General features: G+C 69.3%; 95 protein-coding genes, 1 other RNA gene and 1 pseudogene (2 of these 97 cut by a window edge). 42 read left to right on the top strand and 55 right to left on the bottom strand.

What is annotated here, in order from left to right:
• Nucleotides 1–1,558 carry the 5' portion of a TonB-dependent receptor family protein gene (locus tag POL67_RS51860; protein ID WP_271930408.1) on the bottom strand. The gene continues 698 nt to the left of window position 1, outside the view, so only the first 1,558 of its 2,256 coding nucleotides appear in the window; its start codon is at nucleotides 1,556–1,558; its stop codon lies beyond the left edge, outside the window.
• 104 nt (nucleotides 1,559–1,662) lie between these two features.
• Between POL67_RS51860 and POL67_RS51855 the strand changes: the two genes are divergently transcribed.
• Nucleotides 1,663–3,384 (top strand): bifunctional metallophosphatase/5'-nucleotidase, encoded by a 1,722-nt coding sequence (locus POL67_RS51855; RefSeq protein ID WP_271930406.1) that lies wholly within the window; start codon nucleotides 1,663–1,665, stop codon nucleotides 3,382–3,384.
• 3 nt (nucleotides 3,385–3,387) lie between these two features.
• Here POL67_RS51855 and POL67_RS51850 read toward each other — a convergent pair whose 3' ends face one another.
• Complete coding sequence (locus POL67_RS51850) at nucleotides 3,388–3,909, bottom strand: M17 family peptidase N-terminal domain-containing protein (RefSeq protein WP_136934077.1); 522 nt, start codon at nucleotides 3,907–3,909, stop codon at nucleotides 3,388–3,390.
• 11 nt (nucleotides 3,910–3,920) lie between these two features.
• A complete protein-coding gene (locus POL67_RS51845) occupies nucleotides 3,921–5,546 on the bottom strand; it encodes a thiamine pyrophosphate-binding protein (RefSeq protein ID WP_136934076.1) in 1,626 nt (541 codons plus the stop codon).
• A 397-nt stretch (nucleotides 5,547–5,943) separates the two neighbouring features.
• On the opposite strand from POL67_RS51845, the gene POL67_RS51840 reads away from it, so the two are divergent.
• Genes POL67_RS51840 through POL67_RS51830 form a run of 3 tightly spaced genes read left to right on the top strand, consistent with a single transcriptional unit; the run spans nucleotide 5,944 to nucleotide 7,870 of the window.
• Nucleotides 5,944–7,005 carry a glycoside hydrolase 64/thaumatin family protein gene (locus POL67_RS51840; protein WP_271930383.1) on the top strand — a complete coding sequence of 354 codons (1,062 nt, stop codon included), beginning with the start codon at nucleotides 5,944–5,946 and terminating at the stop codon, nucleotides 7,003–7,005.
• Between the two features lie 20 nt (nucleotides 7,006–7,025).
• Nucleotides 7,026–7,577 carry a LysR family transcriptional regulator gene (locus POL67_RS51835; protein WP_271930381.1) on the top strand — a complete coding sequence of 184 codons (552 nt, stop codon included), beginning with the start codon at nucleotides 7,026–7,028 and terminating at the stop codon, nucleotides 7,575–7,577.
• A complete protein-coding gene (locus POL67_RS51830) occupies nucleotides 7,493–7,870 on the top strand; it encodes a LysR substrate-binding domain-containing protein (protein WP_271931045.1) in 378 nt (125 codons plus the stop codon). The genes POL67_RS51835 and POL67_RS51830 overlap by 85 nt, the downstream gene beginning before the upstream one ends.
• 187 nt (nucleotides 7,871–8,057) lie before the next feature.
• Here the strand turns inward: POL67_RS51830 and POL67_RS51825 are convergent, their stop codons facing one another.
• Complete coding sequence (locus POL67_RS51825; RefSeq protein ID WP_271930366.1) at nucleotides 8,058–9,572, bottom strand: MATE family efflux transporter; 1,515 nt, start codon at nucleotides 9,570–9,572, stop codon at nucleotides 8,058–8,060.
• Here POL67_RS51825 and POL67_RS51820 point away from each other — a divergent pair.
• Nucleotides 9,571–10,716 carry a pyridoxal phosphate-dependent aminotransferase gene (locus POL67_RS51820; protein ID WP_271930359.1) on the top strand — a complete coding sequence of 382 codons (1,146 nt, stop codon included), beginning with the start codon at nucleotides 9,571–9,573 and terminating at the stop codon, nucleotides 10,714–10,716. The genes POL67_RS51825 and POL67_RS51820 overlap by 2 nt on opposite strands.
• Before the next feature lie 42 nt (nucleotides 10,717–10,758).
• Complete coding sequence (locus tag POL67_RS51815) at nucleotides 10,759–12,198, top strand: serine/threonine-protein kinase (protein ID WP_271930357.1); 1,440 nt, start codon at nucleotides 10,759–10,761, stop codon at nucleotides 12,196–12,198.
• Nucleotides 12,199–12,205: 7 nt separating this feature from the next.
• Here the strand turns inward: POL67_RS51815 and POL67_RS51810 are convergent, their stop codons facing one another.
• From POL67_RS51810 to POL67_RS51795, 4 genes and pseudogenes are all read right to left on the bottom strand, one after another.
• Entirely contained in the window at nucleotides 12,206–12,406 is a 201-nt protein-coding gene (locus tag POL67_RS51810) for a hypothetical protein (RefSeq protein WP_271930355.1), read from the bottom strand.
• A 186-nt stretch (nucleotides 12,407–12,592) separates the two neighbouring features.
• On the bottom strand, nucleotides 12,593–14,131 hold the full coding sequence (locus POL67_RS51805) for an amino acid permease (RefSeq protein ID WP_271930353.1): 1,539 nt from the start codon (nucleotides 14,129–14,131) through the stop codon (nucleotides 12,593–12,595).
• 55 nt (nucleotides 14,132–14,186) lie between these two features.
• A complete protein-coding gene (locus POL67_RS51800) occupies nucleotides 14,187–14,582 on the bottom strand; it encodes a peptide chain release factor family protein (protein ID WP_271931043.1) in 396 nt (131 codons plus the stop codon).
• Between the two features lie 51 nt (nucleotides 14,583–14,633).
• Nucleotides 14,634–15,176: pseudogene (locus tag POL67_RS51795) on the bottom strand (PCRF domain-containing protein); the annotation flags it as partial.
• Between the two features lie 164 nt (nucleotides 15,177–15,340).
• Between POL67_RS51795 and POL67_RS51790 the strand changes: the two are divergent.
• The 3 genes from POL67_RS51790 to POL67_RS51780 all read left to right on the top strand — a co-directional run bounded on the left by POL67_RS51790 (nucleotide 15,341) and on the right by POL67_RS51780 (nucleotide 18,385).
• Entirely contained in the window at nucleotides 15,341–16,054 is a 714-nt protein-coding gene (locus tag POL67_RS51790; RefSeq protein WP_271930351.1) for a 2OG-Fe(II) oxygenase, read from the top strand.
• Nucleotides 16,055–16,196: 142 nt separating this feature from the next.
• Nucleotides 16,197–17,261 (top strand): hypothetical protein, encoded by a 1,065-nt coding sequence (locus tag POL67_RS51785; protein WP_271930349.1) that lies wholly within the window; start codon nucleotides 16,197–16,199, stop codon nucleotides 17,259–17,261.
• An 8-nt stretch (nucleotides 17,262–17,269) separates the two neighbouring features.
• Nucleotides 17,270–18,385, top strand: coding sequence for a hypothetical protein (locus POL67_RS51780; protein ID WP_271930347.1), 1,116 nt, complete (start codon nucleotides 17,270–17,272; stop codon nucleotides 18,383–18,385).
• A gap of 28 nt (nucleotides 18,386–18,413) precedes the next feature.
• Here POL67_RS51780 and POL67_RS51775 read toward each other — a convergent pair whose 3' ends face one another.
• Nucleotides 18,414–18,890, bottom strand: coding sequence for a hypothetical protein (locus POL67_RS51775; protein ID WP_271930344.1), 477 nt, complete (start codon nucleotides 18,888–18,890; stop codon nucleotides 18,414–18,416).
• Nucleotides 18,891–19,055: 165 nt separating this feature from the next.
• On the opposite strand from POL67_RS51775, the gene POL67_RS51770 reads away from it, so the two are divergent.
• Complete coding sequence (locus tag POL67_RS51770) at nucleotides 19,056–19,559, top strand: hypothetical protein (protein WP_271930342.1); 504 nt, start codon at nucleotides 19,056–19,058, stop codon at nucleotides 19,557–19,559.
• 21 nt (nucleotides 19,560–19,580) lie between these two features.
• On the opposite strand, the gene POL67_RS51765 is transcribed toward POL67_RS51770, so the two are convergent.
• On the bottom strand, nucleotides 19,581–20,057 hold the full coding sequence (locus POL67_RS51765; protein ID WP_271930340.1) for a hypothetical protein: 477 nt from the start codon (nucleotides 20,055–20,057) through the stop codon (nucleotides 19,581–19,583).
• Nucleotides 20,058–20,188: 131 nt separating this feature from the next.
• On the opposite strand from POL67_RS51765, the gene POL67_RS51760 reads away from it, so the two are divergent.
• Entirely contained in the window at nucleotides 20,189–20,926 is a 738-nt protein-coding gene (locus POL67_RS51760; protein WP_271930338.1) for a hypothetical protein, read from the top strand.
• Nucleotides 20,927–21,179: 253 nt separating this feature from the next.
• Here the strand turns inward: POL67_RS51760 and POL67_RS51755 are convergent, their stop codons facing one another.
• Complete coding sequence (locus POL67_RS51755) at nucleotides 21,180–23,015, bottom strand: hypothetical protein (RefSeq protein WP_271930335.1); 1,836 nt, start codon at nucleotides 23,013–23,015, stop codon at nucleotides 21,180–21,182.
• Nucleotides 23,016–23,155: 140 nt separating this feature from the next.
• On the opposite strand from POL67_RS51755, the gene POL67_RS51750 reads away from it, so the two are divergent.
• Complete coding sequence (locus tag POL67_RS51750) at nucleotides 23,156–26,020, top strand: penicillin acylase family protein (protein WP_271930333.1); 2,865 nt, start codon at nucleotides 23,156–23,158, stop codon at nucleotides 26,018–26,020.
• A 20-nt stretch (nucleotides 26,021–26,040) separates the two neighbouring features.
• On the top strand, nucleotides 26,041–27,120 hold the full coding sequence (locus POL67_RS51745; RefSeq protein ID WP_271930331.1) for an alpha/beta hydrolase family protein: 1,080 nt from the start codon (nucleotides 26,041–26,043) through the stop codon (nucleotides 27,118–27,120).
• 28 nt (nucleotides 27,121–27,148) lie between these two features.
• Here the strand turns inward: POL67_RS51745 and POL67_RS51740 are convergent, their stop codons facing one another.
• Both POL67_RS51740 and POL67_RS51735 read right to left on the bottom strand, forming a co-directional pair.
• Nucleotides 27,149–27,751 (bottom strand): hypothetical protein, encoded by a 603-nt coding sequence (locus POL67_RS51740; RefSeq protein ID WP_271930327.1) that lies wholly within the window; start codon nucleotides 27,749–27,751, stop codon nucleotides 27,149–27,151.
• Nucleotides 27,752–27,854: 103 nt separating this feature from the next.
• Nucleotides 27,855–29,396, bottom strand: a complete 1,542-nt coding sequence (locus POL67_RS51735; protein WP_271930324.1) for an AMP-binding protein — start codon at nucleotides 29,394–29,396, stop codon at nucleotides 27,855–27,857.
• A gap of 124 nt (nucleotides 29,397–29,520) precedes the next feature.
• Between POL67_RS51735 and POL67_RS51730 the strand changes: the two genes are divergently transcribed.
• Entirely contained in the window at nucleotides 29,521–30,294 is a 774-nt protein-coding gene (locus tag POL67_RS51730) for a biopolymer transporter ExbD (protein ID WP_271930321.1), read from the top strand.
• Here POL67_RS51730 and POL67_RS51725 read toward each other — a convergent pair.
• From POL67_RS51725 to POL67_RS51685, 9 genes are all read right to left on the bottom strand, one after another.
• The gene (locus POL67_RS51725; protein WP_271930318.1) at nucleotides 30,278–30,709 is read right to left on the bottom strand and encodes a DUF2085 domain-containing protein; all 432 of its coding nucleotides are present in this window, start codon (nucleotides 30,707–30,709) and stop codon (nucleotides 30,278–30,280) included. The genes POL67_RS51730 and POL67_RS51725 overlap by 17 nt on opposite strands.
• Before the next feature lie 20 nt (nucleotides 30,710–30,729).
• Complete coding sequence (locus POL67_RS51720; protein ID WP_271930316.1) at nucleotides 30,730–31,662, bottom strand: uracil-DNA glycosylase; 933 nt, start codon at nucleotides 31,660–31,662, stop codon at nucleotides 30,730–30,732.
• Between the two features lie 12 nt (nucleotides 31,663–31,674).
• Complete coding sequence (gene trxB, locus POL67_RS51715; protein WP_271930314.1) at nucleotides 31,675–32,637, bottom strand: thioredoxin-disulfide reductase; 963 nt, start codon at nucleotides 32,635–32,637, stop codon at nucleotides 31,675–31,677.
• 98 nt (nucleotides 32,638–32,735) lie between these two features.
• Nucleotides 32,736–33,536: a hypothetical protein gene (locus POL67_RS51710; RefSeq protein ID WP_271930313.1), complete on the bottom strand. Its 801-nt coding sequence runs from the start codon at nucleotides 33,534–33,536 to the stop codon at nucleotides 32,736–32,738.
• A 97-nt stretch (nucleotides 33,537–33,633) separates the two neighbouring features.
• Entirely contained in the window at nucleotides 33,634–35,181 is a 1,548-nt protein-coding gene (locus POL67_RS51705) for an OmpP1/FadL family transporter (protein WP_271930311.1), read from the bottom strand.
• A 35-nt stretch (nucleotides 35,182–35,216) separates the two neighbouring features.
• The gene (locus POL67_RS51700) at nucleotides 35,217–36,881 is read right to left on the bottom strand and encodes an MXAN_5187 family protein (protein WP_271930308.1); all 1,665 of its coding nucleotides are present in this window, start codon (nucleotides 36,879–36,881) and stop codon (nucleotides 35,217–35,219) included.
• A 16-nt stretch (nucleotides 36,882–36,897) separates the two neighbouring features.
• Nucleotides 36,898–37,665, bottom strand: a complete 768-nt coding sequence (locus POL67_RS51695; protein WP_271930306.1) for a cupredoxin domain-containing protein — start codon at nucleotides 37,663–37,665, stop codon at nucleotides 36,898–36,900.
• A gap of 174 nt (nucleotides 37,666–37,839) precedes the next feature.
• Nucleotides 37,840–38,292, bottom strand: coding sequence for a hypothetical protein (locus POL67_RS51690; protein ID WP_271930303.1), 453 nt, complete (start codon nucleotides 38,290–38,292; stop codon nucleotides 37,840–37,842).
• Nucleotides 38,293–38,376: 84 nt separating this feature from the next.
• Nucleotides 38,377–38,826 (bottom strand): hypothetical protein, encoded by a 450-nt coding sequence (locus POL67_RS51685; RefSeq protein WP_271930300.1) that lies wholly within the window; start codon nucleotides 38,824–38,826, stop codon nucleotides 38,377–38,379.
• Between the two features lie 453 nt (nucleotides 38,827–39,279).
• Between POL67_RS51685 and POL67_RS51680 the strand changes: the two genes are divergently transcribed.
• Nucleotides 39,280–39,993 (top strand): hypothetical protein, encoded by a 714-nt coding sequence (locus POL67_RS51680; protein ID WP_271930298.1) that lies wholly within the window; start codon nucleotides 39,280–39,282, stop codon nucleotides 39,991–39,993.
• Between the two features lie 80 nt (nucleotides 39,994–40,073).
• Here POL67_RS51680 and ssrS read toward each other — a convergent pair.
• Nucleotides 40,074–40,257: non-coding RNA, 6S RNA (gene ssrS, locus POL67_RS54490), on the bottom strand.
• 176 nt (nucleotides 40,258–40,433) lie between these two features.
• Between ssrS and POL67_RS51675 the strand changes: the two genes are divergently transcribed.
• A complete protein-coding gene (locus POL67_RS51675) occupies nucleotides 40,434–43,415 on the top strand; it encodes a Kelch repeat-containing protein (protein WP_271930296.1) in 2,982 nt (993 codons plus the stop codon).
• Between the two features lie 222 nt (nucleotides 43,416–43,637).
• On the top strand, nucleotides 43,638–44,279 hold the full coding sequence (locus POL67_RS51670; protein ID WP_271930293.1) for a putative adhesin: 642 nt from the start codon (nucleotides 43,638–43,640) through the stop codon (nucleotides 44,277–44,279).
• Nucleotides 44,280–44,289: 10 nt separating this feature from the next.
• On the opposite strand, the gene POL67_RS51665 is transcribed toward POL67_RS51670, so the two are convergent.
• Complete coding sequence (locus POL67_RS51665; protein WP_271930290.1) at nucleotides 44,290–45,132, bottom strand: inositol monophosphatase family protein; 843 nt, start codon at nucleotides 45,130–45,132, stop codon at nucleotides 44,290–44,292.
• Complete coding sequence (locus tag POL67_RS51660) at nucleotides 45,129–46,598, bottom strand: UDP-N-acetylmuramate--L-alanine ligase (protein ID WP_271930288.1); 1,470 nt, start codon at nucleotides 46,596–46,598, stop codon at nucleotides 45,129–45,131. Before POL67_RS51660 ends, POL67_RS51665 begins: the two co-directional genes overlap by 4 nt.
• Nucleotides 46,599–46,700: 102 nt before the next feature.
• On the opposite strand from POL67_RS51660, the gene POL67_RS51655 reads away from it, so the two are divergent.
• Nucleotides 46,701–47,048 carry a hypothetical protein gene (locus POL67_RS51655; RefSeq protein WP_271930285.1) on the top strand — a complete coding sequence of 116 codons (348 nt, stop codon included), beginning with the start codon at nucleotides 46,701–46,703 and terminating at the stop codon, nucleotides 47,046–47,048.
• A 50-nt stretch (nucleotides 47,049–47,098) separates the two neighbouring features.
• Complete coding sequence (locus POL67_RS51650; protein ID WP_271930282.1) at nucleotides 47,099–47,716, top strand: hypothetical protein; 618 nt, start codon at nucleotides 47,099–47,101, stop codon at nucleotides 47,714–47,716.
• Between the two features lies 1 nt (nucleotide 47,717).
• Here the strand turns inward: POL67_RS51650 and POL67_RS51645 are convergent, their stop codons facing one another.
• Nucleotides 47,718–48,911, bottom strand: coding sequence for a M20 family metallopeptidase (locus POL67_RS51645; protein WP_271930280.1), 1,194 nt, complete (start codon nucleotides 48,909–48,911; stop codon nucleotides 47,718–47,720).
• A gap of 80 nt (nucleotides 48,912–48,991) precedes the next feature.
• Between POL67_RS51645 and POL67_RS51640 the strand changes: the two genes are divergently transcribed.
• Together POL67_RS51640 and POL67_RS51635 are read left to right on the top strand one after the other, a co-directional pair.
• Nucleotides 48,992–50,038: a class I SAM-dependent methyltransferase gene (locus POL67_RS51640; protein WP_271930277.1), complete on the top strand. Its 1,047-nt coding sequence runs from the start codon at nucleotides 48,992–48,994 to the stop codon at nucleotides 50,036–50,038.
• A complete protein-coding gene (locus tag POL67_RS51635) occupies nucleotides 50,038–51,135 on the top strand; it encodes an FAD:protein FMN transferase (protein ID WP_271930275.1) in 1,098 nt (365 codons plus the stop codon). Before POL67_RS51640 ends, POL67_RS51635 begins: the two co-directional genes overlap by 1 nt.
• A 3-nt stretch (nucleotides 51,136–51,138) precedes the next feature.
• Here the strand turns inward: POL67_RS51635 and POL67_RS51630 are convergent, their stop codons facing one another.
• On the bottom strand, nucleotides 51,139–51,930 hold the full coding sequence (locus POL67_RS51630; RefSeq protein ID WP_271930271.1) for an enoyl-CoA hydratase-related protein: 792 nt from the start codon (nucleotides 51,928–51,930) through the stop codon (nucleotides 51,139–51,141).
• 6 nt (nucleotides 51,931–51,936) lie between these two features.
• Here POL67_RS51630 and POL67_RS51625 point away from each other — a divergent pair, with 6 nt between their 5' ends.
• The 3 genes from POL67_RS51625 to POL67_RS51615 all read left to right on the top strand — a co-directional run bounded on the left by POL67_RS51625 (nucleotide 51,937) and on the right by POL67_RS51615 (nucleotide 56,979).
• Entirely contained in the window at nucleotides 51,937–53,529 is a 1,593-nt protein-coding gene (locus tag POL67_RS51625; protein ID WP_271930270.1) for a WD40 repeat domain-containing protein, read from the top strand.
• An 80-nt stretch (nucleotides 53,530–53,609) separates the two neighbouring features.
• Nucleotides 53,610–55,262: a hypothetical protein gene (locus POL67_RS51620; protein WP_271930269.1), complete on the top strand. Its 1,653-nt coding sequence runs from the start codon at nucleotides 53,610–53,612 to the stop codon at nucleotides 55,260–55,262.
• A 13-nt stretch (nucleotides 55,263–55,275) separates the two neighbouring features.
• Nucleotides 55,276–56,979, top strand: coding sequence for a hypothetical protein (locus POL67_RS51615; protein ID WP_271930267.1), 1,704 nt, complete (start codon nucleotides 55,276–55,278; stop codon nucleotides 56,977–56,979).
• A 9-nt stretch (nucleotides 56,980–56,988) separates the two neighbouring features.
• Here the strand turns inward: POL67_RS51615 and POL67_RS51610 are convergent, their stop codons facing one another.
• The gene (locus tag POL67_RS51610) at nucleotides 56,989–57,795 is read right to left on the bottom strand and encodes an SDR family NAD(P)-dependent oxidoreductase (protein ID WP_271930265.1); all 807 of its coding nucleotides are present in this window, start codon (nucleotides 57,793–57,795) and stop codon (nucleotides 56,989–56,991) included.
• Nucleotides 57,776–60,484, bottom strand: a complete 2,709-nt coding sequence (locus POL67_RS51605) for a M1 family aminopeptidase (RefSeq protein WP_271930264.1) — start codon at nucleotides 60,482–60,484, stop codon at nucleotides 57,776–57,778. Before POL67_RS51605 ends, POL67_RS51610 begins: the two co-directional genes overlap by 20 nt.
• An 81-nt stretch (nucleotides 60,485–60,565) precedes the next feature.
• Between POL67_RS51605 and recD2 the strand changes: the two genes are divergently transcribed.
• From recD2 to POL67_RS51590, 3 genes are all read left to right on the top strand, one after another.
• Nucleotides 60,566–62,890 (top strand): SF1B family DNA helicase RecD2, encoded by a 2,325-nt coding sequence (gene recD2 / locus POL67_RS51600; protein WP_271930262.1) that lies wholly within the window; start codon nucleotides 60,566–60,568, stop codon nucleotides 62,888–62,890.
• A 188-nt stretch (nucleotides 62,891–63,078) separates the two neighbouring features.
• Entirely contained in the window at nucleotides 63,079–64,209 is a 1,131-nt protein-coding gene (locus POL67_RS51595) for a tetratricopeptide repeat protein (protein ID WP_271930260.1), read from the top strand.
• Between the two features lie 176 nt (nucleotides 64,210–64,385).
• Nucleotides 64,386–64,829 (top strand): response regulator, encoded by a 444-nt coding sequence (locus tag POL67_RS51590; RefSeq protein WP_271930258.1) that lies wholly within the window; start codon nucleotides 64,386–64,388, stop codon nucleotides 64,827–64,829.
• Here POL67_RS51590 and POL67_RS51585 read toward each other — a convergent pair.
• From POL67_RS51585 to POL67_RS51525, 13 genes are all read right to left on the bottom strand, one after another.
• Complete coding sequence (locus tag POL67_RS51585; RefSeq protein WP_271930255.1) at nucleotides 64,824–65,660, bottom strand: HAD-IIB family hydrolase; 837 nt, start codon at nucleotides 65,658–65,660, stop codon at nucleotides 64,824–64,826. The genes POL67_RS51590 and POL67_RS51585 overlap by 6 nt on opposite strands.
• A gap of 122 nt (nucleotides 65,661–65,782) precedes the next feature.
• A complete protein-coding gene (gene rpmA, locus POL67_RS51580; protein ID WP_271930252.1) occupies nucleotides 65,783–66,037 on the bottom strand; it encodes a 50S ribosomal protein L27 in 255 nt (84 codons plus the stop codon).
• 11 nt (nucleotides 66,038–66,048) lie between these two features.
• Nucleotides 66,049–66,357: a 50S ribosomal protein L21 gene (gene rplU / locus POL67_RS51575; protein WP_136933507.1), complete on the bottom strand. Its 309-nt coding sequence runs from the start codon at nucleotides 66,355–66,357 to the stop codon at nucleotides 66,049–66,051.
• 258 nt (nucleotides 66,358–66,615) lie between these two features.
• Nucleotides 66,616–66,912, bottom strand: coding sequence for a His-Xaa-Ser repeat protein HxsA4 (hxsA4, locus tag POL67_RS51570; protein WP_136933506.1), 297 nt, complete (start codon nucleotides 66,910–66,912; stop codon nucleotides 66,616–66,618).
• A 51-nt stretch (nucleotides 66,913–66,963) separates the two neighbouring features.
• Nucleotides 66,964–68,478: a His-Xaa-Ser system radical SAM maturase HxsB gene (gene hxsB / locus POL67_RS51565; RefSeq protein ID WP_271930248.1), complete on the bottom strand. Its 1,515-nt coding sequence runs from the start codon at nucleotides 68,476–68,478 to the stop codon at nucleotides 66,964–66,966.
• The gene (locus POL67_RS51560) at nucleotides 68,475–68,717 is read right to left on the bottom strand and encodes an HxsD-like protein (RefSeq protein ID WP_271930245.1); all 243 of its coding nucleotides are present in this window, start codon (nucleotides 68,715–68,717) and stop codon (nucleotides 68,475–68,477) included. Before POL67_RS51560 ends, hxsB begins: the two co-directional genes overlap by 4 nt.
• On the bottom strand, nucleotides 68,714–69,196 hold the full coding sequence (hxsD, locus tag POL67_RS51555) for a His-Xaa-Ser system protein HxsD (protein WP_271930243.1): 483 nt from the start codon (nucleotides 69,194–69,196) through the stop codon (nucleotides 68,714–68,716). The genes POL67_RS51560 and hxsD overlap by 4 nt, the downstream gene beginning before the upstream one ends.
• Before the next feature lie 56 nt (nucleotides 69,197–69,252).
• On the bottom strand, nucleotides 69,253–71,295 hold the full coding sequence (locus tag POL67_RS51550; protein WP_271930240.1) for a MopE-related protein: 2,043 nt from the start codon (nucleotides 71,293–71,295) through the stop codon (nucleotides 69,253–69,255).
• 6 nt (nucleotides 71,296–71,301) lie between these two features.
• The gene (locus POL67_RS51545; RefSeq protein ID WP_271930238.1) at nucleotides 71,302–72,153 is read right to left on the bottom strand and encodes a radical SAM protein; all 852 of its coding nucleotides are present in this window, start codon (nucleotides 72,151–72,153) and stop codon (nucleotides 71,302–71,304) included.
• Between the two features lie 4 nt (nucleotides 72,154–72,157).
• Complete coding sequence (locus tag POL67_RS51540) at nucleotides 72,158–72,703, bottom strand: hypothetical protein (protein WP_271930237.1); 546 nt, start codon at nucleotides 72,701–72,703, stop codon at nucleotides 72,158–72,160.
• A gap of 134 nt (nucleotides 72,704–72,837) precedes the next feature.
• Nucleotides 72,838–75,471, bottom strand: a complete 2,634-nt coding sequence (locus tag POL67_RS51535) for an ATP-dependent Clp protease ATP-binding subunit (protein ID WP_271930234.1) — start codon at nucleotides 75,469–75,471, stop codon at nucleotides 72,838–72,840.
• A gap of 490 nt (nucleotides 75,472–75,961) precedes the next feature.
• On the bottom strand, nucleotides 75,962–76,933 hold the full coding sequence (locus POL67_RS51530; RefSeq protein ID WP_271930232.1) for a Shedu anti-phage system protein SduA domain-containing protein: 972 nt from the start codon (nucleotides 76,931–76,933) through the stop codon (nucleotides 75,962–75,964).
• On the bottom strand, nucleotides 76,930–78,987 hold the full coding sequence (locus POL67_RS51525; RefSeq protein WP_271930230.1) for a sensor histidine kinase: 2,058 nt from the start codon (nucleotides 78,985–78,987) through the stop codon (nucleotides 76,930–76,932). The genes POL67_RS51530 and POL67_RS51525 overlap by 4 nt, the downstream gene beginning before the upstream one ends.
• A 298-nt stretch (nucleotides 78,988–79,285) precedes the next feature.
• Between POL67_RS51525 and grxC the strand changes: the two genes are divergently transcribed.
• From grxC to POL67_RS51495, 6 genes are all read left to right on the top strand, one after another.
• The gene (grxC, locus tag POL67_RS51520; RefSeq protein WP_271930229.1) at nucleotides 79,286–79,588 is read left to right on the top strand and encodes a glutaredoxin 3; all 303 of its coding nucleotides are present in this window, start codon (nucleotides 79,286–79,288) and stop codon (nucleotides 79,586–79,588) included.
• Nucleotides 79,589–79,715: 127 nt separating this feature from the next.
• The gene (locus POL67_RS51515; protein ID WP_271930227.1) at nucleotides 79,716–81,239 is read left to right on the top strand and encodes a serine/threonine-protein kinase; all 1,524 of its coding nucleotides are present in this window, start codon (nucleotides 79,716–79,718) and stop codon (nucleotides 81,237–81,239) included.
• On the top strand, nucleotides 81,236–82,600 hold the full coding sequence (locus POL67_RS51510; protein ID WP_271930226.1) for a hypothetical protein: 1,365 nt from the start codon (nucleotides 81,236–81,238) through the stop codon (nucleotides 82,598–82,600). The genes POL67_RS51515 and POL67_RS51510 overlap by 4 nt, the downstream gene beginning before the upstream one ends.
• Before the next feature lie 48 nt (nucleotides 82,601–82,648).
• Complete coding sequence (acs, locus tag POL67_RS51505) at nucleotides 82,649–84,616, top strand: acetate--CoA ligase (RefSeq protein ID WP_271930224.1); 1,968 nt, start codon at nucleotides 82,649–82,651, stop codon at nucleotides 84,614–84,616.
• Nucleotides 84,617–84,787: 171 nt separating this feature from the next.
• Complete coding sequence (locus tag POL67_RS51500) at nucleotides 84,788–85,825, top strand: hypothetical protein (protein ID WP_271930221.1); 1,038 nt, start codon at nucleotides 84,788–84,790, stop codon at nucleotides 85,823–85,825.
• Between the two features lie 22 nt (nucleotides 85,826–85,847).
• A complete protein-coding gene (locus tag POL67_RS51495; protein ID WP_271930220.1) occupies nucleotides 85,848–87,365 on the top strand; it encodes a serine/threonine-protein kinase in 1,518 nt (505 codons plus the stop codon).
• Nucleotides 87,366–87,445: 80 nt separating this feature from the next.
• Here the strand turns inward: POL67_RS51495 and POL67_RS51490 are convergent, their stop codons facing one another.
• On the bottom strand, nucleotides 87,446–88,219 hold the full coding sequence (locus POL67_RS51490) for a Stp1/IreP family PP2C-type Ser/Thr phosphatase (protein WP_136933489.1): 774 nt from the start codon (nucleotides 88,217–88,219) through the stop codon (nucleotides 87,446–87,448).
• A gap of 166 nt (nucleotides 88,220–88,385) precedes the next feature.
• The gene (locus POL67_RS51485) at nucleotides 88,386–89,690 is read right to left on the bottom strand and encodes a S1C family serine protease (RefSeq protein WP_271930217.1); all 1,305 of its coding nucleotides are present in this window, start codon (nucleotides 89,688–89,690) and stop codon (nucleotides 88,386–88,388) included.
• 282 nt (nucleotides 89,691–89,972) lie between these two features.
• Here POL67_RS51485 and POL67_RS51480 point away from each other — a divergent pair, with 282 nt between their 5' ends.
• The 4 genes from POL67_RS51480 (at nucleotide 89,973) to POL67_RS51465 (ending at nucleotide 96,516) form a co-directional block, all read left to right on the top strand.
• On the top strand, nucleotides 89,973–90,530 hold the full coding sequence (locus POL67_RS51480) for an RNA polymerase sigma factor (RefSeq protein ID WP_232379900.1): 558 nt from the start codon (nucleotides 89,973–89,975) through the stop codon (nucleotides 90,528–90,530).
• Nucleotides 90,531–90,534: 4 nt separating this feature from the next.
• Entirely contained in the window at nucleotides 90,535–95,058 is a 4,524-nt protein-coding gene (locus POL67_RS51475; protein ID WP_271930215.1) for a VIT domain-containing protein, read from the top strand.
• A gap of 82 nt (nucleotides 95,059–95,140) precedes the next feature.
• On the top strand, nucleotides 95,141–95,614 hold the full coding sequence (locus tag POL67_RS51470) for a hypothetical protein (protein WP_271930214.1): 474 nt from the start codon (nucleotides 95,141–95,143) through the stop codon (nucleotides 95,612–95,614).
• A complete protein-coding gene (locus POL67_RS51465; RefSeq protein WP_271930213.1) occupies nucleotides 95,611–96,516 on the top strand; it encodes a 3-hydroxyacyl-CoA dehydrogenase family protein in 906 nt (301 codons plus the stop codon). Before POL67_RS51470 ends, POL67_RS51465 begins: the two co-directional genes overlap by 4 nt.
• 71 nt (nucleotides 96,517–96,587) lie before the next feature.
• Here POL67_RS51465 and POL67_RS51460 read toward each other — a convergent pair whose 3' ends face one another.
• From POL67_RS51460 to ftsE, 7 genes are all read right to left on the bottom strand, one after another.
• Entirely contained in the window at nucleotides 96,588–97,265 is a 678-nt protein-coding gene (locus tag POL67_RS51460; protein ID WP_271930212.1) for a hypothetical protein, read from the bottom strand.
• Nucleotides 97,266–97,322: 57 nt separating this feature from the next.
• Entirely contained in the window at nucleotides 97,323–97,961 is a 639-nt protein-coding gene (locus POL67_RS51455; protein WP_271930211.1) for a hypothetical protein, read from the bottom strand.
• Nucleotides 97,958–100,759, bottom strand: coding sequence for a PEP/pyruvate-binding domain-containing protein (locus POL67_RS54040; RefSeq protein WP_271930210.1), 2,802 nt, complete (start codon nucleotides 100,757–100,759; stop codon nucleotides 97,958–97,960). Before POL67_RS54040 ends, POL67_RS51455 begins: the two co-directional genes overlap by 4 nt.
• Nucleotides 100,760–100,794: 35 nt before the next feature.
• Entirely contained in the window at nucleotides 100,795–101,703 is a 909-nt protein-coding gene (locus tag POL67_RS51445; protein WP_271930208.1) for an alpha/beta hydrolase, read from the bottom strand.
• Between the two features lie 538 nt (nucleotides 101,704–102,241).
• Nucleotides 102,242–103,210: a murein hydrolase activator EnvC family protein gene (locus POL67_RS51440; protein ID WP_271930205.1), complete on the bottom strand. Its 969-nt coding sequence runs from the start codon at nucleotides 103,208–103,210 to the stop codon at nucleotides 102,242–102,244.
• A 1-nt stretch (nucleotide 103,211) separates the two neighbouring features.
• Nucleotides 103,212–104,102, bottom strand: coding sequence for a cell division protein FtsX (locus tag POL67_RS51435; protein ID WP_271930201.1), 891 nt, complete (start codon nucleotides 104,100–104,102; stop codon nucleotides 103,212–103,214).
• A 15-nt stretch (nucleotides 104,103–104,117) separates the two neighbouring features.
• A complete protein-coding gene (gene ftsE / locus POL67_RS51430; protein WP_271930198.1) occupies nucleotides 104,118–104,906 on the bottom strand; it encodes a cell division ATP-binding protein FtsE in 789 nt (262 codons plus the stop codon).
• Nucleotides 104,907–104,968: 62 nt separating this feature from the next.
• Between ftsE and POL67_RS51425 the strand changes: the two genes are divergently transcribed.
• Genes POL67_RS51425 through POL67_RS51410 form a run of 4 tightly spaced genes read left to right on the top strand, consistent with a single transcriptional unit; the run spans nucleotide 104,969 to nucleotide 110,725 of the window.
• The gene (locus POL67_RS51425) at nucleotides 104,969–105,862 is read left to right on the top strand and encodes a methionyl-tRNA formyltransferase (RefSeq protein WP_271930195.1); all 894 of its coding nucleotides are present in this window, start codon (nucleotides 104,969–104,971) and stop codon (nucleotides 105,860–105,862) included.
• A gap of 41 nt (nucleotides 105,863–105,903) precedes the next feature.
• Complete coding sequence (locus POL67_RS51420; RefSeq protein WP_271930193.1) at nucleotides 105,904–107,199, top strand: hypothetical protein; 1,296 nt, start codon at nucleotides 105,904–105,906, stop codon at nucleotides 107,197–107,199.
• Complete coding sequence (locus tag POL67_RS51415) at nucleotides 107,196–110,210, top strand: BamA/TamA family outer membrane protein (protein WP_271930191.1); 3,015 nt, start codon at nucleotides 107,196–107,198, stop codon at nucleotides 110,208–110,210. The genes POL67_RS51420 and POL67_RS51415 overlap by 4 nt, the downstream gene beginning before the upstream one ends.
• Nucleotides 110,211–110,263: 53 nt before the next feature.
• On the top strand, nucleotides 110,264–110,725 hold the full coding sequence (locus POL67_RS51410) for a hypothetical protein (RefSeq protein WP_271930188.1): 462 nt from the start codon (nucleotides 110,264–110,266) through the stop codon (nucleotides 110,723–110,725).
• A gap of 69 nt (nucleotides 110,726–110,794) precedes the next feature.
• Here POL67_RS51410 and POL67_RS51405 read toward each other — a convergent pair whose 3' ends face one another.
• A complete protein-coding gene (locus POL67_RS51405; protein ID WP_271930187.1) occupies nucleotides 110,795–110,959 on the bottom strand; it encodes a hypothetical protein in 165 nt (54 codons plus the stop codon).
• Between the two features lie 148 nt (nucleotides 110,960–111,107).
• Nucleotides 111,108–111,362, bottom strand: a complete 255-nt coding sequence (locus POL67_RS51400) for a hypothetical protein (RefSeq protein ID WP_136933470.1) — start codon at nucleotides 111,360–111,362, stop codon at nucleotides 111,108–111,110.
• 286 nt (nucleotides 111,363–111,648) lie between these two features.
• Between POL67_RS51400 and POL67_RS51395 the strand changes: the two genes are divergently transcribed.
• Complete coding sequence (locus POL67_RS51395; protein ID WP_136965069.1) at nucleotides 111,649–112,230, top strand: thymidine kinase; 582 nt, start codon at nucleotides 111,649–111,651, stop codon at nucleotides 112,228–112,230.
• Here the strand turns inward: POL67_RS51395 and POL67_RS51390 are convergent.
• Nucleotides 112,227–113,507 carry a penicillin-binding transpeptidase domain-containing protein gene (locus POL67_RS51390; protein ID WP_271930183.1) on the bottom strand — a complete coding sequence of 427 codons (1,281 nt, stop codon included), beginning with the start codon at nucleotides 113,505–113,507 and terminating at the stop codon, nucleotides 112,227–112,229. The two genes, POL67_RS51395 and POL67_RS51390, sit on opposite strands and share 4 nt — an antisense overlap.
• Before the next feature lie 64 nt (nucleotides 113,508–113,571).
• Nucleotides 113,572–115,343 carry the 3' portion of a porin gene (locus POL67_RS51385; protein WP_271930180.1) on the bottom strand. 88 nt of this gene lie beyond the right edge of the window, so only the last 1,772 of its 1,860 coding nucleotides appear in the window; the start codon falls outside the window, past its right edge — the gene reads right to left on this strand; the stop codon is at nucleotides 113,572–113,574.

Here is a 115,343-nt window from a genome sequence, read left to right as displayed (position 1 = left end):
GCACGCCGCCGAAGAAATTCAGCTTTGGCGTGCCGTACACCATTCCGATGCCGGGCATCACCGCGAGCGAATCACTCGTGCCGCGGTTCGTCACGTCCCGCGCCGTGCCGCTCTCCGACGTTCGATCCACGTTGCGCAGGTTCGCCGCGTATTCGACGCGGACGCCGGGGGTGACGAGCAGGTCGTCCCGGAACGCGAGGCGGTCCTGGGCATACGCGGCGAACGCGAACGTGCGGTGGTGCTCCCGGTCCTGGACGTTCCCGGACCCCGTGTCGATGATGTCGCCCTGGAATTGCTTTCGATCGGCGGTCTCGATGTGCCCGCGCACGCCGGCCGTGATCGTGTGGCGCACCCGGCCCGTTTCGAAGCGGTGCTCGATGCGCGGCTCGATGCCGAGGACCTCGTATTCGCGATCCCGGACCATCGAGGTATTCCGGAAATAGATCGCGGCGCCCGAGACCGACGCATCGCCGACAACTCGCTCGTAGCTGACGTCCGGTTTCGCCTCGCGATCGTAGTTCTGCCGGCGCCAGACCCGATCCGTGATGTAGCCGTACACGAACGTGCGCAGCCGCGTCGCCTCGCTGATGCGGTATTCGTGGGTGAGCGAGACGTCGTAGCGACGCACGTTGAACCCGTCGTGCGGCGCGATCGACGCCATGCGCGGGTCGAGCTCGAACATATGGCGCGTCAGGCCCACGTACGTCGAGCGCGAGAACTCGTCGTACACCGCGATCTTGAACGTGGCCTCGCCGCGCGCCGAGGTCGGGAACGCGATCTTGCCCAGGAAATCCGTCGCGTGGAACTCGATCCCGCGGAAGCCGTCGCCTTGCTTGCGCGTCAATTGCAGCACATACCGCGCGTCGCCGGCCGTGCCGCCGTAGAGACCCGAGAGCTTGAAGTAGTTGCGCTGCCCGGCTTGCGCTTCGAGCGACCATTCGGGTTTGTCCGGGGGCAGCGCCGTAAGGAAGTTGACGACCCCGCCAATGGTTTGAGGTCCGAATAAAATGCTGCCCGAGCCCTTCACGACCTCGACCGCGCGGATGCGCTCGACGGGCGTCGAGTAGTAGAGATCTGGCTCGCCGTACGGGTTGATCGCGACGGGCATGCCGTCTTCGAGGATGAGCACCTGACGGCTGCGTGTCGGGTCGAGGCCACGCATGCCGACGTTGAGCCGCAGGCCGAGGCCCTCCTCGGGGCGCACCACGAGGCCCGGCACGCGCCGCAGGATCTCGCCCGTTTCCGCGGGCATCGAGCGGCGGATCTCCTTCGCGCCGATCAACGTGCCCGAGCCCGGGACCTTCTGGAGCGCGTCGTCGCTCCGGCCGAGCACGCTCACCTCGATCACCTCGGGCGGGGGCGGCTTGGCCTGTGCATCGGCCGCGGCTTCGCCTTCTTTCGGCGGCGCGGGGGCCGCGTCCGGCGCGGCTTCGGCCTTCGCGGGCGCCTCGTTTGGCGCGGCCTTGGGTGCGGGGGGCGCGGGGTTGGCCTCGTCGGCGAAGGCCGGGGTCGCGCAGGCGAGCAGCAAAAACGAGCCGAGCAGGGTGCGAGGGCGCATGCGGTTCTCGTGGAAGAAAATGCCCTGTACTGTTGTTGAAATTGAAAGTCAACAGCTCATGTCGTGCTGGATTTCGAGGCGGAGAGGCGTGTACGCTCCGAACGATGACGCCTCGGATTCGTGATCGTGCCCGGACACACGCCCCCACGCTGCTTCTCGGGCTCGCCCTCGCGTCGGGCTGCGGCGCGCCCGCGACCGAGACGCCCGTGAAGGGCCCGGACGAACCCGTCAAGACCACGACGACGACGACGACGGCCACGACGCCGCCGGCGCCGAAGACGGGGTGCGCGGTGCTCTCGATCAACGATACATACCGAATCGAAGCATTGCCCGGCGGCAAGGGCGGCATGGCGCGGGTCCGGACGATCCGCAAGGAGCTCGAAAAGAAGTATCCCGACCTCGTCGTCCTGCACGCGGGCGACATGTTGTTCCCGTCCTTCCTGAGCAACATGTACAAGGGCCGGCAGATGGTCGAGGCCATGAGCAGGCTCGACGGCGGCCCGGGCCAGGATGCGCGGCTCTTCGCGGCGTTCGGCAATCACGAGTTCGACAAGGACGACCCGACCGTGCTCTCCGCGCGGCTCGCGGAGTCGGAGTTCCGCTGGCTCTCGGCGAACGTGCATTTCAAGGTGGACGACGCGGGCAAACCCGCCGTGGCCCTGCCCGAAGGCAAGGTCCTGCCGCGGACGATCGTGCCCTGCGGGCCGCTGAAGATCGGGCTCTTCGGTGTGACGATCGGCGCGGATCAGCCGTACATCGCGGCGGTCCACGATCCCGTCGAGGCCGCGCGCGCGCAGACGGCCGCGCTGCGAAAAGAGGGCGCCGACGCGGTCGTAGCGCTGACGCACCTGAATATGACGACGGATCGAGGGCTCCTGGAAAAACTCGGCGCCGAGGGGCCGGACGTGACCCTGGGCGGGCACGAGCATCAGAAGCAAAAAGCCGCGGTGGGGGAACGCGTGGTCTACAAGGCCGACGCGGACGCGGTGAGCGCGAGCTTGCTCCAGATCGAGCGTTCGAATGGCGCCGTGCGCATCACCCACGAATGGATCCCGCTCGAAGGCGCGGCCGTGCCCGAGGATCCCGAAATGAAGACGTGGGTCGATGCCACGCTCAAGAAACACGAGGACGAATACTGCGCAAAGACGCGTCAGTTGCCCGCGGGCTCGGGCTGCCTCGCCGAGGTGCTCGGCATGGCGGGCGAGGATCTCATCGCCGAGGAGCTCGAAATTCGCCGCTTCGAGACGAACCTCGGGGACTGGATCCTCGACCAGGCGCTCGCCGCGTTCCCCAAGGAAAAGAAGCGCCCGCAGGTCGCATTCATCAACAGCGGGACCTTGCGGATCAACCTGAACCTGCCCAAAGGCGAGCCGGTCACGGCGCGGAACATCGAAGAGCTCTTCGCGTACCCGGCGATCCTCCACCTCATCGAGATCAACGGGGAGACCTTGCAGAAGGCCTTGAACCACAGCATCGAGAACTGGACGGGCGAAGGGCATTTCCTCCAGGTCGCGGGCTTCGCCTTCGAGCACGACACCACGGCAAAGACGGCCTCGAAGCTGACCTTGCTCGGCGCCAAACCCCGGAAGATCGGGCCGAAGGACGTGCTCTACGCGGTGACGATCGATTACCTGGTCGATCCGAAGGGGAAGAAGGACGGCTATTCGATGCTGAGCTCGGCGAAGGTGATCGCCAAGGGGCCGGACATCAAGCAGGTCGTGCTCGATAAGCTCTCCGCGCTGAAAAAAGAGAACAAGCCGCTCGCGCCGAAGGTCGACGGGCGCATCTGCAATACGGAGCGGAAAGGGGTTTGTCAGGCGCTCTGATGTTCAGAGCACCCGCCGCACCCGCCGTCGCTCTTCGATCATGTGTTGCGTGATTCGTTGTTTGCCGTCGGCGCCCTCGACGAGCGTCCAGACATCGTGCTCGCGCTTGCGGCCGGCGCTCGCGAGCAGGATGTCGGCCGCTCGTTCGGCCGGGATCAGACCGTCCGGGCGGCCCGGCAATTCGACGACCGCGACACGCGCGGCGAGGCCCTCCATCACGTCGAGCATGTGCTGAACGACGCGACGGAAGGCCTCCTCGCCGAACCCCTCGCGGGGTCCCGCCCCGAAAAACAGGAGCTTGTCGAACGTGAGGCGCGGCTTGGCCGGGACCATCAGCACCTCGCCGAGCTTGCCCGTCAAAAAGCCGCTCCGGAGCAGCCCGGAGAGGTGCCCGGCGAGGCGCCAATCACAGAGGCCAAAGGCGCCGTGCACCGGGCGCGCGTCCGACCACACGCTGCACGCGAGGATCTCGGTGTCGAGATCGTCCAGGCTCGTGAGTTCGGGATTGCAGAAGCGGAGCTCCACCTCCCGCCCCGTTACACGCTGATCGCGCCCTTGCGGAACTCGCTGCGGGCGATCTTGACGTTCACGCAGGACGGTTTGTCCGCGGCGAAGGCCGCGTCGAGCGCCGGGCCGAGGTCCTCGGTGCGCTCGACCCAATACCCCACGCCGCCGAGCGCCTCGACGACCTTTTCGTAACGCGTGTATTCGAGCGCCGTGGCCGGCGAGCGATCCGCGCCGTACAGATCGACCTGGCCGCGGCGAATCTGCATCCACGCGGCGTCGTTGCCGATGATGCTGATGACCGGAATGCCTTGCCGCGCGAGCGCCTCGAACTCGGCCGCGTTGAAGCCGAAGGAGCCGTCGCCGTAAATGAGCACGACGCGCGCGCCGGGGCGGGCGAGCTTCGCGGCCATCGCATACCCGGGGCCCACGCCGAGCGTGCCGAGCGGGCCGGGATCCATCCAGAGCTGCGGCCATTCGAGCTTGATCACGTTCGCCGCGGTGGCCACGAAATCGCCGCCGTCGCCGATGACGATGTCCTCCTTGCCGAGGCGCTTTCCGATCTCGTCGCAGACGCGCAGCGGGTTCGGCGGGTCGGTCGTGGCGTCGATCTCGGGCTGCATCTTGGCCCGCGACTTGTCCTCGGCCGCGCGCATCGCCGCGATCCAGCCGGGCGCGCGCTTCTCCTTCACCTCGGCGAGGAGCTGCTCGAGGACGAGGCCGCTGTCGCCGTGAATGGCGACGTCGACCTTGCGGTTTCTGCCGATCTCGTTGCCGTCGAGGTCAATCTGGATGACGCGCGCCCCCGGGTTGATGGCGCGGCCATATTCGAGACGGAAATCGAAGGGCGTGCCGAGGACGACGCAAAGGTCAGTTTGTCCGAGCGCGACGCGGCGCGACCGGGCGAAGAAGTTCGGGTGCGCATGCGGCAGGCCGCCGCGCGCCATGCCGTTCAAGAAATACGGGGCATCGATCGCATCGGCGAACGCGCGCAAAATCTCCTTGCGCGGCGACCAGCGGAGCTGCGTGCCGACGATGAACATGGGCCGCTCGGCCTCGCGCAACATGGCCGCGGCGCGGGCGATCGCGTGCGGATTGCCGGCGGGGCGCGGGGGTTCGTCGAAGGGAACCGTGGCGGGCGGGGCGTCGTCGCCGAAGTTCATGAGGAGATCGAGCGGCATCTCCAGGAAGACCGGGCCGGGGACGTTGCCTTGCGCGATGCGGAAGGCGGCGTCGATGTACTCCTGGAGGCGGTCGGTGGAGGGGACGGAGACGCTCCACTTCGTGATGGGGCGCATGAGCTCGACGTGGTTCATGTCCTGGAGCGAGCCCATGTCGGCGAGCAGGCGCGGGCCGGCGCCGCCGATGACGATCATGGGGATGCCGGCGCGCTGTGCATTGGCGACGGCCGTGACGGTGTCGGTGACGCCGGGGCCGGCCGTGACCGCGCAAACGCCGGGCTTGCCCGTGACGCGCGCCCAGGCGTCGGCCGCGTGCCCCGCGGTCTGCTCGTGCCGGACGTCGACCACGCGGATGCCGTCGTCGAGACACCCATCGTAAATGGCCTGGATGTGCCCGCCGCAGAGCGTGAAGAGGTGGGTGACCCCGTGCCGCGCGAGCGCCTTCGATACGAGCCTGCCGCCGTGGACCTGTGCCATGGCGGGGCGTATACCACGGGAGGGCCGGGCGATGATAGGCTCCCGCCATGACGAACCGGGTTGCGTGGAGGATCGGGTGGGGCACCGCGACGGCCGTGGCGCTCGTTTGCTGGGGCTGCTCGGGCGACGACCCGGGCGCAAATGCGACGGGATCCGGAGGATCCGGGGGATCCGCGGGCGCGGGTGGGACGGGGGGCGACGCAGGCGCGGGCGGGGGCGGCGGCGCGAGCTCACGCGGGCCCGCGTACGAGGCCGGGACGGCATTCTGTCCGGCGGACGATGGCATGCGTCGGATCAAGCTCGTGAACAATTGCAGTGAGACACGGTGGTTCAAGATGGATGGCCGGACCACACCGACGTGGGCCCGGCCGACGACGTGCGCGTGGAACGGCGCGGCGTGCAGCGATCCCGAGAGGGCGTGGGGCAATGCACGGAGATCGCGAAGAACATGGCCGGCGGCGACGATCCGGGGCTCGTGTATTGCAAGGGCAACGCCTGCGCGTGCAACCCGTTCTTCGAGCTCGGCCCGGGCGAGCAGCACGAGATCGTTCTGCCGAACGACGCCGGGTTCCCGAGCGGGACGGGCTGGCTCGCGACGGGGTGCAATCCGTACGGCAATGGTTGCGAGGTCGGAAACGAGGCCGCGAAGAACTCCACGTTCGAGTTCACGTATGACAATCCCGGCCAGGGTTCGCTCTACTACGACATCAGCGCGGTCAACGCATGGACGACGGCGAGCTCGGTCGGCATGAAGAGCTGCGGGGGCGGCGCGCCGGATCCGAACAACATTTTCTGGTGCCGCGGGACGGGGTGCCGGTTCGATGTGAACACGCAATGCCCGGACGGCTCGGACGCGTTCGCGCCGGCGCCCGCGGGGTGCAAGGAGTGCCCCACGATGATCGATGGCAATGGGAAGAAGGTGATCGCCGGCTCGTGCGGGACGTGCCCGGACGGCGATTCGGCGAACCGGATCCCCACGGGCACCGTGTTCAACGCCGGCAACATTGGCGGACCCGAGTGGACGTGGAACGGCGCACCCGATTTCGCGGTCGGGTTCGGTCATGACGAGGGGGTGCATGCGAATCGAAGGTCCACGTGTGGGCCTGCGGGCTGCACGGACGCGGAGCCGGGCAAGGCGAATACGTGCCTCGGCGGGTGTGACCTCTGCACCGCGACGCAGAAGGTGGGCGCCGGGGACGACGCCTGCCTCAAGTATTGCTGCCCCGATTCGGTGCACACGTACAATGGTTTTACCTACCGGTACGACAGCGCTGGCTGCACCGCGCTCGGGGTGCAGGCGGGCACCGATTACAGCCCCGCCGTGAAGGGCGCGTGTCCGTACGTGTACACGTTCGGCTACGAGGATCACTCGTCGACGTTCCTGTGCACGACGAGCGCGTCGCTCCTCATTCAAGCTTGCCCCGATCCGGTCGATTTTCCGTCGAAGATCACGCCCTAGGACAACGAGAAGGTTCTCCCGTGTCGATTCTCTGGGAAGATGTCCGTTATCTGGAAGCGGTCGCCCGCGCCGGCGGCGTGGGCGGCGCCGCCCGCGAGCTCGGCGTGTCGGTGTCCACCGTGTACCGGCGCATTGCCATCCTCGAAGCCGCCGTGGGCACGCCATGCCTGGAGCGCGGTCCTGGCACCGGCGGTTTGACCGAGACCGGGGCCATGCTCGCGCAGGTCGGTCACCGCATGCGCAAGGCCATCGCCGATGTCGCAGGGCAGGTGCATGCCCAGGCCACGGAGATCGTCGGCGAGGTCAGCCTCACGACCGTGGAGGCCTTGCTGCCGTTGCTCGTGGAGCCAATCGCCGAGATCACCGCGCAATACCCCTTGCGCGTGAGCCTCATCCTCGCCGATTCGGGGCCGAGCGTGCGGGATCGCGAGATCGACGTCGCGATCGGCATCATGCGGCGGCCGCCGCCGGGTGCTGGGGAGTTCGGCTGGGCAAACTCCCGTACGGCGTCTTCGGGACGGCGGCGGCCGTCCGGCGCGAACCCGAGCCGCAGTGGGTCGTTCGCGCGCTGAGCGAGCGCTCCTCGCCCGAGTCGGCGTGGGAGCGCGAGCACGCCACCCAGATCGCCACGCGCGCCCAGTTCAGCGCGCTCGTGTCGCTCGTCGCCGGCGGCGTGGGCGTCGGGCTCATCCCGCGCGCCCTTGCCGCGCTCCACCCCCAGCTCGTGGAGATCCACGCCTATCGCGAGCGCGTCGCGCCGCTCGAACGGACCGCCTGGCTGCTCACCCACCCCGACCTGCGCAAGACGCCCCGCGTGCGCGTGCTCATGGACGCGCTCACGCGGCGGTTTCGCGCGGCGCTCTGAGCCGGCGGCGCTGCGACGTTTGTGAAGGCTTCACGCTGGACCAGCAGACCGACCTCGCCCATTGCGGCGACGACGTCGCGTGCTCCGACCTGCCGTCGTGCCTCGGCGTGCAATGCGTGTCGACGAACGATTGCCAGAGCGACCAGAGCTGCGTGAAAAACGCCTGCGTCGGCGGCGTCTAGCACTCCTACACCTCGACCTTCTGCCACCGCCCCCGCGCATACGCCCAGCCGAGCAGCACGGCCCGACAAACCCAGTCGGCCGTGCTGCCCATCCACACGCCCGCGAGCCCGAGGTCGAGCTTGATCGCGCAGAGCCAGGTCACGCTCGCCCGCACGAGGAAGCCGCAGAGGATCATCGTGCCGAGCACCGTGCGCGTGTCGCCCGCGCCGCGCAGCGCCATCGCCGTGACCATCGCGAACCCCATGAACGGCTGCGCGAACGCGCCCACGCGCATCGCCGGGACGGCCGTCTCCACGATCGTTCGATCCGGCGTGAACGCCGAGACGAGCATGGGCGCCATCGTGAGGAACGAGAATCCCACGAGGCTCAAGCACGCGACGGCGAGGAGCGCTGCGACACGGCCCGCGCGCGCGGCGTCGTCGGGCCGCTTCGCCCCGAGCTTCTGGCCCACGATCGCGCCCGCTGCGATTCCAAAACCGTCCGCCGAGAGCCACGAGATCGACTCGATGCTGACCGCCGCCTGATGCGCCGCGAGCGCGACCTCCCCGAGGAGCGCGATGACCGCGACGTAGAACATGAAGCCGAGGTGATACGCGGCCTTTTCTCCGAACGCCGCGCCCGAGACGCGCAGCACGCGCATCAACGCGTCGACGTCGACGAGGGGGGGCTTCGCTCCGAGGCGCGGAGCTACCTCGTGCAGCGGCAGCGGGCTCGTACGGCGGAAGAGCGCGAAGGTGAGAAGCAGGCCTTCGAGGGCCATCGTCGCGCCGTTCGCCACGGCGGCGCCGCGGATGCCGAGCTCGGGCAGACCCAACAGGCCGAAGATGAGCAGCGCATTCAGCGCGAGGTTCAGGACGTTGCCGACGCCCGCGACGACGAGCGGCGTGCGCGTGTCGCCCGAGGCTTGCAGCGCCGCAGCCGCGATCGCCTCGACGAACGTGAGCGGCATGGCCCAGCACGCGATGCGGAGATACGCGCCCGCCTGCGCCTGCACGGCCGCTCCCGCGCGGGGAAAAACGGTTCGGATGAAGGGGCCTTCGGCGAAAAAGAGGGCACACGCGACGACAACGCCGAGCCCAACCGCGAAGAGAAGCGCGGCGCGAGCGGCGCGGGCCGCGCCGGGACGGTCACCGGCGCCGACGCGCCTGGCCACGACGGCGAGGGTGCCCGCGGAGAACGCCGTGCAAACGGAGTTGAGCGTCCAGACCGTGGCGCCGCCGATCTGGATCGCCGCGAGCGCCGTGGGCGAGTACCGCCCGAGCAGGAGCCGCCCGACCAGAAAGACGAGCGTGATCAAGAGCATGTGCGTGATCGCCGGCCAGGCGAGCGACCACACCTCATTCAGGAGGGCGCGATCACCCTCACGAACGAGGCGCGTCTCTGCGGAGGGCGACGGACACACGGCGCCGGGGGTGCCATGGCCCGGGCTTTCGGGCAAGGGGCAGGCGGGGGTATCGTGGTCACGGCCGTGTGCAGCGGAGGGGACTTCCAGGTCCGTGTTGAGGTAGGGTGCAGCCATGCGGATCGGTCAACGCCTGAGCTCGCTGGTCATCTCCGACATTCGCGCGATGAGCCGCGCGTGTGAGGCGGTGGGCGGGATCAACCTCGGGCAAGGCGTGTGCGATCTGCCCACGCCGCCGCCCGTGGCCCGCGCGGCGAACGCGGCGATCGAGGCGAGCGTGGCGATCTACACCGCCCCCGAGGGGATCCTGCCGCTGCGGCAAGCGATCGCGGCCGATCTGAAGAAGCGTTACGGGCGCGAAGTGGATCCGGCGAGTGAAGTGGTGGTGACGTCGGGCGCGACGGGCGCGTTCGCGGCGGCGTGCCTCGCGCTGCTCGATCCCGGCGATGAGGTGATCCTGTTCGAGCCGTATTACGGCTACCACTTGAACACGATCCTCGCGCTCGGGCTCGTGCCCGTGCTCGTGCCGACGCGGCCGCCGTCGTGGGAGATCGATCGGGAGGCCTTTGCGCGGGCGATCGGGCCGCGGACGCGCGCGGTGGTCGTGTGCACGCCGTCGAACCCGAGCGGCAAGGTGTGGAGCGAGGAGGAGCTCGACTGGCTCGCGGACGCGATCGAGGGGCACGACCTCGTGGCGATCACGGACGAGATCTACGAGCACATCGTCTTCGACGGGCAGAAGCACGTGCAGCTCGCGACGCGGAAAAACGCGCGGTCGCGCACGGTGTCGATCTCGGGATTTTCGAAGACGTTCGCGGTGACGGGCTGGCGGTGCGGCTATCTGACGGCGCCGCCCGACGCCGCCCGGCGGATCACGGTGGCGCACGATCTGCTCTACGTCTGCGCGCCGACGCCGCTGCAGCACGCGATGGTGGCAGGTCTCGGGATGCCGGACGAATACTTCGCCTCGATCGGGCAGAGCTACCAGAAGAAGCGCGATATCCTCTGCAGCGCGCTCGCCGACGCGGGGCTCACGCCGTACGTGCCGCGGGGCGCGTATTACGTGCTCGCCGATATCCGGAGGCTCGGCGCGCCGACCGCGAAGGCCGCGGCGATGCTGCTGCTCGAGCGAATCCGCATCGCGAGCGTGCCCGGAACCTCGTTTTACGGGGATCCGGTGGGCGAGACGCTCTCTCGATTTTGCTTCGCGAAAGAGGACGACGTGCTGGAAGAGGCGGCGCGGCGCATTCGATCGCTTTGAAGGAATTCCGCAATCGGACATGATCTCGGGTCGGACAGGGCAATGAGCGGCGGCGAACTCATCGGCGATAGATACGGCCTCGTGCGGCAAATCGGGACGGGCGCCCTCGGGGCCGTCTGGGAGGCGGAGGACCACACAGCGTCGCGGCAGGTCGCGCTGAAGCTCCTCAGCATTCCGAACCTGGAAGTCGGGCAGCGGCTCGGCGAGGAGGCGCGCGCGGCGCAAGCCACCAAGCACCCCACGCTGGTCACGATCCACGACGTGGGCGAGACGGGAAGCGGCGAGCCCTTCGTCGCCATGGAGCTGCTCTCGGGCGAGACGCTCGCCGACCGGCTCGCGCGTGAGCGTGTGCTGCCGCCGCCGCTCGCCGCGCAGATCGGGCGCGACATCGCGACGGCGCTGTCGATCGCGCACGGGGCACGGCTCGTCCACGGCGACCTGCGGCCGGCGAACGTGTTCTTGCAGGGAGAACCGGGCACGGACGCCCCGGGCGTGAAGGTCTTGGATCTGTGGGTCGCGCGCGCGGTGCCCGCGGTCGTCGCGGATACGCTCGGCCTGGGTTCGCCGTCGTATCGGAGCCCGGAGCAGCTCGCCGCGCCCGAGTCATTCGATGTGCGGACCGATCTCTGGTCGCTCGGCGTGGTGCTGTTCGAGATGCTCGCGGGGCAACGTCCTTTCGAGGGCGGGCGCGCGGACATCACGGCGCGCATTTCGAGTGGCCCGGTGCCGCGAATCTCGCACCTCGCGCCCTCGGTGGATCCGGCGCTCGAAGAGATCGTGGCGCGGTGCATGGAGCGCGAGCGCGACAAACGGATCGGCAGCGCGATGGTCGTCGCGCACATGCTCGAAGTGTTCGCGGCGCAGGGTCGGAAACCGGCGGCGCCCGCGGCTCCGGCGAAGGTTCACGACGAAAACACGAACGGCGGGGTGCGCGCGCCGATGCTGGACGAGCCGCCGATGCCGCGGGGCCAGCTCGGCACGCTGGTCATGGCCGAATCGGCGCCGTCCACGCCCGCGCCGGCGCCTCGGTCCTCGCCTGCGTCGGGGAGCTTTTCGGCGTCGTCGTCGGGGGGTCCGCTCGGCACGCTGGTCATGGCCCCGCCGTCGTCTTCGCCGCGGGCCGAGGAAACGGCGCGGCGGCCCAAACCGGCGTACGTCCCGCCGCCGCGGTCCTCGCGCGATTCGGAGCCGACGCAGGTCTACGTCGAGCCGTCCGGCGTGTTCACGCCGCCGCCCATGCCCATGGCAGGCGCGCACATCGAGGACGAGCCGACCGCGCCGCCGCCGACCGCGCCGCCGCCCGGCACCACGGCGCCGACGATGCTCGGCGCGCGGCAGCAGCAGATGACGGTGACGGAGCTGCACCACCGGCCGGCGCAACGCGTGAACGACGTCAGCAAAATGGGGTTTTACCTCGCAGCCGCGGTGGGTGCTGCGATCGTCTTCCTCATCGGCTTTTTCGTGATCTTCATTTTGCTCTGACGAACCTTTACCGGACCGGCGGCCAGATCGAGCTCATCGCGAGGTTGCCCGGCACGTACAGCACCCAGACCGGCATTCCCACGCCATACGTCTCCTTCGTGGGATCCGACCCTTCGACCGATCCCTTGACGGAGCGTCCCTCCGCCATGAAGAGCTCCGGGACAACTTCGTCCGGATCGAGAACCGTGGGCTCTACAAGATCTATCATGCCTTCTGCGAGCGTTTGTCGCCCGAGGAGGTCGCCGATGGATTCGGGCGCGAGCCTTTGCCCCCGGGTCGTCGGACCCGGAAGAAGGCGAGGCCGCCGGGCTTCGTCAAGCGCGCGGATGCGTTTTTGGAGGCCATCGGGCCGATCGTCATGAGCGGGATGCTGGTGATCGCGCTGCTCCTAGCGCTAACGATGATCCGGTGCTGACGCAGGTTCACCCGTCGCGGGGGGCGGCCCCTTGAACACGCGCCGCAGGCCGCCGAACCACACGACGATCGTGAGAAGCAACGCGCCGAGCGTGATCGGCAAAGCCTTGTCGTTCGGGGGCGCGACGCCGATGACGAGCACGAGCGCGCAGGAGAGCACGCAGATCGCCGCGACGAGGCGATACCACGGGCCGAGCGAAAAAGGCCCCATCGTGGTCCAGGTCCGGCCATACGCGAAGAGGCCGAGCGCGATGGGCATGCCGTAGGAGATGTAGAGGAAAATCGTGCAGACCGCGGTGATCGTCGAATAGACGGGCGTGTAGACGGTGAACGCCGTGCTCACGGCCGCGACGACCCAGATCGCATGGGCGGGCGTCCTGTGGACCTCGCTCACGCGGCGGAGGGCCGCGGAGAAGGGCAGGCCGCCGTCGCGGGCAAACGCATACGTCATGCGCGAGGCGCTGGTGACGGTGGCGAGCCCGCAAAGATACTGGGTGATGCCGATTCCGACGTAGAGGGTGACCTGCAAAGGGCGCGGGAGGATCTCGCCCATCACCCAGAAAAACACGCTCGGGCCTTTCGAGGCGGCGGCCTCCACGCTCGGCATGGCGAGGAGGATCGAGGCCACCATCACGTAGCCAAAAATGCCCGAGAGGAGCACGGCGCGCAGAATGGCCCGGGGGACATTCGTCGCGGCGCCGACCGTCTCCTCCGCGGTATGCGCGGAGGCGTCGAACCCGGTGACCGTGTACGCCGGCATGAGCAGGCCGAGCAAAAAGAGCCAGCCCATGCTCGTCGTGGAAGGCCAGACGTCGCCGCCGCTCGCGCCGCTGAAATTCGTGAACGTGACGAGCCGCGACGCTTCGAGGCGCGGCGCATAGACGAGCATCGAGGCCGTGAGGACGGTCGCGACCACGAAGATGAGATACCCGCTGAAATCGGTGAGGCGCGTGGTGAGGCGAATGCCGCGGTGATTGAAGAGGGCCTGCGTCGCGGTGATGACGACGATGGCGGCGAGCTGATGGCCCGGGCCGAGCTTTTCGGGGTCGACGCCGAAGACGGGGCCGAGCGAGCTCGCGATGAAGAGATACGCGCCGACGTTGATCGCGGAGAGGACCGTGACGAGGCCGACGAGGTTGAACCAGGCCGTCGCCCAGCCGAGGCCCTTTCCGCCGAGGAGGGAGGCCCAGTGATAGAGGCCGCCCGCCGTGGGAAACGCCGAGGCGAGCTGCGCCATCGCGAGCGCAAAGCAAAAGGAGAGCAGGCAGGAGAGCGGCCAGCCGAGGCCAATGGAGGCGCCGCCCGCGGCGGAGAGGCCGAGGTGATAGGAGGTGAGGCCGCCGGCGAGGATGCAGATGATCGAGAAGGAGACGGCGAAATTCGAGAAGCCGCTCATCCGCCGGAGGAGCTCCTGGGCATACCCCATGCGGTGGAGCTGGCGGACGTCGTCCGCAATGACCTCCGATTCGGCGGGCGGGGTGGGTTCGGTGGGAACGTCACTGCGCGCAGGGTCTTGCATGGTGGGCCTCGCCGAGGGCGAGGTTCCAGGGTAGGCGAGCGCGCGGCGAGGTGGATCAGTTTTTCGGGGGAGGTTCGAGGAGGGCGTCGAGGTCGCCGTCGAGGACACGCTCGACATGGGGGCTCACGCCCCCGGTGATTTCGTCCCGCACGAGCCGCTGCGGCGCGAAGACATAACTGCGCCGCTGGTGCCCGAATCGAGCGACCGGCCGAGCGCCGCGCCTCGCAGCCGCCATCTGTTCGCGCCGCTCGAGCTCGAGCTCGACGAGCTTACTCCGGAGGAGCCGGAGCGCGCTCGCGCGGTTTTGATGCTGGCTGCGCTCCGACCGAGCGACGATGACGATCCCCGTCGGAAGGTGCCGCATCCGGACCGCCGACGCGACCTTGTTGACGTTCTGTCCGCCGGGCCCGCCGGCGCACATCGTGGTCACCTCGAGATCGTCGTCGCGAATCTCGACAGGTATCGCGTCGTCGATATCGATCAGGACCTCGACCGCGACGAACGAGGTTTGTCGACGATCCCCTCTGCCGAAGGGGCTCACGCGCACGAGACGATGGACGCCGGTTTCGCCCCGGAGAGCGCCGTACACACCGGCGCCTGGGATCCGGAACGCGACGCCATCGATCCCCGCTTCGTTTCCTTCCTGCCGGTGAAGCTCCTCGACGTCGAGCCCCCGCCGCGCCGCCCACCGGAGGTACATCCGCAAGAGCATTGCCGCGAAGTCTTTGGCGTCGACGCCGCCCGCGCCCGGTTGAATGGACACGATCGCGCCCATGCACCCCTCCGGTTCGGGTGGCGCGCACGAGTTCTCCGCTTCTCGAAGCTCGACCTCGATGGCCGCGAGATCGGCTTCGGCTGCGGCGAGCGCGTCCGCGTCGCCTTCGTGGAGGGCGAGCACGACGAACGGATGCGTATCGTCGAGCGCGCGCTCGGCGTGCGAGATCCGATCGTTCAGGGCGCCAAGACGTGCTCGCTCCGCGAGGAGCTGCTCCGCACGTTCGCGGTCGCGCCAGAGGTCGGTTTCGCTGAGAAGGAAGTCGAGTTCGGCGAGGCGTCGCGCCTGCCGGGGGAGGTCAAAGACCGTCGCGGAGCCGGGTCAGGCGTCGACGAAGCTCGGCGAGGCGTTCGAGGATGGGAGAATTCATGCATCATCGTATACATGACGGCGCTCCCTTCGTCAAAGGCGTCCAGGCTGCCGAGGACATGTCCATGAAATCCCGAACCCACATCTCTTTCCGCAGGGAGGAGACCTTCCACGCCGTGCCGCATCGCCTCGACGAGGTCTTGCTCGACGAAGACCGCGCCGCCGGGGTCCGCCGCGAGGACGTCGAGAAGGGGGTCTATGTCCTGCATGGCGTGATGTCGCCGAAGGAATGCAAGCGATTGATCACCACGGCGGAGGCGATCGGCTTCACGCACGCGGGGCTCGCCATTGGCAACGACACGTACCGGGTGAACCTCGCGGCCCGCAACAACCTGCGCGTCGTGCTCGACGCGACGCGGCTCGCCGAAGGGCTCTGGGCCCGCATTCGTGGCCACGTGGATACAGAGCACGAGGCCTCGCCCCTCGTGGGCCTGAACGATCGCTTTCGGGTCTATCGGTACGAGGTCGGTCAGCGCTTCGCCCCGCACGTCGACGTGCGCACGACCGTGCCGCGGGGAGAGACGCGCGCGTCGCTCATGATTTATTTGAACGAAGGCTTCGAGGGCGGCCCGACACGCTTCTTCGAGGAGAAGGACAAGAAGAGCCGCCGCGGGGAGGGTCGAGGGCGCAAATTCAACAATCGCGTGCGATTCGCGGTGCGTCCGGCCCCTGGGAGCGTCGTCGTGTTCGACCACCTGCTCTTGCACGAGGGCGCCGAGGTCACGGCCGGCGTGAAGTATGCGGTGCGGTCCGATCTGATCTATGCGCCGTCCCGGTGACGGGACGGGCTGCTGCAAATGCGGCGAGCGGGCAGCTCCTGCATCTCGTTGTTTTGCTCTGACGAACTCCAGCGTGGACGGCGCATAGGCGGATGACGGTGCTTGCGCCCCACGCCCGCTCTCCCGTACCCTCGGGTTCGTCATGGCTCACCGTGCCGTTGCCCTCGCCGCTGCCCTCGTCGCGCTCGTGCTCCCTCGGGCGGCCGCGGCCGAGCCTGCGCCGAAGATCGCGTTCCGGCTGGACTTGCAAGCGCTCCCCGGGCGCGGGTGCCCCACGGCGGAGGAGTTTGCCCTCATTCTCGCGGGCGAGTTTGGTTATCTGCTCGTGCGGGACGACGCTCGTGCGACGTTGCGGATCGAGACATACCCGAACGGGCGCAAGCTCGACGCCGTGATCACCGCGCCGGATCCCCAGGGCAACGGCGAATGGCGCCGCGTGCTCACGCAGGGGGATTGCCGGGAGCTCATGTACGACGTCGCCGTGCTCGTGTCCATCGCCTTCGGCCCGCGGGCGTGGCGAGGGGGGGAGCCGCCCCCGTGGCTCGTCGCGCCGGTCGATTTCGAGGTCGGGCGGCCGGCGCTGGATTTCGAGCCGTCGTCCGCCATCGTGAAGATCCTCCACCCGGTCGAGGAGGCCAGGTACGAGCGCGTGGTCGTGGTCGCGACGGAGCCGCTGCCGCGTCCGATCGAGGACAGGCCGCCGTTCAAGGTGGAGGCGGCCCTGGGCCCGGTCGTGATGCTTCACGGATTGCCTGGCGTCGCGGTGGGCGGAAACGGCTTACTTGGGCTCCGCTGGCGCCGGTTCGCGGTCGCCGCAGAGCTGCGCGGATCGATCACGCCCGCCTCGGGGCTCGGTGATCATGAGCTCCCCGGACGAGCGTCCGTGTGGGCTGCATCGGCACTCCCGTGTTATGCGTTCGAGCACATCGACGCTTGCGGGGCAGTGACCTTCAGTCATCTGAGCATCGATGTGGACTCTCCGCTTGCGCTCACCCAAGCGGATGGCTTCTCGGTCGGGTTCGGCGCGCGCATCAACGGAAGGGTGCGCCTGTCGGAGCGCCTTGGCTTGCTTGGTTATTTCGATCTCAACGTACAGTCGAGGACGTTCGTCCTGAAGCTCGACGCCTCGCAGACCGTGGCTGACTGGCGCTCGCCGCTCTTGCGCTTGGCGGTCGGCGCAGCGGTGGTCATTCATTTGAGCGAATAGGCAATGTCATGAGAAATATCAAACGTATTATCGGTCCTGTTTTCGTTTTTTTGCCGATTGCGCTCCTCTCCGTGGCCTCATGCGGGGAGGGCGTGTTTACCTATATCGAACTCGACGGGGGCGCTGGCGATGCCTCCCCCGACGCGGGGGCGGACGGCGGTGAGGAGGAGGGGGGCCCAACGAGCAGCGGGGGGCCCATCGATTGCGATTTCACCTGCCGCGGCGAATGCGTCCCCCTCCACCCGAGCGACGCGTCCCTCCCCGTCCTCGTGTGGATCGGGCCCGACGACGGCTCCGCGCCGCCCTGCCCCGACAACGCGCCCGTCGAGCAGTTCGTGTGGCACGCCGACCTCGTGATTCCTCCCAAGTCCTGCGGCCCCTGCACGTGCAGCCCCTCGACCGGCAGTTGCGCGCTGCCCACCAGCATCACGGCCCACGCCGCGCCCTGCACGCCCGCAGACGGGGCGCCCGCGACGCCGACCGACCCGCCCGCCGGGTGGGACGGCGCCTGCGCCGCGGAGAACGCCATCCCCGCAGGTCTCTCGTGCGGGGCCGAGGGGCCGTGCGTCCAATCGATCACCGTGGGGCCGCTCGCCATCGTGGAGGAGTCTTGCGAGGCAATCGACAAATCCGGTCCGGTGACGGCCCCGCCGCCCACACCCACGTGGAGCACGGTCGCGCGGGTCTGCGAGGGCAGCGCATTCGGTCAATGCGCGCCCGACGAGCATTGCGTCCCCGCAGCGCCGACCGGGTTTCTCCAGTGCGTTCAGCGGGAAGGAATCCACGACTGCGCGGCCGAGGGGTACACCAAACACTTCATCTTTTATGAAGGCTTCAGCGACGAACGCGATTGTACGTCGTGCTCGTGTGGGACTCCGCAGGGGAGTTATTGCCATTCGGATATCGCATTTTATTCCGACGCCGCCTGTTCCATGACGCCCCTCATCACGAGCGCCTGGTCGAAGGGCCCCACGTGCCATGACGTGGTGCCTGGGCGCGCACTCGAATCGAAGACGGCGCTTTCACCGGTGTATCAGCCGGGGAGCTGCCAGGCGGCGGGCGGCGAGGCCATCGGGGAGGTCGCGAAAATCGGGCCGCGGACGATTTGTTGTTACGTGGCGTGAAGGGACGGGGCGCGAGGTCGGGGACGGGTTATTGCCTGCGATCGGGAGGCAGGTACCACTTTGGCTTGTCTTTGAGCGCCGGGCACCTCCGCTCCGGCTCCTCGATTTGGCAATCGTAGTATGCCTTGAGCGTTTCGAACGTATTCACGGTAGGTTTCAAAGGTTCGCACACACGCTCCGCCTCGATCTGGAGGCTCCAAAACAGCGCGCCCTCTTCGTCCTCGCACGGCTTGCACCAGATGGGATCAAGCTCCGTGCACGCCACGTGGTTCGGGCACCGGGCCATCACGCAGCCGGCCTGGCAGGCTTCCTCTTGCCCCTCGGGCGGCTTCTCGCAGATCTCCCCTCCCGCCTCGCACAACTCGAACACCGCAGCGAGGTCCTTGTCGCAGGCGTCGGCGCCCAACGTGTCGGAGGCCGCGCGGCGCACCTTGAGGCCCACGCCCACCGCGACGGCGATCGGCAAGGCGATGGCAGCGGCGAAGAGCTTCTTCCGGCGGGTCATCTCACGTCCTCCGTACTCGTCGCGGCCACTCTACACGATCCGCCCCGATGACGGGATTCCTTCACGCGCGGGCCAGATGCGCAGGTGGCCATGCTCGGGAACCGCTCCAATCTTGTGCCGCCCGACCGCGGACCGATACAATGATTCCGGCGCGGAGGCTGGGGCATGAGAGCGCTCGTCGTTGGCTTGTTTTTCGTGTGGTTCGTCGTGCTCGGACCGGCGTGCTGGGATCCCGAGTGCAAGAACCCGAAAAGAGGAGCGCCGAATGGCCAGGCGGGCGCCAGAGAGGGGGTTCTCGTCCAGTGTAACGTGGTCTTGACCTGCGCCTCAGGATTCCAAGGCGGGGGTGACCATCAAGACGCCTTGCAGGGAGCGGAGGACGCGCAGATCATCGACCGCAGAAGCGCCTGGGAGAACGAAGACGCGTGCATCGAAAGGGCCAAGAACCGCGGAATCTCGAGTTCCTGCCACAAGATCGAGGTCTCCCCCCAGATCATCTGCCTCGACCCTCCGGGCTCGAACGGCTGCGGCTCGAGCCCCGGACCCGGCGGCCCGGTCATCATCGTGGGCAGCGCGGCCAGCGGCGATTTCAAGAGCGAACCGCAGGGGATGGGCGGAACGGATGGCGAGGGCGGCGAGGACGGCGCGGGGGGCCAGGGCGGATTCTAGGACGACCCTCGGGAAAGAGCCTCAATCCCTCGTACGAGGCGGCCGATACCACTGCGGTTTGTTTTTGAGCGCCGGGCACCTCCGCTCCCCCTCCGCAATGTAGCAATCACTGTAAGCCTTCCAGTCCGCATGTCTCCATGCGTCGAGATCGGGCGAAGGGCTGCACTGCTCGTGTACCTCGTACAAGATCCGCCAATGGAGCGCCCCCTCTTCATCCTCACACGGCTTGCACCAGATGGGATCGAGCTCCGTACACGCCACGTGGTTCGGGCACCGGGACATCACGCAGCCGGCTTGGCACGCTTCCTCCAGCCCCTTGTCCGGGTTGCAAATCTCCCCCCCTGCCTCGCACACCTCGAACACCGCCGCGAGATCCTTGTCGCAAGCGTCCGCCCCCAGCGTGTCCGACGAGGCGCGACGCACCTTCAGGCCCACGCCCACGGCGACGGCGATCGGCAAGGCGATGGCTGCGGCGAAGAGCTTCTTCCGGCGGGTCATCAGCGGCTCCCTCGTGCTCGTCCCGGCCACTCTACACGATCCGCCCTGCGGGCGCGAGTCCACCTTCGTGGCATGGATCGGCCCCTTCGCATCCGCTAGCGTCGGCCGTCCCCTTTCGAAGGAAGTCGAGAATGGCAGACAGGTTCATCGATCAGGACGAGGTCACGATTTACGGGCCTTATGCCTCGAACAAGATCCGCAAGAAGCTCCTCGGCCTCATCCCCGAATATGATTCCGCATTGAATTACGCCGCCGACCAGATCGACGTCCACACCGACGCCGTGAAATCGGCCGTGGAGGCCGCGCGCGGCACGGACGCCTGGCGCAGGCAGGGCGCCCGGAGCAAGGCGCCGCTCCTCAAGCAGGCTCGCGCCCTCCTCGGCAAATTCAGCACCCACCTCGGCGCGCACGACAACGGCGCCGTCGACCGAAGGGTGTTTTTCACGAAAGACGGCACCGCCGGAGCTGTCGGAAAGGCCGCCGCCGACGTGGTCCTCGCCGTCGCCCACATCACGACGAAGCTCGCCGCGCCAGGCTGCGCCGTGCGCGACGCAGCGCATTGGCACGGTCGATTCGATGCCATGACGAAGTCACTCGCGCCCGTCGTCGCATTCGCCGACGACGCCCGCATCGACAGGCAATCCCTGACGCCGGAGGTCGAGACGGCGCGGCAAGTCTGGCTCAATGGGTACGTCGCCGCGAGGGCGCTCTGCGAGAGCCTCCTCCGCCACCTCGGCCGCGTCGACAAGCTCCGGCTGTATTTCTATGACCTCCAGGTCAACGCCGGCACAAAGGTCACCGAGCCCCCGGCCGAGGAGCCGGAGGCGCGCGAGGCCGAGGATACGGACGAGGTCGCAGGCGACGAGTGACCCGAGCGTCGGCAGAGGGGCCGGTCACCACCCCTCCCAAGGCCCCGAGCGTTGCTTGGACACGTGGGAGGGGCGGTTCCCTGCGTCCCTGGAGCCGCCGGAGCGCTCGGGCGGCTGCCGGCCACGAGCCCGAGCCGGGACAGTCCCGTCGAGGGGCTGCCGGCCAACGTCCCTGTCGAGGCGTGGGAGGTCCATCGAGCGGGTGCTCGGTCCTTCGATCGTGGTCAGGCGAGCCCGGCGGCGTGCGCTCGGCTCAGTGCACCCCACCCACGAGCCACGCATACCCAGGCACGAGCACCTCCTCGGGGCTCGCGCCGCCCTGGGTCGCGGGCGCCGTGCCACGCGCGTCACACGAGAGGCGGAAGCCGTGGTCGCCGAAGACGAAGAGCAACGTGCGCGGCGGTGAGCTCTCGACGAAACGCGAGATCACCTGCGCCGCCTCGTCCGCAATGCCGCCGAGCCGCTCGTCGAAGCCAGGGCCGACGCCCCGGAGGCGCGCCTCGACGAGGTCGAGCTTGAAGACTTCCTTGGTGCCGTAACGCTCACGCCGAATCGTGGAGAGGGCGCGGCCGCGGACGATGTCGGGCTCGGGGCCCGGCTCGGGCAAGGGGTCACGCAAGCCCTCGGGGCCACGGCCGAGGAGGGCGACCTGCGCCGGCGTGGTCGTGGGGAGCGCGCTCCAGAGCAAGGTGCGGTCGACGCAAACGGCGCGGCCCTGCAAGGTCGGCTTGAGGCGCGCCATGACGCGCTCGCCGAGGTCGAAGCGGAGGGAGTCGACGAGGAGCAGGCGCACGGCGCGGGCGTTGTTGAGGCGCGCGATCCGCGCCGCCACGTCGGGCGCGTCGAGGACCATCAGCGGGCGCTTGCCGGTCGCGCGGATCGCCGCGAACCCCTCCGTGTAGCTGTGCTCGAAGGCGGTGCGGAAGCCGTCGACGACGCGCTGGACGGAGGCGTCGGCGTGGCCACGCGAGAGGGCGCCGATGAGGGGCATGTAGCGGGTCGCGAAGAGCCGGTCGATGACACCCGCGGGCTTGGGGCCACGCGCGTTGTCGAGGTCCATCGCGAAGGCGCGCCACTCGGCCGCCGAGAGGACACGCTCGACCGGCGAGGGAGCGACCGGCGGCGAGGGCGGCACGAGGTCCGAGGGCAGCGGGGGCGGCGGCGGGAGCGTGTCGGCCGCAGGGGCGTTTTTCGCGGCATGCGCGGCGGCCTCGGGCTCGCGGTCGCGCGCGAACTCACGGTCACGCACGGGCTCGCGGTCGCGCACGGGCTCGCGGTCGCGCGTGGGCTCGAGCGCGGGCGAGGAGGGCGTGCGGTTGCGCGGCGCCGGGGCGGCGGGCTCCGCGGGCGCCGCATCCATGGGCGGCGGCGGGGTCGACTTGAACGCGCGCGGCGCGCCGTCCGCCGCGGGCATCGGGGTCGGCGTCGGCCGGGGGCCGGACTTCAGGCCACGCAGGCGGCCGATCGGCGCGCGCTCGGGCGACGCGTCGGCTTCGGGCGGGCCGGATTCATGGGTCGTGAGGGGACGCACGTCGCTCGGCTCGGCCTCGGGCGGCGGCGCGGGCGGCGTGAGGGGCGGGCGGGCGACGACGCGCGAGTGCTCGGGGAGGGCGCGGCGCGTGGGGGCGGCTTCGGCGACGAGCTCGTCGAGGCGGACGGGCGCGAGGATCCGGAGGCCACGGTCGCCCTCGTCGAGGACGAGCGCCACGGGGCCGGCCTGGGCCGCTTCGTTGAAGACCGAGAGCACGGCGCTGTCGGAGGGCCCGAGCGCGGGGGCGTCGCCCGAGGTGTCGGCGAGCGTGGCGAGCGGCGGCAAGGCGAGGGCGAGGCCGAAGGAGCCAAGGCCACGGGCCCGGACGACCTGATCGCGCAGGGAGGCGGCGCCGTCGACGTCGGCGCTCACGGACGGCGGGGGGGCGCCGCGCATGGCAAGGGCGCTCTCGACGGCCTCCTCGACGGCCTGGCGGAGCCGCCCGGGAGCCGGGGGGCGCACGATGCTGGCGACCACGTAGCCGCGGCCGCGCAGCTCCGAGAGGAGCTCGGCTTTGCGGGGAGCGGCGACGAAGAACGCGCCAAACGACGGTCGCACGGGCGGAGAGGGGGAGCCCGAAGGCGCGGGGGCCTGCACCAAGCGCATGAAGGGTCCCTTGCCAGAGAGGACGAGAAACGGACGAATTTTCGGCGAGCCAAAGGCCCGGCAGGCTAGTCCGGGAAAAGGAGACCTTCCCCATGCATGAGCCTCGACGCTTCCCGATCGCCCGGTTCTTCAGCTTCGTCGCCCTGACCCTCGCGCCCCTCGCCGCTGGCTGCTCGGACCCCGCCAAGCCGCCCCCCACGCCTGCGGGTGATCCCTTCGGGCCGATCGGCGAGCGCGCCGATCTGCCCGTGAGCGAGCGTGTCCAGATCGAGAACCTCGCTTCGCCCGTGGACGTCGTGCGTGACACGGACGGGCGGCCGCACATCTTCGCGTCGAGCTTCGAGGACGCGGTGCGCGTGCAGGGTTACCTCGTGGCGCAGGACCGGCACCTGCAGATCGAGTTTTACCGCCGCGTGTCCGAGGGCAGGCTCGCCGAGATCCTCGCCGACGCGGACGCGAGCGTGATCGACAACGACATCGTGTTCCGCAGCCTCGGCCTGCACCGCGTCGCGAAGAAGCAGTACGAGGCGCTCGGGGCCGAGGAAAAGACCCTCGTCGACGCGTTCGCCGACGGCGTGACCCAGCACTTCCGCGCACTCCGGAACCGCGAGGCGGCGCTGCCCGCAGCGGCGTTCCTCGTCCCGGTCGATGCGTTCACCGACTTCACAGGCCCGGACGCCCTCGCGATCGCGCGTCTCCAGTCGTACCTGCTCTCGCATTCGGCCGACGCCGAGCTCGCGGACACGATCTCGATCCAGACGCTCGGGGCGGCGTTCCCGAAAAACGCGGCCGATCCGCTCGTCGCGGCGCGGAGCGGCATCCTCCAGGAGCTCTATCGCTTCGCGCCGTACGAGCCGGCGACGACGACCACGGGCTACCCGATGGGCCAGGGCGGCGCGAAAAGCCCCGCGCCCTCCCCTCTCCTGCCCGACCTCGGCGCGCGGACGGAGCGGTACCGCGAGGCCCTGCGCAAGGTGAAGGATCTGTTCGCGCCCGAAGGATTCGGCTCGAACAACTGGGCCGTCACGGCGGGGAGGAGCGACACGGGGCACGCGCTGCTCGCGAGTGATCCGCACCTGACGCTCGCCGCGCCCTCGATCTTCTGGCCCGTCGCGATGGAGGTGACGCCAAAGGATCCATCCGCGCGGGTAAAAGTCTCGGGGCTCGCGTTCCCCGGCATCCCGGGGATCATCCTGGGGCACAACGAGCACATCGCCTGGGGCGCGACGGTCGCCGGCTACGACGTGACCGATCTCTACGCCGAGACGATCACGCCGGATGGCAAGTCGGTCGTGTTCGGGGGGAAAAACGTCGCGATCGAGACGATCGACGAGGTGATCCAGATCCAGGCCGGCGAGCCGTACACCTACAAGCTCCCGGTCGTGCCGCACCACGGGGCGATGCTGCCGGAGATCCTGCCGGATCACACGGTGGCGCCGCTCGACCCGGCGAAGGGCGCGGTGAGCGTGCGCTGGACGGGCGATGAACCGACGAACGAGCTCGCGGCGATCCTCCACCTTTTGAGGTCCAAAAACGTCGACGAGGCGAAGCTCGCGCTCGACGGTTTTCAGGTGGGCGCGCAGAACTGGATGATCGCGGATACGCAAGGCAACGTGCTCTGGACCTCGCACGCGAAGCTGCCGACCCGAGCGCCGGCGGCCGTCGCGTGGAACCCCGCGACGTTCTCGGGCACGATCCCGTGCCTCGTGCTCCCGGGGGATGGTTCGGCCGAGTGGACGGGCGCCCTGCCGGACAACCTCGTGCCCTGGGAGAAAAACCCCGCCGCGGGCTTCCTCGCGACGGCGAACAACGATCCGATCGGGGACTCGCTCGACGGCGATCCCTCGAACGGCGCGCTCCCCGACGGCACGCCGATGTACCTCGCTTGCTCATGGGACATCGGCTTCCGTGAAGGTCGGATCCAGGAGCGGCTCGCGGAGCTCGACAAGGCGACGCCCGAGGATCTCGCGAAGATCCAGGGGGACGCGAAATCGGCGCTCGGCTCGCGCCTGACGCCCGCGCTGATCGAGGCGATCGATCGAGCGGAAGCCGAGCGCAAGACGCCCGGGACGCACCCGGATCTCTCGGCCGTGGTGGCCGATACCAGCTACGACGCGGCGGCGATCCAGAAGGTGCACGCGTTGCTCACGGCGTGGGGCACGGAAGCCGGCTACGAGGCCGCGAGCGGGATCGATCCGGAGACGAACAAGCCGCTCCCGGAGGAGGGCGATACGGCGATCGAGGCGCGCGCGGCGCAGGCGACGCTCGTGTTCAACGCGTGGCTCCTGCGGCTCGTCGAGCGCGTCATGGGGGACGAGCTCGAGCATGCCGGCAGGCCCTTCGTGCCGCGGGATCAGAAAGCCAAGGCGATCCTTGCGATCACGCGCGACACACCCGCGACGCTCCCGACATACGACCCGGCGACGAAGGAGAGCGCGCTCTGGGACGACATGGCGACGCCGGGGATCGAGACGAAACATGAGCGGATCGTGCGCGCGCTCCTCGACGCGCTCGGGACGCTCGCGGAGGACGTCGGCACCGATATCGGCGCCTACCGCTGGGGCGCACGGCACCGCGTCCGCTTCGAGGCGATCCTCCCGGTCCTCGGGCAGCTCTCGATCCCGCCGCTCGGCGATCCGGTTTTTCCGGACGGTTTTCCGCGACACGGCGACAACTTCTCGGTCGATTCGTCCGACTTCTCCCTCACCGCCCGGCTCGACGTGACGCCCCGCTACGACTACGATTTCGGCCCGACGCAGCGACTCGTCGTGGACCTCGATCCGGAGGGTCCGCGTTCCTGGAACGCGCTGCCGGGAGGCGCGGTGTGGGACTCGCAGAGCCCGCATTTCCGCGACCAAGCCGAGCTCTGGCGGAAGAACCAGACGCGGCGGGTCCCCTTCTTGCTTCCCGACGTGGTGGCTGCGGCCGAGTCACGAATGGTCGTGTCGCGGAAGTAGCCTTCCCAAAGGAGGGCGGGTTGGTCCTGCGCCGCATCCTCACGAGCGCTGCTTCCGGGTTCGACAAGACCGTCGGCACGGCGATGCTCGTGCGGGGGGACATGATCCGCTCTTTTGATCCCGCGGGCCTCGGCCCCGAGGCCCGCATCGACCTGCTCTCCGCGATCCGCGCGATCTACGACAAGCCCGAGTTCTTCACGGCGCCGAGCTCGTTTTTTGGGGAACCAACGATCCCCCACGTCGAGCTCGCCCGGGTGCGTCTCCTCGGCGGGCCCGATCCCGGCATGGTGCTCGACGCGACATGGCCGAGCGAGTTCGAACCGCTCGAAGAGAACGTGCGCACGGACTACCTCGGGCACACGCTGAACCGCACCGCGACGGCGCGGCTGTTTCTGCACGCTACGCCCCGCCCGGTCGTGATCCTCGTGCACGGCTACCGGTGCGGGGCGTTCGCGCTCGAGGAGCGGCTCTGGCCCGTGCCCTGGATCTTCGAGCTCGGCCTCGACGTGGCGATGGCGGTCCTGCCCTTCCACGCATGCCGCGCGCCGAAAGGGACGGCGCTCTTTCCCTCGCCGGACATGCGCTTCACGATCGAGGGGTTTCGCCAGGCGATCATGGATCTCCGCGCGCTCGCGGCCCTCCTCTGCGACCGGGGCGCGTCGTCGGTCGGCGCGATGGGGATGAGCCTCGGCGGCTACACGACGGGGCTCTGGGCCACGATCGATCCGACGCTCGCGTTCGCGGTGCCGATCGTGCCGTGCGCGTCGATCGCCGACGTGGCGCGCGCGGTGGGGCTGCTCGTCGGCACGCCGGAGCAGCAAGCGGCGCAGCACCAGGCGATCGAAGCGACGCTCCGCGTGGTGAGCCCGCTCGGTCGGTCCGCGTTGATCCCGCCCGAGCGATTCCTCGTCGTGGGAGCGGCGGGCGACCAGATCACGCCGCTCGATCACGCGCGGCGCATGGCCGAGCATTTCCGCGCGCCGCTGGAGACGTTCCACGGCGGGCACCTCTTGCAGTTCGGCCGGGCGGACGCGTTCCGCGCGGTGCGGCGGATGCTCGCGCGGATCGGGATCATCGAGACGCGCCACGCCGCGGCGTGACGCGTCTCTCCCTCAACTCAACCGAGGATCACTGCACGCACTTGTCGACGCCCATGGCCGTGCAATCGGCGTCGGCCGAGCACTCACACGCGCCGCTCGTGGTGTTGCACTTGCCGAAGCCGTTGCAGTCCGCGTCGGTCTTACACCCGCCCGTCATCATCGGCTCGGCGGAGCAGTACTTCGCGCCGGTGTCGTCCTCGCCGATGCACTTCAGGGGCGCCGTGCAATCGGCGTCCGCCGTGCAGCCCTCGGCGCAGATCTTGAAGTCGTTCTCGGTCAGGCACTTGTAGTCCGGCAGCGCGCCGCCGAACGTGCAATCGGCGTCGGCCTTGCATTGCGGGGCGCCACACACGCCGTCGTCACACGTCCAGTTGTTCGGGTAGTCCATGCCGGGGCAGTTCGGCACGCCCATCGCACAGCAATCCGCCGGCATCGCGCACGACTTGCCGCAGAAACCAGCCGCGGGCCCACCGCCGCCCATGCCGCCGGTGCCGCCCATGCCGCCGGTGCCGCCCATGCCGCCGCTGCCGGCGGTGCCGCCGGTGCCGCCCGAGCCGCCCGTATCGTCGCCGCACGCGGCGAGGCCCAAGAAGCTCATGGAAACCAGGGCAAGAATCGAAAGCATTCGCATGTGAAGTCTCCTTTGAATCCGTGGTCGTTCCACGGAATGTCTGACGACGCCGCTCCCTGACACGTGGGGGCGTCGAGGTCAAAACTTCTCATGCGTTACGTCGTTACGATTCGGTCCGCGACATATTTGCGACCGTCCCATCCAAAATTGCCTTCACGAGTTCGGGCTTGACGACCTTTCCGAGCGCATTGCGCGGGAGCGACGTCGCCACGATCACCTCGCGTGGAACCTTGTACGGCGCGATTCGCTCTTTCGCCCAGCCGCGCAGCACCTCCGGCGCGCATTCCGCGGCGCGACCCGGCGCGGCGACGACGACCGCGACGACACGCTCGCCCCACGCCTCGTCGGGCAAACCCACGACCGCGACCTCGGCGACGGCCGCGTTTTCCCGCAGCGCCTCCTCGATCTCCAGGGCCGAGAGCTTGTACCCGCCGCTCTTCAAAATGTCTACACTGGTTCGTCCGAGCAAACGCAGGTAGCCATCCTCGGCGCGCTCGGCCACATCGCCGGTGCGGAACCAGCGGCCCTCGGCAAACGCGTCCTGCGTGGCCTGCTCGCGGCCGAGGTACCCCTTGAACACGCTGGGCCCACGAATCCAGAGCTCGCCGGGGCCACGCTCGAGGTCATTGCCCGCCTCGTCGACGATCCGCGCCTCGACCGAGCGCGGAGGCAAACCCACCGAGCCGGAGCGTCGGCCCAAAGGATCAAGGGCGTTCGTCGCGCCAACCCCGATCTCGGTCATGCCGAAACGCTCGAGCGGGATCGCGCCCGTGACGGCGCGCCAGCGCTCGGCGAGGGTGACGGGGAGCGCGGCCGAGCCGCTCGTCGCGAGGCGCAAACTGCGCGCGCCGCCCGCCCACCGCGCCCGCGTCGGCTCGTCGGCCGCGTCGAACGCCTCGAAGAGCTTCTGGTACATCGTGGGCACGGCCATCCAGACCGTCGGCGGGTTTGGCCCGCAAAACGTCTCCCACACGCGCCGCGCGTCGAAGCGCGGGAGGAGCCGCGCCGCGGCGCCCGCGAGCAGCGTGGTGAGCAGCGAGATACCGAGGCCGTGCAGGTGATGCAGCGGCAGCGCGTGGAGCAGCCGATCGCCCTCACTGAACGCCCACGCCTCGCGCAAAATCGCGGCCTGCACGTCGACGTTCTCATGCGTGATCATCGCGCCCTTGGGTTTGCCCGTTGTGCCGCTCGTGTAGAGCAGGAGCGCGACGTCGTCGGGTTCGAGCGGGGCCGCGTCGCCCTCGGGCCGCGGGCCGTCGGCGAGCGTCTCCGCGAGGAGGACGCGGCGGCCTTCGCAGAGCAAGGCCCCACGCTCGCGCTGGTCCTCGGAGACGATCACCGCAGCCGCGCGCGCGTCCTCGCCGAACCAAGCGAGCTCGGCGGGCGGATAAAGCGGCGAGAGCGGCAAGGCCACGCCGCCCGCGAGGATCGTGCCGAAGAAGGCTTCGAGCCAGAGCGCGCCGGGCGAGACGAGGATGGCCACGGCGCGGCCTTCGAGCGAAGGCGCGCCCTCGGTGAGCGCGAGGCGGACGCGCTGGGCGCGATCCCAAAGCTCGGCGAACGTGCGGCTCCGCGTGTCGTCCTCCACGGCGAGCCGCTCTTCGTGCTGAAAGCTTGCGAGGCGCGTGACGAAGGGAGAAGGCATCGTGAAATCGGAGCTCGATTCGAGGGGCCGAACGGCCGGTCCGCGCGGAAGCTACCACGCCCCGTCGCCCCGAGGACGCCGCTTCCTTTCTCCCGAGCCTTCGGCTTCGGTACACTCCGCCGCCATGCACTCCCGCGTCCCTGTCCTCGCCTCGCTCGTGCTCCTCGTCGCGACGACGCTGACCGCCTGCGGCGACGACAAGTCCAAGACGGGCGCCGCCCCGAGCGCGACCGCCTCTGCCGCAGCGCCGACGGAACCCGCGCCGCCGCCCAAGCCGAAGACGATGCCCGCGCTGATCGTCGACTCGCTCGGCCCGTACATCGGCCAGATCCGCGTCGACATGAAGCAGGAGAAATGGCCGGAGAAGCTCACGGCGGCGGTGAAGGATCTCCCGATCAACGGGCAGCAGGTCACGGTGATCGCCGAGAAGAAGGCGCGCACGCCGGACGTCGCCGCCGTCGTGGCCGAGCTCGGCCGCGCGGGCGCGCCGACGATCCTGCTCAAGACCGACGGCCGAGACGACGTGCCGAAGGAACTCCTGATCACGCCGCCGGACAAGGTGTCGAACCCGCCCGGCTGCTCGGTAACGGTGATGGTGCTGAAGGACCTCTCGACCGCGGTGTGGCCGTTCAAGGGCGGGCTCGGCAAAAAGCAACGCAAAGGGTTCGCAGGGCCCGATCTCTCGAACACGGGCGACGCGATCAAGAAGGACCTCGCGATCTGCGACTCGTCGTTCGCCTTCTTCTCGGCCGACGACACGGTCTCGTGGGAGATGGCCTATAACCTCGCGGGCACGCTGAAGGTCGTCGACGAGAAGAGCGACAAGAAGAAGATCGAGACGCTCGTGCTCCTCGGCGAAGCGCCCGTCGCAGGCAGGCCCGTCACGCTGAAGAAGTGACGCGCGCAGGCCTTGCGAGGTGCTCGCGCGCGATCGCGAGGATCCCCAGGGCGAACACGTGCCCCCACAAGACGCCCGTCACGAGCCGCGCCGGATGAAAGAGCGGGCGCAGGCGGAGGTCCTGCGTGATCACGTCGGCCAGCATGATCACGCTCGCGACGAACCCGTACCCGAGGCACGCACGCACGCTCCATCGCGGACGCGGAAACATCCCGGCCGTCACGAACCCCGCGAAGATGCCAGCGCAACGGCTGCAGAGCGGCATGAGCACGCCGGCGAGCGCGAGCGTGCGCTCGGGTTTGAGGTGGCAAACCGGCGCGAAGAGCAGGTAGAGGAGCTCGCCCGTCTCGGGGCTCGTCACGCGGCGCGCGAAGGGCGCGACGAACGGCGCGACGCCGACGAGGCAGAGCAGCACGCGGAGGACACGCTCGAGCGTCAGCCCCGCGCGGGTGGCTTCTTGCCGAGGCGCGCCATCACTTCCTGCAGGTCGGTCCATACCTCGCGTTTCGCCGACGGCTGCCTGAGGAGGTAGGCCGGATGGAACGTCGGCATGACGGGGATCCCGCGGTACATCTTCCACTTGCCGCGCAGCTTCGTGATGCCCTCGGACGTGCCGAGCAGGCCCTGAATCGCCGTCGCGCCGAGCGCGACGATGTACCTCGGCCGCGCGAGCTCGAGCTGCGACGCGAGGTAGCCCTTGCACGCCTCCATCTCGTCAGGCTGCGGCTTGCGGTTCTCCGGAGGCCGGCACTTGACGATGTTGCAGATGTAGACCTCGCCCGGCCTGTACCCCATCGCGGAGATCATCTTGTCGAGGAGCTGCCCCGCAGGACCGACGAACGGCTCGCCCGCGAGGTCTTCCTCCACGCCCGGTCCTTCACCGACGAAACAAAGCTCGGACAGCGGGTTGCCGCGGGCAAACACGGTCTGCGTGCGCCGCTCGGCGAGGCGGCAACGCGTGCAGGAGGCGACCTCGGAGGCGAGGACGCGGAGCTGCTCGATACGCGCCTCGGGCGTGCGTGCCTCGGGGCGCGGAGCGGCGGGGCGCTGCGGCCTCTCGGCAGGCGGCGGAGGCGGCGTGTACTGCGGCACCGGCGCGCGCTCGGGCGGCGACGTGAACTGCGCGGGCTGCGCGAAGGTGGCGTCCGAGGGGACGGGGCGCCGATCCGCGACGGGCGCAGGCGCGCGCGGGTTTGGCGGCGGCGCGGCGTGAGGTTCAGCCGCAGGATACGCGGGCTCGACCTCGCCACGCGCGGGCGCGAGCGGCAGACCCCACGCGCCCGTGCTGTCGTACCACTCGACGAGCGCGCGCACCGAGGTCGCGATCTCGAAGAGCTCGTCGCGCGGATCGGCGTGGGGCTCGTCCATCGAAGGCCTGCGTCAGTGACTCCCACCTTCTTGCTGCAAGAACCGCTCGGCGTCGAGCGCGGCCATGCAGCCCGTCCCCGCGGCCGTGACCGCCTGCCTGTACGTCCAGTCCTGCACGTCGCCCGCGGCGAACACGCCGGGCACGCTCGTGCGCGTCGAACCAGGCACGGTCTTCAAGTAGCCGTTCGCGTGCGTCTCGAGCTGCCCGACGAAGAGCTCGGTCATGGGCGTGTGGCCGATCGCCACGAAAAACGCCGCGACCGGAATGGACGAAGTTTCGCCCGTCTTCAGGTTCTTCACGACGATCCCCGTGACCTCGTCCGCGCGGACGTCGAGCACCTCCTCGACCACGTGGCTGTAGAGGATCTTGATCTTCGGGTTCGAAACGACGCGCTCGATCATCGCCTTGCTCGCGCGGAACTCGTCGCGGCGATGCACGAGCGTGACCGAGGAGCAGAGGCCCGCGAGGTAACTCGCCTCCTCCATCGCGGTGTCGCCGCCGCCGACGACGGCGACGTCACGGCCGCGGTAGAGCGCGCCGTCGCAGACCGCGCATGCGCTCACACCCTTGTTCTTGAGCGCTTCTTCGCTCGGCAGGCCGAGGTAGTTCGCGCGCGCGCCCGTCGCGACGACCACGGTCTTGGCGAGGTAGAGCGTCTCCTCGACCCAGACCTTGAACGGCCGCGCCGAGAGATCGACCTTCGTCACGTCCGCCGTCACGATCTCGGTGCCCTGGTGCTCCGCCTGATCACGGAAGCGCTGCATGAGCTCCTGGCCCGTGACCTTCTGCGGAAAGCCCGGATAGTTCTCGACGTCGGTCGTGAACATGAGCTGACCGCCGGGGATGAGCCCGCCCGCGTTGAACCCCTCGATGCAGAGCGGCTTCAGATTCGCGCGTGCGGCGTAGATGGACGCAGTCAGGCCCGCAGGGCCCGAGCCGATGATGATGACGTTGCGGACGGGTGTGTCGGTCATGCTGGCCCGGGTCATAGCGAAGGCGCGCGGCCGCGTCGATACGCGCGCGCCACCCGGACGAACGGAGGCGGGAAAGAGCGGCCGATCGGGGCCGAGAACTACTTCTTTTTCTTCTTCTTCGTGTCCTTCGGCGGCGGCGGGGGCTCGGGGGCGAGGCCGCGGTTGTACTCGCGGGCGACGTCGTGGAGGTAGGACTCGCTCGTGAGCTTCGGGAAGTCGGAGGCCGAGATCTTGTCGGTGGCCATCGCGGTGGCCTTGTTCGCCTCGCGACGCATGCCGTTCAGCGCGCTCTGGTAGATCCAGGTGCCGATCGCGCCGACGATGACCCCGCCGATGATGATGGCCGTCGAGCCCGCCGTCGGGATGATGGGATCATCCTTCGTGACCGCCGCGGCGATGGCCCAGCCACCCATGATGCCGTAGCCCACGCCCGCCACGATCATGCCGGTGGATCGCTTGCCGGCGTTGTCCTTGATGCCCTTCTCGTAGACGGCCATCGACTCCGCGTGGTTGTCGCGGATCTCCACGATGCGCTCCTCGAATGCATCCTCGAACGCCTTGTCGCGCGCGATGTGCAGCGCGCTGAGCACGTCGATCTCTTGCCTGCCCTGATAGACGCCCCAGGCGTAGCCGCGGCGCGCGACCTGCTGGTTGCCGTAGATGCGGCTCGATCCGACGAGGCGCCCCGACGCGTCGCGGACCTCCTGCTCGCCGAGCTCGACGCGCTCCGTGGTCGTGTACGTAAAACTCTCGCCCTCGACCTTCAGGGGCTCGCCGGTCTTTTTGTGTTCAAACGTATACTCGTATTCGTCCGGGGCCGTCGGCGGCGGCTTGGGAATGGCACAGCCGACGACCGCCAAACCCAGCCCGACCACCATCAACGATGCACGCGCGTTCATCCCATCCTCCCGGACAAGTTCGTCCCCATGCGACGATAACCGTCGCAATGAAGCGCGCCGGCACGCCGGATGTCAATGTTCTCCGCACTCGGAACGTTCAGAACCGGTAGGTGGCCCCGAGCGCAACCTCGTTCAGGCTCGACTCGAGCCGCCCGCCATTGACGTTGTGAGGGCTGCGATAATTCGTCGTCGCGTCACCGGAGAGGCCGTAGACCTCGCCCCGACCGCCGTTGTCGAGCGGCTCGAAGAAGGTGTGCTGGTAGGCGACCGAGACGTCGACGGGCCCGACGCGCACGCTGCCGCCGCCGCCCACGCCGACACGGGCGCCGAGGTGGAAATCCGGGTTCAGGTAGGCGGGGTCCTGGCCGTTCGTTTCGAAAAATCCGCCGGCCCGGACCGCGAGGAAGCCGGGGATGACCACGAAGTCGCCGCCGAACCGCACGCCGAAGACGTTCTTCCACTTGTGCGGGATGTCGGCGTTCGTGGGGATCTCGCCGGGCGTGCCGTTCACGCGGATGCCCGGATCGAAGCGGACCTCGAGGTTGTCGACGACGCTGTTGTGCGCGTAGGTGAAGTCGACCTCGAGGTCGAAGAGGTCGTCCGCGAGCGGGTCGCGCACCTTGGCGCCGACCTTGGGCACGAGCGAGCCTGCGCGCAGCGGGTGGTGGTAGCGGAAGCCGAGGCGCGCTTCGAGCGGGATCCTGAACTTGAGCGTGCCCGCGTCCTTGTCCTCGGTGATGTTGCAGTTCGCCGGGCCCGCCGGACACGGGTTGTCGTTTTTCTGGCCGCCCGCGCGCCAGTAGAGCGATTCGAGCTTCACGCCGGTGCGCGTGGAGATCGCGTCCTGCCACTTGAACCACGCGCCGAGGTCGAGGCGCTTGTGCGGCGAAGCGAGGACACCCACGACGACGCCGGGCACGAAGCCATCGAAGGCCGAGAGCGTCGACTTCACTTCCTGGTTGCCGGCGAAGTCGTCCCTCGGGATCTGCGAGGTCGCCTCGGTGAAGTTGACGAAATCGATCGAGGCGACGCCCCAGATGAAGCCCGCGCCGACGCTGAGCCAGTCCTTGATCGCGTAGCTCACGCTGAGCGTCGGGTTGAAGATGAGCGAGTCGCTCTCGATGAGCAGATGGCGCTGCGGCGCAGGCTGCGTGGTCGAGAGGCCGAGCTGGTTCGTGTACGGGATCGACTCGGGCCAGACGATCTTGCCGACGCCGTGCGGGCCCATGACGGACAGGCCGATCGCGAGCTTTTGCGTGATGCGGAAGTTCGCGGCGATCTGCGGGTTCGGGAAGGGCGAGGTCTCGGAGCAGACCGGATCGGAGGGGCCACCCGCCGCGCCGGGGCCCGGGATGCCGCCGCCCGGCGAGACAGGCTGACCGTTCACGTCCCTGCGCGAGAAGCAGGTGTTCATGAACAGAAGGTGCGCGCCGACATGCACGCCCGACTTCTGGAACGCGAGGCCCGCAGGGTTGAAGTACGCGGCGAGCGGGTCGTCCGCGCGCGCGACATAGGTCGCGCCACGGCCGAGTTGCACGACGCCATTGTCGGGAGAGTCGAGCCCCGAGGAGGCGCGCGCGACGCCCGCGCCCCCCAGCAAGACCGACCCCACGACCGCCCCCACGACGAGATTCCTCGCGCCCATCGCTCTGCCGCTCCTGCCGATTTCGATGCTGGGTTTTACTTGTTGACCGGCGAGGCCTTCAGCGCGGCCTTGCCTTCCTTCGCGTACACCGTGAACTTCACGCGCGTCACGCCGTGCCGTTGCACGAGCGCGTCCTTGTTGCGCTGAAGCGTCGACTTGAACTTGTCGAACGTCATGCCCGCCGTCTGCTCGCCGCACTGCTGCTTCATCGCGACGAACTCTTCGTAGACCTTCTGCCACTCGGTGAGCTCGTCGACCTCGTCCCCCTCCGCCGCGGGCGCCGCAGGCTCGGCCGCGGCCGCCTTCGGCAGCGGAGGCGGCGCCGCAGCCGGCGCAGGCGCGGCCTCGGGCTCCGGCTCGGGCACCGACTCGACCGGGTCCTGCGTCGTCGAACCCGGACGCGGCTTCGGCTTCGGGAGCGCCTTGGGCAGGGGCTTCGCAGCGGGTGCGCTGTTCGGGACCGGGATCGCGGTCGACGAGGTCTCGCCGGGGCCGGGCACGGCGAACGCGCTCATCGTGGGCGCGGCCGGGATCGGGCCGAGGACCTGTTCGAGATCGGCGGCGCGACGCGGCGCGCCGCCCTTGGCCGCGATCTTGTCGATGCCGTCGTTGAGGTCGGAGGCGATCTTCTTGTACGCGCCGCGGAACTTGCTCGGCGCGAGCACGTCGACCTCGCCCTTTGCGAGGCGGATGGCCTCCTTGCTGAACGTGGCGAGCGGCTGCGTGTGCTCGAGGACCGAGAAGAAGACGCCGACGCCCGCGAGCCCGAGGATGGCCACGATGACGAAGATCGTCGGGACGTTCTTCTTGTCGGTGTCGTCGGCCTTGTTGAGGAAGTCGAGCGGCGAGTCGACGGCGACCGCGAGGCGACCGACGGCATATCCCGCGCCGAGATCCCAGGCCTCGCCGGGCATGCGCGCGTAGACGACGCCGAGGTGCGCGGCGATGACACGCGGCTCGCTGCGGCCCTTCTCCTGGTAGTCCTTGTTGTTTTCGAGCTGCATCAGATCTTGCGTGATCTGATCGAGGTTCGCCTTGTCGAACCCTTCGGGGGCCCAGGACGCGACGCGCGCGCCGTCGGCGTAGAAGCCGACCGCGGCGCCCGTGCGCTTCGAGACGCCCTGCGCGAACTTGTCGTCGACGATCTTCACGCCGATGACCGCGCCGACGGGCTCGCCGTTGACCTCGGCCTCGACGGGGCGCGAAACGACGCGATAGATGCGGCCCTTCCAGACCCACGCGTCGTCACGGATCCAGCCGTGCAGAGCGTCCGCGACGACGGGGTAGCCGCCGAGCTCCCAGTCCTCGGCGTGCTCGATGCCGACGGAGGCGATGACACGGCCGTTGCCGTCGACGGCCCAGAGCGCGTCGAACTTGAGGTCCGCGGGGACCTCGCCGTCGAGCTTCTTCAGCGCCTTCTTGGCCTCGTCGCGGATCTCGCGGCTCGGCTTGGCCTCGGGCGTGGACTTCGCGAGTTGCCCGCGGAGCTCGGGGGCGAGCGCGATCGGAATGAGCGCGCTCGAACGGTTGCGCGCGTCGTCTTTGAGGTACCAACCGACGGCGCTCGAGTCGGCGGCGAGCGAGTCGCTCATCGCGCGGAGGCCGGAGCGGTTGTACATCTGCGCGGCGAGCATCAGCGTGAACGCCGACACGCCGAGCAGGATGGCGAGGGCGAGGTACCAGAAACGGGACAGGATCATCGGCTCGTCTCCGCCTTCACTTGCTCGGGGTCACAGCGACGACGAGAGGCGCCTTGAGCGGCTGCTCGGTCGGGAAGGGCGTGATCACGACGTCGAGCTCCTGGCCCACGGGCTCGCCGTTGAAGTACGCGCGAAGCTTGTGCGGGCCGGGCTCGAGATCGATCGCGAAGTCGCCCTTGCGATCGGGGTAGGTCGAGGCGATCGCGCGGGGCTCGACGACGACCCACGATCGGACGCTCGGCGCGAACTGATCACGAATCTCGTACTTGCCGGGCCCGGGCGGGGTCCACGAGCGGCTCTTGTTCGGCGCGGTCTCGACGGCGCCGAAGCCCTTGTTTCCCGTCTCGTAGAGCTTGTGCGGGAACGGGTCTTTGTTCTCGAAGTTGATCTGCTGGCCCTCGGGCACGACGATCGTGACGGGGCTCGTGCGACCGCCGGCGACGCTGACGGTGACGGGCACCTTCTGCGGCGTGCCCTTGTCGCCGAGCGCGACGATCGCGAGCTCTTTCGGCAGGTGCCCCGTGAGGGTACGCACGTCGGGCCGCACCGTCGGGGAGGGCTCGCGGAACGTGTAGCGACGAGCGTTCGGGTCCTTCGCCTCGTTCCACACGGGGTTCAGGAGCTTGTCGGCCCCGCTCAGCTTGCCCTTGGCCGTGACGGCGGCAAACGCAACGCCTGGAACGGTCAAGAGCACGAGTGCGACGGCTCCTCGGCGGAGCAGGCCGCGCAGGCGGCCAGATTGGCTCGCCTTCGCCTTGGAAACGAGCGTGTCGAACGTGTCCATCGGAAGGGGGAAGCTACCGGAATGGCAGGGCAAACGGAAAAGAAAAGCCGTCAGGGAGGGCGGCACGCGGGCCCCGTCGCGCAAGCGTCAGATGGGTGGCGGGATGACGGCTGAGGCGCGTACGCGGGCGGGCGCGCGACGGGTTTTGCTTGACAGAGGCGGTGGAGTGATCCGTCAAGAGGCGCCTTGGCGGAGCGTGTCGAACCAGGCGCGGGCGGAGGCGTGGTCCTCGAAGTAGCGAACGGGGGCTTTCGCGACGTCGAGCTTGAGGAGGCGGGCGGCGCGGACGAGCGTCTCGGAGATCGCGCGCATGCGGTAGCTCGTGACGACGATGGCGCCGGCGCGCAGGAACTTCGTGTCGAACTGGCGGTTGAATTCGAGGGCGGAGCTGACGCTCACGTGGCCGAGCGTCTTCGAGAGATCCGAGACCGTGAAAAGGCCGTTGGTCCGCCGCGAGGCATCCCGCGCGAAGGTCGCGATGCGCTCGGCGTCCGCGGGCGTCATCTCACGGGCAGGGCAAAAGACGAGCACGTCGGGAGGCTCGAACCACGCGACGTCGGGGACGATGTCGATGAAAGCGTCGAGGGATGTGTGCCCGGGTACCCACAAGTTAGGAGTATCGGCCATAACACTGATTGTATCACGGGCGCTGGGACGCAGGCGTCGCCTTGTGCGTCCCTCAGGAGCGCAGGCTCGGGTTGGCGTGAGCGGTCAGACGGGGCTCGCGCGCAGCTCGTCGAACCAGGCGCGCGCGGAGGCGTGGTCGTCGAAGTAACGAACGGGGGAGCTCGCGATTTCGAGCTTGAGGAGGCGCGCGGCGCGGACGAGCGTCTCGGAGAGCGTGCGCATGCGGTAACTCGCGCCGACGAGGGCGGCGGCGCGGACCATGCGCGGGTTGAACTGTCGGTTGAACTCGAGGGCGGCGCTGACGCTCATGCGCGCGAAGGGCACGGAGGCGTCCGTGACCGAGAAGAGTCCGCCGGTCCGTGCTGCGGCCTCGTTGGTGAACGCGAAGAGGCGCGTGATTTCGTCGGTGGTCAGCTCACGGACGAGGCGACACGAGACGATGTCGGGGGGTTCGAACCGAGCGACACCAGGAATGAGGTCAAAGGGGGCGTCGAGGGAGTGCCTTGCCTCCCATAAGCCCGAAGCGTCAGCCATTACACCGATTGTAGCATGTAGGGTCCAACGAGCCGGTCCACGAACGGCGTGGCGTCCTCCTGGCGAACGTCGCGCCACGTTGCTTCCCCGCCGCCCGCCTCCTCCCCTCCCCCCAAGCAACGCCGCCCCCACCGCCGCCGCGCCGCGGCCGAATCTCCGGCCACGTGTCCGCGCCCTCCGCCACACCCCGCCCAGACCCTCGGCCACGTTTCCGCGCCCTCCGCCACGCCGCCTTCGTGTGTACGCCCATCGTTCCGCACCCTCCGCCACGCCACCGCCAAGCCCCGAGCAACGCCTCCACCCCCACCGCCACCCCGCGGCGCCGCCGCAAGTCACGTTGCCGCGCCCTCCCCCTTCCCCCGCCTCCCCTCCAAGCCACCCGTATTCGTCCTTGACAACCCCGCCCACATCTTCTCTGCTTTCCGACTTACCAAACGAACCAGGAGGCAAGCTTTGTCGGTACTCCCCAACGCCAAGACACCCATCACCCGCTGCGAGCTCAAGAGCCTTTACACGCAGGCCATGCTCGGAAAGTTCTCCGACGTCGCTGCCCTGAATGGCCTCGCCTCCAAGCTCGCCGACGCCACGAACGGGCTCCTCGCGCGCGAGCAGGCCTACGAGCAGAAGGTCAAAGAGCTGATCGTCATCCGGGTCGAGGTGAAGTTCACGGACCGGCTCGCGGACCAGCTCGTTCGCCTCGCCCTCAAGCGCGCCGAGCTCGAGGATGGTCGCCCCGGGGGGCGTATCGTCACCGCCCTGTTCCCCGGCGGCTCGACGCCGATCATCAAGCCCGTGGGCGGCACGCAGATCAAAGAAATGCGCGCCCTCGAAGGCCGGTACACGGAGGTCGCCGCGATCTACCCTGCGGGCTCGGCCGAGCTCGACAAGATCACCGCCGTCCGGTACCGCTACGAACAGGCGCTCGAAGCACGCAAGCTCGGCGTGGAAGCCACGGCGCAGGCGCGCGCGGCGCGGAACCTCGCGAAAGAGGAGTTTCTCGACGTGTTCGCCGAGGTCGCCAATCGCATCAAGGCCGCCTTCCCGCGCGACAAGCAGACGCAAGACCTCTTCTTCCTCAAGGACAAGACCGACGACGGGCTCGACGCCGGCGACGACGAGGAGACCGAGGACAACACGTCCGCCGGCAGCGCGGGCAGCGAGGGGTAGGAGCTGCCCCCCAGCCCGACATCCCCGCACGTTCGACAAAAGAAAAGAGCCCGGCTCTCACCGGGCTCGAAGAAGCGTTCCTTACCGCCGTAATCGTGGGTTGATGACTTGAACCCCTAGCTTGCGGCTAGGTGGGTACCCGATGTGCCGCTTTAGGCTTCCCGATGACTTCTCGGGCCTAGCTCACCACGACAGCGTTGTGGGCCCCTGGTTCATGCTTACTCGGGATTCAATTGCCAATCACCTCACGGACAACAGCAGAGGGAACGACCATACCCTACCACCCCCGAGGCCAACGCTCCAGCACGAACACGCGCGGGGACGGTGCGAAATGACCGGAACGTCGACGACAGACGGTGCCCTCCCGCACAACATGACCGTCACACGCCTCGTGCTCGCCCGTTGACAAGTGCGGCGCAGGCGCCGTTATTGTCCGGTGCATGCGTACTACGTCGCCCTTTCTCCGGCTCCTTTTCGCTTTTGGTGTCGTGCCTGTCGTATTGCCGCTCGCATGCAGCCGCGGCGATACCCCGAAGGTGCTCACCCTGAATACGTCCGCATCGGCGCTCACGGCGCCGCGCTGGGACGTGGCGCCGCCGATGAATGTCTCGCGGAATCGGCACACCGCGACGCGCTTGTCCGACGGAAGGCTCCTCGCGGTCGGCGGCGGGAGCAACACGGCCGAGGTCTACGATCCGGCCACGAATACCTGGACGCTCGTCGCATCCATGAGCACGGCGCGCACGTCCCATTCCGCGACGCTCCTGCCGAATGGAAAGGTCCTCGTGGCCGGCGGGCCGTCGGAGGTCGTCGAGGTGTACGATCCGGTCGCCGGGACGTGGACGGCCGCCGCGCCGATGCTCACGCCCCGCTACGGGCATACCGCGACGCTGCTGCCCGACGGGCGGGTCTACTTCCTCGGCGGCGTCGTGGACGGCGATGGGGTGACCTTCGAGGCGGAGATTTACGATCCGGTCACGAGCACGTCGATCGAGGTCACGGCGCCGCCCGACTACATCGAAGACCATACGGCGACGCTGCTGCAAAACGGGGAGATCCTCGTCGTGTCCGGGTCCCTCACGCAGGTGTATGATCCCGCCACGGATTCCTGGGCCTTCACGGGCATGATCCAGAATCGCGAGGGCTACACCGCGACGGCGCTCGACAACGGCAAGGCGCTCATCACCGGCGGCTACACCGATTACGGCGGCGAGGGCTTCACCGCCGAGAACCGCAGCGCGCTGCTTTACGATCCGGTGACCCATGCCTGGACGGCGACGACGTCGATGAACGCGACCCACTACCTGCACGCGGCCACGCGCCTCGCCGATGGTCGGGTGCTGATCACGGGCGGTGCGCTCACGGAGCTCTACGATCCGGCGACCGGGACATGGTCGCTCGGCAAATTCCTCAACACGAACCGCAGCCGGCACGACGCCACGCAGCTCCAAGACGGGCGGGTGCTCATCACCGGCGGCGGCATGGCGAGCGTCGAGTCGCTCCCCTTCTCGGCCAACGGCGGCGCCTGCCTCTTCGACGGCGAATGCGCGAGCGGCTTCTGCGTCGACGGCGTCTGCTGCAATGCCGCGTGCGACGCCGGGTCGTGTGACGCTTGCACGGTGAGCAAGGGCGCGTCCGCGGACGGGATCTGCACCCCGCTGAGCGGGGCCACCTGCGGCAGCGCCAATGGTTGCACGGCAAATGGCGTATGCCAGGCGGGCGCCTGCGTCGGGGATGCCCCGGTCGGCTGCCAATCCGCATGGACGCCGGCCGGGAGCATGTCCGTGGGACATCAAGAGGCCACGTGGGCCGAGCTGGAAGGCGGCCGCGTGCTCGTGGCCGGCGGAATCGACAACGACTGGAACGAGACGCTCGCGGCGCATCTCTACGACGCGGCGACGAACGCCTGGAGCGACGCCGCGCCGCTCTTGCATGCGCGCCGTCGCGCGAAGTCGCTGCGGGTCGCGACTGGCGAGATCCTGGTGGTGGGCGGCGATTCCCCGTCCTCGGCGGAGGTCTACGATGCGGCGAGCAATACGTGGACGCTCACCGGCGCCATGGTCGCGCACCACGACAACGGCCTCGTCCTGGCGCGGCTGCCCGACGAGCGCATCCTCGCGGTGGGCGGCGGGACGACGGCCGCGGAGCTGTACGACCCGGCGACGAAATCGTGGAGCGCGACGGGTTATCTCGGCGCGGCGCGCTCGGGGCATTCAGCGGTCGTCCTTTCGGGAGGAAAGGTGCTGGTGACCGCGGGTTATGGGAACCCGGCGACGGCGGAGCTTTATGACCCGGCGACGGGGACGTTCTCGCCGGCCGGTACGCTTTCGTTCGCGCATCCGTCGCACCAGGCGACGCGGCTGCTCGACGGCAGCGTGCTCGTGGTGAGCGGGCAAGGCGCGGACCGGTATGATCCGGCGACGAATGCATGGACGCCGACGCAGACCTTGCTGGCGCCACCCGTCGAATTCACGACGACGCGCCTCGACGACGGCCGGGTGCTGGTCACGGGCGCGCGGAACATGCCGCATGCGCAGGTGTATGATCCGGCGACGAACGATTGGACGGTGACCGGGCACCTCGGCGTCTCGCGCGGGCGTCAGGCGGCGATGTTGCTCGGAAACGGAAAGGTGTTGCTCGCGGGCGGCAGGGAGCGGGCCGGCGGCAACGAGTGCCCCCTCCGCAGCGCCGCCGTGTACGACCCGATCACGAATGACTGGACGCCGGTGCCCAACATGAGCCAAACGCGCACCTATGCCAATGCCGTGCGGCTCGAAGGCAATCGTGTGCTGGTCTTCGGAGGGATGCAGGAAGGCTGCTCGTCCGGCGACGGCGACCCGCAGGCCCGCGAGAGCGCGGAGATTTTCGAAGGCGGCGTGACGCCGGACGGCAGCGGTGGCGCGGGTGGAATGGGCGGCGCGGGCGGGATGGGCGGCGCGGGCGGTGCCGGTGGTATCGGCGGCTCCGGCGGTATCGGCGGCGCGGGCGGCGCGGGCGGCATCGGCGGCTCCGGTGGTATCGGCGGCGCGGGCGGCGCGGGCGGTATCGGCGGCGCGGGCGGCGCAGGCGGTATGGGCGGCTCCGGCGGCTCCGGTGGTATCGGCGGTTCCGGCGGTTCCGGCGGTTCCGGTGGAGTGGGCGGTTCCGGCGGCTCCGGTGGTATCGGCGGTTCCGGCGGCTCCGGTGGTATTGGCGGCTCCGGTGGTATCGGCGGCTCCGGTGGTATTGGCGGCTCCGGTGGTATCGGCGGCTCCGGTGGTATCGGCGGCTCCGGTGGACCGACGGGCTCTGGCGGTTCCGGCGGTGAGCTGGGCGGCGGCGCGGATTGCCACCTGGCCAGCGGACCCATCGAGACCCCCGGACGCGGGCTCGCGGCCCTCGTGGCCCTCGGCGCCCTCTTCGCGCGCCGTCGCAAGCGCTGAAGCGCGAGGCGCCTCCCCTCCCTACGCGTGGATCGCCTCCACCAGCGCGTAGCTCAACGCACAATCACCACACGCTTCGCCGAGCCTACGATGGCACTGTCCATAACGTAATAGGCGTTGGTTTCTGGATCACGACGAATTACGCTCTCGGTGTCGACGCCGCAGGGGGGCGCATTCCGTACCCTCCGAAGGGCGGTTTCTTTGCGCTCCCCGAGGTGTCCCATGAAGATCGAGATCGAGCCGCGCCTCTACTTCTTCCGCAGCGTCTACGAGATCGAAAAGCAGACGCCGGTCACGGACTGCTTGACGTTGTCGCACGGCGCGACCTACGAGAACTCCGGCTACTTCACCGTGCCGCAGGGCGTCACGATTCACTTTTTCACGTCCCCCGGCGTCCCGCTGCCGGGCAGCGTGACGGACCTCATTCTGAGGGACAGCCACCTGGTGTACGAAGACGTCAAGGAAGGAAAACAGTGTCCTAACTACGTCCTGTCGAAGGTGGTGAATACGAAGGCCGCACCGGAAGACTACCTCGGGATCGACGGCCTCATGCACTCCGCCTACGAAGGCGTCAAAAGGTTCGGTTATCGCCAGAAGGACAAGCGAGACAAAGACTGGAACGACAACGGCACATGGGCCGGCACGAACGTCGTGCGATGGGCCCCGCACGTCGTCACCGTGCGATCACGCTCCATCTTCACAGGGTATTTGAAGGTCATCTCCCTGCGCGAGGTGCTCGAAATCGTGCTGAACAAATACAGGTACATCACGGATTTCTATGTCGCCGCGTGCCGCGTTCATGCCGTCTCCACCCTGCTCGGCCACAAGACGGTCGCGCCCGCCCTCGCCCCGAAGCCCTATTGATTTTCACCCGCTACGCATTGATCGCTTCGACCAGCGCGTCGTGCAGGTGGCCATTCGACACGGCGATGTGCCCATCGTGGTAGTTCGGCAGCCTGCCATCCAGCGCCGTGATCCGCCCCCGCGCCGCCAGCACCATCGCGCAGCCCGCCGCGACGTCCCAGATGTTGAGCTTGCGCTCCCAGTACCCGTCGTACGTGCCGTCGGCCACCATGCACAGGTCAATCGCGGCGCTCCCGCAACGCCGCACCCCCTGCACGACGTGCTTCACGCTCATGAACGAGTGGAAGTTGTTCGCAGGCGCGACATTGCGCACTGTCGGAAAGCCCGTCGCGACGAGCGCGTCTTCGAGCCGCAACGTCGGGCTCACGCCGCAACGCTGACCGTTGCGCCGCGCCTCGCCGTGCCGGCCCGAGCGGCCCGTGACGCTCACGGGCTCCCCCACCCAGCCGCTCCAGCGAAGGCCGAGCGCAGGCGCCACGACCGCGCCCGCGATCGGCTCGTCGCCGTCGAAGAGGCCAACGGAGATGCTCCAGAACGGGTGGCCGTGCACGAAGTTCGTCGTGCCGTCGAGCGGGTCGACGTACCAGACAAGGCCGCTTCGCAAGGCCATCGGGGCGAAGCCGTCGCCGCGCTCTTCGCCGACGACCGGGATGCCGGGGGCGAGCGAGCCGAGGCGCATGGAGATCATGTCCTCGCTCGCGCGGTCGTACTCGGTGACGAGGTCGGAAGGGCCCTTCGACTCGACGGGCGGGCGCGAACGGAAGCCGGCGCTCACGAGCGCGCCCGCCTCCTCGGCCACAAGCTGCGCGATGGCGGCAAACTGCGCACGCTCGCCCGTCGTCGTGGTCTTCATGGCGCGAGCGCTCCCCTTAGCTTGTCGTAGATCCCGCCGAACGCGCCGTTCGAGAGCAGCGCGATGGTGTCGCCCGCCTGCGCGTCCCGCGCGAGCAACGTGACGATCTCGTCGACGGACGCAGGCGTGAGCGCGCGCTTGCCCCGCGCTTCGAGCGCCGCGGCGAGCGCGCGCAGATCGAGCCGCTCGGCCTCGGGGATCTCGGTGCGGCCAAGCGGGGCGAGGACGATGACGTCGGCCGCATCGAAGGAGCTTCCGTACTGCGCCTGGTGCAGGGCGCGGCACGCCGTCGCGCTGCGCGGCTCGAACACGGCGAAGAGCGAGCCTTTCGTGTGGCGGGCGCGGAGGGCGCGCAGGGTCTCGTCGACGGCGGTCGGGTGGTGGGCGAAGTCGTCGTAGACGCGGACGCCGCGCACTTCGTAGAGAAGATCCTGCCGGCGGCGAACGCCCTGGAAGGTCGCGAGCGCCGAGATCACGGTGGAGAGCGGCACGCCAAAGCCCTGGGCGACGGCGGCGGCCGCGGCGAGCGCGTTGCGGATGTTGTGGCGGCCGGGAATCGTGACCGCGACGCGGCCCGCGTAGACGCCGCCGGCATAGAGGTCGAAGGACTGGCCGGTCTCGTCGACTCCGGCAGGCGCAGCGAGCCAGTGGGGCGGCTGTCCGTGGGTGTCGTCGCCTTCGAGGGCGAACCACGCGACCTCCGCGCGGGCCGATGCGCGGACGATGTCAACGACGTGGCGATCGGCCGCGGCGGCGACGATGAGGCCGCTCTCGGGGACACGCTCGACGAAGCCGCGGAAGGCCGCGAGGTAGGAGGCTTCGTCGGGGTAGATGTCGATGTGGTCGTGCTCGATCGACGTGAGGATCGCGACCTCGGGCCGGTAGTGCCAGAACTTCGGCGTCTTCTCGAAGAAGGCCGTGTCGTACTCGTCGCCCTCGACGACGAACGGCGTCTTGCGGCGCGACATGCCCTCGCCCGTGACGAGCGGCAAACGGCCGCCGCGCGCGACGTCGCCGGGGACGCGGAAGCTCGCGTCGAAGTTCTTCGGCAAGCCGCCGATGAGGAAGCCCGGATCACGACCGGCCTCGTGGAGGAGCCATGCGCAGAGCGCGCTCGTCGTGGTCTTGCCGTGGGTGCCGCCGACGACGAGCGGAGAGCGGTGCACGAGCAGGAGCTCGGCGAGCGCGTGCGGCATGCTCTTCGTCGGGATGCCGCTGCCCTGCGCGGCGCGGGCCTCGGGGTTCGTTGGACGGCAAACGTTCCCGATGACGACGAGATCGGGGCGGGGCTCGAGGTGCTTCGGGTCGAAGCCCTCCATGAGCCGGATGCCCCAGCGTTCGAGGGCGGGGCCCATGGGGGGATAGAAGGCGACGTCGGATCCGGAGACGTCGTGCCCGCTGGCTTTGAAGAGCCCGGCGAGCGCGCCCATCCCGGTTCCTGCGACGCCCACGAGGTGCACGTGCATGGCGGCGAGTTTGCTATAGGAGGGTAGGAGGGCGCCACGCTCAAAGCGCCGCGACGAACACCACGTTTGATTCCCGGACGTGCTTCCGATAAAGCCGGGCTCATGAAGAAGGTTTCGAGCGCGCTCGTCGGCTTGTTCTTCGCGTCCGCCCTGCTCGTCGCCGCGTGCGGCAAGCCCAAGCAGGCGGAAGTCCCGGACGTCGACAAGGACACGGGCGGCCAGGACATGGCCGGCGAGGAGGCGGCGCCGAAACCCGAAGAAAACGCGAAGCCCGAGGGCGAGGGCGACATGAAGCAGAAGTGCTGCGCGTCCTGCAAAGAAGCGCTGGCGACGGATCGCTCGGGCACGGCGCCGGATCAGATCCCGTGTGCGGACTTCACCGCGGGGCTGAGCCCCTGGTGTCTCGAATATTTCCGGTCGAATCCGACGAAGGCTTCCGAGTGCCAGTGAGCCGCTAGGGCGAGCCAAGGTTCGCGCCTGGGTCGTGTAGACTGCTGCGTATGGCGCGACCTTCTCGTCCTCCCGGCTTCGACATGACGTATCGCCCGGACAGCACGGTGTCGTTCGGGCCGCCGCTGAAGGAGCGCCTTCCCTGGCTCGTGTACCTCGCGGTCGCGCTCCTGATCTCGGGCGCGATCGTCTACGGGCAACACGCTCCGACGGACACCTGGCTCTTCAAGTACGTCGTCGAGGACGATCGGCACCGCATCATGCCCGCCAGCGTGTGCGCGATCATCCTGTTTTGCAGCGCCATTGCAGGGGTTTTGCGCGACCAGATGCGCGGCGTGGTGGTGAACCCGGAGGGGATCGTGCTGCGCGAGCTGCTCTCGTTCGGGGTGCCGCGGGTGCGGCGCTGGAGCTGGTCGCAGATCGACAAGGTGCGCATCCCGAAGACCGAGCAGAAGGGGCAGGAGCTGCCGGTGCTGCGCGGCCACATCGGGCTCGATCTCTGGGACGGGACGAGCGCGCTCCTGCCGCCCGTGAGCAACATGCTGGAGCTCGCGATGATCCTCGAACGCGTGGCCCTCGCCCGCGCGATCCCGCTCGAAGGTACGACGGGCATGCTCGACGACCTGCAAGCCGCCGGCGTCGATAGCAAGCGCGCGCCCGCCGCCTGATTTACCGCCCGCTTTTCCCCTCGAAAAAAGAAGTCATCGTCGCGCGCAAGGGTGCGTCCGCGAGCACGTCGAGCGCCGTGAGCGCCATCGCCTGCGCCGCGAACATCATGGCCTCCGCGCCTCGATCGCTGTCCGCATGCCGCGCGAACGGGTGCTCGTGGCACATGGTCTCCCCCTCGTCGCAGATCGCAATCAGCGGGTGGATCGACGGGATCACGTGCGAGATGTCGCCCATGTCCGTCGAGCCCATGCTGCGCACGGGGTCGACCTCGCGCGCAGGCCTGCCGAGCGCGGCGAGGTGTTCGCCAAAGCGGCGCGCGAGCGGGATGTTCGGGCGCAGGTCCTTGTAACCACCCCGCACCTCGATCTCGACCTCCACGCCACACGCGATCGCCGCGCCGCGCGCGCATCGCTCGACGAGCGCGCGCACGACCGAGAGCTCCGCGAACGACGACGCGCGCACCGCGAAGTCCACCACGGCGCGCTCGGGGATGATGTTGACCGCCTGGCCACCCTCGACGACCACGCCATGCACACGCGTGCCGTCCCGCAGGTGCACGCGTTGCGCATCGACGAGGTGCATCGTCGCGAGCGCCGCCGCGAGCGCGCTCTTGCCCTCCCACGGGGCCATCGCCGCATGCGAAGGCACTCCCTTGAAGCGGAGCGAGAGCCAGTAGCTCGCGAGGGAGGAGGGCGCGAGCAGGTCGCAATCATACGGGTGAAACATCATCGCGGCGGTGACGCCGTCGAAGACGCCGGCTTCGAGCAGGCGGATCTTGCCGCCGCCGCCCTCCTCGGCAGGCGTGCCGATGATCTCGATCGTGCCCACGAAGGACGGGCGCGCCCGCGCGATCGCGAGGAACGCGCCGAGCGCGCCGCCGGCGATGAGGTTGTGGCCACACGCGTGGCCCATTTCGGGGAGCGCGTCGTACTCAGCGAGGATCGCGATGCGCGGGCCCGCGCCGCTGCCGAGGCGCGCGCGGAAGGCCGTGGGGAGGCCGCCGGTGCCGCGTTCGACGGGGACACCCTCGGCCTCGATGGCCTCACACAGCCAGCCTGCAGCGCGCGTCTCTTCGAAGCGTAGCTCCGGGTGCGCGAAGATCCGCGCGGCGACGTCGCGGACGATCGGCGCAACGGCACGCGCGGCCGCGAGGATGGATTCCCTGACGGGTCGATCGATGGACGTCGTCGGCATGGTCGATCGCGCATCATACAGCCCTCTCGCGCGGGGCGCCCGTGACGCGACGACGCGTCGGGATGCGTTATGCTCGCGCCATGCCCCGAGCCTCGATGCTCTCCGAGGTCCTCCGCCGCCGGTTCGATCCAGCCCTCGAAGCGGTGATGCGCAGGATGAGCCGTCACGATGTGCGTGGACCGCTCCGCGCCGCGCTCGCGCCGCACCGCGGCAGGGCGATGCGCCGCACGATCGATCGATTCGGGCCCGCGATCGCCCCGCTCGAAGGCGCCGTGCTCCGCGGCGAGCCAGCGGCGATCGAGCGCTTCGACGCCCTTGTCGCCGAGGCCGTCACGACGATGCGCGCCGAACGGCCGAGCGATCTCGACGAAGACGGACGCGCCCCGCTCACGGAGCTGCTCCACGCGGTGGACGCGCGTCTCTACCGCGACAGGCCGGAGCTCATGGATGATCCGAGCCTCCCGGAGGACGAGCGGACGCACGCGCTCGACGTGCTCGATCGGTTCAACCACTGCACGGGGATCTACGAGACCGTGATGGCGGCGATCGATCCGCTCGTGGAGGCGGCGAGCGGCGAGGGGAAGCGGCCGATCGTGCACGACGTCGCGGCGGGGCACGGCGGGCTCGCGTTGCATCTCGCCGAGCGGCTCGGGGATCGGGTCACGATCGAGGCGAGTGATCTGCGGGAGGAGTACCTCGCGCTCGGGCGCACGCAGGCGGCCGAGCGGGGGCTCTCGGTGCGGTTCTCGGTCGAGGACGCGCTCGCGCTTGGAGGCCTCTCGGAGCGGGGCGTGGACGTGATCACCTGCACCCAGGCGATCCACCATTTCCCGCCGGGGATGATCGCGCGGATGATGAGCGAGGCGGCGCGGCGCGCCCGCGTCGGCGCGTGTTTCATCGACGGGGAGCGGAGCTTCACGACGCTCGGGCTCGTGGCGCTCGTCGGGGCCCTGTACGGTCGGACGTACACGTTCTACTACGACGCCGTGACCTCGATCCGACGCATGTTCTACGAGGAAGAGCTCGCGCTCGTCGCGGCGCTCGCGCCGGGGATGCCCAAGGTGCGCGTGGAGACGGGCATCGCCCCGCCGTCGCACGTCTACGTGCGGATCACGCGGGAGCCGTGATGCGAACGAGCCAAGTGTTCCTCCTCGGCGCGCTCGCCCTCGCGGCGTGCAACACGTCCTCGCCGCCCGAGCCCACGCCCGAGCCGCGCGCGTCATCCGCGACGCCGCGCCCGCCGCCCTTCGAGCCGAAGAAGGTGACGCTCGACGACAAGGCGATGGGCACGCACGTCGTGATCACGACGTACACCACGCGCGAGCTCGACGAAGCGGCGATCCGGCCGAAGCTCGACAAGGCGCTCGCCGAGATCCGCAGGCTCGAGCGGCTCATGACGACCTGGCGCGACGACAGCGAGATCTCGCGCATCAACCAGGCCGCGGGCAAGCAGGCCGTCGCCGTCGGGCCCGAGACGTTCGAGGTGATCAAGAAGAGCATCTCGGTCGCGGATCGCTCGGAGGGCGTGTTCGACATCTCGTTCGAGGCGATGCGCGATCTCTGGCGCTTCGACGAGAACAAGGTCGAGGAGGTGCCCTCGAAGGCTGACCTCGACGCGGCACGCGCGCTCATCGATTACCGCAAGATCAAGCTCGACCACGACGCGCGCAGCGTGATGCTGAGCAAGCCCGGCATGCGCGTGAGCCTCGGCGGCATCGCCAAGGGGTACGCCGTCGACGCCGCCGCGAAGGTGCTCGCAGCGGAGGGGCTCGCGTCGTTCTACGTGCAGGCCGGCGGCGATCTGTACGTGCGCGGCAAGAAGCCCGACGGCTCGCCCTACCGCGTCGGCGTGCGGGATCCACGGGGGCAGGGTCCGAACGACTACTTCGCGATGATCGACGTGACCGACCACTCCTTCTCGACGGCCGGCGACTACGAGCGCGCCTTCGTGAAGGACGGCAAGCGCTGGCATCACATCATCGATCCACGCACGGGCTACCCCGCCCGGAAGAGCCGCAGCGTGACCGTGTGGGCCAAGGACGCCTTCACCGCCGACGGGATCGACGACGCGATCTTCATCCTCGGCCCGGACAAAGGCCTGTCGATCTGCGAGGAGCTCGACGACTGCGGCGCGGTCGTCGTGGACGAGCACAACAAGGTGTGGGTCTCGAAGCGGCTGGAGAGCAAGATCCAGATGCTTCGAGATCCAACGGACGGCGTGTAGGCCCTACACGCCGCGGAAGGCGGGCTTGCGCTTCTCGGCGAACGCGCGCAGCGCTTCCAGCCGATCCTCGCTGCGCAGCGTCTCGTCGTAGTAGACGCGTTCGAGCTCGAGGCCGAGCGCGAGCGGCACCTCGTAGGACGTGTCGATCGCCCGGAGCGCGGCGCTCTGCGCGATCGGCGCGCCGGACGCGATGGGCTCGATCCAGGCGAGCGTGTCGTCGAGGACGTTCGTGCCCTCGGGCGAGACGCGGTTCACGAGGCCCCACGCGAGCGCCTCGGCCGCCCCGAGCTTCCGGCCGAGCAGGATCATCTCCTTGGCGCGCGCCTCCCCCACGACACGCGGGAGCCGCTGCGTGCCTCCTGCGCCTGGAATGATGCCGAGCGTGGTCTCGGGCAACGCGAGCTCGGCGTGCGGCGCCGCGACGCGCAGGTCGCAGATCAGCGCGAGCTCGAGCCCACCGCCGAAGGCGACGCCGTTGATCGCCGCGATCACGGGCTTCTCGCTGCGGTCGAGCACCCCGAGCTCGCTGCGGTAGAGGCCGACCTGCTTGCGCACGTCGTCGGAGCTCATGCCCTGGCGCTCCTTTAGATCGGCGCCCGCGCAAAAGGCCTTGTCGCCGGCGCCGGTGAGCACGATGGCGCGCACCTGGGGGTCGGAGACGAGCTCCTTGCCGAGGCGCCCGAGGGCGTAGAGGGTGTCGCGCGAGAGCGCGTTGCGACGATCGGCGCGGTCGATCACGAGCACGCCGACGGCGCCGCGACGCTCGACTTTCACGGGGGAGGATTGATCGGACATACGCCCGTGCGTAGCGAAGGCGGCGGCGCGCGCAAAGAGGCTCGTCGTTGTGCCATGCTCGCGCGTTACGACATGAAAAGGCAAACGGGTACGGGGCGGCTTGAAAAGCGAAACGGCGCGTGGCTCGGGCTCCTCGGCCTGGTGATGGCGTGTGCGGCGGCGTGCACGCCCGACGCAGGGCCCAGCGTGACGGGCGGCACGGGCGGCACAGGCGGATCCGGCGGCGCAGGCGGATCGGGCGGTATGGCCGGCGCGGGCGGCGAAGATGGCGGACCGGACCCGACGCCGGCGTTCAAGCACGTGTGGAGCAAGAGCTTCGGCGAGACCGATGTGCAGTCGATCCAGGGCGTCGCGACCGATCCGGCGACGGGCGACGTCGTGGCCGTCGGCTCGTTCCGCGGCGTCGTCGACCTCGGCGGAGGACCGCTCGTGAGCGCAGGGGAAAGCGACCTCTTCGTCGCGCGCTTCAGTCCGCTCGGCGAACACCGATGGAGCAAGCGCGTCGGCGACGCCGCGAACCAGGAAGCCACCGCGGTCGCGATCGATGCTGCCGGATCGATCTACGTCGGCGGCGCGATCCAAGGCTCCTCGGACTTCGGCGACGGTCAGCTCCTGACGAGCGCGGGCAGTGACGACGCGTTCGTCGCGAGGCTCGACGCCGAAGGAAACCTCGCATGGGCCAAGCATTTCGGCGACGCAAAAGCCCAGCGCGTCACGCGCATCGTGATCACGCCGTCCGGGCAGATCGTCCTCGGCGGCGCCTTCGCCGGCACGATCAACTTCGGCGGCACGAACCTCGTCTCCGCGGGATTGAACGACGTCTACGTGGCCGAGATCAACGCCGAGGGCGCGCACGTCTTCTCGCGTCGGTTCGGAGGCAATAGCTTCGACGACCTCGGCGGGCTCGCCGTCGACCCCACGGGCTCGCTGCTCGTGACGGGCACGTTCGACACGACGATCGACTTCGGCCCCGTCACGGGCGACGCGCTCACGAGCATCGGCGGCCACGACATCTTCATCGCCAAGCTCTCCGCGAGCGGCACCGGCCTCTGGGCGCATCGCGCGGGCGACGCCGGCACCCAGCGCGGACTCGCGATCGCGGCGGCGCCGAACGGCGACGTGATCGTCGCGGGCGACGCGTCCGGCACGCTGTACCTCGACGGCCCCGTCGTCTACGCGAAGGGCGACCGAGGTCTCTTCCTCGCGCGGTACTCGTCGAGCGGCAGCGCCTTCTGGAGCCAGATGTTCGGCGGCAAATTCTCCGGCTCGTGGGGCGTCTCCGTTCGCGTGGATCCGAGCACGGAGAGCATCGTCACCGCGGGCTTCTTCGACGACGAAGTCGACTTCGGCGGCGGGCCTCTCTCCGCGGCGGGCGGCGTCGACGTGTTCCTCGCGCGGTTCACGATGAGCGGCGCGCACCTCGGCTCGCGCGTGTTCGGCGGTGCGGGCGCCGACGGTGCGCTCGCCCTCGACCTCGGCCCGCAGGGTGATCTCGTGGTCGGCGGCGTGTACGCGGGCTCGATCGACTTCGGCGGCGGCGCGTTCACGACCACGAGCACGCTCGACGCGAGTGGCTTTCTGGCGCGCCTCTCGCCCTGAAGACCGGCCCCACGCGGCTGATCCGAGAGGCTGCATTCCATGGCATGCTCGGATCGATGCTGCGCAGGATCCATAGGGGCTTGGCTTGGTCTCATCGACATCTCGGCGCCGTGCTCGGCGCCGCGTCGATGATCGCCATCGGGGTGGCTGCGTGCACGCCGGAGGCGCGCGACTTCGGCGACACGACGAGCTCGAGCGGGTCGGGCGGCGCGGGTGGCAGCATGGGCTGCGCGCCGAACGAAGAGAGATCCTGCTACACCGGGCCGCCCGGCACCGAGGACATCGGCGCATGCAAGAAGGGCGTCCAGATCTGTCTGCCGAACGGCACGGGCTTCGGCGAGTGCTCCGGTGACGTCCTGCCCCAAGCCGAGAACTGCCTCACGCCCGAGGACGAGGCGTGCAACGGCGACGAGCCGGCCGATTGCCCGCCGCTCGACCACGTGTGGAGCAAGGGCTTCCCCATCCTCGACGATGTCTACATCCGCAGCATCGCCGTCGACCCGAAGACGCTCGACATCGTGATCGCGGGCGAGGTTCGCGGCACGCTCGATCTCGGCGGCGGTCCGCTCGCGAGCACGGGCAGCTCCGACATCCTGCTCGCGAAGTTCAGCGCCGATGGCAAGCACCAGTGGAGCAAGCGCTTCGGCGATGCGTCGTCGCAGACGACCGGCGGCGTGGTGGTCGACGCCTCGGGGATGATCTACCTCGCGGGCTCGGTCTCCGGCGCGATCGACCTCGGAAATGGGACGCTCACGAGCGAGGGCGGTAACGACGCGCTCGTCGCGAAGTTCGACGCGAACGGCGATGTCGTGTGGGCGAAGCTCTTCGGCGACGCGAGCACGCAACGCGCGACGAGCATCGCGCTCACCCAGGCGGGGCAGGTCGTCATCGGCGGCGAGTTCCAGGGCACGATCAACCTCGGCGGCTCGGCGCTCACGGCCCCGATGGATACGGACCTGTTCGTCGCCCGGCTCGACGGATCGGGCTTCCACTCGATGTCACGCCGGTACGGCGGCACGGGCTTCGAGGACCTCATCGGCCTCGCGCTCGACACGAAGGACAACATCGTCCTCACGGGCAACTTCGACGGCACGGTCGATTTCGGCGTCGCCGGCATGTTCACGAGCGCCGGCAGCGACGACGTGTTCACGCTCAAAGTCCAGGGAAACGGAAGCCCCGTCTGGGCCAAGCAGTGGGGCGACACCGCCGATCAGGAGGCGCTCGGCATCGCGATCACGCCGAACGACGAGATCGTCCTCTCGGGGCACATCGCGGGCGTCATCAGCTTCGACGACGGCTCGAAGATCGAAGCCGCGCCCATGGCGACGAACGCGTACCTCGTGAAGCTCGGGGCGGACGGCGCGCTCGCGTGGAGCAAGATCCTCGGCGGACCGAAATCCATCTCCGATTGGGGCATGTGGCTCGGCGTCGCGAAGGGGCGCATCGTGACCGCGGGTTGGTTCAGCGATCAGATCGACTTCGGCGGCGGACCGCTGACCTCGAACATCCAGGTGAGCCCCTTCATCGCGCAGCTCGAGTTCGACGGAACGCACCGGAGCTCGCGCACCTACACGACCGAAATGGCGGCCGGCGTGCTCGCGCTCGGCGTGATGCCGACCGGAGATCCGATCCTCGGAGGCCTGAGCTACGGGCCGATCGATTTCGGCGATGGCCCGCTCACGACGGGCGACACCCAGCAACCGCTCCTGTTCCTCGCGCGCCTCTTGCCCTGAAGGAAATCCTTTCATGTTCGAAGCAATGAAACGCAGGTTTCGGCAAAACTCGGCTCTTTCGCGGAGGCTCGCCGTCGTCGCATGGCTCGGCTTGATGGCGCTCGCGGCGTGCTCGCCGGAGGAGCGTGAATTCGAACCGACGGGCGCGGGTGGCACGGGCGGCGCGGGCGGCAGCGGCGGTGGCATGGTCTGCACGCCCGACGAACAGCGCTCTTGTTACAACGGCCCGCCCGGCACCGAGGACATGGGCACGTGCAAGCCGGGCATCGAGGTTTGCCTGCCGAATGGCACGGGCTTCGGCGAGTGCGGCGGCGCGGTCTTGCCGCAGCCCGAAGACTGCATGACGCCCGAGGACGAAGCGTGCAACGGCGTCGACCCGCTCGAATGCCCGGCGCTCGGAATCGGCTGGCTGCGAACGTACGGCGAGCAGCTCTCCCCGCAGATGATCACGGATATCGCGATCGCCCCCGACGGCAACATCGTGATCGCAGGCGCGTTTGCCGGGACGATCGATCTCGGCGACGGCCCTCTCGCGAGCACGGGCAGCCTCGACATCCTCCTCGCGAAGCTCACGCCGAAAGGCGAGGTCGTCTGGGCCAAGCGCTTCGGCGATGCGGCCCAGCAACAAGCGAACGCCGTCGCCGTCGACAAGGACGGCGCGATCTACGTCGGCGGACGTGTGCTCGGTGCGGTGAACTTCGGCAGCGGCGTCCTGACGAGCGCGGGCACGGGCGACGCGTTCCTCGCGAAGTTCGACGCCGACGGCGGCCCGGTGTGGAGCAAGCTCTTCGGCGACACGGCCTCGCAAGAGGTGCGGGCGATCGCGGTGACCAAGGCGAACCAGGTGATCATCGCGGGCAACTTCGCGGGCACCATCGCGCTCGGAGGAGCGCAGCTCACGTCCGCCGGCGGCAACGACATCTTCCTCGCCAAGTTCGACGAGACCGGCTTCCACGCGGCCTCGCGGCGCATCGGCGGTCAAGGCGTCGACGAATTCCGCGCGATCGCCCTCAACGCCAGCGATCAGGTGGTCATCACCGGCGTCTTCGCCAGCACGCTCGAGCTCATCGCCGGCAACGTCCTCACGAGCAAGGGCGGGCTCGACGTCTTCGCCGCGCAGCTCTCGCCGACCTTCACCCCGATCTGGGCGAACGCCTGGGGCGACGCGACCACGCAGCAAGCGTTCGACGTGGCGATCGCGTCGAACGGCGACGTCTTCCTCACGGGCGCGTTCGAGGGCAAGCTCGACTTCTTCGGGCAGACGATCCAAACGGCCGATGTCGCCTCACGCGCGCTCTACGTGACGCGCATCGCGGGCACCGGCGACAGCGCCGTCTGGGCCAAGGCGATCGGCGACACCACGGCGTTCGTGACGCAGGCCAGCCTCGCGGTGGGCACGGCCGATCAGCTCGCGCTCGCAGGCACGTTCCAGGGCGGCATGGACTTCGGCGGCGGACCCCTCATGGCCGCGGATGCCGGCGACTTGTTTTTCGCGAAGCTCAGCAGCGATGGCACACACGTCGCGTCGAGCGTCCTTCTCAGTGGCGGGGCCAAAGACAACGACGCCACCAACACGGTGCTCGCGCTCGCGCTCCTGCCTGCGGGCGATCTGATCGTCGGTGGCCAGAGCCACGCGCCGTTCTTGATCAACAAGGCGCTCGTGGGCTCGTTCGACGGGAAGGACGGCGACGCGTTCCTCGGGCGCTTCCTGCCCTGATCGACGCGGCTACCGGCCCCCGCGCGCCTTCTTCCCCATCTTCGACAGGAACGGTCGCACGAGCGCCTTCGGCAGCGCGTCCACCGTCATCGCCATCGCCCGCGGCACGACGCCCGGGATCACGCGCGCCTGACCACGCGCGAGCCCCGCGACCGCCTCCTCCGCGCACGTCACCGCGTCCACATACACCGCTTTCGGGAGATCCGGCCGCGCGTCGCTGCCCGCGACCTCCTGGAACTCCGTCGGCACCGGGCCCGGACAGACCACCGTCACCGACACGCCCGTCCCCGCGAGCTCCGCGCGCAGGCCCTCGCTCAGGTGGTTCACGTACGCCTTGCTCGCCGCGTACGTGCTCATCGCGGGCGACGGCAGGATCCCCGCGATCGAACCGACGTTCAGGATCGCGCCCGATCCCCGCGCCACCATCGGCGGCACGAGCCGCGCGAGCAGCATCGTCGTGCTCACGACGTTGAGCTCGAGCATCCGCTCGATCTTCTCCCATTCGCGGTTCTCGAGCAGGCCGTAGTCGCCGAAGCCCGCGTTGTTCACGAGCACGTCGATCACCTCGCCCGCCTGCGCGAGGTCGTCGAGCATCGCACCGAGCGCCTTCCGGTCGAGCAGATCGACCGCACGTACGAGCACGCGGAGGCCCGGACGCGCGGCCACGAGCTCACGCGCGAGCTCGTCGAGCCGCTCGCGGCGGCGCGCGACGAGCACGAGCACGCCCACCTCGCGACCGAGCACGCGCGCGATCTCCCGGCCGATCCCGGCCGAGGCGCCGGTGACGAGCGCCGTTTTACCGCGAAGCTCGTTCATCCTTCTTCCTCTTCTTGCCCTTCTCGCTCGCGTCCTTCTCGGCCTCGTGTTTGTCCGCGTCGCGGCCCTGGTGGACGCCGTTCGGCTTGCTCGCGGCCTCCTTCGGCGTGAGCAGGGCTTCGAGCTTGCCGAGGCGCGCCTTGAGCTCGGCGTGCTCGCCCCGCAGCGCCTCCAGGTCCTCGCGCAGCCGCTCGGCTTCGCGCTTGCCCGCGCCGCCGAGGTCCCGCAAGGCCTCGCGGATCCGGCGGCGCACGCGGCCGTCGAGCTCGCGTTCGAGCTGGCGCGAGAGCGGCCCGCGCGACTTCGTGTCGCCGATGTCGAGCAGCGCGCGCACCACGTCCACCTTGAGGTACGGATCCGCCTGATCGAGCAGGTCCTCCAGCGCCTCGCGCACCTTGCGGTCCGTCGAGAGCTTCGGCAGCGCCATGATCGCGGCGCGCCGGCCGCGCGTGGGGATTCCGTAGCGCGTGCGCGTGAGCACGTGTGCCTGCGCGCGTTCGTCGCGCAGAGCCGCGAGCCCGTCGAGCGCGCCCGCGCGAACCACGTCGGCCCACGAGGGACGATCGAGCACCTCGATCAGCGTATCGAACGCCGCGCTCTGCCGGGTCGCGCCGAGCGCGCGCGCGGCCTCCGCCTCCACGAGGTAACTCGCGTCCCGCAGCGCGAGGCTCTTCAGCGCGTCGGCGGCCTGCGCCTTGCGGAACTTGCCGAGCGCCGCCGCGACCGCGCGTCGCACCTTTGCGTGCCCCGTCCGCGCGTGGGCGAGGAGGTGCGTGAGCGCGTCGTCGCTGCGCACATCGCCGAGCGCCGAGGCCGCCTCCGCTCGCACGCCCCAGAACTCGTCCTCCTTCGCGAGCGAGGCGCCGAGCGCGCGCGTCGTCGCCGGATCGTCGAGCTTGCCCATCAGGCTCGCCGCGAGCAGCCGGCCGCGCGCCGTCGGCGCCCCGGTGAGCTGCGCACGCAGCATGTCGCCCGGGCACTCGACCCGCACGTCACCCACGATCCTGAGCTCCGGATCCACCACGATGAACGCGGGCCGCTTCGGCACGCGAATCGTGAACGTCGCGGTCGCCGACTCCACGCGCCGCACCTCGCGCCGCACCTCGCCGTCGATGGAGATGTCGAGCTCCAGATCGAGCACGAAGACGTGCGTCCCGGCGTCGTCCTTGTCCTTCTCCCGGCCCTCTTTCGCGGCTTGCGCCTGCTTGACCGACACGGTCAGCGCCTCGCCGTCGTGATCGATCTTCACCTCGAGCTCCGGGTGCCCTGCGCGGAACACCCACTGCTCGAAGAAGCGCTCCAGGCTCCTGCCGCTCGCCTCTTCGAGCGCGCGCAGGAGGTCACGCGTCTCCACGATCCCGCGCGCATGCCGCTCCAGGTAGGTCTTGATGCCGCGCCAGAACGCCTCGTCGCCGAGCTCCAGGCGCAGCATGTGCAGGACGCACGCGCCCTTCTCGTAGAGGTGGCGATCGAAGATGTCGATCGGCGCGTCGTAGTCCTGGCACACGATCGGCCGGCGGTAGCGCCCTCCTGCCTCGCCGAGATACGCCGCCACGTCGCCGCGCACGCCGTGCTCGTACTCGTCACGGCCGAGGTAGCCCTCGCGATCGACGTGCTCCATGTACGTGGCAAACCCCTCGTTCAGCCACGCGTGCGACCAGTCACGGCACGTCACGAGGTCGCCGAACCAGTGATGCGCGAGCTCGTGCGCGATGAGGTCGTCGGCCGTCACGTCGATCGTGGCGCGCTCGTCGAGCAGGATGTGCTCGTACATCGTCGTCGCCGTCGTGTTCTCCATCCCGCCGAAGATGAAATCGCTCACGACGATCTGCGAGTACGTCTTCCACGGGTACGCGACGCCCGTGAGCTTGCCGAAGCGGCGCACCATGTCCGGCGTCCGCCGGAACGTCCGCTTGCCCTCGTCGGTTTTTCCTTTGGGCACAAAGTAATGTAGGCGAACGCCGTCCGCCTCGTCGTCGATCCGCTCGAACTCGCCCGCGACGAGCGTGAACAGGTAGCTCGGGTGCGGGTCGTCCATCCGGTAGCGGTAGACGCCGCGCTGCTCCTCGTCCTCGTCGCTCTCGCGCGCGCCGTTCGACAGCGCGAACCAGCCCTCGGGCACCGTCACGCGCAGCGACGTCGACTGCTTGTTGTGCGGCTTGTCGATGCACGGGAAGAAGTGCCGCGCGTCCTCGTCCTGGCACTGCGACCAGACCTGCGCGGGCCGGTCCCGCACGTGCTCGTCCGGCGCGAGGAAGTAGAGCCCACGCCGCGGCGTCGCCGCGTAGCGCACCCGCACCGTCACGCGCGAAGCCGCCTCGGGGATCGACACACGCAGCGTCTGCCCGTCGTACACGTGCGCTGCCGCGGCGAACTTGCCGTCGTCGCCCACGCGCAGCTCGACCGCTTCGAGGTCGAAGCCCACGGCGTCGAGCGAGAGCTCCTTTGCGCGCACGTCGATGCGCGAGACGTCGAGCGTCGCTTCGCCCGCGACCGACTTCTTCGGTACGTCGAGGCGAAGGTCGAGCGCGATGTGCGTGACCTGAAACGGCCGAGGCCGCTCGTAGACGCGCTGCACGCCGGCCAGCGTGAACGGGCGCCCGGAGGCAGCGGAGGCGGACGAGTGGGCGTAGGACGAAAGCGCAGATCCGCACGCGCAGCGGTCGTGGAGGCGGTGCTCGAGGCTCATCGGGCGGCGAGTCTTACCCAACAAACCCGCCGAGCAAAGCCCCTCGCCGCGGGAAAACCGCGCTAGCCTCGCCCCGCGCCCATGAACCGCCGCGGACGCACGCCTCTGCTTGCCGGGGGGACGGGTCGAAAAGGCCCGGCCGGGGCCGCGTCACGCCCGCGATCCGGGCCCCAGGGTCCCGCGCAGCACACGCTTTTCACGGCGCAGAAGGCGGCCCCCGCGAAGGACGGCACCCTCACCCTCGAAGGCGAGGTCGTGCGTGTCACCTACGAGAACGACCAGACGGGCTTCCGGGTCGTGAAGGTCGCGATCGACGGCCACGAGGCCCCTCTGCCTTGGGTCGGCCGCTTCCAGCCCGTCGCCCCCGGCACACGCGTCCGAGCGACCGGACGCTACGAACGCGATGGCCGCCACGGCGACCAGCTCCGCGTCGAAACCCTGCTGGAGATCGCGCCCTCGACCTTGCAGGGCCTCGAAAAATACCTCGGCTCGGGCATGGTCGCCGGCGTCGGTCCGGTGTTCGCGAAGCGGATCGTCGAGACGCTCGGCGTGGACGCGCTGCGTGTGCTCGACGAGGAGCCCGAGCGCCTCGCCGAGGTGCCGGGGCTCGGATCACGACGCGCCGAGGCCGTGGCCAAGGCCTGGGCGTCGCAGCGCGTCATCCGCGACATCATGATCTTCCTCCAGCAGCACGGCGCCTCCGCCGCGCTGGCGACGCGCATCTACAAGCGCTTCGGCGCCTCCGCGATCGAGATCGTGAAGCGCTCGCCCTACCGGCTCGCACTCGAAGTCTGGGGCGTCGGGTTCAAGACCGCCGACCAGATCGCGCGCGCCGTCGGCGTTTCGCCAGACGCACCCGAGCGCGCGCAGGCCGGCGTGCTGCAAATGCTGAGCGACCTCGCGGGCAAGGGGCACGTGTACGCCGAGCGAAACGCGCTCGTCGCGGCCGCCGCGCTCATGCTCGAACGCGAGGAGGAAGGCGTGAATCGCGCCGTCGACGCGCTCGCGCTCTCGGGCCGCGCGCGGGTCGAAACCCTCCCCTCGGGCGAGGTCGCCGTCTACGAATCGTCGCTCTACGAAGCGGAAGCACGCCTCGCCGAGCGCCTCCTCGCGCTCCTCCGCGCGCCCGGCCGTCCCCTCTCGGGCCGCCGCGGCGAACCTCCGGAGGCCGTCGCCCAGGCCGCGATCGAGAGCTTCGAGGCCCGTACGCGTGTCGCCCTCGCGCCCGCGCAACGCGACGCGATCGAGCAAGCCGCGCGGAGCAAGATCCTCGTCATCACGGGCGGACCCGGCGTCGGAAAAACCACGATCGTCCGGGCGATCCTCGCGCTCTTCGACCTCGCGGGCCACACGGTGCGCCTCGCCGCACCCACGGGCCGCGCCGCCAAACGCATGAGCGAGGCGACGGGGCGCGAGGCCGTCACGCTCCACCGCATGCTCGAGTTCGACCCGAAGGAGCGCGGCTTCCTCCGCAAGAAGGGCCGCGCGCTCGAGGCCGACGTGCTCATCGTGGACGAGGCCTCGATGATCGATCTGCCGCTCTGCGACGCGCTCACGCAGGCCACCTCCGACGAAGCGCGGCTCGTGCTCGTCGGCGACGTCGATCAGCTCCCGTCCGTCGGCCCGGGTGCGGTCCTGCGCGACGTCATCGCCTCGGGCGCCATCCCTACGGTGCGCCTCTCGCAGATCTTCCGGCAGGCCGAGGGCAGCCTCATCGTACAGAACGCGCACCGCATCCACGACGGCGAAAAACCCGAGGGCGCGACCGACAAACGCGGCGAATTCTTTGTCTTCCAACGAAAGGACCCCGAGGAGGCCGCCGCCACGATCCACGAGCTCGTCACCGAGCGCATCCCGCGTGGTTTCGGCCTGCACCCTGTCCGCGATGTGCAGGTCCTTTCCCCGATGAACAAGGGCCCCGTCGGCACGATCACGCTGAACGAAACGCTCCAGCGAACGCTCAATCCCGACGGCCCCTCGGTCACGCGCGGCGGCAAGGTCTTCCGCCTCGGCGACAAGGTCATGCAGCTCAAGAACGACTACGACCGCGAGGTCTACAACGGCGACGTCGGCCTCGTCCGCGCGATCGACGCCGAGGCCGGGACACTCACGGTCACGTTCGACGGCCGAGACGTCGCCTACGAAGAAAGCGACCTCGACGAGCTCGTGCTCGCGTACGCGACGAGCATCCACAAGAGCCAAGGCAGCGAGTATCCGGCCGTGGTGATCACGCTGCTCTCGCAGCATTTCGTGATGCTCTCGCGGAACCTGCTCTACACGGCCGTCACGCGCGGAAAGCGGCTCGTCGTGCTCGTCACGGACGGGCGAGCGCTCAACCTCGCGCTCTCCGAGACGCGGCGCGAGGAGCGGCAGACCGGCCTCGCGTATCGACTCCGCCGCGGCTGACTTGTTGGTATCGACGTGAGCGAAAAGCCTCGGATCCGTGGGGGCCGTTGCTCTGATGGGGGCATCCTGCTAGCCTGCCCGCCCCTCGTAACCAACGACATTTCTTTCCCGTTCGACGCGTACAAGAGCGCCGTCGAGCGGCGACCGCGGGCGCAAGGCGCGCCTCGCGTTTCCCGGGTGGAGCGACCATGGCGCAGAACGGACAGCAGGGTGGAGTGGCGGCGGGACTTCAGATCACGGGCGGCGCGGCCATCATCGCGCCCGTCAGCGCATTTCCCAACGGAGTGCCTGGCAACGCTCTCATCGTGATTCCCATCTCGAAGGTCGACGACGACACCAAGGCCATGCTCGACCAGGGCCCGTCGCTCGTGACGCCCGAGCAGATGTGGAAGCTGCTCGGCTTCAACGGCCCCGCGGTGCAGGTGCAGGACGACCAGGGTCGCCCGATCGCGATCGGTCTCGAAGACCTGCTCGCCGGCCTGGAGAAGCACTGGCAGGAGCAGCCCGACGACCTCAACCGCGCGCGCATCTACGCTCAGGAGCTCCTCAAGTACAACCGCCTGCAGCGCGCCGAGCAGGTCCTCTCGAAGGTCGTGGCGAAGGGCGGCACGGGCGACGACTGGCTCGCGCTCGGCATCGCGCAGCTCCAGCAGGAGAAGCTCGACAAGGCCGAAGGCACGCTGAAGGGCGCGCAGAACCTCCTCAAGGACAACCCCTACCCCTCGCTGCACCTCGCCAAGGTCTTCCAGCTCAAGAAGGAAGCCGACAAGGAGCGCGAGTTCGTCGACAAGGCGATCAGCATCAGCATCGGCTGCATCGACGCGTGGGCCTACCTCTACCAGCACCTCAAGCAGAACGGCGACGAGGACAAGGCCATCGCCGAGATCGAGAAGATGGCCGCCGACAAGAAGAGCGCCGCGCCGTACATCGCGCTCCAGGGCTTCTTCGCCAACGACGACGCGACCCGTGATCGCGCCGTCACCTACGCCAAGAAGGGCGTCGAGATCGCGCCCGACGATCCGCTCGCGCTGCTCTGCCTCTCGGCGCTCTACGGCCAGAAGGGCGACCTCGAGGCCGTGATCCGGCTCCTCCAGCCGCACGAGGCGAAGATGAGCCGCGACGTGCGCATCGCGAACAACTACTTCGAGGCCCTCTTCCAGTCGCGCCAGATCGAGAAGGTCACGAAGCTGCTCAACGCCCTCGCGGGTTCGCCCAACAAGGAGGTCAAGCAGTTCGCCATCGAGCGCTCGCGCATGGTCGCGCAGTTCCTCCAGCAGCAGCAGCAGCAGCTCGCCGCCGCCCAGCAGCAGCGCAAGTAACAGCGCGACACACGCCCGCGCTCGGGGGCTCCGCGACACGCGTCGAGCCCCCGGGCAAACCCCCCAAATCCTCGCACTGACGACCACGGACGGAGCGTGATCCGTCCCCCCAGCATTTTCGTGCCGGTCGTCTTTCACATTTGGAAGCATGCAGAAACCCGGGTAATCTCCGGATCATGCGCACGTGGCGACCGCGTCCCCCCGTCGTGCTCGTGGTCGATGACGACCCCGACATCTTGAGGCTCCTGGGGATGTGCCTGGAAGCCGAGGGGTGTGAGGTGCGCGAGACGATGTCCCCCGCGGCGGCGCTCGAGCGACTCGACCGCGTCGACGTCGTCGTCGTCGACCAGCGCATGCCCGAGATGAGCGGCACCGACTTCATCGAGGCCGCGCGCTCGCGCGGCTACGACTGCCGCTTCCTCGTGATCTCGGGCAAACGCGGCGCGCGCGCCGAGGCCGCGCAGGCCGGCGCCGAAGGGTTCCTCGCCAAGCCCATCGGCATGCGTGATCTCATCGGCGAGGTCGAACGGCTCTTCTACCTCGGCTTCGCGCCCCCTTCGCACGTGGGCACGCCGCGCGCGCCTATCTCCAGCGCGCCCTCGTCGAAGAGCTCGTCATAACGTCCCCCAGGCCCGCTCGATCGCCTCTGCGACGCCCGCGTCATCCGCGCTCCACGCGGAGAGCTCTTCGGTCGCGTGTTCCTTCACGAACGACGGCGCGCTGCCCATCGCGAACGATCGCCCCGCGACCTGGAACATCGGCACGTCGTTGAGCCAATCGCCCACCACGACGACCTCGTCCACCGTGCAGCCGTGGTAGTCCGCGAGCCACGCGATCGCCGTGCCCTTCGTCGGCCCGGCCGCGCGCACCACCATCGCGTGTGTGTCGGCCGTGCGCGTCACCGCGAACCGGACGACGAACGCCGCGCCGCCGAGCTCGCCTTCGAGCTCCTCCGCAGCCGCGTGCACGCTGTCCTTCGAGCCGATCGCCACGACTGCGAGCAGCCCCCGCTCGTGCTCCCAGTACGGGTGTGATGTGACGCGCTCGACGACCGTCACCCGCGGCGACCACGTGCGCACGTAGCTGCTCCACGGCGCACCCGCGGCGTCGTGCACGATGCTGTCGTGCGCGAACACGAAGCTCGCGGTCCGATGCCGCTCGAGCACGCGCCGAAGCTGCGCTGCATGATCCCCCGTGAGCGAGGCGTGGTAGTGCTCGCGATCGTCACGCGCGTCGACGATGTGGCTCCCGTCCACGCAGGCGATCGGCCCCTGGATCCGCGCCGCCACGGCAGCCTCGCGCGAGCCCGAGTAGAGCCGGCCCGTGCAGATCGTCACGGCCACGCCGCCGCTCTGCAGGCGCTCAATCGCCCAACGATCGCGCTCGTGGAGCGAGCCGTCGTGACGGAGCAGGGTGCCATCGAGATCGAGGGCCAGGAGCTTGTACGTCATCGCCGCGGTTCGTCCTCGCCGCAGAGCGCGCGTGATAGGTTGGGCCTCAAATGGACGACGGGCGATCGACGGGTTTTCCCCGCCGCATCGCCCGACTCGTCTCGATCACGAACGCCGCAGACTCAGGCCGGATAGACCGAGACCTGCTTCTTCGTGTTCGACTTCCACTCGTACTTCACGACGCCCTCCACGAGGGCGAAGAGCGTGAAGTCCTTGCCAGTGCCGACGTTCTTGCCGGCGTGGATCGACGAACCAACCTGCCGCACGAGGATGCTGCCCGCCGGGACCTCGGTCCCCGCGTACACCTTCACGCCGCGCTTTTGTGCGCTCGAATCGCGCCCGTTCCGGGACGAGCCGCCGCCTTTTTTATGAGCCATGCCGGTTTCTCCTAGGCGCTGATGCCGGTGATCTTGAGCTCGGTGTACGGCTGCCGGTGCCCCGTCTTGCGGCGGTAGTTCTTCCGACGCCGGAACTTGAAGATCACGACCTTCTTGCCGCGATCCTGCGCATTGATCTGCGCCTCGACCTTTGCACCCGCAACGAGCGGCTGGCCGATCTTGGTGGCCTCGCCGCCGACGAGCAGGACTTCGTTGAACGTAACCTTGTCGCCAGCGTTGCCGCTCAGCTTCTCGACGCGCAGCACCTGGCCTTCGCTGACCCTGTACTGCTTGCCGCCCGTCTTGATGACCGCGTACATGTTCGTGCCCTCGACGCCCTCGACATTTGCTTCACCGACGTACTCCGTCGGGAAACAAGGGAGCGGAAGTATACGGACGCGCGTCCGTTCCGCAAGCTGATCAAATGCGCCGCCGTCCCTTTGGATCCAGAGCCTCTACGAGAGGCCGATCCGAGCAGGCTGGAAACGCGTGAGAACAAGGCGATAGGGCGGACGAACGGGGCCGTTTCGCCCGCCGGGCGAGGAGTAACTGGGGCTGTGGGCGCGCCGGGGGACGGTCTACCAGCTGCCGTGGCTGCCGTGCGAGCCGTGGCTGCCGTGCGAGCCGTGGCTGCCGTGCGAGCCGTGGCTGCCGTGCGAGCCGTGGCTGCCGTGCGAGCCGTGGCTGCCGTGCGAGCCGTGGCTGCCGTGCGAGCAATGCTGCGCCGGGATCACACCACCCGCGTCATCGCCGATCACGCCGGCGCGATCCGCCTCTTCGCTCGCCTTCGCGCCGACCTCGCTCTCCGTCTTGGAGAGCATGCCACCCGGCTTGCGGGAGAAGCTCGGCAGCCCACCTGTTCCATTGTTCGCCATCGTGGCCTCCCTGATCCCAAGTCCCGTCGCGCCCGCGTCGATCGTTTGCCCTCAAGATGCCGACGACGCGTGGATGAAATGCGTTCGCGCCCGGACCGTGGTCCAGCGCCGGAGGATCTCGACCGTCTTCGGGTCGTTCTCGCGCAGTTTGTCGAAGAGAAAATCCTGGATGCCCTTGTGGACGGCGCACAAGGTGCTCTCACGCATCCTACCGAAGATCGTGCCCTGCGTCCGGTAGCTGTGCTCGGGCTGCACCCCGCAGTAGGGCGTGTACGTGCAGTTCACGCAGTCGGGCTGCGCCTCACGGATCGACGCCATCACCAGCGCGCGCACCGTCTCGTGCTTCATGAGCGAGCGATACGACGAGGTGAACACGTCGCCGATCTGGAACGCAGGATCGCCGGTCTCGTACATCATCCGGCCCTCGTCGCTGGAGAAGATCTTCCCGTCGTAGTTGTAGGCGAGAGCGCCGATCCCCGAGCCGCTCGGCGAGCGGATGTCGAGGAAGTTCGGATCATCGTCGCCGAGGATCTTCGTGAGGAAGATCGAGCCGTACCGCTCGAGGACCTGCTCGCCGCGCCGGTTCAGATCGAGGATGTGCTCGACCGCGGTGCGGTAGAAGTCGTTGTACGCGGCGCGGTCGTACTCGACGATCTGCGCGGTCTTGCCCGCGAAGCCGAAGGGATCGACGGGCCGGAGGAAGATCGCGCGGCAGCCGAGGCCGACGTACGTGTCGACGATCTCCTTCGGGTACTTGAGCGCCTCGCGTGTCGTCGTGAGCAGCGCTTCGACATGGTAGAGCGTCGGGTCGAGGCCGATGTCGATGTAGGCCTTGTTGATGCGCTCGATCCACTTCACGGCCTCGCGGTGCGCGTTGCCGCCCGCGAGGATGCGCTGCTTCGTGTGCAGGTGCTCCGGGCCGTCGATGCTCGTGCAGATCTGAACCTTGCGATCGACGAGGAAGGCGAGCTTCTCCGCGTCCATCATGGCCAGGTTCGAGACCATCGTGAACTCGAGCCCCTTGCCGTAGGCGCGGTTCCGCGCGAGCGCGTACTCGATGACGTGCTTCATCACCGGGAAGTTCGCGAGCGGCTCACCGCCCTGGAACTCCAGCGTCACCGAGGGCGACGTCGACTGGAGCATCAGGTCCACGACCTTCTCGCCGATCTCCGGCGTCATGTCGGTGTGGACCGCGTCCATGTTCGCGCGGCTCGCGTGGCAGTAGACGCACGTCTCGTTGCAGCGGAGCGTGACGACCGCGATGTGCAGGTTCGGCCCCCAGTTGAGGAACCGCTTCTTGTACGCGATGCGCTCGGCGGCCTTCGCCTGATCGAACCCCTCGCGGAGGAAGTTCCGCGACGCGAGTTTGTCGTGGAGCGGCGAGGCGGAATCGAGCTCGCCACGCGCGAGCGCGCGGAACTCGTCCTGCGTGACGAAGAGCCAGTCGCCGAGGAAGTTGGTGAGCAAAATATCTCCGCTCACCTCGCGGAACCGGAACGGCACGAGGCCCGTCGGCGCCTTCGCCGTGGAGCCGAGCTCGGTGAAGAGCGTCGAGAGGCCCGTCACGCCGCACCCCCTGCCCGCGCGCGTTCGATCGTGAGGCCGAGCGCGTAGTTCGCGAGCTCCGCGGAGAGCACGCGCTCGTCGATGCCTTCGCTCGTGGCCTCGGGCTTCGCCGTCACCTTCACGACGTACGCGCCGCCATCCCGCGAGAGCTCCGCCGTCGCGTACGCCGCGTACGTCTTGACGGCCTCGTCGATCGCGAAGCCGTCGTAGAGCTCTTCATGAAACCTGAGCTCGATCACGACGCCTTCTCGCCCCCCGAGGCGTCGCCCGACGCGCCTTCCGCCTCGGCCTTCGCGCCTTCGCCCTTGCCCTTCTTCTTGTACTTCTCCTCCCAGCTCATCGCGATGCCGAGCGGATCCTCGAAGGCCGTCTCCTCGCCGATGTCCATCGCGAGCAGCTCGTCGAGCCCAGGCGGTCCCGCGGCACCGCCGAGCGCGCGCGCCGTGATCGACTCGACGAGCTTCTTGTTCTCGTCGACGATCCGCAGGCGCCACGCCTGCCCGAGCAGCTCGTTCTGGAACTCGCCCGCGTAGACCTGCGTGTCAGCGCCCGGCTTCTTCGACTTGAGCGTCACCTGGATGCGACGATCCCCCGCACGATCGAGGTGCACCCAGCAGCGATCGATGAAGACGTACGCCGCTCCATAGATCGCATCCTTGGGGTACAGGCCCTCGTCGAACTCGATCCGGACCGAGCCCTCTCCCAAGTGAAACGACATGTCGCTCATTCGCCCTTCGCTCCCCATGACGTACCGTGAGGTGCGTCCCGCACGCCTCACGGGTTCGTGGCGGTCACGGTATACTGATCGCAGGTCGGCGGCGTACCGTTCTTGCGATACACGCGAACCTTGACAGACACGATCTTCGGGTTGCTGTCGGACCAGGGGCCTGTGGGACTGCCGCTCATGTTGTACTGATAATTCAGCTCCCACACGGTGGCCCCCGACCCCGTGCCGCCGTCGTTGCAGGTCGCGACGGTGTTGCAGTCGAAGAGCACGTCCATCCCGTACTGACCACCGGAGTCGTTCACGAGCTGGACCTTCGGCGTGTACGCCTGGCCAAGCCCCGCCGGCGCGACGAAGTTGAACGTGAGCCAGTCGCTCGTATTCGCGGTCTCGACCTTGCCGATCATGTTCACCGTGCCGCCCTTCGGCACGCTGACCGCACCCGCGCTCACGCACTGGTTCGCGTACTGATCCGTCGCGCACTCGCAGCCGTTGCCCGGCGCGCCGTCGATGTTCGCGTAGCCGACGTTGCACTGCACGATCTGGCACTGGCCCGCGGTGCACGACCAACCCGAGACGAACTGCGCATTCGGGTTCTGCGCGGTGCACGCCGGGTTCGGCTGCATCTCGTCCGCCTGCCCGTTGCAGTTGTTGTCCTTGGAGTCGCAGATCTCGGTCTGCGACCCAGGCGTGACCTGCGGGTTGCACGACGAGCTGCCGCCCACGCAGACCGTGGTGCCCGTCGAGCAAACGCCGGGGAACGCCGTGTTGCAGGGCAGCCCGTTCACGAGGGCCGGATCGTCGATCGTGCCGTTGCAGTCGTCGTCCTTGCCGTTGCACGTCTCCTGGACCGTGCCGGGCAAGGGCGCGTTGCAAAGGAGCTGCGACGCGCCCGCGGGGCACTCGAAGGTGCCGAACTGGCAGACGCCGAGCTGACCCGGCTTCGTACACGCCATGCCGACTTGCGGGATGGCGTCGTCGACCATGCCGTCGCAGTCGTCGTCGAGGTTGTTGCACGCCTCGGAGAGCTGGCCGGGGACGACGTTCGGCATGCACGTCACGCCGTTCGCGCCGTCGCACTTGGTCAAACCCGTGCTGCACAGGCCCAAGAAGCCCGTCATGCACTGCATGCCGCCGCCGGGGTTGCCCTCGTCGGTGTTGCCGTCGCAGTTGTTGTCGAGGCCGTCGCAGATCTCGGGCTGCACGGGCGCGGGCGAGCACTTCACCGCGCCGTTGATGCAGTTCAGCGTGCCCTTCTTGCACTCGCCGAGGCCCGGCGCGACGCACGCATCGCCTCCGCCCGGATTGCCCTCGTCGATCGTGCCGTCACAGCTATCGTCGAGACCGTTGCAGATCTCGGGAGCCGGCGTGGTGTCACCCAGGCACGGGCCCCACTTCCCGTTCGCGTCACACGTCTGCGAGCCAGGCTTGCAGAGTCCGGTGTTCTGCGTGCCCTGCGGGCCCGTGTAGCAGCCCTTCGTCGCGCCCGTGACGCAGTCACACTCTCCTTCGTCGACCTCGGTGTCGCAGTCGTCGTCGAAGCCGTTGCAAGCCTCGACCGCGGCCGGGACGACCTCATCCGTGCACGGGCCCCACTTGCCGGACGCGTCGCACGTCCTCTGGCCTTCCTTGCACACGCCAACGCCCTTCGTGCCGTCGGGGCCCGTGTAACAGGCCTCCTTCACGCCGGTCACGCAGTCGCAGCCCTCGTCGGTGACGCCGTCGCAGTTGTTGTCGACGCCGTCGCAGACCTCGGTCTGCGGGACGCACATCTGGCCGCCCGCGCCGCCCGTGCCGCCCATGCCACCCGCGCCACCGACACCACCGACACCACCGACGCCGCCCGTGCCGCCGACGCCGCCCGTGCCGCCGACGCCGCCCGTGCCTCCGTCGCCGCCCGTGCCGCCCTCGCCGCCCCTTCCACCAGAGCCGCTCGAGCTCGAGCTCGTCAGGCTGCCACCCGACGTCACGCTCCCGCCCTCGGCGCACGACGATGCGGCGGCTCCGCCGATCACCGTCAGAAGCGCCGCAATGGCGACCCGTCGCACCTGCTTGCCCCGCTGCTCGTCACTGGCTTTGACGTTGCTCGCCATTGTCACTCACCGCTCCCAAGCAATGCTTCGGTTGACGCTCGGTGGTTTCGCTCGGACGAGCCGAGACGTGTCCACGAAGTTCTTGTCCGAGGCCGTGACCTCGACGCCGGGCGAAGTCCTCGACGAACCCAGCCCCTCCGCCGGCACGATCTCCGCCTCGCCGAGGCCCGCGAAGAGATCGCGCACCTCCGCATGACTCGCCCTCTCGCTCGCGAGCCAGCCCATCCCGAGCCTCGATGCCTCCGCCAGCGCACGCGTGAGCTGCGGACGCACGAGCTCCTCCGGCGCGACGATCCGATCCGCCGCGCGCGCCGCGCGGCCCAAACGAGACGCCCTCGCGAGGTACACCGCGCGGGCCCCGAGCGCGCGCGAGAGCTGCACGATCTCCGCGAGGTGACGGTAGTTCGACCGCGTGATCACCGTGGTCGTCCCGACCTCGATCCCCTCGGCGCGCGCATGCCGCACGCCGAGCGCGGTCTGCTTGAAGCTGCCCGGCGTCTGCGTGTGGTAGTCGTGCATCGGCTCGGTCGCGCCGTGGAGCGAGACGTCGAGCGAGAGCTTGCTCGAAGCCTCGCGCAGGGCGCGTGCATACGCGCGATACGCGAGGCGACGGCCGTTCGTCTGCACCACGATGCGGCGCGCGCCGCGCGCGTCGAGAGCGCGAATCACCGCGGGCAGATCGTCCGTGAGCGTCGGCTCGCCGCCCTGCACGAACACGACGTCGCCCTGCTCGACGCGCAGGCGCGCCGCGAGATCCATCCCCTCGGCCTCGCGTTCGTGCGAGGCGGACCGCTCCCCTTGCGCGCAGAAGACGCACGCATTGTTGCAGGTCCAAGCGAGGGAGAGGACCGTCGCCATGTGTTCAGCCCGGTCCCTCCGCCGGAACGAGGAGCGCGTCGCCGTGGTTCTGGATGCGCTCGGCGTGCGTGAGCAGCCCGGACAAGCGCACCTCGCGCTCGTTCTTCGCGACGATCTGCGCGAGCGTCATGGCCGCGAGCCCCAGCTCTTCCTGCGTGGTCGCCCAGCCGTTGCCGCCGTTCACCACGAAGATCGCGTGCCGCTCCGTCTCCGCGGGCGGCCGCTGCGCGAGCGCGGTGCGGTCGCGCGCGAGCAACTCGAGGTCGAACGTGTGCCCATCGTCCGTCCGAACCTTGATGCTCACACACCCGTTCACGACCGGATCGATCTGGACGATCGTCCAGCGCGCCAGGCGTGATCCCGCCGCGAGCGGATGCAGCAGCTTGGCGACGTTCTCGCGCGTCGGCGCGTCGAGCGGTTTTTCGCTGTGCGCCGCGTTCTTTGCAGAGGACGTGGTCTCCGGGCGCGCGGAGGCGACAACCGGTGCGGCGAGCACACCGCCCCCCATCACTCCCACGAACAACCGCCGCGATACGTTCCTGCCAGGCATGCCGGAGCCTCCTACACTCGCAGGATCTCCGCTCGTCACGGCGGCGTCAATGTTTGCGCGGAGTCCCGATCCGCCGTCCCTCGGACGAGCGAGGACGGGTCCCGGCGACGCGACGCGTCAGCGACGCGTCGGGATCACGCCTTGGTGAAGGAGAACGAACCGTCGGCCGCGCGGATGTGCACGATCTGGCCGGGGCCGTAGCCGCCCGCGAGGATCGCTTCGGCGAGCGGGTTTTGCAGCTCTTTCAGGATGGCGCGCTTGAGCGGGCGCGCGCCGAGCGAGGGCTCGTAGCCGAGGTCGACGAGCAGGTCCTTCGCCGCGTCGTCGAGCTGCACCTTAATCTCTCGATCCGCGAGGAGCCGCTCCAGCCGCCGGAGCTGGATGTCGACGACGCCGCGCAGGTCCTGCTTGGTGAGGGCCTTGAACACGACGATGTCATCGATACGGTTCAAGAATTCCGGCCGGAAGAAGTTCTTGAGCTCCTCGAAGAGCACGTCGCGGATCGCGTCGCGCCCGTCCTCGGTGCCGAAGAGCTTCGCGTCGGTCTCCAGGATCCGCTTCGAACCGATGTTCGAGGTCATGATCACGACCGTGTTCGAAAAATCCGCCGTCCTGCCACGACCGTCGGTCAGACGGCCGTCGTCGAGGATCTGGAGGAGCAGGTTGAACACGTCCGCGTGCGCCTTCTCGACCTCGTCGAAGAGCAGGACGCTGTAGGGCCTGCGCCGCGCGGCCTCGGTCAAGAAGCCGCCTTGCTCGCTGTCGGCGTAGCCGGGCGGCGCGCCGATGAGGCGCTGCGCCATGTGCCGCTCCATGAACTCGCTCATGTCGAGCCGCGTGAGCGCCTGCTCGTCATCGAACAAGAACTCGGCGAGGGCCTTGGCGAGCTCGGTCTTGCCGACACCGCTCGGCCCGAGGAAGAGGAACGAGCCGATGGGCTTGCCCGGATCCCGGAGGCCCACGCGGCCGCGGCGTACGGCGCGGGCGATGGCGCGCACGGCCTCGTCCTGGCCGACCACGCGGCGCGCGAGGCGCTCTTCCATCTTGAGCAGCTTCTCCGACTCGCCTTCGAGCATCTTCGCGACCGGGATGCCCGTCCACTCGGCGAGCGTGCCGGCCACGTCGTTCTCCGTGACCATGTTCGAGCCGCTCTCGGCGCCCTCGCGCTTCGCGGCCCCCTCGGCCGTCTCCAGACGGCGGCGGATCTCAGGCAAGGTCACGTGCTCGATCTCGCCGATCCGCGCGTAGTTCTTCTCGCGTTGCGCGGTCGCGAGCGCCTCGTTCGCCGCCGCGAGCTCCTTGCGGATCGACTGCACCGCCGCGACGACGCCGCGCCGCGCTGCGATGTTCGTGCGCATCTCCGTCGCGCGCGGCTCGACCTCGGCGAGCTCCTTCTCCAGCCGCTGCCGCGCCTGCACGCTCAGCCGATCCTCGTCGTCCGCGAGCGCCGCGATCTGCGCCTTCAGCGCGTCGACGCGGCGGCTCAGCGCATCGACCTCCGCAGGCACGCCGTCGACCTCGACGCGCTTGCGCGCGCTGGTCTCGTCGAGGAGATCCACCGCCGTGTCCGGCAGCGCGCGATCGGAGAGGTAACGCTTGGCGAGGCTCACGGCCGAGAGGATCGCGCTCTCGCCGATGCGCACGCGGTGGTGCGCCTCGTACTTCGTGGCGACGCCGCGCAGGATCTCGGTCGCCTGATCGATCGACGGCGGCTCCATGTTCACCACCGCGAAGCGCCGCAGGATCGAAGAGTCACGCTCGTTCAGCTTGCGGATGCCCTCGGGTGTGGTGGTCGCGAGGATGCGGATCTCGCTCCGCGCGAGCAGCGGCTTCAGGAGATCGCCGACACCCGAGCCCTGCACGCCCTGGCCGAAGAGCGCGTCGATGTCCTCGACGACGAGGATCGTCTCGGCGTCCTGCACGCTGCGGAGCTTGTCGATGAGGGCCTTGAGGCGTTGCTCGATCTCGCCGCGCAGCTTCGCGCCCGCGACGAGCGCGCCCGTGTCGAGCTCGTAGAGGCGCGCGCCCGCGAGATTGCTCGGCACGTCGCCGCGCGCGATGCGATCCGCGAGCCCGCGGATCAAGGCTGACTTGCCGACGCCCGGCTCCCCCACGACGAGCGGATGGTTCTTGAAGCGGCGCTCCAGGATCTGCAGCAGCCTTCGCGCCTCGCCGTCGCGGCCGATCACCGGATCGAAGAGGCCCTTGCGCGCGTCCGCCACGAGGTCCCGCGTGTAGCCATTCGCCTCGGCGCTCCCCGCTGTGCTCGTGACGATCACCGCGGCCGAATCCCGCGGCGCCGACGCCTTCGCGTCCCCCTCCGCGAGCGCGCCGAGGTGCGGGCGGAACGCGCCGGGGCTGATGCCGAACGACGAGAGGATCTCCCCCGCCGGCCCGCGGATCTCCTGCGCCAGCGCGTGCAGGAGGTGCTCGATGCCGACGTTGGGAGCCTTGTCCCGCGTGGCCTCGCGCTCGGCTCGGCTGAGCAGGTCGAGCAGCCGGGCGTCCACGTACGAGACGCCGCCCGTCGATTTCGGCTGACGCCGGAGGGCCGCCTCCGCGAGGTTCATCGTTTCGTTCGGGTCGGCGCCGGCGCGCCGGAAGACATCGAGGACGCCGCGATCGCGTTCGAGCAAACGCACGAGCAGGTGCAGCGGCGAGACCTCGGCGTGCTTCCGGTCGTCGGCGAGCGCTTGCGCGCCCGCGACGATCTGCCTCGCGTCGTTCGTGAAGCGTTCGAGGTGGATTGTGCCCTCGGTGTCGGCCATGGGTCCTTTTTCTCACCAGGTGAGCAGCGCGCGCAAGGGACGGCGCGTCGTGCTTCTAGGTTACGCCGTCGTCCCTCGTTCTGACATGCCCGAGCCCCTGGATGTGCTTGGCGCATCGCCAAGCAACATCGGGAGCCCCTCGCTCTTCCTTGGCGCTGCGCCAAGCACACCCGGGAGTTTTCGGACGCCTCCTTGCCGCTGCGCCAAGCGCACCCGGGAGTTGTCGGACGCCTCCTTGCCGCTGCGCCAAGCACCGTTCGACCTGTTCCGACCTCTCCTTGGCGCTTCGCCATCCCGGCGACCGGCCCTCCCGACCTCTCCTTGGCGCTTCGCCAAGCACGACCCTGGCGCAAAAGGACTGTCCGTGGCGATGCGCCGAGCACCCGCTTGGCTCTGCTCCCCCGTGCTTGGCGCTCCGCCTTTCGCCACCTGACCTCGCCCGACCCTCTCTTGGCGCTTCGCCGAGCTCTCGCGCACATCCCCGCCCTCGTCAGGTCCCGCCGTCCCCGTTGCGGTAGTCGCGCAGGAAGGTCAGCACCTCGCGCGCGCCCTCGATTAGGTCGTCGTACGTGAGGATCGTGATCCCGGCGAGGAAGCTGTTTTCGAGGGCAAGCCGGTCGCGCTCGCGCTCGTCCTTGCGCCGGCCGATGACCACGTATCCGCGGGGTCGGTTGAGGTCGACGCGGATTCCGCGCTGCGCCTCGTAGCTGTTCGGACCTGGGACCTGCTTCTCCGCCAGATCGAGGTACTCGATGATCTGCCCGACCGCGCGAGAGCACTCCTCGCTCTGGTGGAGGTGGCGGTTGTACGCCTTGAAGACCGGCTGATCGGGGCGCTTCAGCTCCCAGAGGTCCGGGAAACCGTCGTGCCGGACGAAGAGCAGATCGACCTCGGCGCCGCGACCGACCTCGTGGGGGGAACGGCATTCGCGGTACTTCGGGCCGAGGAGGATGCGCCAGTTCTTCTTGAGGAAGTCACGGTACTTGTCCTCTTTCTCGTTCTTGTCGACGAGTGCCTCGAAGGCACGAACCGCGCGACTTCCGATGTAGGCGGGGCTCGCGAGGGCGAGCGCGATCGAACGAAGCAACTGTCCCTTCAAGTCGCGCTCGCTCTTGAACAGGAAATGGCCACCCCGCGTGCGCTGCATGATCTCGCGCATGAGTTCGGGGTTGTTCTTGTGCGCGGTCGCGATCACGACTGGCCGGAACGGATCCGCGCGGATGAGCCCTTCGAGTGTGGCGAGCCCGAACCGCGTGTCCTCGTCGGTCCGGCCCGGCTGGGAGGGGATCTGGAGATCGAGAACGACCACGTCCGGGCGGAACGATTCGGCAAGCGTGAGGCCGTCCTCAACGGCGCGCGCTCGTTCGACCTCGTAGCCCGCGGTTCGCAGCCAGTCCCTGTAGTCTTCCGCGTTCTGATCGTCGTCCTCGACGAGCAGGATCCGCTTGGCGGCGTCACTCATCCGTCCTCCTTGCCCGCGACCAGCTCGATGAAGAAGCAGGTCTCCTCGTGCGCAGGATCTAGGCCGATCCGGCCCCCCATCCTTTCCACGAAGCGCTTGGCGATAGCAAGACCGAGGCCCGTGCCGCGAGGTTTGCCTGCGCCGCCCGTCTTGTTCGTGTTGAACGGTTCGAAGATCCGATCCCGGTCGCCTGGATTCACGCCGTCTCCGCTGTCGCGGATCTCCAGGCGGATCACGTCGCCCGTACGGCTCCCCGAGACCACGATCCTTCGAACAGTCGCCCGCGTGCTGCACAGGACCGCGTGAAAGGCGTTTTCGAGGAGGCAGTGCAGCGTCTCGTGGAGCGCGTCGGAGATCGCCTCGACGTGGAGCTCGCTCGGGACCTCGACGAGCGTATCGACCTCCGTGTAGCGTCGCGTGAGGGGCGCGAGCTCGTCCTCGACGAGCGGACGGAGCACGACGTTCGCCTTGGTGCCCGTGGGCCCTGCCTCCCAGATACGCGTCTTTTCGGTGAGCCGCTCGATGTAGTCGATCTCCTCTTCGAGCCGCGCGAAGGGGCGCACGAGCGCGGCTTGTTGCTCCCTGTCGAGCGCGTCGCGGATCTCGCCGAGGTGCTGTCGCATCGCGCCCACCGGACGATTGAGCCGATGCGCAAACCCGAGCTGCGCAATCCGCTCGGCCTCCTCGCGGATCCGCTGCTCCATGCCGGCGACGGCGCTGTCCGTGAGCCGTGCGGCGACGTCCGGTGCGATGACGGTCAGGAAGAGAAAGACCTCCCGAGGGAACTGGTACCGAAGGAGCACGTCGTCGTGACCAGCGCGGACCTCGCGGACGATCTTCCGGGCGAGGAAGAAGTGCATGACGAGCTGGTTGGAGAAGAGCTCGCCTTCCCGGTCCAACCAGCCATAGGATTCCCAAGGAAGCAGGAACCTTCGGGACGCTGCTTTCCCGATCGCAAACTGCTCCAGGGCGAGATCCTCGAGATCGGAGGCGCTGGCGCGGTCACGACCCCAATCCTGCGATACGGTTGACGCCACCTGGCCGACATGAGCAGCCACCACCGCGACGATCCATGCCTCGATGGGCGTCGCATCGGAGGCAGGGGTTGGCAGGGCACGGATCGTGTCCCGGAGGAGCACGAGGTTTCCGAGGACATTCGAGAGATCAGCGAAGTCCTTGCTGGCCCTGCGCGCCGCGAGGAAGCGATCGAAGGGCGGGCGTGGTTCGAGATGCCGCTCGAACCAACGCTCGATCTCGTCTGCGCGGGGCGGTAGCAACCGCAGCACGACGATGCCAGGCGCCGTGAGCAGGGTCTTGTCGCTACGATCGCTCCAATACAGCAGGCTACGCGTGGGCGGTGGGCGGTCGTAATGCCTGGCGTCCGCCACGACAACGACGCTGGGCAGGTGAAAAGACCGTTCACCCGCGTACGACATGATGGGCGGTGTCACGACATCCGGCCGCTCCTCGAACCGACGAGCGAGGCTCCATGCGGCATGGGACACCGTCGTCCTCTTCCCGGGTCCGACAACGATGAGTGTGGAGTCGACCGACTCGTCTGCCCAGCGAGCGATGAACACATCCGCGTCCACCTCCTCGCCCGATGTGAGCCGCGCTCTCCGGGGGAAGTAGAGGCCTGCCGCAGCCGCGTCCATCGTACGGACGAGCTCTCTCGCTTTGGTTGCGATACCCGTGACCTCCAGGACCCATTGCCGGACGGTGATCAGGGCCGCGGACGTCGCCGTGGCGAGGTTGGGCTCGTAGCCCTCGGGCAACTCGCCCTCCAGCACGATCCCGATCGCGCGGTCGGAACCGGTGACCTGGCAAATGGCGGTGAGTTCCGCGAGTTCACGTGCGAGGTCCTCGGGGACCTTCGGCAAGACCCGGAAGTAGGTGCGTACGCGGGGAAACCCCGTGGAAGAAGCAAACCATTCGACCGTGCCAGGCGCATCGCCGACGCGCCGCTCGACCTCGAAGCCCGCGGCACGGTAGACCTGCGCCACGGCCTCCTGCGGATCTCCGTCCGTTTCTAGCTGGAACATCGGCGGCTTCATGGCATCTCCCAGCAGTCCCGCGCTCAGACGTACTGGGGGCCTCCTCCGCCGACAAGCGTCTCTTCGATGGGTGAAGCGACAGCACCGAGGCCGCGGCCTACCTGCGCCGCTCCATGCACCCGCCTCCTGCGGCTCCCTACCCGCCTTCGTTCACTTCCCCAAGCGAAGCCGGAAACGTCCTTGCCCCCGCCCCCTCGCTTCCCCCAGCAACGCAGCCAACCTCCTCCCCTCGCTCCGTCCCTCCACCAACCGCCCGAGCACGCATCCACCCCTTGCGCTCGTCGCTGGCAGAACCGAAATGTCCAGCATCATGCCGGCCGACGTCGCCATCTACACGACCCCCTGGTGCCCCTACTGCCACCGCGCGAAAGCCCTGCTTTCCAAGAAGAACGTGCGCTTCGCGGAAATCGACGTCGACACACGGCCCGACCTGCGCCGCTGGCTCTCGGACGCCACGGGTCAGCGCACCGTGCCGCAGGTGTTCATCAACAACCGCCCCGTGGGCGGATTTACGGACGTCGCCACGCTCGATCAAAACGGAAAGCTCGACGCGCTGCTCGGCGAGGCCCCCCCGCCGGACCTGCCGCCGCTGCCGCGCTAACGCGCCGTTTCGTCGAGATCGTGCACGCCCCGGGGGAGCGGTGATAAGCTCGGTCCGATCGGCCGAAGGTTTTCTCTCGTTCGCTCGTCCATGGGGGGACGAGGTCGACCCGGCCTCGATGACCCGCATGCCCGCTGCCGACGCTCCGCTGCCCGACGCCCCGACGAGCGACGGCTCGCTCGTCGGTCGTGACGTGGGCAAATACAAGATCCTCCGCCTCGTCGCGCGGGGCGGCATGGGCGCGGTGTACGAGGCGCTCAACACGAGCATCGGCAAGCGCGTCGCGATGAAGTTCGTCGACCCCGAGCTCGCCCGGAACGCCGACGCCGTGGCGCGTTTCCAGCGCGAGGCCGCGGCCGCGAGCGCGGTCGAGAGCGCGCACATCGTCACGATCTTCGACTCGGGCGTCACCGACGATGGACAACCCTTCATCGTGATGGAGCTGCTCCGCGGCGAGGACCTCGGCCATCGGATCAAGCGCCTCGGACGGCTCGACCTCGATGCCGCGCTCGGCGTCATGGCGCAGCTCCTCCGCGGCCTCTGCCGCGCCCACGAGGCGGGCATCGTTCATCGCGATCTCAAACCCGACAACGTCTTCTTGGCCGAGCGCGACGACGAGACCGACTTCGTCAAGATCCTCGACTTCGGCATCTCCAAGGTGCGACGCACGGGCGGTGTGCCCGAGAAGACGATCACGCGGCAAGGCACGGTGCTCGGCACGCCGTTCTACATGTCGCCCGAGCAATCGCAGGCGCTCCCCGACGTCGACGAGCGCACGGACCTCTGGTCCACGGGCGCGATCCTCTACGAGTGCCTCACGGGGAGGCCGCCGCACGAGGGGCAGTCGTACGAGCAGGTCATCGTGAACATCTGCACGAAGGCCGCGCCCGACGTGCGCACGTGGAACCCCGAGGTGCCCGAAGCCGTGGCGCGTTTCCTCGGGAAGGCGCTCAAGCGCAACCGCGACAAACGTTTCGCGAACGCCCGCGAGATGCTCGAAGCGCTCGGCGCCGCGTCCGGCGGCGTGCTCCCGGCGCGCGCGCTTCGCGTCGGCGACACGAGCTCGCGTTCGTCGCCGGACCTCGCGCGGAGCACACCGCGCGTCGCGCAGACGAACGAGGCCTCGACGCGGCCCGCAGAGGAGGTCGGCACGGGCGGACCGTCACGCGTGGGCTGGTCGACGAGCAGCGGCGCGAGCGGCGGGAAGGAGCGATCTCGCGCGCTCTGGATCGCCTTGGGCGCAGGTGCCGCGGCGCTTTTGATCGGCGCGGGGGTCGTCTACAGCCGCAGCACGCCGGTGTCGCCCGCGTCGCCCGTGGTCACCACGAACGCGACGAGCGAGACGCACGTCGAGACGACGCCCGCACCCACGCAGGAGACGCCCCCCGAGCCCGCGCAGACGAGCGAGACAACCCCCGCAGGTGCGTCGACGCCTGGGCCCGTCGCGACGAACACGCCCGAGACCGAGCCTACGCAGACGCCTCGAACGACGCCGACCTCGACGAAAAAGACCACGAAGACCGCGAACGCCAAGCAACCGGCGACCACGCCTCCGCTGACGAGCGCCAAGCCGACGGCGACGAGCGCCAAGCCGACGGCGACGACGAAGGTTCAGGGCGTCGCCCCGCAGCTCAAGCTGAAGGTGGAATGAGTTCGCTCCTCGGTCGATCCCGGCCCCGCGCGGCCCTCGCCTTCACGATCGCGCTCGCCACGATCGCGCCCGATGCCGTCGCGGCCGGCGAGCCCAAGGCCGAAGGCGCGCCGCTCTCCGACGCGTACAAGCAGCACATGGCGAACGGCGTGAAGCTCTACGGCGACGGCAACTTCGCCGCCGCCATCGTGGAGTTCGAGGCCGCCTACGCCGAACGCCCGCGCGCGAGCCCGCTCGTCAACATCGCGCTCGCGCACAAGAGCCTCTTCGAATACCCGAAGGCCATCGCCGCCCTCGAGCTCGCGCTCCGCAAGCACGCGGACACGATGGAGCCCGAGGACAAGGCCGCCGCCGAGAGCGCGATCGCCGAGATGCGCGCGCTCATCGGGTACGTGAAGGTCGAGCTCTCGCCGTCGCACGCCGTGCTCCTCGTGGACGACGAACCGCAGCCCCCCGGCACCGCGGACAAACCCCTGCCGCTCGGCCCGGGTCGGCACCGCATCGGCGCGCGCGCCGAGGGGTACGAGGACGCCGAGGAGGCGATCACGATCACGAGCAAGGACCAGGACAAGGTCGTCAAGCTCGCGCTCGTGCCGAACAAGGGGTGGGTCGTCGTGAAGACGGACGACCCCGAGATGGCCATCGCGATCGATCAAGTGCCGCTCGCGCTCGGGCAGTGGGCCGGCCTCGTCGAGCCGGGGACACACCTCGTGCAGATGTATCGCCAGGGCGGCCCCGAGTACGCGTTCCAGGTGCTCGTCGTGGCCGGCAAAGCGCAGGAGGTTCGTCCCGACGTCGGCGGCGTGCCCATCGCCGTGCCGCGCTCGCTCCCGACCCCGCCTCCGCCGCCGCCCAAGATCGCGAAGCCGCCGGAGCCGCCTCTCCGCGGGGCGTACGCGAACGCGACGGGCGGCGTCTTCCTGATGCTCGGCGAGGAGGGCGCGGGCGGCATGGTCGGCGCGCGGCTCGGCTACCGGATCTCCACGCCGATCGGGCTCGAGTTCATCTTCGACTACGCGAACAACCAAATCGCCACGAAGAGCGGCGACAGCACGGTCCGCCTGAACTCGGCGCGCTTCGGCGGCGGCGTGCGGCTCATGAGCCCCGGACGCAAGGCGCGGTTCGTCGCCACGATCGGCGGCGGCCTCGCGTACAACTGGCTCGGCAGCGGCGAGAGCCCCGGCGGCGTCGCCTTCATCAACCTCGACACGGGCTTCGAGCTCGACTGGAGCGGCGTCCTGGTCGGTCTCGCCGCACAGCAGACGCTCCTGCTCGGCGGGACCGACACGGCCGACGTCGAGCTCGCCGACCCGCGCGTGACCCTGGGCCTCGGCGCGCGCGTGGGCCTCGGCGGTTGGTGACGGTGTTCTTCCGGAGCGGTATCCTCCGCGTCCGCCTCGGGAGGACGCATGTCGAACGAAGCCATCGAAAGCTTGCTGAAGGAGACGCGCCGGTTCGATCCGCCGGCCGAGTTCGCCGCGCGCGCGCGCATCACCTCGCGTGAGGCCTACGACGCGCTCTACCGCGAGAGCCTCGACGATCCGGACACGTTCTGGCGTCGCGAGGCGAAGGATCTCGTCTTCCGCACGCCGTGGACGCAGACGGTCGAATGGAACCTCCCGCACGCGAAGTGGTTCCAGGGCGCGACGCTCAACATCTCGGAGAGCTGTCTCGATCGACACATGTCGACGCCGACGCGGAACAAGGCAGCGATCATCTGGGAAGGCGAGTACGGCGAGACGCGCACGCTCACCTACGCGCAGCTCTACCGCGAGACCGTGCTCTTCGCCGACGCGCTCGCGAAGCTCGGCGTGGAGAAGGGCGACCGCGTGGCGATCTACATGGGCATGGTGCCCGAGGTCGCGGTGGCGATGCTCGCGTGTGCGCGGCTCGGCGCGGTGCACACCGTGATCTTCGGCGGCTTCGCGGCGGACGCGATCCGCGACCGCGTGCAGGACTGCCAGGCGAAGGTCGTGATCACGCAGGACGGCGGCTACCGGCGCGGCCACGTGCTCGAGCTGAAGTCGACGGTCGACAAGGCGCTCGCGCAGCCAGAGGCGGCGAGCGTGCAGAAGACCGTCGTGCTGCGCCACCTCGGCGCCGAGAAGTGTCCCGTGACCATGGTCGAGGGGCGTGACGTGTGGTGGCACGACATCGTCGATCCGAACGGGCATGCGCGCCGCGAGGCCACGATCGTCGACGCCGAGCACCCGCTGTTCATCCTCTACACCTCGGGATCGACGGGCAAACCGAAGGGCGTGCTGCACACGACCGCGGGATATCTCGTCGGCACGCACGTCACGACGAAGTACGTCTTCGACCTGCGCGACGACGACGTCTACTGGTGCACGGCCGACGTCGGCTGGGTGACCGGGCACAGCTACATCGTCTACGGCCCGCTCTCGAACGGCGCGACATGTCTTCTCTACGAAGGCGCGCCGAACTTCCCCGACTGGGGCCGCTTCTGGCGCCTCATCGAGCGGCACGGCGTGACCATCCTCTACACCGCGCCCACCGCGATCCGCGCCTTCATGCGCCAGGGCGACGACTGGCCGAAGAAGAGCGATCTTTCGAGCCTGCGCCTGCTCGGCTCGGTCGGCGAGCCGATCAACCCCGAGGCGTGGATCTGGTACCACAAGAACGTCGGCGGCGAGCGTTGCCCCATCGTCGACACGTGGTGGCAAACGGAGACGGGCTCGATCCTCATGACGACGCTGCCCGGCGCAGCCTCGGCGAAGCCCGGATCGACGGGCCTTCCGATGTTCGGCGTGGTGCCGGACGTCGTGACCAAGGAAGGCACGAGCGTCGGCGCGAACGCGGGCGGCATGCTCGTCCTCCGGCAGCCGTGGCCCTCGATGCTGCGCACCGTGTGGGGCGACGACGAGCGCTTCCGCAAGCAGTACTTCAGCGACGTCGAGGGCTGCTACTTCACCGGCGACGGCGCGCGACGTGACGACGACGGCTACTACTGGGTGATCGGCCGCATCGACGACGTCCTGAACGTCGCGGGTCATCGCATCGGCACCGCAGAGATCGAAAGCACGCTCGTCTCGCATCCGGCCGTGGCCGAGGCGGCCGCGGTCGGCCGGCCGGACGACCTCAAGGGCCAGGCGCTCGTGGTCTTCGTCTCGCTCCGCCCCGGCTTTTCAGCGAGCCCGGAGCTCGCGACCAAACTCGCGAACCACGTCGGCCAAGAGATCGGCAAGTTCGCCCGGCCGGATCAGATCCGCTTCGCCGACGCGCTTCCGAAGACGAGGAGCGGCAAGATCATGCGGCGCCTCTTGAAGGACGTGGCCACGGGGCGCGAGACCACCGGCGACACCTCGACCCTCGAAGACCTCAGCGTTCTCGCCAAGCTCCGCTCCAACGAGGAGTAAGACGCCCCCCTTCGCCGCGTCGTTTGACGCTCGGGGCTGCGCTCCGCGAGCGGAGCTACGCCCCGCTCCGCACCCCTGCGGTTCTCTTTCCGATCCAGCGCGACCCGCGGTACCCTTTGGGGCATGCGGTCCGCGCTGACGCGTACGTTCTCCGCGATCACGGCTCTCGCCATGCTTGCCGCTGCATGCCCGGCACTCGCACAGGGCAAAGGCGGCAAGAAGCCTCCGGCCGAGCCTGCGGCGCCCGAGGATCCGAACCTCGTCGAAGCGAAGAAGCACATGGAGGCGGGCGCCGCCTTCTACAACGATCCCTCCGGGCACAAGTGCGAGGAGGCGTATCGCGAGTTCAAGAAGGCCTTCGACCTGTCGGGCTCGATGAACGCAGTCAAGGGCATGGGCCTCTGCGCGATGGAGCTCGAGCGCGACGGCGAGGCGATCTCCCTGCTCGAAAAATTCCTCGAAGCGAAGGGCGATCAGCTCGACCCCGCGGACAAGCAGCAGATGGAGACAGACCTCAAGGCGCTGCGCTCGGTCGTCGCGTGGGTGACGTTGAAGTCGGACAGGCCGGGCGTGACCATCACGGACGTGCGCACGCCTGCGCGCGGCTTTCCGATCACGAACCGCTACACGATCGGCCTCACGGGCACGCGCATCGGCATCCACCCCGGTACGCACGAGTTCAAGGCGAGCGTCGACGGCGCGCCGGATCAGGTGTGGAAGGTCGAGATCACGAACGGCGGCAAGTACGATCGCGAGTTCGAGTTCGACAAGGGCAAACCCGTGACGGCCGAGGGTTTTACCGAGAAGGATCTCCTCGGAGGCGAGGACAAACCCGCCGAGCAGCCCTCGCGCCCCGTACCCATCACGGTGTTCGTCGTGGGTGGCGCGGCGATCGCCGCAGGCGTGGCCGGCGCGATCGTCGGCGGCGCGCTCGCGACGGGCGCGAAGGCCGACTTCGACGCATCGAACGGAAAAGCGAACAGCAAAGAGGAGCTCCAGGTCCTCGAGGACATGCGCTCGAAGGTCGTGACGCTCAACACGGTCGCGGACGTGTGCTTCGGCCTGGCCGCGGCGGGCGCCGTGGCGGCGACGGTCCTCTTCGTCCTGCGGCCCGAGAAGAAGCCGGCCGAGCCGCCGAAGGAGTCGTTCGCCTTCGCTCCATGGGCGATACCGCAAGGCGGCGGCATGATGGCCGTCGGGACGTTCTAGTCCGAAGGGACGAGGCGCGCGTTTGGAGATCGAAACCGGCACCATCATCGCGAATCGCTACCGCGTGATCCGCCCGCTCGGGCGCGGCGGGATGGGCGAGGTGTTCGCCGCGGAGAACACACGCACCGGGCGCCAGGTGGCGATCAAGGTGCTGCACGCCGACGCGAAGACGAAGCACTCGGCCGTCGAGCGCTTCCGACGCGAGGCGCGCGCGGCGGGCTCGATCAACAGCGATTACGTCACGCAGGTCCTCGACGTCGAGGAAGACGCGAACTTCGGCATCGTGCTCGTCTTCGAACTGCTCGAAGGCGAGAGCCTCATCGATCGGCTGAAGCGCACCGGGCCGATTCCCTTCGACGAGCTCTACGTCATCCTCGAACAGGTCTGGATGGGCCTCGCGGACGCGCACCGCGTGAAGATCATCCACCGCGACCTCAAGCCCTCGAACGTCTACTTGGAGCGCCGCCCCGACGGTTCGACGAGGGTGAAGATCCTCGACTTCGGCATCTCGAAGCTGCCGAAGGAGATGGAGGGCGAGACGCTGACGGAGATGGGGCAGAGCCTCGGGACGTTCTCGTTCATGCCGCCCGAGCAGATCGGCAAGGCGAAGATGGTCGACGAGCGCGCGGACATCTACGCGTGCACGACGATGATCTACCAGTCGCTGACAGGGCAGCTCCCCTACCTCGCGAAGAACGTGCTCGTGATGGTGGAGATGAAGGCCAAGGCGCCGCCGCGCAGGATCGGCGACGCGATGGATGGCCCCATCGATCCGCGGCTCGAAGCGTTCGTCGCGCGCGGGCTCGCGCGAGACCCGGACCAGAGGTTCCAGACCGCGACGGAGGCGCTCGCCGCGTGGCGCGAGCTGAGCCCACGTTCGTCGGGGTCGTACATGCAGCCGAATGCGCTCGGGACCGCACACACGATGCCCGCGCCCTCTCACACGCCGTCGTCGCTGAGCGGCGGGCCACGCGGGACGATGCCGTACGACGTGACGCGCCACGAGCCGCACATCCGTCGCCCCGAACCTCCGCCCATCGAGGCAGAGAACACGACCGACGACGCGGCCGCGACGCTCGCGATGCCCATCGCGCGGCTCATGCCGAACCCGAGCGGAGGAGGCCCGCAGTGGCCGCCGCTGCCGCAGCCCTCGGGCTCGAGCGCGGCGCGGCCGAGCCCGTCGCAATATGGTCCGAGCTCCAACAGTTACATGGGCGCGGCAAACTCGGGGACGTACGGCGCGGTGCAGCCACCCGTGTCCGCGTCGCCGAGCGTGCCACCGGGCTACGGCTCGGCGATGCAAACGCCGATGCCGAACGCGCCGTACCCGGAGGCCTCGCAGTCCTACGCGCAGCGATCGATGAGCGCGCCGGTGCAGCAGGCCCCGTGGCAGCAGCAGACGGGGCTGCAGCCGGTCGCGACCGACCTCGCCTCGCAGCCCGCGCCGCGCCGCGTCTGGCCCTTCCTGCTCGGCGGCGTGCTGTTCGCGCTGATCGGCTTCAGCATCGTCGCGGCGATCATGCTCTCCACGGGCAAGTGATCCCCGCGCGTGCCGCGCGCACGAGCGCCTTCACGCGCCGTGGATGCGGCGCGTGTGACGTCGTCTGCGTGTGACGTGGATCAGAGCGTCCAGCGGACGAGGACGCACGTGACGTTGTCCGGTCCGCCGTTCTCGTTGGCGCGCTCGATGAGCTTCGCCGTCGCGGTCTTGATGTCGCCGTGGCGCGAGAGGATGTCGGCGATCTCGGGATCACTCACGGGGCCGGAGAGGCCGTCGGAGCAGAGCAGGTACGTGTCGTTGACGGCGGGCACCTCGAAGCGCGTGTCGACCTTGACGGTCTCCTTCATCCCGAGCGCGCGAACGATGACGTTCTTGTGCGGGAAGTTCGCGATCTCCTCGGGCGTGAGGCGCTTCATCTTGATGTAGTCGTTGAGCAGCGAGTGGTCCTCGGTGAGGCACTCGAGCTTGCCGTCGCGATGCCGGTAGACGCGGCTGTCACCGACGTGCGCGATGTACACGCCGTCGTTCGCCGTGAAGATGCCGACGAACGTCGTCCCCATGCCGCGCTTCTTCGACTCGCGCTGCGCGGTCTCGTAGATGCGCAGGTTCGCGAGCTTGATGCCCGTGATGAGGCGGTTTTCCTCGTAGCCCTTCGTGCGGTCCATCTTGTAGGGCCACGTGCGCTCGGGATCCTCCTGCGTCTGCGCGAAGAACTCTTGCATTGCATCGACGGCCATCTTCGAGGCGACCTCGCCCGATGCATGACCACCCATGCCGTCGGCCACGATGAAGAGGCCGTACTCCGCCATGATCGCGAAGTTGTCTTCGTTGTGATTACGCTTGCGGCCGACGTTCGTCTCGCCGGCTACCTCGATGCGGAGCTGTTGAGCCACGGTTCACCGAATGTGAGGGACGGAGCGGCTCGCCTTTTCTCGTTCCAGTGAGGGGAGCCGAGAGCCGCGCTGGTCATGGTCGGGATCGTTCGGCGGGGTGTCAACGAGATCCCGCGAGAGGGGTCGTCGCGGGCGTCGTTTCCAGGTTGATCAGATGGGATCGACCTTACCTCCTGCGGTCGAGCGCGTCCGCTTTGGGACGAGCTTGCGTGGGGGGCGCTGCATCGCCGAGCGTCGGGAGCTCGGCCGGGTGCGCCGGCGGCGCCTTCGGTGCGGCGCGCGGATCGGGCGCCTGACGGAGCACGACCGTCACCTGACGATACTTGCCCTGGCCAAACACCGTGAACGGCACTTTCTCGCCGACCGCGTGCGTCCGGATGACCTCCGCGAGTTGCTCGGGGCTCGTCACGGGCACGCCGTCGACGGCGACGATCATGTCGCTCACGGACGCGTCGCCGCCCTTGAGCTTGGCCTCGGCCGCGGGGCTGTCCGGATGGATGCTCTGCACACGGACGCCCTTGGCGAACATGCCGACCTCGGACGAACCCTGGATGCCGAGCCAGGCCGCAGGCTGGACCGCGGTCGGCGGGACGCTGCGGAGGAAGCTGCGGATGGCGTTGATCGGGATGCCGAACGCGACGGGCGTGCAGGGGCGACCTTCGTTCGGGGAGCAGCCGCGGCCGAGGAGGGCGACGACGCGGCCGTCCTCGTCGATGACCGGCGCGCCGAGATCGAGCGGCGAGATGCGCGAGCCAAGCTCGAAGGCGTTCGCGAGCGTGGCGTCGTCGGCGCCGAGGAGGTTTTTCCGGCCACGGATCACCATCTGCGCGACCGAGGGTTTGCCCTTGGGCCCCATCGCGAAGCCGCGGATGGTCGCGTCGGTGCGGAGCGGGTCCCGCGTGGAAGCGACGAGCCCTTCGGTCCAGCGCCCCGACTGCGGGATGAGCAGCGCGAGGTCCCACGTGCGATCATGGTGGCCGAGCTTGACGCGGACGACGGCGCCGTCGGCGAAGCGCGCTTCGAGATCGTTGCCCGAGCCGAGCGGCGAGAGCGCCGCGAGGATACGACCGTCACCCGCGAGCGTGACGCCAAGCGAGATGGGCTGGCCGGCGCGCTCGATCGCCACGACGCCACGAAGCGCCTTCTCCTCAACGGAGGGTTCCTTCTTCGCGTTCGGATCCGCGGGCGTGTTGGGTTCTGCGGCGGGCGTGGACGCAGGCGGGATGGCGGCGGGCAGTTGCGGGGGCGGCGCGACGCGGCGCGGCGGCGCGTTCGGCTGAGGCCGAGCGACCGGCGGGGCTTCGACATCGGCCGGGGCGACCGCGGGCGCCGCCTGGGCGAAGACCGCCGTCGGGGCCATGAGCGCGAGGGCGGCGAGGCAACCCGCGATCGACCAGCGTTGACGATTCTTCACGCCGGAGGTGTGACCGAACGCGGGGGACTTGGCGGGCGAGGCGGGGAAATTCGTCATGGGAGGCGCTCCTCGAAGCTCGTCGGCGAGATCGGCGCTCGCGCGATGATGTAGCGTGGACGGGGGCGCTGCAAAGGTCGCGCCGTGGGCGGCCCGGCCGCCGGCAGGGGCCGGCGATCTCGATCGATCCTACCACGGCGCGGGGCGGGGCGCTCCGGGTCCACGCGACGTCGTTGGACGGGGGTCCGCGGGATTCGCTTCGGTCGCGGTCACAAAAGAGGAGCTCCGAGCAACATGGCAGGCGAAGAGGCAACCATGGCCCCGGGTCTGGCACGTGCAGAAATGAAGGAAGGCCGATCGCACGCCGAGGAGGCGCGCGACATCGAGGAGCTCCTCGCGGCGGGCAACCATCGCGAGGCGCTCGCGCGGTGCGCCCGGGTCTACGCAACGCCGATCGGTCGGCTTTGCATGGCCTTCACGGGCTCGCAAGCGGACAGCGAGGAGCTCGTGCAAGAGACCTTGCTGGCCGCGTACGACGCGTTCCCGACGTACCGAGCGGAAGGAAGCGTGCGGGCGTTCCTGTTCGGGATCGCGCGTCGGATCTGCGGTCGGTTCTCCGAGACGCAGGCGCGGCAGAAGGCGCGGCTCCGGCTGGTGCACGACACGTCGTCGGGACGCGCGGACGCGGGCGAGCTCGCGCTGGAGAAGGAGAGGGCGACGCGCGCGCGCGACGCGCTCTCGAAGCTCAAGCCGAGTGAGCGGGAGGCCTTGGTGCTTCGGTACGACGCGGGGCTCAGCTTCCGAGAGGTGGCCCAGGCGTGCGGGATCGACGAGGCGGCGGCGCGCAAACGCGTGAGCCGCGCGCTCGGGAAGATGCGGGCGGAGATCGGCGAGGAGTGAAGCGATGAGCACGAGCGAGACGAACGTGGGTGGGCTCTGCCGCGAGGTCGAGGAGCGAATCGCCGAGGTGCTGGACGGCTCGGCGCCGAAGGAGCTCTTCGATCACATCGCCGACTGCGACACGTGCCGGGACCTGCGCTACGACGCGGAGCGCACAGCGGAGTTCGTGGGGCACGCGGGTGGCGATTTCCGGGCCGACGCAGGCTTCGCGGACAAGGTGCTCGCGCGGCTCGACGTGGAGAACTTGAAGCCGCCGGCCGGCGTGGCGCCGAAGAGCGTGATCGCCGAGGATCGGGTCGCCGAGCCGAGGATCACGGACATCGCGACGGCGAAGACCGAGGTCGCGAGCGCGACGACGGAGAGCGAGCCCCCGCGGACGCGGACGAACACGTTGGTGTCCAAAGGTTCGGAGCGCGGACTCGATGAGTCGCAGCCTTCGCCGACGGTGAACGACGAGGTGAAGGCGGCCGAGCCCACGCAGGCGATCACGGAGCGGGATACGCCGCGCTCACGCGCGCCCGAGGCGAAGAGCGCGACGACAGGAGCAGCGCGCACGGCACCTCCGCAGACGACGAAGGGCAACGAGGGGGGCAAGGTCATCTCGCTCTTTCGCCGCCCGAAGTTCGTCGCGGGGCTGCTCGGCGCGATGGCCGCGGCGGCCGCCGCCGGGTTCTACCTGAAGGGACAGAAGCAGGGGCCGGAGGAGCCGAAGCTCGAAGCCGCGTGGTCGGGCAAGATCGACTCGATCGCGCGCGCGTCCGCCGACAAGGAAGGCGGGCTCGAAGCGTGCGACGCGAGCGGCGCCTGCAAGCCGGTGAAGCCGGGATGGGCGTTCAAGAACGACACGACGCTGCGCACGGACGCGCGCACGCGGGCGTACGTCTCGCTCGCGGACGGCTCGCAGCTCGCGATCGATCGAGGCTCGTCGATCTCGCTCGAAGGCGGCAAGGTGCGTCAGGCGAAGCTCGTGGAAGGGACGATCGTCGCCGACGTGGCGAGCCTGAAGGGCGCGCCTTCCGCGAAGATCGGCGTCGGCGACGGCGAGGTCGAAGTGCTCGGGACGAAGCTCGTCATGACGGCCGGCAAGGGCCGCGCGAGCGTCGAGGTCGCGCGCGGGGTGGTGCGCGTGCGGTCGGCGTCGGGCAAGGCGGTGGACGTGCGCGCAGGCGAGGAGGCGACCATGGAAAAAGGTCGCGAGCCGCTCGTGGCGAGCTCGTCGAGCGTCGCGGACTCGCTCGAGTGGAGCGATCGATCGCCGGAGGAGCTCGACGCGCCTGTGCTGCGCGGGCTCGGGGAGCTTCGCGCGCGCAAGCCCGGCCAAACCAAGGAGAAGGACCACGCGGTGCGGCTCGCGAAGCACTCGGTGAAGGTGCGCATCGTGGACGTCGTGGCGCGGACCGAGGTCGACGAGACGTTCACGAACGACACGGACGAGGAGCTCGAAGGCATCTTCCGCTTCCCGCTGCCGCCGGGCGCGCAGATCGAAAAACTCGCGCTGGAGGTGGACGGCAAGATGATGGAGGGCGCGTTCGTCGACCGCGACAAGGGCGCGGCGATCTGGCGCGGCGTCATCCAGAACGCGGCGCCGAAGACGCCCAAGCCGCGCGAGGAGATCATCTGGGTGCCGGGGCCGTGGCGGGATCCGGCGCTGCTCGAGTGGCAACGCGGCGGACGCTTCGAGCTCAAAATTTTCCCGATCCCGAAGCGTGGGTCGCGTCGCGTGGTGCTCACGTACACGCAGACCGTGGACCAGGCCGCGGGCGTCCGGCGCTTCACCTACCCGCTCGCGCACGATCCGAGCGGGACGACGAAGATCGACGCGTTCGACCTCGACCTGCAGGTGCTCGGGCACGACAAGGAGTTCGGCGTGCAGACACGCGGCTACGAGCTCTCTCCCTCGGGCGGCGATGCAGCAGCCGAGCGGCGCACGCTGAGCGCGACGGGGTTCGTCCCGGCGGGTGATCTGACGGTCGAGTACGCGCTCCCCGATCGGGATCGCGAGGCGACGGCGTGGGCGTACCGCATGGAGCCCACGAGCGCGTCGCTGCTGGAGGAGCCGAAGGACGGGCCTGCGGCGACGAAGGCGAAGACGACCGAGGAGAAGGACGCGGCCGCGGCGGCGCGCGCCATCGCGTTCGATTCGTCGCCGTACGTGGCGATCGCGCTCCGGCCGAAGCTGCCGCGATGGCAGGAGGCGAAGGAGCGCGTGCACGCGATCGTCGTGGACGCGAGCCGGTCGATGGTGGGCGAGCGTTTTTCGCGGGCAACGCGGCTCGCCTCGACGATGGTGCGCGAGATGGATCGGCGCGACTCGTTCGTGCTGCTCGCGTGCGACACCGTGTGCCGGCCGATGACGCAGGACGGGCGCAGCGGTTTGCCCACGCCGAGCGCGCCGGGTGCGGCGGCGGCGGGCGAGGTGGAGCGCTTCCTCGGGAGCGTCGAGCCGGACGGCGGCAGCGACATGGCAGCAGCCGTGAGCGCGGCGCGCAGCGCGGCGGGCTCGCTCGGCGGCAAGGAGCTCCGGATCCTCTACCTCGGCGATGGTACGCCGACCGTGGGCCCGACGCGGCCTTCGCACATCGAGGCCGCGGTGCGCAGTTCGCTGCCGGGCAGCGATGGATCGGTCGTGTCCGTGGCGATGGGCGCCGACGCGGATCTGACCTCGCTCGCGGCGCTCGCGCGCGGCGGCGGCGGCGTCGTGGTGCCGTACGTGCCCGGGCAGAAGGTCTCGTCCGCGGCGCTCGAGGTGCTCTCCGCGGCGTACGGCGTGACGCTGCGGGATCCGGAGATCGAGCTGCCTTCCGGGCTCACGCAGGTCACGCCCGGGCGGCTCGATCCGATCCGCGCCGGCGGCGAGACGTTCGTCGTGGCGCGCATGTCGAGCGGCGACGCGATCGAAGGGGCGATCCGGCTGCGCGGACGCGTCGCGAGCGAGCGGTTCGAGCAGACGTACCCGATCAAGATCCTCGCGACGTCGAGCGCGGGCAACGCGTTCGTGCCGCGGCTTTACGCCGCCGCGAAGATCGCGGAGCTCGAGAACACGGGCGGCGCGGCGAGCAAGCTCGCGTCGATCGAGCTGTCGAAGCGCTTCGCAGTCGCGAGCCGCTTCACCTCGCTGCTCGTGCTGGAGAGCGAGGCGATGATGAACGCGTTCGGCCTCGAACGAACGCGCGTCGCGCCGACGTTCACGGGCGAGGAACTCGCGAAGAGCTCGAACGCCGACGCCGAGGGCGAGGAGAAGGCCGCCGACGAGGCGAAGCAGGAGGCAGAGACGGAGGCCTCGGCAGACCTCGACACGCGTGGCCCTGCGAAGGGCAAACGAGCCGAGTCGGCTCCCGCGGCGGAGGCCCCGTTCGACGCGTTTGGCGACGACAGCGCCGCCCCGGTCGGCGCTGCGCCGAGCATGCCCTCGCCCCCGCCGGCGCCGACCGCAACAATGGCGGCGCCAGCGCCGAAGCCCGCGTCCAAGACCGGGGGAGGCGGATGGAGAGGCCGCAGCGCCGACGAGGATATCGGCAGCACCAGCAGCGGATGGAGTGGCACGCGACGGCCCTCGCAGCGCCTGGTCCCGATGCGCAAGATCTTTGAACGCAAAGGATCGTTCGAGGCGCTGAACACGCTCGCCTCGCAAAACGCCACGAAGCTGCTCGCCGCCGAGAACGCCTTCGCGAGCACGCCCGACAGCCGCGACAAGACCGTGGAGCTCTTCGCGCTCTACGCGACGGCGGGGCGCCTCGGCGAGGCGCAGGAGCTCACGGCGAAGTGGAGCGGGCGCGACGCGCTCGATCCGGATGCGCTCACGGCGCGCGCGGATCTCGCGGCGCGGCAGGGCGACAGGGAGCGCGCGATCCGGATCCTCGGCGGCCTCGCGGACGTTCGTCCGGGCGATCGCGCCACGCAGACGCGGCTCGCCGAGATGCACGAGGCCTCGGGCAACCGCGCCCTCGCCTGCGAGCACCGCATCGCGCTCGCGGACATGGCGCCCGGCGAGGCGAAGCTCGTCGCGGACGCGGTGCGCTGCGCGAACACGCTCGGCATGACGGAGCTCGCGAGCCTGCTCAAGCTCGACGCGAGCGAGTCGGTGCGGAGCTCGATTGACAAGCTGCTCGCGCAGCCCGAGACGCCGGCCGCGTCCTTGCTGCGCGGTGACATCCAGGTCACGGCCGAGTGGACGGGCGGCGTGGACCTCGACATCGGGCTCATCGACGCGCAGGGCCGCCGCACCTCGTGGCTCGGCTCGGCCGGCAAGGCGCTCGTCAACGCGCGGGACGTGACGAGCACGCGGACCGAGGCGCTCGGGCTCGTGAACACGCCCTCGGGCAGCTACGTGGTCGAGATCGCCCGCGCGTCGGGCGCGGACCAGAACATCCCGGTGCGGGGCGAGCTCGTGCTCAAGCTCGCGGGCGAGACGCGGAAAGTGCCCTTCGTGCTGACGGGTCCGCGCGCGGAAGTCGGGACGATGCGGGTGTTCTTCACCTCCCGCCTGGTCCCGGTCACGGACAGGCCCTTCAATCCCTGGGGTCCGTGAAACGGAAAGCCCCCGGAGCGCGCATCGTCCGGGGGGCTTCCCATGGACTTCGGGCCGGAAGTGGGGCATTCCCTCCCCCACCATGAGCGCAGCGCACGACGCCCACGGAGCTCACGCCGCGGGCCACCACGCCTCCCACGATCACGATCACTTCGACAACGATCCCGTGCAGGAGCTGCCGGCCGACGAGCCGCGCACGCCCACGTGGATCCCGATCGTGGGGCTCTTGTTGTTCTTCTTCGCGGGCACCGCGTGGCTGCTCTCGGGCAGCGGCGACGAGGCCCAGCCGAAGGCCGATACGGCGCCCGCCCAGGCCGCGCCGCAAGCCGCGCCGCAGCCGCAAGCCCAGCAGCCTCAAGTGCAGCCCGCGCGCTTGCCGCCGGTGGTGCCGCAAGCGCGGCCGGCGCCGGCGCCGCTCGGCTCGGGCGCCCTGCGACAGCTGACGCCCGATCAGGCGAAGCAGATCCAGCAGCAAATCGAGGCGCTCCGCGCGAAGCAGCAGCAGGGCGGCGCGCCGCAGCCGCAGCCGCAGCCGGCGCAACCGGTGCCGCGATGAGCGAGCTCGTGCAGGCCTCGGACGTGCGTCGCGTCGTGGTCCTCGGCGCGGGCACGATGGGCCAGGGCATCGCGCAGGTGATGGCGCAAGCCGGGTACGTGACGCATCTCTACGATGTCGATGGGGCGCGGATCGGGCGCGCGATCGAGTCGATCAAGCAGGCGACGGATCGGCTCGTGCAGAAGGGCAAGATGCTGAACGAGGCGCGCAGCGAGCTCATCGGCGCGCTCGTGCCCACGTCCGATCTCGCCCAGGCGTGTAACGACGTGGACCTCGTGGTCGAGTCCGCGCCCGAGCAGATGGAGCTCAAGGTCGGGCTGCTCCGCGAGGTGAAGGCGCTCGCGCCGGAGCGCGCGATCCTCGGGACGAACACGTCGAGCTTGTCGATCACCGAGATCGGCACGCGCACGGCCGCCGCGGCGCGCACGATCGGCCTGCACTTCTTCAACCCGCCGCCCGTGATGGAGCTCTTGGAGGTCGTGCGCGGGCTCGGCACGGACGAGGGCGTCGTGGCGACGAGCCTCGCGATCGCCAAGCGCATCGGCAAGACGCCGATCGTCGTGAACGACATGCCTGGCTTCGCCACGAGCCGCCTCGGCGTGGTGATCGGCGCGGAGGCGATGCGCATGCTGGAGAGCGGCGTGGCCTCAGCGGAGGACATCGATCGGGCGATGGAGCTCGGCTACCGGCACCCGATGGGCCCGCTCAAGCTGACCGACCTCGTGGGCCTCGACGTGCGGCTCATGATCCTCGAGCACCTGCACCGCGAGATCGGCGAGCAGTTCCGGCCGCCCGCGATCCTGCGGCAGATGGTGCGCGCGGGCAGGCTCGGCAAGAAGAGCGGCGAAGGGTTTTACCGCTGGACCGAGTCGGGCCCGGTGCCCATCGTGCACAAGCGCTGAGACGACCCGACAAACACGAAGGCCCGCTGGTTTCACGCCAGCGGGCCTTTTCGTTTGGGCTCAACGGTTCTTTACTTGTTGAGCTTGTCCTTCTTGGCGTTCTCTTCCGCCTCTTTTTCACGCTCGGCCTGGCGCTTCTGGATGCGCTCCTTCACGGCGGCGTAGTCCTTCTCGTCCTTCACGCGGCGGTCGATGACCTTCTGCCGCTCCTCGGGCGTGCCCGGATACCCCTTCGCGTCGGCCTGGTCCTTGAGGAACTGGGCGTACTTCGCCCACGCCTCCTTGCTCACGTCGAGCTTGCGCTGCCGCTCGCGTAGGTCGGCCAGGACGAAGAACACCTTGGACTTGAGATCCGCAGGGCCGTCCTTGTTCAGCGCGACGTTCCACACGGCCTCGGCCTCCTCGGGTTTGCCCGCGGCGAGCTGCGCCTCGCCGAGCCGGTAGAAGCCGAGCATCTTCGATGAGTCGATCTTGATCGCGTCCTGGAACGCCGTCACCGCGCTCGGGAAATCGCGCGCGACGAACGCGTCCTCGCCCTTCTTGATCGCCTCCATGTACGGGCTCAAGCCCTTCTTGTTCTCGGGATCCTTGAGCGGTCCCGCAGGCGCCGCGGGGGCCGTGGGAGCCGCCGCGCCCGCAGCAGGCTTGGCCGCGTCGGGCTTCGGAGGGGCCGCACCCTGGCCGAGCGCCGTTCCGGCGAGCGCGAACGAAGAGATCACGAGGGAGGCAACGATCAAACGGCTTGCCATGGCCCGAGCAGCCTACCTCAGCCCCGGACGGCATGGAACTTCTGCCGAAAAGAAACCCTACCGGCCGTCCGCCGCCGCGTCGCCCGGACCCGCGTCCCCAAAACTCCCGGAATCCCCCGGCGAACCAGCGTCCGACGTCGTCTCCTTGGCCTGCGCAGGCGCAGCCGGCGCGCCGAGCGGGGCGAGCTTGCCTTCAGCGTCGGGTGGCCACGCGAAGCGCTGCACGTCGCCCGTGGCGCGGTCGACGAGCGCGACGAACGCCGTCCGCGGGCTGTCGGCCATGCGCACCTTGAGGCGCGTCGAGACGTTCGTGAAATCCGGGCCCCGCAGCGGGTCGCGGCGCCGATTCTTCGGATCGCGATCGAGCATCGGTACGTCGAAGCGGATCCGATCGAGCAGCTCCTTGCCGACCCAGAACTCGACCGCGAACCGGCCCATCATGCGCAGTGTGGGCGTCGGCGTGTCCACGAGAACCGAAGAGACGCGCGGGAGCGAGGCCTTGCCGCCGTGGATCGAGATGTCGAAGACCCACTGCTTCTTCGACGCGTTGCCCGGCGGATCCGGGGCAAAACCGCCCTTGGGAGGCGCGGGCGCGGCGGGCGCCTTCGCGCGGGAAGGCTCGGCGAGCGAGAGCGCAGCGGCAGCGCCGAGGGCAGCGCCGAGACCGAGCGCGAAGAAGAGGCGGCGGTGCTTCACGTGTCCTTGGACCTGACATCGTCGCCAAAGATTTCAATCGTCCCGCGATCACCGTCGACGCGGACGCGATCGCCGGTGCGAATCGCCACGGTCGCGCCCGGGACGTTGACGACGGCAGGGACGCCGTACTCACGCGCGACGATCGCCGCATGCGAGAGCGGGCCGCCGAGCTCGGTGACGACCGCGGCGGCGACGAGGAAGAGCGGCGAAAGGCCGACGTCCGTCGTGCGCGTGATGAGGACCTCGCCGACGCTGACGGCGTCGAGGCCGCCGGTGCCGGGCGAGAGGACACGCGCGCGGCCCTCGACGACGCCACTCGAAGCAGGCAGGCCGACGAGGCGACGGCCAAACGCCGGCGGGAGTTGTACGGGCGGCGGGCGGCCGATGAAGGTGGGCGGAGGATCGGGGCGCTGCGCGTCGCGCAGGTGCTCGGCGTGGCGCAGGCGCGCGACGTGGCCGATCTCGGCGCGGCCGCTGCGGAGCGCGAGGATGAGCTCGTCGTAGGTGCAGAAAAAGACGGCGCCCGTGGGCAAGGAGGGGTCGATGCGACGGAGGCGTCGATCGACGTCGAGCGCGATGGTGCGGAGCATGCCGAGCACACGCGTAACCCACATGCGCATGCGCTCGCGGAGGCGGGTGAAGCGCTGCGCGCGCGTGACGAGGGCGCGGACGGCGTAGAGCGTGGCCGGGCCGATGCGCGTTTCGAGCTGGGCCATCTCGCGATCGGCGAGGGCACGGGCACGGGCGAGGGCGCGGTCGGGGTCGCTGTCAGGCGCGCGGAGTGCGGCGACGAGCATGGCGAGGACCGCGGCGGGATCCTCGCGCCAGCGCGGCGTCTCGAGCTCGGCTTCGCGGACGGCGCGATCGCCGAAGGTGTCGAGGAAAGCTTCGAGCTCGCGACGCGTGGGTCCGTCGGGAAGATCGTTCAGCGCGCGGACCTTGCCCGCGAGGAGGCGTTCGCGGGCCTCGGGTTCTTCGCGCGCGCGCACGGCGATGCGGGCGAGGGCGACGCCGGGGCCCGCGCTTTCGAGCTCGCGGACGCCGCCGACGAGGGCGTGCGCGAGGGACGCGCCGGTCGAGAGGGACCGGGGCATGAGCGGGTCCATCGCGAGCGCGTCGTCGTCATCGTCCCGCGCGGAGGAGCGGCGCGCGGCGACGCGGTCGAGGAGGCGCGCGAGCGCGAGGTGGCTCGCGAGGGAGGCCGACGCGCACGAGAGCATCAACGTGCCGGTGCGATCGAGCAGCGCGCTCGCGGTGCGCAGCGTGGTGGCGAGCGCGTCGTCGGGCAGGAGGCCAAGGTCCATCTCGGCGAGGGAGCGGCGCGCGCGCTCGGCTTCGATCTCGTAACTCGCGACGTCGCGCTCGAGCCGCGCCTGGCTCGCGAGCACACGCGGGACCACGAGCGGCAGGCGCGCGAGAAAGCCTCGCTTCGAGACATCCTCGGTTTGTCGTTCGAGGAGCGCGATCGCGGCCTCGCCCGCGCCGCCCGAGGCTTGCAGGAGCGCGCGAGGCGAGAGGAGTGGGACCTGCGCGGCGATCTGCATGAACACCGTGAGGTTCAGGTAGAAACGCCCGTGCACGTTGGTGACGAGGTGCGCGCCGCGCGGGATGCGGCAACCGAGCGCGGCGAACGCCTCGCGGAACCCCTTCTCGCTGAAGCTCCGCGCGATCGACCACGTGAGCGGCGTGGCCGCGCCGGGCAAGGCCTCGCCGACGTTCGCGCGCGACCAGACCGTCTGCGCATCGCCGCCCTCGGGAAAACCCCCGCCGCCGATCGGGCGCACCTGCAAGAGGAGCACCTGATCCTTGCCCTCGGGCGTCCGCTCGACGGCGAACTCCACGTCGAAGGGCCCTGTGCCGCCTTGTTCGAGCCGGCTCGCGAGCTCGCCGAGCTGCCCGATCGCCTCGGCCGAGAGCGCGGCCTTCCTCGCGTGATCCTCGGGGATCGAGACCTCCTCGATGCCACGCGGGCCCACGACGAGCGCGCGCCGCTTCTCGGCGACGATCGTCGCGACCACGCCGCCCGCCTTCGAGAAGCGCACAGCGTCCGTCGGCATCGCGCCCTCCACGACGGGCGCGCCGAGCCCCAGCGTGACGTTGACGAGCCGCTCGTTTTCGCCCCAGTGCTCCCCTGCGAGCCCCGGCGGCGGCGCGGTGAAGAGCACGCCCGCGGCCTCGGCGCGCGCCATCACCTGCACGAGCACGGCCATGGCCACGTCACGCACGCCGTGATGCGCGAGGTACTCGATCGCGCGCGGCAAAAACGCGCTCGCCCACACCTGCTTGATCGCCGCGGCGAGCCCCTCGGGCCCACGCACGCCGAGCACCGTGGTCGCGAGCCCGGCGAAACTCGTATCTTCGCCGTCCTCGCACGTCGCGCTCGATCGCACGGCGAGCCCCCACGGCGCGCTTTCGCCAACGTCCGCCCAGAGTGCCTCGAGCGCGGCTTGCAGCGGCGCGGCGAGCTGGGAAGCCTGGATGCGATCGCGGGCGCGCGCGGCGCGATCGATCCCCGTGCGGCTGCCGGCGAGCTTGATCAGCGTGGGCAGGTCGTGGCCGCGCGGGAGCGTGGACTCGGCGAGCGCGTCGAAGTGATCGGCGGGCAGGACCCAGCCGCGCGGGACGGGCAGGCCCTCGCGAACGAGGCGCCCGAGGCTCGTGGCCTTGCCGCCGAAGCGCCGGGCATCGCCGCGCCTGCGGCTCCAGGCGAGCGCGAGCGGACGGAGGGTGTTCTCGTAGCCGCTCGGCGTGTCCGTGCCGCCGGGCGTTCTACCTGCTCGCGCCGAAGGGTCGACCACGCCGACGCCTTACCATGCTTTGTGCGCGGCGGCGCTCAGGGGGCGGGCCATCCGCGCAGGACACGCTCGTGCCAGAGGAGCATCTCGGCCCCGCCGGGCCCGCGATTCCAGGCGTAGTCGTGGGGCCCCGGCGTCACGACGAGCTGGTGCGGGACCTTGACGTCCGCGAGCGCCGCGGAGAGCGCACGCACGGCTGGCAGGAACGGATCTTGGTCGCTCGACACGAGCCGAAGCGCGAACGGCTGCCGATCCATCGCGGCGCGGGCGAGCTTGGCAAAGACCGGAGCCTCGTCCGGCTTCAACGCGGGCTGAAGCGCGCCGACCGCGCCAAAAATCTCCGGAAACGCGAACCCCACGAAGAGCGCGAGCCGCCCGCCCATGCTCACGCCGTCGATGCCCGTCGCCGCGCGATCCGAGGACGCTTTTGCTTCGGTGCGCACGCGCGGCAGGAGCACATCCGTCACGAACCGGCCGAAGGGCGCGGCGCCTTTCTCGGATCGATCCGCGACGACGGGCGTGTACGGACAAGCGACGACGAGCCCCTCGTACGGGTGTTTCGCGAGCGAGTCGTTCATCTGCGCGAGCCGTTCGGATCGGAAAAACCCTTCGAGATCGACACCCGTGAGCGGCGGCGCGGAGAGCCTTCGATCGATCCGATCGAGGCCGTAATCGTCCCGCCACGCAAACGCGCCGACCTCGAGCCCGCGCCCTGATTCCCCACGACCATGCAGCGCGACGAGGACGGGAAGCGGTCGCGCGGACGGCGGCGCGAGCACGAGCGCGCGCTGCTCGTCGGCGGGGAACGAGAGGTCTTTCCAGCGAAGCCCGTCCGCCGCAGGCGGCGGCGTCTGCTTGCGACAGGCGCCGAGCGAGAACGCGGCGAGGCCAAGGAGGGCGCGGCGGCGGGTGAAGGAGCTCGGGGGGGTGCCAGGGTCGGCAGTCATGGTGGCATCGTGAGCGCTCGCGTCGGTCCTGGGCATGCGAACACCCTCCCACGACCCTTCGAGCGGGTCCCTACCCTCCTCAAACACCCTCCCACCACCCCTTCGAGCGGGTCCTACCCTCCTCGAACACCCTCCCACCACCCCTTCGAGCGGGTCCTACCCTCCTCGAACACCCTCCCACGCCCCCTTCGAGCAGGTCCCTACCCTCCTCGAACACCCTCCCACCACCCCTTCGAGCAGGTCCCTACCCTCCTCGAACACCCTCCCACGTCCCCTTCGAGCGGGTCCCATCCCCCTCCAACACCTTTCCCAAGCCTCTCCCCGGCTGCCTCGACCCTCCTCGAACACCCTCCCACGCCCCCTTCGAGATGGTCCCATCCCCCTCCAACACCCTCCCACCACCCCTTCGAGCTGGATCGACAAGCTCCGCCGGACCCAGACAACGCACACGCGCGCAGGTCGACCCATCAGCAAGCACCGCCGAGCCCCACCCCGCGGCAGGTCGCAGGACCTGTACGGTCGCGTCGATCCCCAGGCTCTAGAGCCCGAGCCAGTCGCCGGGATCGAGCGCGCTCGCGCCGCGCCGGATCTCGAAATACACGGTATCGCCCTGCCCCGCGCTCGGCGCCGTCCCGACGCGCGCGCCCGCGGCCACGGGATCCCCGGCGCGGAGCTCGGTGCCGCCGAGGCTCGCGTACACGCTGTAGTAACGATCGCCGTGGTCGACGATCACGGTGAGCGCGTAGCTGTCGTACCGATCCGCGAACACCACGCGACCCGCGGCGACGCTGCGCACGGCCGCGCCGGGCTGCGTGAAGAGATCGACGCCGCTCACGCCGTGCTTCGAGGAGCGCCGCACCTCGGCGCGACCCGCGACCGGGAAGAGCAGGCGCCCCTTTTGCGCCTCGAACCCGAGGCGCGCGTCCGCGTCCCGAGGCCCGCTGTCGGCGCCATAAATCGCCACGTAGTCCGGGCGTGACGACGATTCGAAGGCCCGCGCGAACGCCGCTCTGCGCTCGTCTTCGGCTTCGAGCGCGCGCTTGGCCCGCATCATGGCCTCGCGCTGCAGGTCGAGCGGCGCGCGCTCGGCGCGGAGCCGGAGGATGCGGCCTTCGAGCTCGGTCCGGCGTTCGAGCAGCGCCTTCTCGTCGGCGATGTCGCGTTCGAGGGCACGGCGAACCCGCTCGACCCGCGCCGCATGATCGACGAGCGCGTCGAAGCCTTCCCCCACCGGCAAGAGGCCCGCGTGCACATGGCGGTAGTAGGCCCGACCGCGCGCCAGCATGCGCTTGCGCACGGTCTCGATGCGCGGGTCGATCCCCGCGAGCTCGGTCTCGACGGCGCGTTGCTCGTCGTCGATGTGCTTGAGCAGCCGCTCGAAATCGCTGACGGACGAGAGCGCGCTCGGCGCCTGGGTGGGCAGCGACTCCACGGGCGTGCCGCCCTGCGCCGCGCCCGAGACGAGCGCGAGCAGCACGAGCGGCAGGAACGACGAGCGGCGCTTCATGTCAGATCGCCGCCATCCGGCGCAGGCTCACGAGCGCCGTCGTCGCGCCGAGCGCGCCGCCGAGGAGCACGAGCCCGAGCGACACGGTCCAGGGCAAGAACGCAGGCGAGAGCCCGAGCAGGTTCGCGAGCTCGTGATCGAAGCGCCCGCGCACCAGGAAAAACAGCCCACCGAGCAGCGCGATCGCCGCCGCCGCGCCCGCCGCGCCCTGCATCGCGCCCTCGATCACGAAGGGACGGCGCACGAACTCGTTCGTCGCGCCGACGAGCTTCAAGACCTCGACCTCGGTCCGCCGGCGGCTGAGCAAGAGGCGCATGGTCGAGCTGATGACGCTGAAGACCGCGCACATCACGACCACCGCGAGCGCCGCGCTCGCCGACACGCCGCCGCCGAGAAGCGACGAGAGGCGCTCGGTCCAGCGCTGGTACGTCTCGACCGACTCCACCGCCGGCAGCGCCCGCAGCTTGAGCGCGATCGACTGGAGATCGGTCTCGCCGATGTCGTCCGTGAAGCCGAGCTCGAGCGAGGCCGGAAACGCGCTCGGCGGCAACGAGGCGAGCGCCGCGTCGGACTCGTCGACCACGATCTCGCGCCGCGCCTCCACGCTCGTCACGTGCCGCACGCGCTTGATCCCGGGCGTACGTTCGAGCGCGCGGACGAGCTCGTTCACGTCGGGATCGGCCACGCCGTCGCGCAGGTACACCGTCGCGCGCCCGGCCCGCGACCACCGATCTCGCACCGCCGAGAGGTTCGTCACCACGAGCAGCGAGGCCGCCAGGCATACGAACGCGACCGCGAGGGAGAAGATCGACTGCACGTGCACGCGCATGTCCCCTCGCCCGGGTCTCCAGGCCTTCATGGGCACTCGCACGCCGTACCGTTCGCTCGCCATGCGGTCACTCCCTCCCTACGCCACGAGGTTCATCGGGGCTTCTGCGCCGGCCGCGTCGAGCCCGTTCGGCGCGTCCGTCGCCTTGCCGGCGTCGAGCACCACCACGCGCCGCGGGCGCACATCGAGCAGCGTCCGATCGTGCGTCGCGAAGAGCACCGTGGCCCCGGTCTCGTGGATGTCCTCGAAGAGGCCGAGGATGTCGATCGCGAGCTGCGGGTCGAGGTTGCCCGTCGGCTCGTCCGCGAGGATGAGCGCCGGCTCGCCCACGATCGCCCGCGCGATCGCGACCCTTTGCTGCTCGCCGCCCGAGAGGCGCTTGGCCTGCTCGTCGCCGCGCCCCGCGAGCCCCACGCGTTCGAGCGCCTCGCCCACGCGGCTCCTCACGAGCCGCGGCGGCAGGCCCACGACTTCGAGGGCCACGGCGACGTTGTCGAACACGGTCCAGCTCGGCACGAGCTTGAAGTCCTGGAACACGTACCCGATGTTGCGGCGCAAGGCCGGGATCGACTCGTCCCGCAGGCGTCCCACGTCGCGGCCGAGGAAGAGGATCCGCCCGTCATCGACGCGCTCGGTGCGATGCACGAGGCGCAGGAGCGTGCTCTTGCCCGAGCCCGAGGGCCCCGTGATGAACACGAACTCTCCCCGCTCGATCGTGAGCGACATCCCCCGCAGGACGGGCTGGTCGGACCGGTAGGCCTTGTGCACGTCCTCGAACACCAGGATCGGCCGCCTCGCTGCAGCCGGGTCGAACCGATGTCCGGTCCGCAGGGCCGGGTGAAACGAAGGGCGCGGGGATGACGCCATGGGCGCGATTGCTACCAGGGCCCTACGGAGCGGGAAAATTTTTGGGGTAAGGGAGAGAGGACATGCCGCTCCGCATCGCGTTTTTTGGCCTGCCGCTCGCCGCGCTCCTGCTCGCGAAGGACGGGCACTCGATCGAGCTCTGCGCCCTCTGCCGCAAGGACGCGCTCGGCTCACACCGCGCGCGGCGCGTCTTCGGCGAGCGCGTCCTCGTCCGGCCCAAAGTGACCGATCGCGCGCTCGCTGACCGGGTCGAGCGCCTCGCGCCCGACCTCGTCGTGAGCTGGTTCTGGACCACACGCCTGCCCATGCGCCTCGTCGAGGCCGCCCGGCTCGGCGGCATCGGCGTCCACCCCTCGCTCCTGCCTCGCCATCGCGGCCCGGATCCGACGACGTGGGCGATCTTGAGCGGCGACGCGGTGACCGGCGTGTCCGTGCATCGCATCGCCGAGGCGTACGACACGGGCGCGATCCTCGATCAGGAAGAGCTCGCGATCGATCCACGCTGGACCGGCTGGGATCTCGCGCGCGCCCTCGATCGTCCCTCGCTCCGCGCGCTGCGTCGCACGTGCCAAAGGATCTCTCGGGGCGAGACGATCGCCGAGATCCCGCAAGACGAAACACGCGTCACGCACGCGCCTGCCCTCGGCGAGGACGAGCACGCGATCCGCTGGTCTTGGCCCACCGACCGCGTCCTCCGGCACATCCGCGCCCTCGCGCCCACGCCCGGGGCCTTCACCGAGATCGCGGGCGTGCTCGTCACCGTGCTCGAGGCCCGCAAAGCGCCTCGTTTTCCCGACGCGCTCGAGCCTGGAGAGGGGTACGCCGAGGGGGGCCACGCCGTGATTCGTACCGGGGATGGCGCGGTGATCCTGGTCCGGGGTGAGATCGACGGCGCGCCCGTGGAGGCGGAAGCCCTCGCCCGGCTCTTTCTTGCGCCGGAGCCTTTGCTAGGCTGACGCCGCGCTCCGCGACAGGCGCGCTTTCTTGGAGGAGGACCGTGGAACCCGCTCAGCTCGCAAAGACCGCGCGCGCATCCCTCGCCGAAGCGCTCGGTGCCCTGCAGAGTGCCGACGACGCGCCCGACGAGCTCCTCGAGGCCGCCGAGCCCATCGCGAAGACGATGGGCATCCTGCACAAGATCGAGCGCAGCAACGGCGCCATGCTCGACGGCCGCGACGTCGCCCTCAAGAACGTGCGCAAGGTCCTCGCGGACGTGCAGGCGCTCGACGTGGATCACCCGGCCGTCGACACGGTGCTCGAAGCCGTCGCCGCGTCGCTCGCGAAGGTGAACGCGCTCGCGAAGTACAAGGGAACCGGTGCGCCCGCGCCCGCCGCGCAGCCTGCGCCCCAACCCGTCGCGGAAGCTCCCAAGCCCGCTCCCGCGCAACCTCTGCAAGCCGCGGAAGCTCCCAAGCCCGCTCCCGCGCAACCTCTGCAAGCCGCGGAAGCTCCCAAGCCCGCTCCCGCGCAACCTCTGCAAGCCGCGGAAGCTCCCAAGCCCGCTCCCGCGCAACCTCTGCAAGCCGCGGAAGCTCCCAAGCCCGCTCCCGCGCAACCTCCGCAAGCCGCGGAAGCTCCCAAGCCCGTTCCCGCACAATCTCTGCAAGCCGCGGAAGCGCCCAAGCCCGTTCCCGCACAACCTGTCGCGGTCGAGCCTGCACCGCAGCCGGTCGAGATCATCAAGCCCGCGCCGGTCCTCCAGATCGTCACCGAGCCCGCGCCGCAGCCCGTCGCGGAGATCAAGCCCGCGCCGATCCTCACACCGCAGCCCGTCGTCGAGGTGAAGGCCACGCCCGCGCCGCAGCCCGTCGCGCCCGCCCCGCAGCCCACGCCTGCGCCCGCGCCCGTGAAGGCCAAGGAGCCCGCGCCCACGCCCGCGCCTGCGAAGGCGCAGCCCACGCCCGCGCCCGCCAAGGCCACGCCTGCCCCCGCGTCCGTGAAGGCCAAGGAGCCCGCGCCTCCGCCCGGCACGCGCACCGTCGACGTCGAGCTCGGCACGCACAGCTCTTCGAACTTCTACAAGGGCCTCTCCGGCAACGACGTCATCGAGCACGGCGGCATCTTCGTCTCGACCTACCGCATCCCGAAGCTCGGCGCCGAGGTGCAGCTCCGGGTCCTGCTCCCCGGCGACTACGAGTTCTACGCGCGCGCCATCGTGCAGTGGACGCGCGAGTCGAGCGGCTCCTCCGAGCCCGGTTTCGGCGCTCGATTCACCCAGATCGGCAACGAGGGCAGGCAGCTCGTCTACCGCTACGCGCGGAACCGCGAGCCCATGTTCTACGACGACCTGTGAAAGCTTTTTTCGCGCGCCGCGCGGCCCTCGTAGGCGCCGCGCTCTCCTTGGCCCTCGCCGTGCCGCGCACCGCAGAGGCCGTCGGAGACCCGGATCTCGACTGGCAAACCATCGAGACAGCGCACTTCCGCGTGCATCACCCGACCACGCTCACGCCGCTCGCCGAGCGCGTGGCGCGCCTCTCGGAGGCGATCCACGAGCGCCTCACCGTCGCGCTCGGCAACCGCCCGCGCAGCATCACCGAGGTCGTGATCACCGACGACGTCGACTCGGCGAACGGCTCGGCCACGGCGCTGCCCTTCAACACGGTCCGCCTCTATGCGACCGCGCCCGAGGACCTCTCGCCGCTCGGCGACTACGACGACTGGCTGCTCGACCTCATCACGCACGAGCACACGCACATCCTGCACCTCGACAACATCTCGGGGCTGCCGGCGATCGCCAACGCGATCCTCGGCAAGAGCTACGCGCCGAACCAGGTGCAGCCGCGGTGGATCATCGAGGGCCTCGCGACGGTGTACGAGTCGCGCGAGTCGAGCGCGGGCCGCATGCGCTCGGCGCTCTTCGACATGTTCCTGCGCGCCGACGTGCTCGACGACAACATCGCCCGGCTCGATCAGATGTCGTCGACCTCGATGCGCTGGCCACAGGGCAACATCTGGTACCTCTACGGCTCGCGATTCCTCGGCTGGATCACCGACGTCTACGGCGGGCACACGATGACGGCCGTGGCCGCGGACTACGGCCAAAACGTCATCCCCTGGGGCATCAACCGCTCGATGCGCCGCGCCACCGGCCGGACGTACGAGGAGCTTTTCGAAGGCTTCAAGGATCACCTTCGCCTCAAGTACGCCGCGCAGGTGCGCGCCATCGAGGCCAAAGGCCTGCGCGAAGGCGTGCGCCTCACGCACCACGGCCGAAACGTCCTCTACCCGCGGTTCGTCCCGCGAAACGCCCGCGCCACGGACGCCGACGAGCTCGTCTACTACCGCGACGACTACAACGTCCGCGAGGGCATCTACCGCGCGCGGTTCAAACCCCGCCACGACGCGTTCGAAGAGGACGCGAAGCTCGTCGCGCGCACCCGCGGCACGTCGCCCTCGGCGTTCTCGCCCGCCGGGGATCACTTCCACCAGAGCAACGGCCCCTTCAAGATCGTCTACCGCCGCGACGACCTCTACCGCGTCGAGAACGGCAAGACGGCCCCCCGCGGCGACGAAGCCGCGCGCCATCGCCTCACCACGGGCCTGCGCGCCGGCGCGCCCGACATCAGCCCCGACGGTCGTCGCATCACGTTCACCGTCAACACGAAGGGCACGACCTTCCTCCAGATCGCCGACCTCGACCCCGAGGGCCATATCCAGAACCGCCGCGACCTCGTCCCGAGCGCGCGCTTCGAACAGGCCTACACGCCGCGCTTCTCGCCCGACGGCCGCTCCATCGCCTACAGCGCATGGACCACGGGCGGCTACCGCGACATCCGCGTCGTCGACGTCGCCACCGGCTCCTTCGAGAACATCACGCACGACCGCGCCATCGAGGCGAACCCCACCTGGTCGAGCGACGGCAAGACCCTCTACTTCTCCTCGGATCGCAGCGGCGTCCCGAACATCTACGCCTACGACGTCGCGAGCCGCGCGCTCAAGCAAGTCACGAACGTGCGCGTCGGCGCGCTCCAGCCCGCGGTGAGCCCCGACGACAAGACGCTCGTCTACGTCGGCTACACCTCGAAGGGCTACGACCTCTACGCGATGCCGCTCGACCCGGCGCGCTTCCTCGACGCGCCGCCTGCGCCGACCGATCGCCCCGATCCGCCGCCCGAACCCGAGCGTGTCCTCATGCGCAAGGTCCCGTACCGGGCGCTCTCCACGCTCGCGCCGCGCAACTACGGCGTCGCTTTTGGCCCCGGCAACTACAGCCAGAACGCGCTCACGCTCTCCACGTTCGGCGCCGACGTCGCGGGCTTTCACGAGTTCCAGGCGGAGATGATCGCCGACTTCGCCGCGCCCGCGCCGCGCGTGAACCTCGACTACTCCTACCGCAGGCTCCCCGTCGATCTCGGCATCCGCTTCTATTACGCCGTCTCCCCGCGCTACCAGGGCTACCGCAGCAACGGCCGCGACGTCCCCTACGACGAGCGCGGCATCGGCCTCTCGTCGAGCATGGTCTACCGCATGCCGGGCGAGTTCACCGATCAGAGCGTGAGCTTCTCCTACTCGTTCACCGGCTTCCGCGGCGACCTCCCCGGACAAACCCAGCCCGACCCCTACGCCACGCGCACGCGCCTCCCCGTCGGCGGCACGATCGGCACCGTCCGCGCCGCGTACTCCTTCTCCAACGTCGAAGGCTCGCTCGACTCCGCCGGCTCGATCCGCGGCTACTCCATGCGCCTCGCCGTCGAGTACGCGGGCCCCGTGACGGGCAGCGACTTCACCCTGCAGACCGCCGAAACCTCCATCGCGGGCTACATCCCCATGCCCTGGCGTGGCCTCCACACGCTCGCCTTGCGCGTCGCGGGTGGCATCGCCGCGGGCAGCTACCCGCGCGACGGCTTCTTCTTCGTCGGCGGCTACGACCTCGACAACGTCAGCCTCGTCGACACCGTCACGACGGGCATCTACGACGGCTCCTTCGTCCTTCGCGGGTATGCGCCTGGCAGCGCGTCGGGCCGCGCGTACGTCCTTTCGAACGCCGAGTACCGCTTCCCGATCGTCAAACCCGACTGGGGTTTGTCCACGCTCCCCTTCTTCATCCGCCGCCTCGACGGCAACGTCTTCGTCGACTACGGCGGCGCGTTCGACAAGCTCACGCGCGACGACGTCTCGTTCCTCTCGAACGGCGCGCTCATCGACGCGCCCAAGCTCCACACCTCGGTCGGCGCCGAGCTCTGGCTCGGCCTCTCGCTCGGCTACTACCTCAACACGCAGCTCCGCCTCGGCTACGCCTATGGCTTCAGCGGGAAGGCGATCCCCGGCGGCCAGGCGTACTTCGTCGCTTCGAGCGCGTTCTGACGAGAAAGGCCAAGAACTTGCCCCGATCCTCGTGCAAGGCGTCTCTTCGGCACGTGCGCCGCCCCCTCGCCCTCCTTCTCCTCGCGCTCGCCCCGCTCGGCTGCGTCATGCCCAATACGCCGACGGACAAACTCATGGACGCCGCGTACGACCACAACACGGCGCTGCGTTTCGGCCGCATGGACCTCGCGCGCGAGCACGTCGCGGTGAAGGCGCGCGACGCATGGGCGAAGCGTCATGCGTCCTGGGGCGACCGCGTGCGCGTCCTGGATCTCGAGCTTGCGGACGTCCGCATGAAGACCCGCGACGAAGCCGAGGTGCGCGTGCGTGTCGAGTGGCAACGCCCCGACGAAGCCGAGCTCCGCACCACCGAGCTCGTCCAGAAGTGGCGCAACGCGAGCGGCTGGCACGTCGACACAGAGGAGTGCGCCTCGGGCGACACGGCGCTCCTCGATCGTCCCGCGGACACGGACACGCCCAAGGGCGAACCCGGCAGCGCAAGGGACGGTTTGTAAAACCTTTGAGGCCCTCGCCTCATCCACCCCTCTCCCGCGAGGGAGAGGGGCAGGGGGTGAAGGAGTCGTTCAGCTAGCAGCCGCAGGCGCCGCAGCGGCCTTGCGCGACTTCTTCGGCGCTGCGGTCTCCTGCGTGGTCTGCTCGACCTTCGGGGCCTTGGCGCGTGCCTTCTTCTTCGCCTGTGCCTTGCGGCGCCTCATCTTGATTGAGCTGCGGCGATCACGGTAACCCATCGCGTGTGACTCCTCGGGGGATGCGTCTTGGGGCCTTTGCGCAGCTACGGCTGCGGAAGCCCCGTCGTTCGGTCTGAAAAACGGGCGGCAAATCTGCCCAAGAAGGGACCCGCCCGCAAGGATTTGGGTAGCGATCGAGGTGGGCTCGTCAGCTCCCGCCGACCGCTCCGTCGAGGGCGACCTCACGGCCGCGGACCTCGAGGCGATACCGGGAGTTCACCGTCTCGATGTAGAAAACTTCCCGCCCCGCGAGCCGGAGGACCCGCTTGACCGGCGTCGTCACGTATTCGTGCATCCCGTCGGAAAACTCGATCACGACGACGGAGCCTTTCCGCGGAGCACGTACCAGTCGACCGACGACGGCGCGGGAGCCACGGCCGAGCTTGCGGAGCACAACTTGCACAGCAGCCATCCTAGCATGCACTCGCGAGACGGGCACAAGCTGCACAAAGGCGGCGCCTGATTTCCGCGCGTCCGTCCAGCGCGCGTCTTTGCAAATCCGCCAACGACGCGACGCATGCTTCGCCTCGGGAGGGTTTTCATCGAGCGACGAGGCTCCCACAAACCTCCGAAATTCCCCGAGATCCTGGCCATTCCGATGCGCGTCATGCGCGGGGCTCGGGGACACGTCTCCCCATGCCTGCCGTTTCCCCTTGCCTCTTTCCGCCGTCCGCGGTCTGTCTCCGCCCGTGCGCGGGGTACCTGCTCGTCCGACCGGGTCCGTCGAAGTCATCACGGGCTCGATGTTCAGTGGAAAAACCGAGGAACTTATCCGGCGCATCAAGCGCGCCATCCTCGCTCGCCAGCGCGTGCAGGCGTTCAAGCCTCGCATCGACGATCGGTACGACGCACACCGCATCGTCAGCCACGAGGCCGTGAGCGTCGAGGCCGTCGCCGTCGGCACGAGCGCGAGCATCGAGGAGCGCGTCCTCGACGAGACCGACGTCGTCGCCATCGACGAGGCGCAGTTCTTCGATCGAGGCATCATCGAGGTCTGCGACAAACTCGCCAATCGTGGCTTGCGTGTCATCGCGGCCGGCCTCGACCAGGACTACCTCGGCCGCCCCTTCCCCCCGATGCCCGAGCTCATGGCCATCGCCGAGGAGGTCACGAAGGTGCACGCCGTCTGCGCCGTCTGCGGCGGCCCTGCGAGCCGCTCGCAGCGGCTCATCCCCAAGGCCACCACGGTGCTCGTCGGCGGCGCCGAGAGCTATGAGGCGCGCTGCCGCGGCTGCTTCGAGGCACGCGACGTGCCCCGCACCGAGTTTTAGTCGCGCCGCGCCACGGACCCGGAATCGAACGGGCTCCGCACGCCGGGCGCGTTTTTGTCCGCGAAGTACACGCGCAGCATGTCGGAGGCCACGTGTGTCGCCTTCACGCGCCATTTCGCGCCGTTCGCCACGAGCACCGACAGCGCGACCTCGGGTTTGTCGCTCGGCGCGAAGCCCACCCACCACGTGTAGAACGGGCCCTCGGCCGTCGGCTTCGTCAGCGTGCCGGTCTTCCCCGCGATGCGAATGTCCGGCAGGTAGGCCCTGCCCGCTCGGTCGTGGAACGACTTGTAGCTCGTCCCCGAGTCGACGGTCTCTTCCATCATCGACGTGATCGCCCGGGCCGTCTGCTCGCTCATCACGCGCTTGAGGGGCATGCGGACCGTGGGACCCTTGTAGATCTCGCCGTCCTCGTCCTTCACGTTCGACACGATCGACAGGCGCACCATCTCGCCGCCGTTCGCGATCGTCGTCGCCAGGTTCGCGCCCTGGAACGGCGAGAGCGTCGTGTTCCAGAAGCCCGCGGCCGTGCGGGCGAAGCCGAGGTCGTCTTCGGGCAGCGTGATCGTGCTCTGCGCGAGCTTCACGTCGAACGGGATGTCCTGCCCCCAGCCGAGCTTCTGCGCCGTCCCTTCGAGCTCGTTGCGATCGAGGTTCTTGGCCGCGAGCCGCGCGAACACCGTGTTCAAGCTGCGGCCCATCGCCTGCGCGAGCGTGGCGCACCACTTGTCGCGCTTCTTGTTGTCGATCATGTCCTTCGCGGTGATCGCGTGCTCGCCGCCCGAGTAACACTGCTTCGTGTTCGGCCCGAGCCCGGCGTGCTCCACGAGCGCCGTCGCAGTCACGATCTTGAACACGCTCGCCGAAGGCGCCGTCGCCTCCGCCGCGACGTCGTGCATCGCGCCTTGATCCACGTAGCTCGCCCACGCGAGCACCCGACCCGTCTTGATGTCGGTCATCACGACGGCGCCCTCGGGCACGTGCCCGCTGCGCAAGAGCGCCACCGCAGCGCGCTGGTACTTCGGCACCACCGTGAGCTCGGCCCTGCGATTGCCGTGGGCCGGGGCGATCGCGATGTTTCCGCGATCGTCGATCCGCGTCAGGTCGATGTCCGTCAGGGGGGGTGGCGTCACCTCCCGCGTGACGACGGGCCCTCCGTTCGTTTCGATTTTGCTTTTTGCGAGGAGGCCCGCGAGCTCCACGTCATGCTTGCGCAGCATGGGGAGCGTGACGGCGACGAGGCCCACGGCGGCACCGATGGCGATCCACTGACGCATTGGCTCCTCGGGCCTTAACGCGCGGCGTGGGGCTGGGCCAAAATTGTTGTACGACCGGTCCGCCTCAGAAGTTCACGGCCGCGCGCGCGCCGAGCTCGTGCATCCACGCCGCGGATCGCGCGGGATTCTCCGCATCCCCCAGCAAATTCCCCGGCACGAGCGCGAGGTTCTCCCCCGCGCCGCTCCCCGGCGTGTGGTAGGCGAGCCAGTTCACCGACACCCGGACGAACCGCGTGTGCCAGTACGTCGCGCCGAGGCCGAGCTGCACAACGGAGATCTTCGACGTCCGCCCGGGCGCGCCCGGCGTCGCCGCATCGTAGTCGCCCCCGCGCGCAGCGCCGTCGTATCGCGCCTGTACACCCGCCACGATCGCCATCACCTCGAGGCCGCGCCGATCGTCGTAGCTCTTTTTGGGCGTCGCGCCGGACAGATCGAGCCTGGGTGGCCGGGAAAAACCCGGTTCGCCGTTCACGAACGCATCCCCGATCGGCCACGCCGAGGCATGCACATACCAGCCCACGCCCTCGACATTCCCGAGCCGCGCGGTGTGTTCGAACGCGAGCCCGTCGATCGCCTCGCGCGTCCCGTTGTCGACCCAGTACGCCTCGGCGCGCAGCTCGTACCGATCGATCGGCACGCGGAGCTCGCCGCCGATGCGGTTTTGCGCGCCCGACGGCAGCACCCGCATGAGCCTGCCGCGCGTGTCGAGGTACCGCGGATCCCACAATGCGAACCCCTGCGCCGTCGTGATCGCCGGATAGTCGTACGCGACGAACGCCGGGTCGCGCGCGCCCCGTTGCATGCTCACGCCGATGTGCGCGCGAGAGAAGGATTTCGACAAACCCGAAGGCGCGTCCTCCTTCGCGACCGGCGTGCCCCGGGCGAACGGGCGCACCACGATGCGGCCGATGAAATCGGGGTAGCTGTCGACCTGCGGTCGATTCGGTCCGTCACCAACGAAGAGGCCGAGCTCGTAGCTCAGGGTTTGCGCCTCGTTGATGTCGCCCCAGATCGTCATGCCGATTTCCTTGCCGTTCGGCTGGACGAACGCTCGAATCGGCAGCACGCGCTCCATCCACGGGTGCTGATCGTTGCCCGTGCGGTTCTCCAGGGAAAACGGCGCCTGGTGTTGCCCGAGCATCACGTGAAACTGACGGAGGAGCGTGTAGTCGATGTACACGTTCGCGAGCTGCGCCGCCGGCCCGACGGACTGCGGCGGCGCGAAGCGCGTCCACGCCTGGAGCGGCGCTTGTCCGGGCGGCAACGTGGGTGGCTGCACGTCGCCCATCGGGTTCGTTATGGGCTGCCCGCCAAAATCCACCCCGACCAGGGCAAACCATCGACGGAAGAGGTCAGCGGCGAGCTCGATACGAGCACGGCGGGCAAAAAAACGAGGCGCGAGCAGCGCGCCGCCCTCCTCGGCGGGCAGGTCGGCTGCGCCCCCACCGAGGAAGGAATGGAAATCGAGGTGCAGGCGGCCCCGGACATACACGCGGATGTCGTCCGAGGGATCTCGAAGAAAAATTCCGCCTTGAAAACCGGCCAGCGCCATCCGCGGCTCCGTGCGTGTCGGCACGTCGACCTCGATCGGAAACGGCTGCACGGGCGCGGGCGGCGGCGTGATCGCAGGTGGTGTTTTGCCGGCGGGCGGCGGCGGCGGAGGGCCGGGCGGTGGAATCAACGCGTTCGGCCGCACGAGGGGCCGCGGCACGATCCCCGTGGGCTTGGGCGCCGCCGGATCAACCTGGGTTTTTCCTTCCCCTGCTGGCTTGGGGCCAGGACCCGGCGGCGCCGGCGGGACTTGCGCGAGCGCCGGCGGGACAGAAAAAACACACG

Source organism: Polyangium mundeleinium, from assembly GCF_028369105.1.
In the GTDB taxonomy this organism is placed as follows: domain Bacteria; phylum Myxococcota_A; class Polyangia; order Polyangiales; family Polyangiaceae; genus Polyangium; species Polyangium mundeleinium.
Note: the sequence above shows the minus strand (reverse complement) of the source record. Positions and strands in the feature narration are given on the sequence as shown.

Coding starts and splice junctions, on each gene's coding strand:
- POL67_RS51855 (WP_271930406.1), top strand. CDS start 1,663: ATGACGCCTCGGATTCGTGATCGTGCCCGGACACACGCCCCCACGCTG.
- POL67_RS51845 (WP_136934076.1), bottom strand. CDS start 5,546: ATGGCACAGGTCCACGGCGGCAGGCTCGTATCGAAGGCGCTCGCGCGG.
- POL67_RS51820 (WP_271930359.1), top strand. CDS start 9,571: ATGCGGATCGGTCAACGCCTGAGCTCGCTGGTCATCTCCGACATTCGC.
- POL67_RS51825 (WP_271930366.1), bottom strand. CDS start 9,572: ATGGCTGCACCCTACCTCAACACGGACCTGGAAGTCCCCTCCGCTGCA.
- POL67_RS51815 (WP_271930357.1), top strand. CDS start 10,759: ATGAGCGGCGGCGAACTCATCGGCGATAGATACGGCCTCGTGCGGCAA.
- POL67_RS51810 (WP_271930355.1), bottom strand. CDS start 12,406: ATGATAGATCTTGTAGAGCCCACGGTTCTCGATCCGGACGAAGTTGTC.
- POL67_RS51805 (WP_271930353.1), bottom strand. CDS start 14,131: ATGCAAGACCCTGCGCGCAGTGACGTTCCCACCGAACCCACCCCGCCC.
- POL67_RS51790 (WP_271930351.1), top strand. CDS start 15,341: ATGAAATCCCGAACCCACATCTCTTTCCGCAGGGAGGAGACCTTCCAC.
- POL67_RS51785 (WP_271930349.1), top strand. CDS start 16,197: ATGGCTCACCGTGCCGTTGCCCTCGCCGCTGCCCTCGTCGCGCTCGTG.
- POL67_RS51780 (WP_271930347.1), top strand. CDS start 17,270: ATGAGAAATATCAAACGTATTATCGGTCCTGTTTTCGTTTTTTTGCCG.
- POL67_RS51775 (WP_271930344.1), bottom strand. CDS start 18,890: ATGACCCGCCGGAAGAAGCTCTTCGCCGCTGCCATCGCCTTGCCGATC.
- POL67_RS51770 (WP_271930342.1), top strand. CDS start 19,056: ATGAGAGCGCTCGTCGTTGGCTTGTTTTTCGTGTGGTTCGTCGTGCTC.
- POL67_RS51765 (WP_271930340.1), bottom strand. CDS start 20,057: ATGACCCGCCGGAAGAAGCTCTTCGCCGCAGCCATCGCCTTGCCGATC.
- POL67_RS51760 (WP_271930338.1), top strand. CDS start 20,189: ATGGCAGACAGGTTCATCGATCAGGACGAGGTCACGATTTACGGGCCT.
- POL67_RS51750 (WP_271930333.1), top strand. CDS start 23,156: ATGCATGAGCCTCGACGCTTCCCGATCGCCCGGTTCTTCAGCTTCGTC.
- POL67_RS51740 (WP_271930327.1), bottom strand. CDS start 27,751: ATGCGAATGCTTTCGATTCTTGCCCTGGTTTCCATGAGCTTCTTGGGC.
- POL67_RS51735 (WP_271930324.1), bottom strand. CDS start 29,396: ATGCCTTCTCCCTTCGTCACGCGCCTCGCAAGCTTTCAGCACGAAGAG.
- POL67_RS51730 (WP_271930321.1), top strand. CDS start 29,521: ATGCACTCCCGCGTCCCTGTCCTCGCCTCGCTCGTGCTCCTCGTCGCG.
- POL67_RS51720 (WP_271930316.1), bottom strand. CDS start 31,662: ATGGACGAGCCCCACGCCGATCCGCGCGACGAGCTCTTCGAGATCGCG.
- trxB (WP_271930314.1), bottom strand. CDS start 32,637: ATGACCGACACACCCGTCCGCAACGTCATCATCATCGGCTCGGGCCCT.
- POL67_RS51710 (WP_271930313.1), bottom strand. CDS start 33,536: ATGAACGCGCGTGCATCGTTGATGGTGGTCGGGCTGGGTTTGGCGGTC.
- POL67_RS51705 (WP_271930311.1), bottom strand. CDS start 35,181: ATGGGCGCGAGGAATCTCGTCGTGGGGGCGGTCGTGGGGTCGGTCTTG.
- POL67_RS51700 (WP_271930308.1), bottom strand. CDS start 36,881: ATGATCCTGTCCCGTTTCTGGTACCTCGCCCTCGCCATCCTGCTCGGC.
- POL67_RS51695 (WP_271930306.1), bottom strand. CDS start 37,665: ATGGACACGTTCGACACGCTCGTTTCCAAGGCGAAGGCGAGCCAATCT.
- POL67_RS51690 (WP_271930303.1), bottom strand. CDS start 38,292: ATGGCCGATACTCCTAACTTGTGGGTACCCGGGCACACATCCCTCGAC.
- POL67_RS51685 (WP_271930300.1), bottom strand. CDS start 38,826: ATGGCTGACGCTTCGGGCTTATGGGAGGCAAGGCACTCCCTCGACGCC.
- POL67_RS51675 (WP_271930296.1), top strand. CDS start 40,434: ATGCGTACTACGTCGCCCTTTCTCCGGCTCCTTTTCGCTTTTGGTGTC.
- POL67_RS51670 (WP_271930293.1), top strand. CDS start 43,638: ATGAAGATCGAGATCGAGCCGCGCCTCTACTTCTTCCGCAGCGTCTAC.
- POL67_RS51665 (WP_271930290.1), bottom strand. CDS start 45,132: ATGAAGACCACGACGACGGGCGAGCGTGCGCAGTTTGCCGCCATCGCG.
- POL67_RS51660 (WP_271930288.1), bottom strand. CDS start 46,598: ATGCACGTGCACCTCGTGGGCGTCGCAGGAACCGGGATGGGCGCGCTC.
- POL67_RS51655 (WP_271930285.1), top strand. CDS start 46,701: ATGAAGAAGGTTTCGAGCGCGCTCGTCGGCTTGTTCTTCGCGTCCGCC.
- POL67_RS51650 (WP_271930282.1), top strand. CDS start 47,099: ATGGCGCGACCTTCTCGTCCTCCCGGCTTCGACATGACGTATCGCCCG.
- POL67_RS51645 (WP_271930280.1), bottom strand. CDS start 48,911: ATGCCGACGACGTCCATCGATCGACCCGTCAGGGAATCCATCCTCGCG.
- POL67_RS51640 (WP_271930277.1), top strand. CDS start 48,992: ATGCCCCGAGCCTCGATGCTCTCCGAGGTCCTCCGCCGCCGGTTCGAT.
- POL67_RS51635 (WP_271930275.1), top strand. CDS start 50,038: ATGCGAACGAGCCAAGTGTTCCTCCTCGGCGCGCTCGCCCTCGCGGCG.
- POL67_RS51630 (WP_271930271.1), bottom strand. CDS start 51,930: ATGTCCGATCAATCCTCCCCCGTGAAAGTCGAGCGTCGCGGCGCCGTC.
- POL67_RS51615 (WP_271930267.1), top strand. CDS start 55,276: ATGTTCGAAGCAATGAAACGCAGGTTTCGGCAAAACTCGGCTCTTTCG.
- POL67_RS51610 (WP_271930265.1), bottom strand. CDS start 57,795: ATGAACGAGCTTCGCGGTAAAACGGCGCTCGTCACCGGCGCCTCGGCC.
- POL67_RS51605 (WP_271930264.1), bottom strand. CDS start 60,484: ATGAGCCTCGAGCACCGCCTCCACGACCGCTGCGCGTGCGGATCTGCG.
- recD2 (WP_271930262.1), top strand. CDS start 60,566: ATGAACCGCCGCGGACGCACGCCTCTGCTTGCCGGGGGGACGGGTCGA.
- POL67_RS51595 (WP_271930260.1), top strand. CDS start 63,079: ATGGCGCAGAACGGACAGCAGGGTGGAGTGGCGGCGGGACTTCAGATC.
- POL67_RS51590 (WP_271930258.1), top strand. CDS start 64,386: ATGCGCACGTGGCGACCGCGTCCCCCCGTCGTGCTCGTGGTCGATGAC.
- POL67_RS51585 (WP_271930255.1), bottom strand. CDS start 65,660: ATGACGTACAAGCTCCTGGCCCTCGATCTCGATGGCACCCTGCTCCGT.
- rpmA (WP_271930252.1), bottom strand. CDS start 66,037: ATGGCTCATAAAAAAGGCGGCGGCTCGTCCCGGAACGGGCGCGATTCG.
- rplU (WP_136933507.1), bottom strand. CDS start 66,357: ATGTACGCGGTCATCAAGACGGGCGGCAAGCAGTACAGGGTCAGCGAA.
- hxsA4 (WP_136933506.1), bottom strand. CDS start 66,912: ATGGCGAACAATGGAACAGGTGGGCTGCCGAGCTTCTCCCGCAAGCCG.
- hxsD (WP_271930243.1), bottom strand. CDS start 69,196: ATGTCGTTTCACTTGGGAGAGGGCTCGGTCCGGATCGAGTTCGACGAG.
- POL67_RS51550 (WP_271930240.1), bottom strand. CDS start 71,295: ATGGCGAGCAACGTCAAAGCCAGTGACGAGCAGCGGGGCAAGCAGGTG.
- POL67_RS51545 (WP_271930238.1), bottom strand. CDS start 72,153: ATGGCGACGGTCCTCTCCCTCGCTTGGACCTGCAACAATGCGTGCGTC.
- POL67_RS51540 (WP_271930237.1), bottom strand. CDS start 72,703: ATGCCTGGCAGGAACGTATCGCGGCGGTTGTTCGTGGGAGTGATGGGG.
- POL67_RS51535 (WP_271930234.1), bottom strand. CDS start 75,471: ATGGCCGACACCGAGGGCACAATCCACCTCGAACGCTTCACGAACGAC.
- POL67_RS51530 (WP_271930232.1), bottom strand. CDS start 76,933: ATGAGTGACGCCGCCAAGCGGATCCTGCTCGTCGAGGACGACGATCAG.
- POL67_RS51525 (WP_271930230.1), bottom strand. CDS start 78,987: ATGAAGCCGCCGATGTTCCAGCTAGAAACGGACGGAGATCCGCAGGAG.
- grxC (WP_271930229.1), top strand. CDS start 79,286: ATGTCCAGCATCATGCCGGCCGACGTCGCCATCTACACGACCCCCTGG.
- POL67_RS51515 (WP_271930227.1), top strand. CDS start 79,716: ATGCCCGCTGCCGACGCTCCGCTGCCCGACGCCCCGACGAGCGACGGC.
- POL67_RS51510 (WP_271930226.1), top strand. CDS start 81,236: ATGAGTTCGCTCCTCGGTCGATCCCGGCCCCGCGCGGCCCTCGCCTTC.
- acs (WP_271930224.1), top strand. CDS start 82,649: ATGTCGAACGAAGCCATCGAAAGCTTGCTGAAGGAGACGCGCCGGTTC.
- POL67_RS51500 (WP_271930221.1), top strand. CDS start 84,788: ATGCTTGCCGCTGCATGCCCGGCACTCGCACAGGGCAAAGGCGGCAAG.
- POL67_RS51485 (WP_271930217.1), bottom strand. CDS start 89,690: ATGACGAATTTCCCCGCCTCGCCCGCCAAGTCCCCCGCGTTCGGTCAC.
- POL67_RS51480 (WP_232379900.1), top strand. CDS start 89,973: ATGAAGGAAGGCCGATCGCACGCCGAGGAGGCGCGCGACATCGAGGAG.
- POL67_RS51475 (WP_271930215.1), top strand. CDS start 90,535: ATGAGCACGAGCGAGACGAACGTGGGTGGGCTCTGCCGCGAGGTCGAG.
- POL67_RS51470 (WP_271930214.1), top strand. CDS start 95,141: ATGAGCGCAGCGCACGACGCCCACGGAGCTCACGCCGCGGGCCACCAC.
- POL67_RS51465 (WP_271930213.1), top strand. CDS start 95,611: ATGAGCGAGCTCGTGCAGGCCTCGGACGTGCGTCGCGTCGTGGTCCTC.
- POL67_RS51460 (WP_271930212.1), bottom strand. CDS start 97,265: ATGGCAAGCCGTTTGATCGTTGCCTCCCTCGTGATCTCTTCGTTCGCG.
- POL67_RS51445 (WP_271930208.1), bottom strand. CDS start 101,703: ATGACTGCCGACCCTGGCACCCCCCCGAGCTCCTTCACCCGCCGCCGC.
- POL67_RS51440 (WP_271930205.1), bottom strand. CDS start 103,210: ATGAAGCGCCGCTCGTCGTTCCTGCCGCTCGTGCTGCTCGCGCTCGTC.
- POL67_RS51435 (WP_271930201.1), bottom strand. CDS start 104,102: ATGGCGAGCGAACGGTACGGCGTGCGAGTGCCCATGAAGGCCTGGAGA.
- ftsE (WP_271930198.1), bottom strand. CDS start 104,906: ATGGCGTCATCCCCGCGCCCTTCGTTTCACCCGGCCCTGCGGACCGGA.
- POL67_RS51425 (WP_271930195.1), top strand. CDS start 104,969: ATGCCGCTCCGCATCGCGTTTTTTGGCCTGCCGCTCGCCGCGCTCCTG.
- POL67_RS51405 (WP_271930187.1), bottom strand. CDS start 110,959: ATGGGTTACCGTGATCGCCGCAGCTCAATCAAGATGAGGCGCCGCAAG.
- POL67_RS51390 (WP_271930183.1), bottom strand. CDS start 113,507: ATGCGTCAGTGGATCGCCATCGGTGCCGCCGTGGGCCTCGTCGCCGTC.